We start from the raw sequence: 114771 nt of genomic DNA on the forward strand, positions 1-114771 counted from the left end.
CCCGATCCCCACATACAGCAATCCATCCACACGCTCCACCAGCACCCCCGCCACCTTCCGCCCCGCAAGCCCCGCCCGCTCCACCACATCATTCGGCCAGCGCATCCCCACGCGATCCGCATCAATCCCCAGAACTCCAGACTCCAGCGCCCCCTCCGCCGTCATGCACGCCGCAAGCCCCGCCACCATCGACACCCGCGCGTCGTCCATCCCGCCATCAAGAACAAACGTGCACGCCAGCCCCATTCCGCCTGTGTCAGCCCACACCCGCCCAAGCCGACCACGCCCCCGCCGTTGACGACCCGCCGCGAGCACCAGCCCCGCCGTTCCCCCCGCCGCGTTTCGCGCCTCGTCCTGCGTCGAGTCGATCTCCTCCTCGCACACCACGCGGTCCACCACGCCCACACCACTCATCGCGAGCCACTCGCCGAGTTCCCCCGCCCACGTCGACACCGCCGGTTCCTGTGGCCCGCTCGAGTTCATGCCGTCATCTCTCCAATATCGAGCGCCACATCCAGCGACACCGACGAGTGAGTAATCGATCCCATCGAAATCCGATCCACCCCCGTCCGCGCCACCGACGCCAACGTCTCCCGCGTGATCCCCCCGCTCGCCTCCAGCAGCAACCCAGGCCGCCGCGCCTCCCGCATCGCCACCGCCTCAGTCATCATCGCCACATCAAAGTTGTCCAGCAGCACGATGTCCACCACGCCCGCCTCCAACTCCAGCAGCGCGCGATACTGCGCCATCGTGTCCACCTCAACCTCAACAAACCGAACCCCCGCGATCATCCGCGCCCGCGCGCTCGCCTCGCGCACAAACGCCGCAAGCCCCGAAACCCCATCCGTCCCCACGCCCGCCGCCGAAAGGTGATTGTCCTTGATCAAGACCGCATCAAACAGCCCGATCCGATGGCACATCCCCCCGCCGCACCGCACCGCATACTTCTCCAGCACCCGCAGCCCAGGCGTCGTCTTCCGAGTATCAAACACCCGCGCCCGACACCCCGACGGCACCATCCCCACCGCCCCCGCCGTCGCCGTCGCCACCCCCGACAATCGCCCCACCAGATTCAAGAGCGTCCGCTCCAGCGCCAACACCTCACCCACGCCCCCGCGCACCACCGCCGCCACCGTCCCCCGCTCTACACGCGTCCCATCCTCAACCAAAACCTCAACCCGCGCCATCGGCGCAATCACCCCCGCCAACTCCCCCGCGCACGCCATCCCGCACACCACGCCCCCACCACGCATCACCAGCCGAGCCTCAACTTCCCCGCCCTGCCCACCAAAGCACACCGCGCTCGTCACGTCCCCCGCCCCGCCAAGATCCTCCTCGCGCGCCAACTCGTACAACCGCCGAGCCAACCCACCTCGGGTCAACTCGGCGTGCAACGCGCCCAACGACAACGTGTTCAAATCCTGAAAACCCACGATCGTATCGTATTTCGTCCGCACGCATCCGCCCCGTGAAAATTTTGACTCCCCCGCTGTCACCTCTCCCGAATACGCTCCACCCATGACCAACCTCACACGCCGCAACTTCCTCGCCACCATCCCCGCAGCCGCCATCCCGCTCGCCGCACTCAAATCCTCCGCGCGCGCGGCCATCATCACCCAGCCCGGCGCACCAAAAACCGGCGACGACCACCGCGGCCCCTGCGTCCTCGCCTCCCTCAACGGCCTGCGCGCCACCATCCGAGCCAAGGAACTCATCGACCAGGGCTTCGATCCCGCCGACGCCATCGTCCAAGGCATCCGCATCATCGAAGACGACCCCACCGACGACTCCGTCGGACTCGGCGGCCTCCCCAACGCCGATGGCATCGTCGAACTCGACGCCTCCGTCATGCACGGCCCAACCCACAAGTCCGGCGCCGTCGCCTCGCTCCGAAACATCAAGAACCCAGCCATGGTCGCCCTCGCCGTCCTCCGCAGAACCGACCACTGCCTCCTCGTCGCCGAGGGCGCCCTCCGCTTCGCCCTGCTCCACGGCTTCCGCGAAGAAAACCTCCTCACCGAACCCGCCCGACAGGAATGGGTCCGCTGGAAAGAAAACAACACCCACGACGACGACTACCTCAACGACGACGAAAAAGACTCGCCCACCGGCAAAACCTGGGACCGACTCCCCTGGCAGTCCGTGCACGACGACCAACCCAAAGACGACACTCGCGAGAACGACGGCCCACAACTGAAGTCCCACACCCGCCGCAATCACTCTCGCCCCTACACCACCGAAGTCACAGGCACCGTCCACGTCAACTGCGTCACACCCAAGGGCGACATCGCCTCCGCCACCTCCACCAGCGGCCTCAACTGGAAAATCCCAGGCCGCGTCGGCGACTCCCCCATCATCGGCGCCGGCAACTACTGCGACAACAACGTCGGCGCCGCCGGCTGCACAGGCCGAGGCGAGGCCTGTATCACCAACCTCGCCGCCTTCCAGGTCGTCAACCTCATGGCCGAAGGCCTCTCCCCCACCGCCGCCTGCCTCGAAGTCGCCAAGCGCGTCGCCGATCACACCAAGGAAAAACGCCTCAAAAACCCCGACGGCTCCCCGAACTTCAACGTCCGCTTCTACGCCCTCCGAAAAGACGGCGCCTACGGCTGCGCCACCCTCTGGTCAGGCCACAAGTTCGCCGTCAACGACTCCACAGGCCCCAAAGCCCTCGACGCCCCCTACCTCTTCGAGTCCAAGCCGTAACCACTACCAAGACTCGTGGGGCAGGCGGCCCGCCTGCCTCTCCTTCTCCTACCTCATCTCGTGGCACAGGCGTCTCGCCTGTGTCTACTTGTTTAACATCATCCAACTCCCACAATCTCCGGCCCTACCATCGCCCCCATGCACTACGACGCCCACCAGCCCATCATCGACGACCTCGAGGCGCGGATCTTGACCATCCGCGACTCTCTTTAACCTCGACGCCAAAACCAAGCGCCTCGGAGCACTCGAGGCCAAAATGGCCGAAGAGTCCTTCTGGAACAGCCAGGACGCCGCGAAGAAGGTCGTCGCCGAGAAGAAACAACTCTCGGCCATGATCACGCCCCTCACCGACGCCATTTCCGACTTCGAGGACGCCAAACTCGCCTACGAGATGGCCAAGGAAGCCGGCGACAAAGACCTCCTCAAAGAGGCCGACGACAAACTCTTCGCCTTGAGCGCCCACATGGAGAAGGTCGAACTCCAGTCCCTGCTGGGCGGCCGACACGACGCCAAAAACTGCTACCTCACCATCTCCGCCGGCGCCGGCGGCACCGAGGCCAACGACTGGGCCGACATGCTCCTCCGCATGTACATCTTCTACTGCGAGAAAATGGACTTCCAGATGGAGGAAGTCGAAAAGACCTTCGGCACCGAAGTCGGCATCGACTCCGTCACCCTCCACATCAAAGGCCCCTTCGCCTTCGGCTATCTCAACTGCGAACGAGGCACTCACCGCCTCGCCCGCGTCAGCCCCTTCAACGCCCAGGGCAAACGCCAGACCTCCTTCGCCACCGTCGATGTCACCCCCGAGTTCGACGAGGTCAACGTCGAGATCCCCGAGAAGGACCTCGAGATCACGCCCTTCGTCCGCGCCTCGGGCCCCGGTGGCCAGAACGTCAACAAGGTCGCCACCGCCATCCGTCTCGTCCACAAGCCCACCGGCATCATGGTCGTCGCCAGCACCTACCGCGACCAGCCCCAGAACCGCAAGCAGGCCATGACCGTCCTCATGGCCAAACTCGAAATCATCGAGGAAGAAAAACGCGAACGAGAGATCGCCCAGGCCACCGGCGGCAGCCTCGAAAAAGGCTGGGGATCCCAGATCCGCTCCTACGTCTTCTACGACAACCGCGTGAAGGACCACCGCACCGGCTACGAAGAATCAAACTACGAGGCAGTCCTAAGGGGCGAACTCGAACCCTTCATCGACGCCGAACTCAAACGCCGCCGCTCCGAAAAAGAGCACGCCACCAAGTAACAGGTGCCCGCCTCTCTTCTGTCGAATCTCTGCCTTTGGTGGCACCGCTCTCCAGAGCGGTGCTTTCTTTTCTACCCAATCTCGTGGGGCAGGCGGCCCGCCTGCCCCTACTCCTCCTACCTCTCCTCGTGACACAGGGGGTGGCGTCCCGCCTGTGTCTACCTTCGTCTACTTGCTTTGCCTCACTCACATCCTCACCAAACTACTCAACCCGCGCGCCATCTCCCTCGCAATGCCCACTCCTGCGCGCAAAGACGCGCTGATACCCCCACACCCCCTTGCATTCAACCAAAGAGCATGTATGTTCCTTTCATGATCCCCACCGCCGACATCATCCGCAAACTCCTCGACCACGAAACAACCCTCGACGACCTCGTCCACGAGATCACCACCACCAAGGACGCCCTCGCCGAGTGGACCCGCCTCCCCGAACTCGAGCACCTCTTCGAGAAACTCAAGCACCTCTTCGAACTCCGCGCCGACATGCTCCTGATGCAAGCGAAGGTCCACGCCATCGCCTGCCTCTCGCGCATCATCCTCCGAGGCGAAGACAACGAACTCACCCGAAGAGCCGCCACCACCATCCTCAAACTCAAAGCAGCCTCCCAGGTGGCCCGCCTCTCCGAGGCTGGTCCTCCCCCTCCTACCCAACCTCATGGCACACAGAAGGGGGGCGTCTCACCTGTGTCTACATCTTCTCCCTCAACTCACACATCAACCATCACCGGAACCACTCACCACAGTGGTGCCTCTTCCACCCCTCCACCTCACCCAACACCCGCTTCCACCCCATCCGCCTTCGAGAACCGCCCCCTCAAGTCCACAACCAGTTTCGAAACTCCCGCCACGCCGCACGCCGCCTCATACCCCACCACATCCAACTTCCCGCGCCCCACCACCACACGCTCCACGCCATCAAAGTCGCTCAACCTCGCGCTCCCCAGCCGCCCCACCTTCGACAACTCCATCACCACACCCCCCGGCTCGCCCCCCGCCGCTAGTACCGCCGCCGGATCCACGCTCACCCGCGCCCCGCCCTCCTCCCGCGCCGGCCAACTCCCATCCACCAACTCCACACCCTCGCGTTCCGCCGTCCGGAGCAACGCCGAAACAACCTCACCCGGCGCGCGCCCCAGCCCCGCGCTCACAACGGCTCGCCCCGCGCCCAGTCGCGTCCCCACCTGACCCGCCATCACCACCGCCGCGTCCACGGCATCCGCCGCCCGATGCACCGTCGCCGCACTCGCAAAGTGCGACTCGGGCACCCACACATCCACGCCCGCCAGCGACAACCCGTGCCGCTTCACGAGCGCCGCCACCTCGCGCCGCGCCGATGTATCCAGATCCCGAGGCCGCACATCCGCCGCCGTCGCGTCGAGCGTCACCGCCCGCGCGCCCTTCGCCGCGATCCACGCCAGCAGCGACCGCAAGTCCGCGCCGACGCCCCCCGGTGGATCCACCGAAAGCCCCGCCAGCGACACGCTCCGCTCGATCCGAAACATCGTGCAAGTTGTAGCCGCCCCGCGACGCACGCCTCGCCGCCCACTACCGTCCCTCGATGTCCACCCCACGCCGCATCGCCGCCGTTGTCCACATCCTCTCCCTCTCCATCTGGGCCGCCCTCATCCTCGCCGCCGGCCTCGCCGCCGCCGTCGCCTTCCCCACGATGAAGCCCCTCAACCCGACGCTCCCCGATTTCGCGGCATACCCCCACGACCACTGGCTCATCGCCGCAGGCCACATCGCCAACCGCATCTTCCACATCACCGACACCGCCTCGATCGCTCTCGCCGCCCTCGCCATGCTCTCGGCGCTCGTCCTCTACCGCCAACCCACGCCCCGCGTCCGAATTTTCTGGCTCGTCACTCTCGCCGCCGCCGCGATCACGCTTCTCTACTCGCTCGCGATCCTCCGCCCGCGCATGGACCGAAACCTCGACGAGTTCTGGACCAAGGCCCGCGCCGCCCAGGTCGAGACCGCCGACGCCGCCCGCGCCAGATTCGACGCCGACCACCCCACCGCCTCTCGCCTCATCTCGGCACAACTCGCGTTCGTCCTCCTCGCCCTCGGCACCATCTCATGGTCGCTCGCGAGCCGCCGCCCATGACCGCCGATGTTGCTCCCATCAAGGCCACCCCGCGCCAGCGAGAGCGTGCCGCCCGGCTCCTCGCCGCACTCCGCGAGGCCTACCCCGACGCCCGCTGCGAACTCGACTATCGCACGCCGCACGAACTGCTGATCGCCACGATCCTCTCCGCCCAGGCGACCGACGTCAGCGTCAACAAGGCCACGCCTGCCCTGTTCAAGAACTATCCGACAATCCAACATCTCGCCGACGCCACGCCCGAAGAGATCGAGCCATTCATCAAAGCCATCGGGCTTTACCGCAACAAAGCCAAGTCCATCCACCTCGCCGCCCGTGCCATCGTCGATCAGTTTGCCGGCCAGGTTCCGCGCACCATGCCCGAACTCCTGACGTTCCGAGGCGTCGCCCGCAAGACCGCCAACGTCGTCCTCGGCAACGCCTTCCACATCAACGTCGGCTTCGTCGTCGACACCCACGTCCAGCGCCTCGCCACCCGATTCGCCCTCGTCAAGCCCGCCACGCCCATCCCGATAATCGAGCGCACGCTCATGGGACTCTTCCCGCAAAAAAGTTGGTGCGACGCGTCACACTACTTCATCTTCCACGGGCGGCGTGTCTGCACAGCGCGTGGCACCGGCTGCGCCGACCACGCCATCTGCAAGGAGTTCGGCACGGCGTGCGATCGCCGCGTGGCGTCGCTCCGCGTCAGCGCGCCAAAGACCCGCGCACGCCCATCCACGGCGGGCGGCTCTTCGGGAAAAGTCTGATGAATAAAGGAACGTGCCTGGCGGGGGTCGAACCTGCAACCTTCGGCTTCGGAGGCCGACGCTCTATCCAATTGAGCTACAGGCACATCGTCAAAGAGTCTAGGCGCTCACTCTCGATCCGCACGCCCTACGGTCTCGTCCCGCCATGCAGAAGCACCGCCCGCCCCACACCCACACGCCCGCCTGGGCGACGCTCTCGTTCTCCTTCGTCAACTCCATCGGGACATGCATCGCCACGTCCACCGGCCTGTTCTTCCTCACCAAGCACTCCTTCCACTTCACGGAGGCGGCGAACTGCCTGCTGGGGATGCTCGTCGGGGCGACGTACATCGCCGGGGCGCTCTCGGCTCGGCGGGTCGTCGAGTGGACCAAGCGCCGCTGGCCGATGGCCGGGACGCGCGACGTGCTCGTCGGCGTCATGTTCGCGATGGCGGTGCTGGCCTGTTTGCCGTGGTTCGACAGCCATGTCATTCAATCGGAATCCACGGCGACGCGGAGTCCCTGGGCCGTTTGGGTCTTTGCGGGGCTCTACAGCCCGCTGACGGGGATCCTGTGGCCGATTGTTGAGAGTTTCGTGTCGGGCGGGCTGCGCGGCGTGGCGCTGCGGAAGGCCGTCGGGCAGTGGAACATCACGTGGTCGGCGGCGCTCGTCCCGGCGATGCTCCTCCTGCCGCAGTTCATCGAGGACTCGGCGGACATCGCGCTCTTGTGCCTGGCGCCGCTGCACGTGGTCGCGGCGCTCATCGCGATCGTGGCGATCGCGCCGGAGCCGCTGCCCCACGACGACTCGCATCCGCCGGCACCGGCGTCGTACCGCGGGCTGCTCGACGCGTTCCGGATTCTGCTTCCGGCGAGTTACTTTGTGTCGTGCGTGATGTCGCCGATGCTGCCAACGCTGTTGGAGCGTGTGGGGTTCGACGCGAAGATCACGGTGGTCGTCGCGGGGCTGTGGCTGCTGACACGGACGTTCACGTTTGTGGCGCTGGAGCGGATGTCGTCGTGGCATGGGCGGATCTCGCATCCGATCGTGGGATTCGCGACGCTGGTGCTTGGATTCGGGCTGGTCTCGATCGGGCCGCTGTTGCCGGATGTTCTTGCCCCATGGATCTCGTCGACAGGGCTTGGGTTCTTTGGCGTGGGGATGGGCGCGATCTACACCGGGGCTATCTACTACGCGCTGGCGGTGGGCAACTCGGAAGTTGATGCCGGAGGGAAGCACGAGGCGTTTATTGGGGCCGGGTATTTCAGCGGGCCGTCGGCCGGGCTGTTGGCGGTGCTGGTCGCGCGTGGCGTGGCGGGGAAGGGCGAATCGGCGGTGTTCGGGCCGTATCTGCTTGGGGCGGCGGCGCTGGTGTGCGTGCCTGTGGGATATGTGGTTGTGAAACGCCTGTTACGCGTGGCGGCGGAACCGGGGGTCGAGGGCGGCATCGAATCGCCTGAGCACCCATCGGAGATCGCGTGATGCTGTGACGAATCGGTGAAGGGGGCGTGGACGAATGGACCGATATCATCGCGAATCGAACGCGGTTGTGGCCGCGGGTGCAGGAGGTAGCGTCGATCGTCGATGAGGCGAATCGGCGGTGTGTGAGCCCGGCCGAAGGTTGGATTGTGGCGGGAAGCAATTCCCGGCACGTCCCACTCGGATCGGATGGCCAACTTGACGGAGTGAACGCATGCGAGTTCGTGCACGACTGGGGCGTTTGGGGCTGGCGATCGGCGTGGCGTTTGGGCTTGGTGCGTGCGCGACGGCGTACTCGCAGCAGGCGGCGGCCCCGGTGGCGACGTCCACGGACTCGAACGCGTGGTCGTCGAATCTCTGGCGGCTGGCGCGGACGTCGGATATCAAGGACCTCGGGCCATTGCTCGACTCGGCGGGGCAGCCGCCCCAGGGCGTGGCGCCGGACATTGTCGAATCGGTCGATCGGCTCCGTCGGCACATGGCGATGCGAGAGGACGAGCGTCGTGCGCGTCTCCCGGAACTCGAGGACGAGATGAAGGAGATCCTGGCGGAGGCGCCCACCGACAACGAGACGAGCAAGGCGCTTCGCGCGGCGGTGGAGTTGCAGCTGCTGTCGAGCGACAAGAAGGCGTTCCTGGAGCGTGCGGAGATTCGCGGGTTGATCGATCGCGCGGACCGCGCGGCGAGGGAGGCCGAGGCTCGGGGCGACTGGCTGATGTCTCGTGAGTTGTTCGTGCGACTGCACGCGCTCCTGGAGGAGGCGGGGACGTACAAGCACGACGTGAACCGGCTTGGTCAGCGGCTGGCGATGCTGATGCTGTATGTGCCGGACCGGTTCTGGGAGATGCGGAACGCGCGTCTTCTGGCGGCGGGCGAGGACGGGTTGCCGCCGTACAACCCGGCGGGGAACGACTTCCACGACAAGTTGCGCTCGATCAACGAGACGATGATCCTGACGGCTCTCCTGCGTTCCCGTCAGCATGTTGAGGGCGTGGGGATGAACCAGATCGTGCTGGGCGGGCTTGGGTCGCTCAAGACGATGGTGACGACTCGCGATCTCTCTTCGGCGTTCCCGGCGCTGGGCGACGAGGCCTCTCGCGACGCGATGCTCAAGACGATCGACGCGGAGATCGCGAACGTGGGCGACGCGAGGACGATGCTGGACATCGCGCAGGTGCGCTCGATGCTGGCGCGGCTGACGCGAGCGAACGACGACACGACCAAGATCGATCGGACGGCGCTCCTCCACGAGTTCGGGCAGGGGCTGATGTCGCCGCTCGACGACTTCTCGGCGATCATCTGGCCCGACGAGTTGCGCCGGTTCCAGCGGAACACGCAGGGTCGGCTGGTTGGGATCGGCGTATCGATCGAGTTCGACGCGTCGTCGAAGATCCGCGTGGTGACGCCCCTGGATGGAACGCCCGCGCAGCGTGCGGGGATCCGTCCCGGCGACATTATCAAGAAGGTTGACGGCGTGGGGACGTTCGGGATGAGCCTCGACCAGGCCGTGGACCTCATCACGGGCCCGGCGAACACGCAGGTGGTGATCACGATCGAGCGTCCGGGCGCGACCTCGGACACAACGGAGGACCAGGACTATCTGATCACGCGCGCGGTGATCGACATCAAGACGGTGAAGGGCTGGAAGCGGAACGGGCCGCACGAGGACGACTGGGACTGGTTCATCGATCAGGATCGCGGGATCGGGTATGTGCGGCTGACGCAGTTCACGGACACGACGACGTCGGAGTTCGATCGTGCGATCACGTCGATGAAGTCGAAGGGCCTGGGCGGATTGATCCTCGACCTTCGGTTCAATCCGGGCGGGCTGCTCGATCAGGCGGTCTCGATCGTGCAGCGCTTCGTGGACGTGCAGGGCGGGCACATCGTGATGATGTCGAACGGGAACGGGACGATCTCGAACCCGGAGTTCACGGATCCGGATCGGGCGACGCTGGCGAAGACGCCGGTGATCGTGCTGGTGAACGAGAACTCGGCGTCGGCGTCGGAGATCGTGTCGGGGGCGCTTCGGTACTACGGGCGTCAAGGGGACATCGACTGCCTGGTGCTGGGGGAACGGTCCTTCGGCAAGGGTTCGGTGCAGAATGTGTGGGAACTCACGCCGACGGCGATGATGAAGTTGACGATCCAGTACTACATGCTCCCGGACAAGCGGATCATCCACCGCAAGCCGGGATCGGAGTCGTGGGGCGTGGAGCCGGATCTCTCGGTGTCCATGCTTCCCTCGCAGACGACCGATGCGCTGACGATACGTCGGAACGCGGACATCGATAATGGCGATCCGGCGAACAAGCCGCGCCCGAGGAAGCAGCCGAAGTTGCCGGCGGACGAGCAGCCGATCGTGGAGAGCCAACGGACGAAGCGCTCGCAGGAGGCGGAGATGTCGTCGAACCCGACGGACCTTCTGGAGAAGGGGATCGACCTTCAACTGGAGACGGCGGTTCTCTTGCTGAAATCTCGCGCGAGCGAGGGACACGCGGAGCACGCGGCGATGGGCGATCGCTAGGCGGACTTGTCGGGCGCGGCGAAGGCGACGACGTATTGCAGGCCGACGACGGGGTAGGCCATGCGCAGGCGGTAGACCCGGAACTGGTCGAGGGATCGGCCGAGTTGTCGGCTGGTGTGGTTGATGATGTCGGCGTAGCGCGGGATCTCGTCGATGGTGAATCGATCTTCGGCGGCGGAGAGGTCTTCGACGGTCTCGGTGACGACGACGCGGTCGGAATCACGAGCGGGGTCGTTGGGGTTGGCGGGGCCGCGGGCGCCGGGGTTGTAGACGATGAGTTGCGGGGCGGCGCTGGGGAAGATGTCGTTGTGGACGATGGCGTCGCAGACGAGGTTTCGTGCGGGGACGTCGACGAAGAGGGAGACGCCGCGGAGGCGTGACCCATCGGCGGCGAAGCGCTTGGGGCCTTTGCTCTGACGGCTGACGACGAGCATGTCTCGGAGTTGGTCCTTACCGAGGGCGTTGTCGGCGAGTGTGTGGATAATCTGGCCGCCGACGCGAGTGGACTCGAGTGTGGCGGGCTCGTTAGCGTAGAACTGCTGGAGGGAGACCGGGCTCTGGTCGACGTTTCCGGGGGAGTGTGGATCCTGGGGCGGGGGGCCGAAGGAGAAGCAGACGCTGGTGTCGGAGCGGAGGCGTCGCATGGCGATGGCGCCGTGGACGTTGGTGATGGCGACGGAGTCGGGGTCGTCGTTGACGGGCTCGAAGAACATGCAGGTGAGCCAGGTTTCGGCCTCGACGCCGAGGATGTGGCGCATGCCCTTGAAGACGTCGGCGCGGGCGGTTTGGGAGACTCTGGCGCGGAGGGTGTTTGATCGGCCTCCGATGGCGGCGTGGAGGGCGGCGCGGGTGCCGAACTGCTCGCGGATGAGGGCGTCGAACTGGTCGATGGCGGCGAGGGCCTCAACGGCGATGGCGCGGTCCATGCCGTGGGTGGCGGCGGAGGTGACGACGCCTCGGAGTGATTCGGGGCCTGGGATGGCCTCGAGGACCTCGTCGGGAGATTTTTTCTGGAGGGCGCCGAGGAGTTTGCTGAGGGTGACGCGGGAGAGGCCGAGTTTGGCGGCGAGGGAGGTAGGCCTTGGGTTTCCGGCGCCGGCCTTGGCGACGACGTTGGACATCGCGGCGGCGAGGCGTGATCCGATGTGTTGGACCCCGGCGGATCCTTGGTGCTGGTCGGTCCTCATTCGGGGGAACACTAGCCCACGGGGATGGGGGATGTGGATGTGGGGGCGATGCGGCGTGAGTGTTGCTTAGGTTGTTGCTTGATCGGGTGGGAGGGCCTTGAGGCCGAAGTAGGTGTGGAGGATGTGGCGGCCGAGGTAGATGGCGGGTGTGAGGGTGATGGCGATGACGTACTTGAGCATGTAGCCGGTGAGGGCGGTCTTCAAGACTTCGGGCATGGGCATGGGGATGGAGTCGGCGGCGGGGAAGAGTCGGCGGCCGAGGTTGAAGGCGAGGTAGGTGACGATGAGGCTGTCAATGAACTGGCTGATGATGGTGGAGCCGGTGGCTCGGAGCCAGACCTGCTTGCCTTTGGTGAGTTTCTTGATCCAGGAGAAGAGGAAGATGTCGCTGAAACTGCCGACGAGGAAGGCGCAGATGGAGGCGACGTACATGATTCGGGTGTTGCCGAGGACGTTGTCGAAGGATTCTTTCTTGACGTTGTAGACGGCGTCGAGGTGTTCCATGTTGAGTGCGGCGTTGATGAAGAGGAAGACGAGGAAGCCCATGGCGAAACTGATCCAGACGACTCGGCGGGCGGCTTTTTTGCCGTAGTACTCGTTGATGAGGTCGGTGAGGAGGAAGGTGATGGGGAAGGCGAGCATGCCACTGGTGTGCTGGATCGCGTCGATGGGCTGGTCGGACCAGGGGACGGAGAAGGAGAAGCCGAGGGGGATGGTGAAGAGTTTGCAACCGGTGATGTCGGCGACGAGGAGGCAGGCGACGGAGATGCAGGTGAGCCAGAGATAGACCTTCTGGGGGGTTGAGAGTTCGTGGGGCTCGTGGTGGGCTGGGGTGGTCATAGTGTGTTTGCGTTGGTGTGCGGGTTGAGGGTGTGAGCGTTAGAATACAGGTGAGTCGTGGATCGTGCCGGGAGTATTCCGGGCGGCCGCGTCTTTTCTGGGCCCGTTTGGGCGTGGTTCGTGAACTTCACCTTCTTGGATGCTCGACACGATGACTGTGCCGAACTCTTCAGCCGCGGGACATGGGACTGGACATGGTGTGGGACATCGGGCGCCGTTGTCGCACGCGACGACGGAGTTTGAGAAGAAGGACCGGTGCGCGGATCTGCCGCATCGGCCTCGGGTGCTGCTCGGGAAGATGGGATTGGATGGTCACGACCGGGGCGTGAAGGTGATCGCGCGGGCGCTGCGGGACAGCGGGATCCACGTGATCTATTCGGGGTTGTGGCAGACGCCTCGGTCGCTCGCGATCTCGGCGCGGGATGAGGATTGCGACGTGATCTGCGCGTCGATGATGAGCAACTCGCACCTGGTGCTTGGGCCGAAGTTGGTGGGTGAGTTGAAGACGATGGGGCGTGGGGACCTGCCGGTGTACATGGGTGGGATTCTGCCACAGGAGGACATCCCGCAACTCAAGGAGATGGGGGTCGCGAGGTGCTTCACGACGGGCGTGGGGCTGCTCGACATCGTGGAGGCGGTGCGGTCGGCGGTGCGGGAGAGGTCGGCGATGATCGATGGCGGGGCGACGGCGCAGTTAGCGCGGGACATCTCGCAGGTCCATGATGGGAAGGCGCTGCGGAAGGGGGCGAAGAAGCGTCGGCCTGCGCGTGTGGTGGGGATCACGGGGTCGCCTGGGGCGGGGAAGAGCACGCTGGTGGCGCAGATGGTGTCGGAGTATTCGCGGCGGTCGAAGGGCGGCGAGGCGGGATTCACGGGGCGTGCGGCGGTGGTCGCGTTTGATCCGATGAGCCCGATCACGAGCGGGGCGCTGCTTGGGGATCGGCTGCGTGTGGACTTCAACACGATCGGCGAGGGCGTGTACTACCGGTCGCTGGCGATCAGCGGCGAGGACTATCACGCGCTGCCGGAGATTCTGGAGTTGATCGGCGGGGCGGCGGAGGGCGAGGGCGGGGAGGACGGGGCGTTCGATCTGGTGTTTGTGGAGACGGTGGGCGCGGGGCAGAACGAGACGAAGATCCGGCAGTATGTGGACATGACGGCGGTGGTGCTGACGCCGGGGATGGGCGACGCGGTGCAGATGGACAAGGCGGGGATCCTGGAGATCGCGGACGTGTTTGTGTGCAACAAGGCGGACCATCCTGGGGAGCACGAGTTGGTGCGGGATCTGCGTGACGTGGCGGGGCGACGGGCGATTCTGGAGACGGTGGCAACGCGGGGTGAGGGGGTGAGCGGGGTGCTGGAGAGGGTGATGGCGTGGGCTTGAGAAATGGCCAAATGGACAAATTTCCAAGTTGCCAAATTCGGAATGTTCATGTGTGAGCGATGGGGATTGGGAGGGCTGGGATGGCTGAGGGGGTCTTCCAGTGCATGGAGGTTTGGGGCGGGAGCGAGGCCGCGGACACGGGCGTGGAGATGCCTGGTGTTGATGTGTGGGTGATGAGTCGTCCTTTTCAGGGGGACGACGCGGGCGGGGATGTTCACTATGTGTCGAGTTGCGCGACGGGGCGTGTGACTCGGTTCCTGCTGGCGGACGTGAGCGGTCATGGCGAGGCGGTCGCGTCGGTGGCGCGCGATCTTCGCACGCTGATGCGGCGATTTGTGAACTACATCGATCAGGGACGGTTCGTGCGCGAGCTGAACCGGGAGTTCAATGAACTCGCGGAGGCGGGGTGCTTTGCGACGGCGATCGTGGCGACGTATTTCAATCCGACGGGGCACCTGACGCTGTGCAACGCGGGTCATCCGCGTCCTTTGGTGTTTTCGAGGGAGACGGGGCGGTGGAACGCGATTGATATCGGGAAGGACTCGCGGGTGGCGGGGAACCTGCCTCTGGGGATCTTTTCGGGCGTGGAGTATGACGAGGGGTCGTTGGTGCTGGCGCCTGGGGATTGCGTGCTGTTGTATACGGATGCGTTGGTGGAGGCGGTGGAGGCGGGCGGAGTCGTGGCGGAGAAGCGTGGGCTGGCGATGGTGGGCGAGCGGGGGCTGCTGGAGATGTTGGAGGGTTTGGATCCAAAGGACCTTGGCGGGCTGGTGCGCGGGCTTCAGGAGCGGCTCGTCGCGCGAGTCGGGGAACTCAAGGACGACGCGACGATCCTGGCGATTCGGGTGAACACGGGGAAGCAGCGGACGTCGTGGGGTGATCGGGTGATCGCGGCGGGGCGGTGGGTTCGGTTGTGGGCGCGGGGTGAGGCGACGAATCCGGCGCCTTGGCCTGAGTGGAGCGTGGTGAACATTGTGGGCGGGGTGGTTGGGCCTGTGAATCGGATGTTCCGGCCGAGGGCTGGGAAATTGCCAAATGAACAAATGACCAAATTGCCAAATGAGGAGTGATCTTGGGTTGGGTCGTTGGCCGCTAGGATTGGGGGCATGGAAGCAATCACACAGAACTCTGCGGCGGATGGTGTGGGCGTGCCTGAGATGCCTGAGGTTGAGGTTCGTCGTGGGAAGGGGCGCGGGCGGGCGGTGGCGACTGAGCACGAGTCGAATGGTGCCGCGGCGGCGATCGCGTTGGCTGTTGAGGCGATTCTGCTGAGCGTGGACAAGGCGGTGGCGCCCGGGCGGATTGCGGAGGCGGTGTTTCGGCCTGAGGCGGCGCGTGAGGTCGGGCGGGAGCGGAAGGGCGAGGGGGATGAGGAGCGGGAGTCTCTGGCGTCGAAGGCCGAGGTCGCGGCGGTGGATGAGGCGATCGGGATTCTGAACGCGGAGTATGAGCGTTCGGGTCGGTCGTTCCGGATCGAGAGCGTGGCGGGCGGGTATCGGCTGATGACGCTGGCGGCGCACTCGGCGGTAATCGCGGCGTTCAAGCGAGCGCGGTTGAGCGCGAAGTTGTCGCGGGCGGCGGTGGAGACGCTGGCGATCATCGCGTATCGGCAGCCGGTGACGCGGGCGGAACTGGAGGCGATCCGCGGGGTGGCGTGCGGGGAGGTGCTCAAGAGCCTGATGGATCGGCGGCTGGTGACGATCAAAGGTCGAGCGGAGGAGATCGGACGGCCGATCTTGTACGGGACGACGAAGCAGTTTCTGGATCATTTCGGGATCGCGTCGCTCAAGGATCTGCCGGCGCCGGCCGAAGTTGGTGGGGGGCGGGCGAGGGACGCGTGACCGTGCGTTGGTGTTGACGACGAAGACACTCGAGAACAAGGAGTTCAAGGATGAACGGAATGACCCGAGCGATTGTGGCTGGATGTGTGGCGGTCATGGGCGGAATCCTCGGAGGGTGTTCCTCGACGAACAGCCTTGAGGGGAAGGTCGTGGCGGGGAATGCGTCGATCGTGACAGTGGTGGATTCGACGGATGAGCGTGTGAGCGGGCCTGGGATCGCCGGGGCGAAAGTTGTGCTGCGGTCGCGGTCCACGGGGCTTTCGGACCAGATTCTGGGGACGGTGACGACGAATGAGCGTGGGGAGTTCACGCTGAAGGTGGCGGGCGGGACGATCAGCCAGCAACTGGTGGTGGAGGCAACGGCGCCTGACCACACGGTGGCGAATGGGGCGATTTATATCTGGCCGACGAACAAGCGCGGGCTGGTGGTGCTGCGGAGCATGACGGCGTCGAACGCGACGAAGCCGACGAATCCGGCGACGGCGGCGTATATCAATGGGGAGAGCGGCGAGTAATACCGGAAGGATCGTGGGTGCGAGAACCACGCGGGGAGAGATTGCCCAAATTGCCTGGGTTGCGTGGAGTGCGTTGGAACTTGTGAATCTTCTGGCTCGCTCGATGCGGGCCTTTTTTCTTTTGGGGGGTGTGGTAGACTGATGGTCGACGCCCTGGTGTTGGTGGTGTGGACGGGTGGGATGCCCTCAAAGACCTTGGAGTTTTCGGCGATGGGACGGTTCGTCTCGACGCGGGAGATATGCGCGATGGCCCTGACGGGGGTTGTTGTGATGCCATTGGGTCTCGCCAATGGCGGGACGATGGTGGAGCCTGTGGGTGTTCGGATGGAGTACCCGTTGGAGACGGGGTGGGTCTCGGCGCATGATGCGGCGGTGGATGATGAGTTTGAGATTGATGTTGCGGGGGCTTCGTGGGTGCGGGTTCACTTTTCGGAAGTCGTGCTTTCGTCGGGATGCACGCTGAGCGTGGAGTCGATGCGGGATGGGGAGCATCAGGACTTCACGGCGGGGATGATGAAGGCATGGTCGGAGTCGACGGCGTATTTCAATGGGGATCATCTTCGGCTGGTGGTGCATACGGAGGCCGGGGGCGTGAGCCACGTGGTAGTGGATGAGGTGGAGATCGGATTGGGGTTGTCGTCGCGGGGGACGCCGGATCAGTGCGGGATTTGTGGAGTGGATGATCGCGAGCCATCGACGGAGTTCTGGACGGGTCGGATCATGCCAGTGGTGTGCACGGGTTCGGTGGTGTGCGAGGACAGCACGGTGATCGGGGCGGGTCACTGCGCCGGGTCGGGTCAGGTGCTTCAGTTCCACGTGCCAGCGGCGGACTCGGCGTGCGGCGTGGTGCAGCCGCCGGTTGCGGATCAGTTTCCGTTGACGGTGGCGGCGTCGGCGAATGGCGGATTTGGGAGCGATTGGGCGGTGTATCGGTGTGGCGTGAACACGCTTGGGGAGACGCCGTATGAGCGGTATGGGGAGATGAAGCGGGTCTCGACGGTGGTGGCGGAGAACGGCGTGGCCACGGATGTGTGGGGGTATGGCGTTGATGACGTGTGTGACCGGTCGCGGACGCAGCAGCATTCGCCGGGCGTGGTGATGGGGCATGGGACGGGCGTGTATGCGGTGACCAACGATGTGCGGACGGGGAGCAGCGGGTCGGCGGTGGTTGTGGATGGCGAGATCGTGGGGGTGATGACGATCTGCAACTTGTCGTGCGAGGGGAACTATGCGACGCGGGTGGATGTGGCGGGATTCCACGCGGCGTTGGCGGCGACGATGGGATGCGGGTGCCTGGCGGACATGGACGATGGGACGGGGAGCGGCATCGGCGACGGGGCGGTGACGATCGACGATCTGCTCTATTACCTGGATGTGTTCCGGGTCGGGGGTTCGCGGGCGGATGTGGATAACGCGACGGGAAGCGGGACTCGCGATGGTGCGGTGACGATCGACGATCTGCTGTATTACCTGGGTCGGTTTGATTCGGGGTGCTGATCGCCGCGGGGCGATGCCGAACGGACACCATTCATGATGGAATCGTGGTGGCGTGAAACCCACCTATGGTGTGTGGCCGTGCGCGACTGTGGCGTGCGGGAATCGCACGTATTTTTGCAAGGACGCGTGTCCCATGGGTGATGAGAAATCGGGCGGGTGTTGTGGGGGTCGTTCGTGCTGCGGCGGATCGCTAGGAGCGACGAATGTGGTGGCGGGTGCCGCGGTTCGGCTGTTGGATGAGTGCGCGCGGTTTGTTGAGGGAGTTGGGGACGAGGCGTACACGCGGGAGTCGCGGGTGATTTCGGGTGGGACGATCGGGAAGCACGTGCGGCACGTGCTGGATCACTATGCGGCGATTTTTGTGGGAATGGACATGGGGGAAGAGATCGGGTACGACCGTCGCGAGCGGAACGTGCCGATGGAGACGGATCGCGGGGCGGCACGGGCGGCGATCGTGGAGTTGAAGTCGCGTCTGTCTCGCGGGGCTTCGGAGGGGACGGCGTGGTTGTCGCGGCCGGTGCGGGTGCGGGTGATGGTCTCGGCGGAGGGGGAAGAGGCGGAACTGGGCTCGACGGCGGGGCGGGAGTTGGCGTTTGCCACGCACCACGCGGTGCACCATCAGGCGATGATGCGGGCGATCGCGGCGGAGCACGGAGCGGGCGTGGGCGGGGACTCGAGTGGATTCGGGAAGGCTCCGTCGACTCTGAACCATGAGCGTGGCGGCGGGGCCTCATGAAAGAGTGGGTGAGGTTCTGAGGCACGAGGTCAGGCGTTTGTGAGGCGTTCGTGTGTGTAGCCACGAGTGCCTACTGTGATCCGAACAGGGGGTCGGCGAGGATGTTTACGAGTGCTCACTTGTTGCTCGGGATCGGGTGGCATTGAGTGCGACGGGGCGTTGGAAGTGGCATCTGAGCGACGAGTCTTGACCGAATCTTGATCTGGGCCAACTGCTGCATGTGCACTGTTTCGATCATTCCCGTGAGTCGCGAAGGAGTTGATGGGTCGCGCGGTCGTGGGGATCGGTGGAGCGGTTTTCGGCTAGTGAGCAATCGGGACGAGCGTCATGACCGCGCGGACGCGACGGCACCGCGTTGGCGAGAGATTTCGGAAGAGGCGAAGGTTCGTGCGATCTGGCCTGCGGATGGTGAGGCCGGGGGGACGTGGATCGGGGCGACGGATCGCGGGCTGGTGCTGAGCCTCTTGAATCTGAATCCTGAGGAGTCAGTGGCGCTTCCCGAGGCGGGGCGGTTGCTCTCGCGCGGGCGTGTGATTCCGACGCTCTTGGGGCGTTCTACCAGACTTCAGGGCGTGTCGAGCGAGATCGAGCGGCTGGAGTTGGATCGGTTGGCGCCGTTTCGGCTTGTGGGTGTGGAGTGGTCGCGTGAGGGGCTGGTTGTGCTCGAGGCGGCGTGGGATCGGCGCGATGTGGCGGTGATGTGGTTTGGCGAGGCGCCGATCTGCTTTGCGAGTTCGGGGCTTGGTGACCGGCTGGTGACGCCTCGGCTTGGGTTGTTTGAGGAGATGGTTGCCGGGGCGATTTCGCAGGGGACGGGATCGACGTCGGGGGTGCTGGCGCAGGATGCGTTCCATGCGCACGTGTGGCCGGACCGGCCTCAGATCAGCGTGATGATGAACCGTGCGGAGGCTCGGACGGTTTCGGTGACGAGCGTTGAGGTGATGTTTGCCGAGCGTGAGGTTGGCTGTGGTGATGCGCCTCCCCCGCTGCCGACGGTGAAGATGGGGTATCGGCCTGTGGTTTCGCCAGTGGTTGGCTTGGCGACGGGTGCGGCGGTGCCTGGGGTTCCGCCTGCGGGCGGGGTTGGTCAGGCGTCCGTACGATAGTGGTTGGTGCCATGCGCAGAGGTATGAGGGGCTTGTAGGCACAGGCGGGACGCCTGTGCCACGAGGAGGGGTAGATCAGCCCGCGCGTGGTTGTGGCAAGTTTGGCTTGATCCGAAGGGATCGCCTGTGGACAACGGCGTTGCGTGGTGGCATGTGGGTGATCGGCTTCAACGATGAGGGGATGTGTCGTTGGCGGAGCGTGAGGGCATGTTGGCGAGTGGCGGAGGGGGCGCGGTGGTTGCGCCAGCGGTGGTGCGCTCGTCGGCTCGGCCTTCTTTGGGGAGTCTTTTGAATCCTGTGGAGCCATGGCGGATGCTGTGGCTTCGGCGGGACCTGACGCGGCAGTTTGCGGTTCGGATGTTTTTGCAGCGGTATCGGGGGACGGCGCTTGGGCCTTTGTGGGCGGCGCTTCTGCCGATGGCGATGATCGGGGTGTACACGTTTGTGTTCAGCGTGGTGTTCAAGGCAAAGTGGACGGGGAGCGCGGACGAGGCGACGTCGACGTTTGTGATGGCGCTCTTCTGCGGGATCATCACGTATGGGATTTTCGGGGAGAGCGTGGTGCGTGCGGCGGGGCTGGTGCTGGAGAATCCGAACTTTGTGAAGAAGGTGATCTTCCCGTTGGAGATTCTGGTGCCGGCATCGCTGGCGTCGTCGATGCTGTACGCGGTGATTGGGTTGGTGCTGGTGGCGGTCGGGAGCGTGGTGTTTGTGGGGAAGATGGGGCTGATGGCGTTGTGGCTGCCTGTGGTGCTTGTGCCGTTGGTATTTTTGAGTCTGGGTGTGGGGTGGTTTGTGGCGGGGCTTGGGGTGTATGTGCGGGATGTTTCGACGATTATCGTGCTGGTGGTGCAGCAGGTTCTGTTTTTCATGACGCCGGTGTTGTACCGGCGGGAGTCGATTCCGGAGTCGTACCGGTGGGTTGCGGACTGGAATCCGTTGACGCCGATCGTGGATTCGTCGCGGCGGGTGCTGCTCTTCAATGAGTCGCCGGACTGGGTGGGATTGGGGCTGGTGACGGTGCTGGGTCTGGTGGTGATGCAGTTGGGGTATGGGTGGTTCATGGCGACGAAGCGGGGTTTCGCGGATGTCCTCTAGTGTGACGCGAACGAGCCTTGAGTCGATCGCACGCGAGCGCGTGGGCGTGGATGGTGCGCGGGTGATTGGGGATATCGCGTTTCAGGATTCGCAGATTCGCAGCACCGGCGAAGAGGAGCATGGTGTCGGGACGCATGCGGTTGGTGAGGCGCCGCGTGAGAGTCTGCGAGAGGCTGATGCGATTGTGGCGGTGAAGAATCTTGGGAAGTGTTATGAGGTGTATGCGCGGCCACAGGATCGGCTGAAGCAGATGGTGCTGCCGTTTGGCCGGCCGTATTACACGGAGTTCTGGGCGCTGCGGGGCGTGTCGTTTGAGGTGTATCCGGGGGACTCGGTGGGGATACTGGGTCGGAACGGGAGCGGGAAGAGCACGCTGCTGCAGGTGATCGCGGGGACGTTGACGCCGACGCATGGGGAGGTGCGTGTGCGTGGGCGGATCGCGGCGATGCTGGAACTTGGGAGCGGGTTCAACACGGAGTTTTCGGGGCGGGAGAATGTGTTTTTGTTGGGGTCGATCCTGGGGATCACTCGTGCGGAGATGGAGGAGCGGTTCGCGGAGATCGCGGCGTTTGCGGAGATCGGAGAGTTCATCGAGCAGCCGATCAAGACGTATTCGAGCGGGATGGTGGCGCGGCTGGCGTTCGCGGTGGCGTTCTCGGTGGAGCCGGATCTGATGATCCTGGATGAGATTCTGGCGGTTGGGGATATTGGGTTCCAGCAGAAGTGCCTGGCGAGATTGCGGCAGTTGCGGGATCGGGGGTTGACGACGCTGTTTGTGAGCCACTCGCCGGACGCGGTGCGGAGCGTGTGCGACAAGGCGCTGTTTCTGGATAAGGGATTGGCGCGGTTCTATGGAGCGGCGGAGCGGGGGACGGATTTGTATCTGGCGCATGTGCGTGAGCAGTCGAACAGGGATGTGCTTGCGGATGAGGCGGCGCGGAAGGCCGAGGCGGGGGTTGAGAATGGGCTTGGAGAGGCCGTGGCGTTTCGGAAGGATGTGCCTGGGAAGATGCGGTATGGGACGGGGCACGTGCAGATTGAGCGGGTGGAGGTTTTGAACGAGGCGGGGGAGGCGTGCCGGGCCTTTGGGTATGGGCAGACGATCACGGTGGCGGCGCATCTACGGGCGTATGTGGATGTGTCGCATGTGTCGGTGAGTTTTCTGATCCGGGACATGACGGGTGTGGACCTGATGGGGACGACGACGTTTGATGAGCGGTTGGAGTTGCCCTCGATGCGGAAGGGTGAGGCGTTGGTGGTGCGGTTCTCGTTTGAGAATCGGCTGCGGGCGGGGAACTTTGGGGTGTCGCTCGCGCTGAATCGGGTGACGGCGCGGGACTACGCGGACAACTTGCTCTTTGATCAGGTGGACGGGTGCGCGGCGTTTGGGGTGATTGGGACGCCGGAGCGTCCGATTCACTACAAGTTCCATCAGGATGTTGCGATCTCGTGGGAGGGGCCACGATGAGTTCCGGGAAGCGGAGGAATGGTGTTGGCGAGGAGTCGGGCGTGCGCTCGACGGAGGAGGTCCGCGCGAACTATCGATATTGGCGCGAGCACGGGCACGAGTGGGCGGCGGAGTATGACGAACGGAAGACGTATCAGATTCTGTATCACATCCAGGAGTGGATGCTGACGGAGTATGTGCGACGGCACGCGGCGGGGCGGGAGAGGCCTTTGCGGGTGCTGGAGTATGGGTGTGGGGTTGGGCGGCACCTGAAGAATCTGCACCGGATCGAGGGCGTAGAGGTCTTTGGGTATGACCAGAGCGCGTCGATGGCGGGGAGCATTGTGGCGTGGGGCGGGGAGAAGTTTTTCTCGGAGCGGGTGCGAGTGGGGAGTCCGACGCCGGAGTTGGCGTATGAGGATGGGTGGTTTGATCTGGTGTACACGGCGGAGGTTTTGGTGCATGTCTCGCCGGAGGATGTTTCTGGAATATTGAGGGAGTTGGTGCGGGTGTGCCGGGGGCATGTGCTTCATTTGGAGCCTGGGCCGGAGTATGCGCTTGAGGCGGGGTGTCATGATGGGTGCTGGAATCACGATTTGCCCGGGCTGTATTCGGGGATGGGGCGATCGTGTGAGACGTTGGAGCGTGGGTATGCGGCGCATACGCCGTATCGGGTGACGGTTGGAGAGGGGGCGCGGTTCACGTGGTCGTCGCAGGATCTGGCGTTGTGGCGGCGCGCGGAGCGGGATATCGGGGCGGGATTTTCGGCGATGCGTGCGCGGGTGGCGGAGGAGCAGGCGGGGCGGGCGCGGGAGAGCGGGGAGTTGAGGGAGAGGCTGGTTGGCGCGGAGTCACGTGTGAGCGTGATGGAGGGGGAGTTGCGGGGGGTGCAGGCGGCGCTTGCGGCGCGGGAGATGGAGTTGGGGCGGATGAGTGAGGAACTGGCGACCAGGGGGGAGTTGCTGGCTCGGCGCGAGGGGGAGTTGGAGGAGTCGCGGCGCGGGGCGGCGGCGAATCTGGAGCAGTTCGAGCGGGAGCGGCACGAGTTGCAGGAGATGCTGGGGGCGGCACGGCGAGAGTGCGCGGATGTGTTGGCGCGGGCTTCGGCGCTCGAGGGGGAGGCGGGGACCCTCAGACGGGTGATGGCGACGCAGTCAGAGGAGCACGCGATCCGAGAGGCGAAGTTGTCCGCGGACCTTGGTCTGGCGGCGGCGCGGGCACGGCAGATTGAGGCGGATCGGGAGAGGATTGTGGCACGGCTGAAGGTACACTTGGACGCTTCATCGAAGGGCTGATTTTCGAGCCGGCTCGGGTCTTTCCGGGCCTCACTGGAGGTATTGCGTGGGCACGAGCAACTGGCAGCAGATTCCGTTCTGCATCGATGCGTTGATGAAGATCAACCCGGAGCGGGTGCTTGATATCGGCGTGGGGTTCGGGCGCTGGGGGATGATCACGCGCGAGTTCTGCGATGTGTGGTACACGCGGATCTTTCAGGAGGACTGGAAGGTCAAGATCGACGGGATCGAGGGGTTTGCGCGGAGCATCACGGACTATCACAAGAGTTTCTACAACACGATCCATATCGGGGATGCGGCGAAGATCATCCCGACGCTGCCGGACCGGTACAGCGTGACGATCTATGGGGACGTGCTGGAGCATTTCACGAGGGAGAAGGCCGAGGAGTTGCTCAACATCAGTCTGGATCGGTCGGACTATGTGCTGGTGAACATTCCGATCGGGGAGGAATGGCCGCAGGAGGCGGTGTATGAGAATGTGTATGAGCGGCACTTGTCGTCGTGGGTGCCCGAGGACTTTGATCGGTTCTCGATGGTGAAGCGGCTGCTGTTGCGGGATTACATTGGCAGGCCGCACGGGAGTTTCGTGCTGTCGCGGAACGATCCAAAGAATCTTCGGGCGGGGCTGTTCAGTCCGGTGTCGGACTATCGGGACGCGTTCGAGGCTGGGGTGGTGGAGACGAATCAGCCTGGCGGCCCCGTGAATGGGGAGTTGGAGCGTGTGCTCGACCGGGTGGCGGAGCAGGCGTTTGAGCTTTCGTTCATCAAGAAGTCGCGCCAGTATCAGATGGCGCAGAAGGTCCGGGACTCGAGGCTCGGGGCGTGGATCGGGCGACGCGGGGATCATGGCGTGACGATCAAGGCCCTGGGCGAGAAGAACCCGGCGAGCGAGTCCACGGAGGTGTGGATGGTGCATGTGGGGGTCCTGCCGGGTGAGCGATCGATTCCGTGGGACTTTGTGCGGCGGGACGCGTCGTGGAAGGTGAAGGATCAGGATGGACTGCCGTATGGGCGGTGCATGCTGTCGACGAAGGGCGAGGCGTTCGTGCGATTGAGCGCGAACCCGGAACTGAAGTTTGTGCGGCACCCGTGGAGCGGGAAGGTCGAGGTGTCGTTCGGTGGTCGTCGAGAGGTGATCGATCTGTATGGGCCGGAGAGCGAGATTGTGACGGTGCATCCGGCGCGGAGTCCGATGGTGAGGCCGGCGGCGCTGGTGGCGGCGGGGACGGCGAGCGGCACGGTCAATGGGAGCACGACTGGCGCGGCGCACGCTGGTGGTGGCCTTGAGTCGTTCGAGGTGACGGCTCCGGGCGGAGCGGGATTCACGGCGTATCAGGAGCGGTTCATCGAGCGTGTGCGGGCGGATCGGCCCCAAGCGGTGGCGATCTCGGCGCCGTGCTATCTGGGGGTGACGAGTTCGACGGTGAACCTGTTTGAGCACACGTACCTCGCGCCGGAGACGCGTGAGGAGCGGTCTGAGGAGATGGATCCGGCGACGCGGTCGCGGCATGCTCGGGCGCTGGCGGAGTGTCCTGTTGATCGGTATGTCTTTTCGGGCGGCGATCACACGCAGCACGCGATGATGCAGGAGTTGAAGTCGATCAAGCCCGGGGCGCGGTGCGATCTGTTCTTCCACGGCTCCTATCCGCAGTTCTGTGAGGACGTGGTGTGGGAGTTCTTCAAGAAGTGGATCGAGTCGGCGCGGAAGGGCGAGGTGTACTCGATCGCGAGCGACAAGTGGGGGTATGACGAGTTCATCCGGTCGCTCGGGCTTCGGGGGCATGTGCTCTTGAATCGGATTGAGGGCGTGCCTCAGGGCGTGCCGGAAATCATGGATGACGGACAGTGGCACGTGGGGATGTGGCTGAGCGGCTCGACCTATCGGAAAATTCCGCACGCGATGCTGAGCGCGTTGTCGATCGCGGGGAATATGCGGCTTCGTGGGGCGGGGCTGGATGCGCGGGCGCTAGAGGTGATCCGGTTCCTGGGGCTGAAGACGGATGTGGTGCGCGAGGCGCAGTTGCCGCATGATCGGCTGTTTGAGGAGATCCGCAAGACGCACGCGACGCTGTATGTGACGCTGATTGAGTGCTGTCCGATGCTGCCTTTGGAGAGCCTGCACCTTGGGGTGCCGGCGTTGCTTGGGCCGAATAGCCACTTGTTTGAGGACAATCGGTACTTGTTTGAGCGGCTGGTCGTGCCTTTCCCGGAGCGTGCGGAGGTGATCGCGGAGTCTTTGAAGCGTGCGATCGCGGAGCGTGAGGGGATTGTGGCGGAGTATCAGCGGTGGGTGCCTGGGTATGAGGCTCGGTCGCGGGAGTCGGTGCGGGCGTTCCTGGCGAGTTAGCGATTTAGTGTTGGGTTGATTGTCGGGTCGTGTTTGCGAATGGATTTTGGCCGTCGAGTGGCCGACAGAATTTACGATCGCGACGATCGCGGGTTGGCGGCAGCGTGGCGTGGTCTCGTAAAAACTGTTGAGTTTCTGCGGCGAGTTGGACCCGTGAAGTGGGGTAGGCCCTCCCTGACGGTCGGGCTTCATGTTTGTTTGCTGCGGTAGGAGCGAGAGCGCTCTAGGCGAGTTCTGAGTTTTGTGGTAGTCTGGGTGAGGAGGCTTGTCGGCATGGGGCCGGTGGCTTCATCTGGAGATGTGTCATGCGCAAGGTGTCGATGCTGGCGGCGATGGTGGCTGGGGTTTGCGGGTTTGGGGGCGTGGGCCTTGGGCAGAGTGCGCCGTTTGTGTATCAGGGTCGGCTGGGGGTCTCGTCGGGGACTTTGGCCGGGACGTATGACATGCGATTCCGGTTGTACACGGATGGGGTTGTGGGCGCGCCGGACACTCAGGTTGGGCCGTCGCTGACGTTCGCGGGTGTGAGCGGGGTGGCGGTGAACAGCGAAGGGTTGTTCACGGCTCGTCTGGAGTTCTTTGCGGATTCGTATCTGGGATTCACGGGTCGATGGCTCCAGATCGAGGTGAAGCGGCCGGCGGATGCGACGTACACGGTGTTGACGCCACGTCAGGAGTTGACACCGACGCCGTATGCGACGAGCGCGACGGGAGCCGTGTTCGCGCAGGAGGCGGAGGTTGCGCAGCGGCTGCAACTTCCTACTCAGATGACCGGCGTGTCTGGAAGTGATGCCGAAGCCACGTTCTCGATCATTAACTCACGTGCGACAGGCGGGGGGGGGATTTTCGGGAGCGGCGCGTACTGGGGAGTATTCGGATTCGGAGGAGACTTCAGCTCGTATCCAGCGATACCGCTGCCGATTGGTGTGCAAGGTGTGTCGGACGGGTATGGCGTGGCGGGCACGAGCGGGCCGGGTGTTGGTGTGTATGGAACGGCGGGCGCTGGAACGGGCGGGCTGTTCGAAACTCGGGATATTCCGAGCGCCACGGGGACGGCGTTCATCGTTCGGAACAACTCGGCCGTCGGTCGCGCGGCGATCATCGAGCAGAATGTCGCCAGCGTGAGCACGCCTGCGCTCGAAGTTCGGAACTCGTCCACAGTCGGCGCGGCGTATGGCGTGTACTCGGGGATGTCATCGACGACGCCCGGCGCGTTCTCGGCGGCGGTTCGCGCGCAGAATATGGGGACCGGGGGAAACGGGATCGGGCTTCACGCGTCGCACGCCGGGTCGGGATGGAGCGTGTATAGCACGGTTGGTGATGGCGGGATCGCGGTGTACGGCTCTGGGGGTGGAACCACTGGATATGCGGGCTTCTTCAATGGGCGTGTGCTGGCGAGTTCGCTGAACGTGACGGGCACGCTGACGAAGGGTTCGGGGACGTTCCGGATCGATCATCCATTGGACCCGGAGAATATGTATTTGTCGCACTCGTTTGTCGAATCACCGGAGATGATGAATATCTATAACGGGATGGTGACGACGGATGGCGAGGGGTATGCGGAGGTGGAACTCCCCCACTACTTCGAAGCGCTCAACATGGAGTATCGGTACCAGTTGACGGTGATCGATGAGAAGGACAGCAACGAGTTTGTGCAGGCGAAGGTCGTAAAGGCGATCGAGGGGAACCGGTTCCGGATTCGGACGAGCGCGGGGAGCACGGCGGTGTCGTGGCAGGTGACCGGCGTGCGGAATGATGCGTTTGCGCGTCAGCACCGAGTCGTTGTCGAGGAGGAGAAGTCGGCGACGGAGAAGGGGAAGTATCTGCATCCGGTGGAGTTCGGGATGCCGGCGAGCCGGGGGATTGATGCTGTGATGCCTCGGCCTGTTGAGCCGGCGAGGCCGGAGAGCGGGCGGGACTGAGGCGACCGACTGAGAGAATCAACTGAGCCTATTCGCTGAGATGACCTCGTGAATCTGCGAGGGACATCTGTCGATGTGCATTGGTTCACGATCCAGAGGATGTGATCGCCAAGATCTCGGCGGTTGAGATGATGGATTGGCCGCACTCGGGGCACGTGACTTTGGAGCCAGAGTTGGGAAGTCCTGTGCCGGGATAGCCGCAGTTGGGGCATTGGCCGCGGAAGGTCATGTGCTTGTAACGGCGTGATCGGCGGAGGGCGATGTATGCCAGGGCGAGCGGGGGGAGGGCGAGGTTCCAGAGTGGGATGGCGATGGCGTGGAGGCGGAAGGAGATCGGGGGCGTGCCGCCGTAGACGTTGCCGATGTGGGGGTAGGTTGGGCGCCAGGGGCTGGTGTTGATGGCGAGGCCGTCGTACATCCATCCGGTGCTGGTGAGGCCGCCTTTCCAGATGGAGGAGAAGATGAGCATGTTGGATTTGTGGACACCGACGAACTGGGGCCAGGTGGCCGGGTTCCACATGTGTCGCTTACGTGTGGCGACGGCGGCGGCGAGTGGAGTGAGAGTGGCGGCGATCGCGAGGACGAGGACGATGGTCCAGAGGATGTGCCTGGTGCGAGGGTGGCTCACGGGGGATGATTGGCGGGTGTGGGCGCGTGATCGCGGCGTCGAGCGGAGCTGTGACGCGAGCGTGACGCGTTGGTCGGGCTTGCGCGGCGCGGGATTGGGCGGATCAGGCCTCGACGCGTTCGAAGGACATGTTGCCGTCGACGAGGCGGGCGAAGTAGGCCTCGATGTTGTCGAGGCCGGTGACTCGGTGAACGAAGGCGGCGGCGCGGACGAGGTCGGCGCGCTGGACGAGTTCGAGGCGGGGCTCTTTGAGTTCGAGTCGGGAGGCGTAGAAGGCGCAGCCTTGGTGGGCGATGAGGACGATGCGTTTGAGTTTGTGGACCTCGACGAGGAAGTGGAGTTCGTCGACGACGCCTTCTTCTTCGAGGTGGGCCTGGGGGTGGCCGGCCATGCATGCGGGGCCGCCGGGGAGACAGACACGGTCGTAGCGAGGGAGGTTGAGACCTTGCTGGAGGAAGTCGTCGAAGTGCTCACCGAGTCGGCCATCGGAGCAGTAGATGGCGGCGGCGTGGATTCGGGAGGCCTCGTACTTGATGGAACTGGTGTAGGGCTTGGGCATGGGGAGGCGCCTAGGTGGGACCGTGGTGCAGTGATATGCGTTGATGGTAGGGGTTGGGGTGGTGCAGTAGTGCGAGTGCGTGTTCGGGATGCGGATGGGGAGCGATGTTGGTGATGTTGTCGTGTATGGTGTGGCGACGTCGTTCGACTATCAGGTGAGAACGAAACTGATAGCGGCGATCGAGAGTCCGAATCCGATCGGTCCTCGACGCGCGCGTGGTGCGCGTTTGAGTCTGCGTCTGAGGATCGATCGTGAATGCGACGTTGCGGGCATGAATGAGCGTCGATCGACCACGAGTTATCCCCCCGTTATCTCTACCGTCCGGCCCAGGGACTGCTCGAGCGGACCGCGCTTGGCGCGGGCCGTGTCGAGTTCTTCGGCGATGTCGGGCGTGGTCACTGTTGCTGCCAGGAGCGACTCTGGACGCGGCGGCTGGGGCGCGTGGCGGACGCGGATCGAGGGGACCGGCGCGCGGGTGATGACGCGGGGGATGGCCTCCAGCACCAGGCGTCGGCGGGTCTCTTCGACGACACGCACGCGCTCGACGAGTTGGCGGTGCGTGCGGTCGAGGCCGTCGGCGACGCGGAGGATGCCGACGAGACGCTCGACGAGATGGCGTCGGGCCTTCGTGAGCGAGGCGAACTCCGGGTGCGAGGGGCTTGGACCCGACTTGCGGTGGTAGCGGGCAAGGAGGGCGATGATCTCTACGTCGTCGGTCGTCCAGCCGCGGAACTTGGAAGACGTGGTGGATGACGAGGGGGATGATGAACGTGGCGTCGCCCGGCCGTTCAATCGCTCGCGATCCGGCTCTGCGCCCCCACTTCTCCCCGTGCCGCCCGTCCCCTCCAACCCGGCGTAGAGGACCATGTCGCGCCCGTGCTTGTGGTGCTTGCGATACTCGACGAACTGGCCGACATCGTGGAGGAGGCTCCCGGCCTCAAGCAGTCGCCGCTCGTGCGCGTCTCTCGGGACGAGGCCACGCCGCGTGAGCGAGTCGTAGAGCGAGAGCGCGAGCCGTGTGACGTGCTCGCTGTGGGCCTCCTCGTATCGCGCGGCACGGGCGAAGGCACGCACGGTGCCCATGGGATCGGGTCCATCGTGCGGCGTCGCGTTCGCGATGTGCGGCGATTCCAGGAGCGTGACGACGTGGCCTTCTCGTACGCCGCCGGGGACGACGACGACCGATCGCGCCCCCGTGCGATCCAACAGTGCCTCGACGGCGACGAGACCGGCGAGGATGACATCGTGGCGGTCCTTGGGAAGGCTGGGGATCGCCGAGAGCGAGGCCATTGGCTTGCCATTTCCCCCCGCCCCCCCCGCCCCCCCCGCCCGGACCCAGGCGAGGCGGACGCGTTCCAGAAGGTCGGCGACGTGCTCCCGCGTGACGCGCGTGGGGGCGAGGAGTTTGTGCTTGCCACCGAGGACGACGCTGGCGAGGGTGGTGAACGTGCCGCCGCACCCGCAGAGGACGACGCCGCGATCGCCGGGGACGACGGTGATGGCCTTGAGCGCGCGGGCGATGTGCCTTCGCATGGGCTCGAGCCCGCGCGTCGCCGCCCCGCGAGGCCCGTCGCGCCCGCCGAACTTCTCGGTCATCCGCACCGCGCCGATGGGCATGGAGTGGTTGCCCAGCACGATGCCGTCGCGGGACCAGACGACCTCGAGACTCCCGCCGCCGAGATCCGCGACGACGCCGAAGCCCTTGGAGAGTTCGACGTGGCGCGAGGCGGCGAGGTAGGCGAGGCGACCTTCTTCGCGTGAGGAGACGATGGCGACATGGACTCCGTCGCGCGTCGTGGCGTCGCCCCACGAGCGCGTGACCTCGCGCACCCGGTCGATGAACGCCGCGCCGTTCTTCGCGTCGCGGACGGCGGCGGTGGCGTGGGCGTAGACATCGCGCGACGAGGTCACGCCGAGATTTCTCGCCAGGGCGAGGCACGAGGCAACGGCCTTTGCGGAACGCTCGATCGCTTCGTCGGTGAGTTTGCCCTGACCGGCGAGTCCCGTGGCGAGACGGGTCATCACCCGCTCGTTGGCGAGGGCACGCCACGCGGGCCTGGTGGCGGGTGTCTCGCCGACCTCGACGACGAGCATGCGGACACTGGCGCTGCCGATGTCGATGACGGCCAGCCGACGGTTCGGGGGCGCGACCTGAGGATTGGGACGCGGCTTGGGATTGGGCTTTGTCGCGGCCTTGGGCGGTGCTTCAGATTTGGTGCGGGGGCGTGGCTTCGATCGGCGTGAGGCCGTGGGAGATGGGACCTTCGTGACGACGCCTCTGGGCATGAGATCGAGATCGTACCTTCCCGAACTGGCACCGACCGGGGTGGAGGGTTGTCGGTCAGGGCCTGAAAGTCGATTTCGCGCGATCCACACACGTTTGGGACGCGAATGGAAGGCTCACAGGCCGGCTCCCATCACGCTTGGGGGCTGTCGGGTTGGGGCCTATGCTTCCCTCCTTGGGTTGCGACCGCGGCGCGTGGCGTGCCGCGACTAACGGCGTCGGCCGCGAGGCCCGCCCGCGAAGGCTGCCCGCCTGTCCAACTCGTCACCCGCACGACGTCCGGCGTAGGCACGCCGGGCCTCCTCCTCAAAGAAGGACCTGATCCCATGGCCGAAACCCCCGCCAACGAGTCCCGTCAGATCCAACTCCGCATCGACGAGTCCAAGATGAACTCGACGTATGCGAACACGATCCGCACCTCAACCACCAACGACGAGGTCGTCCTGGACTTCGGGATGAACCTCCCCGTCCCCGGCGCGGACAACAACCCCGTGCTGGTCTTCGCGGTCGGCAGCCGGGTCATTATGAACTGGGCTGCCGCCAAGCGCCTCGCGATCAGCCTCGGGCAGGTCGTTCGCCAGTTCGAGGAGCGCAACGGGACCATCGAACTGAACCAGCCCGGCGCGGCGGGGAAGTCCGGTGGGGACAAGCCGAAACTCTCCAACTAATCTGAGTGACACACTCGCGCGCGACACCGCCGCGAACTCGAATCGTCCGACGCGGCGTCCTTCTTAGTCGGGACGCCGCGTCCAGTTTTGGAGCACGCCGAACACGGGAGCCACGAGCCTCCACGCATGACCCAGGTTGCGCCCAACACGTCGGATCCCAAGGGACCGGACTCGTCGGAGTCTTGGGTCGGCGCCGTGACGCCCTCGGCCGCGCCGTCGGCGGGGCCTCCGGACCCAGAGTTGCTTCGGTTTCTGAACGAGTTGGCGCAGATCCAGGCCGAACTCGCCGGGGCGATCGCGGCGTTTGTCTTTCTCGGGGCCGCCGGCGGGCGGCTCTCGCTCCTCGCGAGAACGCGTCGCCTGGGCGCACGCGGCACTCCCATCCCTCGCCTCGACGAGGTGCTCGCCAGCCCGGAGTTCTCGGCGAAGATGGAGCGCGTCGCCGGCGAACTCTGCCGCACCCGCGCCGTGGCTCAGGCGAGTGCCGCATCCAACGCCATGCCCCACGGGCGCGTCGAGGGGATCTCGCTGCGGAGTGGGCCGCCTTCGGACCTGCCCGAGTTGGAGCCGACGCATCAACTCGTGGCCACGCCTCTCGTCGCCGAGGGCGTGACGCACGGCGCCACGGTCCTTCTGATTCCCCACGCGCACGGTTCTCCAGACGAGGTGTTGACGCGGCTCGCGTTGACCAGCGCCCGCTTCGAGGCGTTCCTCTGGCGCTCTCGCGCGCTCGACGAGACGAAGCGCTCCACGCTCCTCACGCAATCGCTGGAGTTGATCGACCGCGCCCAGCAGGGGGAGAACGCCCGGGCCATGGGCGCGCTCCTCTGCCACGAACTCGCCGTCCGGTTCTCCTGCGCCCGCGTCTCCATCGGCCTGATCGACCGCGACGACCTCCGCGTGGTCGCGGTGAGCGGCGCCGATCGGCCCGACCGGAACGCCCCCGCGACCGAGGCCCTCGAGGACTCGATGGAAGAGTGCGCCGAGCAGGACGCCGAGGTTGTCTTCCCCAGGCCGCAGACCGACGACGCGCTCGAGGGTGTCGCCGCTCGCGTCACTCGTGCCCACGAGGCCTTGTCCCGGAAGTTCGGGCCTTCCGCGATTCTGAGTCTCCCGCTCCGCGTCGAGGGCGACCTCGTCGGCGTGGTCCTCCTGGAACGCGACGCCGAGAATCCGTTCCCCATCGGCTCGATCGCGCTCCTGCGGCTTGTCGGGGAGTACATGGGGCCTGCCCTGTGGACGCGACGCCTCGCGGATCGCGGCGTGCTCGCCGTGACGCGTGATCGGGCGCTGGATCTTGGCGCGGCGCTCGTGGGTCCACGCCACACCGCATGGAAGTTGGCGGGCCTCGCCGCAATCCTTCTGCTCGTCGCGTCGCTGGTGCCCCTGCCGTACAGCGTGAACGGGCCGGTGGAGATCCGGGCGACGACGACGCGGACGATCTCGCCGCCGTTCAACGGGTTTCTCTCGGGTGTTCACGTGAAGCCGGGCGATCGTGTGAAGTCGGGGGACCTGCTCGCGTCGATGGATCCGCGTGACCTGGAGAAGGAGATCGCCCAGACCGAGTCGCGCCGCGACCAGTTGGTCGTTCAGCGAGATCAGGCGTCGCAAGCACGCGAGCAGGCGAAGGCGCAGGTCTTCCAGTCGCAGGTGGACGAGGCCGACGCCTCGCTCTCGCTCCTGCGCGACCAGCGGGACCGCTGCGAGATCCGCGCGCCGATGGACGCGACCGTCGGCCAGGGGGACCTCGAGCGGTTCGTCGGCGCGCGCGTCGAGCCATCGCAGGCGCTCTTTGAACTCGTGGACGACGGGCGCCGCGCCCTGGTCCGCGTCTCCGAGCGAGAGATCCGCCTTGTTCGCGCGGGGGGCACGGGGACCCTGAGCGTGCGTGCCGATCCCTCGACGCGATTCTCGCTCACGATCGACCGCGTCGCCCCGGTCGCCGAGGCCGTGCAGGGCCAGAATGTCTACGCCGTCGAGTGCGACGTGAAGACGAGCGACCCGCGCGAGGACTCGACGCGCTCCCTCGACGTTCTCCTCCCCGGGATGACGGGGACGGCCCGCCTCGACGCCGGGCGTCGCAGCACGCTCTCGCGGTTGCTCGTGCCGCTTGTGGATGAACTGCGCCTGCGGATGTGGTGGTAGCGATGAAGGCCCTGACGGACATCCTCCGCGCCGACTCGGCGTCGTCCTTCAGCGACGTGTGGTACCGCGTCGCCGACGCAAGGCCGCGACTGGGCGCGCAAGGCCAGGTGATCCGGCAGCGGGCACGCGGGCGGCACGTCTACGTCATCGAGGACCCGGCGAGCGGGAGTTTCTTCCAACTCAACGAGGCCGCGTACTTCTTCGTCGGGCTGCTCGACGGCACACGCACGGTGGACCAGGCGTGGGCCGCCTCGTCGGTGCAGATGGGCGACAGCGCCCCCACGCAGCGCGAGTGCCTCGAGATCCTCGGGAAACTCCAGTACTTCAACCTGCTCACGGGCGATCAACCACTCGCGAGCGACATGGTCGCGCTTCGACAGGCCGAGGCCTCGCGCACGGCCCTCAAGCGCCGCACCGGGTTTGGACTCTTTGCCACTATTCCCGTTCATAATCCCGAGCATTGGCTCGAGGCCACGAAGTGGCTGTGGCGTGGGATCTACTCGCCGATCGGCCTGGTCGCGTGGATCATCGCCGTTGGCTTTGCCCTGTACGCCGTCTCCACGCAGCACGGCGAACTCGGGGTCTTCGGCTCGCTTAACAACGTCCTTGATCCGTCGAACCTCCTCTGGCTGGGAGTTGCCTTCCTCGTCCTGCGCACCGTCCACGAGTTGGGGCACGCTACCGCCTGCAAGGCGATGGGCGCCCGCTGCACCGAACTCGGCGTCATGCTGCTGCTCGGTGTGATTCCGTTTCCGTATTGCGAGGCCTCCGATGCGTGGCGGCTCCCCAAGGCGTGGCGGCGCATCCTGGTGTCGTCCGCCGGGATGCTCGCCGAGACCTTCCTTGCCGCGATCGCCGCGATCCTCTGGGCGCGCACCGATCCGGGCACGCTCCGCACCGTGCTCTTCAACGTGATGGTGATCTCGGGGTTCACGACGCTGGTCTTCAATCTCAATCCGCTCCTGCGATACGACGGCTACTACATCCTCAGCGACCTCACGCGGACGCCCAACCTCGCCCAGCGCGCCCGAGAGGTCTGGGTGTATCTCGTCGAGCGTCTCGCCTTCGGCATGAAGGGCATCCGTCCGCCCACGCTCCGCAGCGTGGGCGAGTTCTGGCTGCTCGTCATCTATGGATTCCTCGCCGTCCCCTATCGCCTCTTCGTCTCCTTCGGCATCGTCTATGTCGTCTGGCAGAATCCGGCGTACCTCACGCTGGGCGCGGTGCTTGCCGCCGTCGCCGTCGTCGCGTTCTTCATCTGGCCGATCCTCAAGGGCGCTGGATACGTCCTTGGCTCTTCCAGGCTCGTGGGGCGTCGGCTCCGCGCGGTCACCGCGAGCCTGCTGCTCGTCGCGCTCCTGGGCGTCGTCGTCGGCGTGGTCCCCATGCCCGCGAGCGTGACCGCGCCCGCCATCGTGCGGGGCGAGGTCGAGGCGCCCGTGCGTGCGGGCGAGAGCGGCTTTGTCGCCGAGGTCGTCGCGAGACCCGGCGCGAAGGTCAAGGAAGGCGACGCGATCCTCCGCCTGACCAACGACGCGCTCGTTGCCGATGTCGCCGCCACCGAGGCGCGCGTGCGCGGCGCCGAAGCCTCCCTCATGGACGCGATCACGCGGTCGCCCTCGGCAAAGAGCGTGGCCGAGGCCGAACTCGCCCAGGCCCAGGCCCAGGTCGAGCGTGCCCGGGCGCGGGTCGCCGATCTTGTCGTCCGCGCTCCCGCGACTGGTGTCCTCTCGACCACGATGTCCACCAACCTGGAGGGCACGCCTGGCAGATTCATCGGCAAGGGCGCGCTCCTCGCGATGGTGATCTCCGCCGATCGCCCTGTTGTGCGTGCCGTCGTCTCCGATCGCGACCAGGCCTACGCCTTTCCCAGGGGCCTCTCCCTCGACGAGGCACGTCCCATCGGATGTGCCCTGAAACTCCGAGGCGAGTCGTGGCGCAGCGTTCCCCTTCGCCTCGACCGGTTTGCCGGCATGGGGAGCCGCGATGTCCATGACGCCGCCCTTACCGTGCAGGCCGGCGGCGACATCGTCCTCGACCCCACCGCCGATCGCGCTCAGACCCTCGTCCCCCAGTTTGAGGTCGTCCTCGCGCCGATCGACGCCGCATCACTTCCCATCGGGCAACGCGGGCGCGTGCGGTTCTCGCTGCCGAACGAGCCGCTCCTGCGCCAATGGACGCGCCGCCTCCAGCAACTCTTCGGCGTGCGAGGTTCGGCCTGACCCACGCCCGAGATGCCTGCCCGAGTGACACTCCGATGACGACCCTCACCCACGAACTCCGCGATCGGCTCTCGGGAAGGCCCCAGACGTCCGTGCCGCAGCCTCGCCTTTGGCGCGCCCTGGCCGAGCGATCTTCTCGTGAGCAGGTGACCCGCGGGGCGGACGTGTTTGGCGAGGCCAGCCTTGGAGTTATGGCGAGATGGCGTGCAAAGCGCCTCCCGTGGGCCGCCGCCGATCGTGTCATGGGCATGGCGAAGGAGTACATGGGCCACAGCGACGCCGCTCTTGATGCCGAGGTTGAGCGTGTGCGTGAGGCCTATATCGCGAGCCAGAATGACCTCGCGCACGTCGAGCGTGCCTTTGCGCTTGGGTATGAGGCTATTCGTCGTGAGTTGGGGCTCTCGCTCCATCGTGTCCAGGTGGTCAGTGGGCTGCTGCTCTATCGCGGGGCGTGCGTCGAACTTGCGACCGGAGAGGGCAAGACCGTCACGGCGATCCTCCCCGCCGCCGTTCGGGGTTGGCAGGGACGGGGCGTGCACGTCGTCACTGTGAACGATTACCTCGCCCGGCGTGATGCGGAGACGACCGCGCCGGCGTATCGGCGGCTGGGCGTGCGCGTCGGCTCGGTGCAGGACGACAGCACCTCCAGCGATCGACTGGAGGCATACTCCCGCGATGTGACGTATGCCTCGGACAAGCAGGTGATTTTCGATCACCTCCGAGATCGCATGGCCTCGCCGATCGCGCCGCGTCTTGCGGGATTGCTTCTGGAGCAGGCGGGCGGGCGTGTCTTTCGCGCGGGCTGGGCTTCTCGTGTCGTGCAGCGCGGGCTCGCGTGCGCCATCGTGGACGAGGCCGACAGCGTGCTCATCGATGAGGCGATCACTCCCGCGATCCTCAGCCAGGCGACGAGCACCGACGAGGGCGACAGTGACCACATCCGAGCTGCCTCGTTGATAGCGTGGGAACTCCGGGAAGCCGAGGACTATGAAGTTGATCGCCGGCTTCAACGTGTTCGCCTCACCGACGCCGGCCGCGCTCGCGTGGGGTCCATGGCCGATCGTCTTCCCGCTTTCTGGGCCGGCCCGCGACGCCGCGAGGAACTCCTGGTCCAGGCGATCACCGCGCGCGAGTTGTACATCCTCGGCACCGACTACGTCATCACCGACGGCAAGGTCCACATTGTGGATCGCTCCACAGGGCGCGTCCTCCCCGGGCGACAATGGCAACTCGGCCTCCACCAGGCCGTCGAGAGCAAGGAAGTCGTGGACATCACGCCGCAGACCGTGACGAGCGCCCGCTCGAGTTACCAGGCGTACTTTGCACGATACTCGCGTCTGAGCGGCATGACGGGGACGGCTCGCGAGGTCGCGGGTGAGTTGTGGAGGTGGTACCGACTCGTCGTCGTCCGCGTGCCGACGCACAAGCCTGTTCGCCGCGTGCACCGCGCCGATCGAGTGCTCGCGACCGAGGAGCAGCGGACTGCGGCCGTCGTCGCGCGTGTCGCCGAACTCGCGAAATCCGGGCGGCCCGTGCTCGTCGGCGCGCGCACCGTTTCGGCCTCGGAATCGCTGGGCGAGCGCCTGCGACAGGCGGGGATCTCGTGCCAGGTGCTGAACGCGACTCGTGAGAGCGACGAGGCCGGCATCGTTGCCGCGGCCGGGCAACAGGGCGCGGTGACGGTGGCCACGCCGATGGCCGGTCGCGGGACCGACATCGCGCTGGACCAGAAATCGCGCGAGGCCGGTGGGCTCGCCGTCGTGGCCACCTCACGCCACGACGAGAACCGCGTGGATCGCCAGTTCTTTGGGCGTGCCGGACGCCAGGGGGACCCTGGGTCGGCCGAGTGCTTCATTTCCCTCGACGACGAGTTGTTCGCCCGGCATGGCTTTCGCCCCCTTGTCGGGCTTGCCCGGCGTTCTCCCCCGGGCTTGCGCGACGTTCTTGGCCGGCTTGCGCGACGCCTTGCCCAGCGATCCGCCTCGGGCGCGTGGGCCTCCTCGCGAGCCGAGACCGCACGGGCCGAGGCCTGGCAGGAGATGGCGATGCCCGTCGTCACCCGCTGAGTTGGCCGGCGAACTCCTACGTTTCTTTTCTCCGCTCACCCCGCTGCACACACTCTCGAAAGGAACTTCTGTCTTGCCCATCAACGTCGTCATCGTCGGTGCGAGCGGGTACAGCGGCGTGGAACTGGTCACTCTCCTCGCCGCCCATCCCAGCGTCTGCATCGCCGGACTCTTCGGCTCTGCCAAGCGTGAGGGCGCGCCCGAGGCGTATTCCCACCTCTTCCCCAGGCTCAAGGGCATCGTCGACCTTCCCATCCGCGCCAGCGACCCCGAGGCCATCGTCGAGTGCAAGCCCGACTTTGTCTTCCTCGCCACGCCCCACGAGGCGAGCCTCGAACTCGCGCCCAGGTTGCTCTCCCGCGGGACTCGTGTGCTTGATCTCTCAGCCGCGTTCCGCCTCAAGGACTCCTCGCTCTATCCCAGGCACTACGCGTTCGATCACACGCACCCGCACCTGCTTCGCGAGGCCGTGTATGGCCTCCCCGAACTCTTCCGCGACGCGATTCGTGATGCGCGACTGATCGCTGTTCCGGGGTGTTACCCCACGTCGGCGATCCTCCCTCTCGCCCCACTCGTGAAGGCCGGCGCCGTCGCCACCAACCCCGCGACGGGCGCGCCGCGATTGATCACGATCGACTCCACCAGCGGCGTGAGCGGCGCGGGGCGTGCCGCCAGCGTCAAGAACCTCTTCTGCGAGGTCTCGCAGCAGGCGTATGGCGTCCTCTCCCACCGGCACAACCCCGAGATAGACGCGTACTCGGGAAGTCCCACGATATTCACGCCCCACGTCGGGCCGTATGAGCGCGGCATCGTCTCCACCATCCACGTCGATCTCGCGCCGGGCTGGAACGCGTCGCGCGTCGAGGAGACGCTCGGCAAGGTGTACGACCTCGAACCATTTGTCCGTCTGTTGACGCGTGAGGGACGCACCGTGCACTGGCCCAGCGTGCTCGGCGTCCGCCACACCAACTTCTGTGACATCGCGTTCGCGGTTAGCACCGGACACGCACGGCTGGTCCTCTCCAGCGCCCTCGATAATCTCGTGAAGGGGGCCGCGGGCCAGGCTGTTCAGTGCCTGAACGCCGCCGCCGGACTCGACGAGACCACGGGCCTATTTTCCCGCCACATCGAGGGACACCACACCCATGCCTGACGCTCCACACCCTGCACCCCTGGTCATCAAAGTCGGCGGCGCGCCGCTCGAGGACGAGTCCATCGCGAATCTCCTTGCTGCTTCCATTGCCGCGCTCGCACGTCGCCGAGCCGAGGCACGACAGGGCGGCGTCATACTCATCCATGGCGGTGGCAAGGCCGCCGATCGAGTCCTCGAGGCTCTCGGGTTCGAGACGATCCGTCGCGACGGCATTCGTGTCACGCCCCCGGACCAGATGCCCCTGATCGCCGGCGTTCTCGCGGGGATCGTGAACAAGCGTCTCGTCGGTCGGCTTCTCGGCGAGGGTGCGCGGGCCGTCGGGCTTTGTCTGGGGGATGCGGGCGCGATCCAGACCCGCGTCACCCGGCGATACCCGTTCAATGCGGGGCGCGTCGGCGATGTCGTGATTCCGGAGTCACCGTTGCCTCCGAACAACCTCCTCCACGTGCTTCTTCGCGAGGGGTTCCTCCCGGTCGTCAGTTCCATCGGGCTCGACGAGCAGGGGGAGTTCCTGAACATCAACGCCGATGACGCGGCCGCCGGGCTGGCTCGCGCGATCGGCGCGCGCGAGGTGATCCTCATGTCCGACGTCCCCGGCGTGCTCGACGAGAAGAAACGCCTCATCGACGCCCTCAACCCCTCTCGGGTCGCCGAGTTGATCGCAACGGGCGTGATCTATGGCGGGATGGTCCCCAAGGTCCGCGCCGCGCTCGAGGTCGCCGCTGGCGCCCACGCGACCGTGGTCATCACCTCCGCGAGCGATCCGCTTGCCATTCGCGCTCTGGGCGAGGGTCAACCCACGGGCACACGCCTCACCGCGACGTGAATCCCGCTACGATTCCTCACCGGCACAGGCGTGGATCGCCTGTGCTTTTTCCGTCTCTGGGACAGGCTCGCCCGCCACGAACCGAAACTGCACCCGTCGAATCCGAACTACGCGCGACATGACCACCTCGATCCCCAGACTCGACTCCTTCCAGGGGCGCGACCTCCTCGACCTCTCGCGACTCTCGCGTGAGGACGTGCTCGTGCTCTTCCGCCTTGCGCACTCGATGAAGCGGGATCCGTCGGCGTTCCGCGATGCCCTCGCCCATCGCTCCATCGTTCTCATTTTCGAGAAACCCTCGCTCCGTACACGCCTCACCTTCGACCTGGGCATCCACACCCTCGGCGGGCACAGCGTCACCCTCGACCACTCCAGCGGCGGACGCCTTGGCGAGCGTGAATCGATCAAGGACTACGGACGGAACCTCGAGCGATGGTGCCACGCCGTCGTCGCCCGGGTCTATAGCCACGACGCCCTCGCCCAACTCGCGGGGCACTGCGACAAGCCCGTGATCAACGCGCTCTCCGATCGTTTCCACCCCTGTCAGGCGCTCGCGGATCTCTTCACGCTGTGGGAACCGAAGCAATCGCTCGACGGCGTCACGCTCACCTACGTCGGCGATGGCAACAACGTCTGCCACTCGTTGATGGAAGCCTGCGCCACCCTCGGCGTCCCTATTCGCGTCGTCACGCCCAAGGGCTACGAGCCGCTACGCGAGATCGCCGACTCGTGCGCGACCATCGCGAGACACACCGGCGGCACGCTCACCATCACCAATGACCTGGGCGCCGTCCGCGGCTCGACGGCCGTCTACACCGACGTCTGGACGAGCATGGGCCAGTCCGCCGACGGTGCGCTCAAGCGTCACGAGGACTTCACGCCGTACCAGGTCAACGCCACTCTCATCGCCCTCGCCTCCGAGGGGCTTCCTGCGGCTTCGCCACGAGCCGCGTTCATGCACTGCCTCCCCGCCAAGCGGGGCGTCGAGGTCACCGACGATGTGATCGATGGCGTCCATGGACCATCGCTTGTCTATGACCAGGCCGAGAACCGGATGCACGCCCAGAATGCGCTGCTGGCGCTCACGCTCGCCCCCCGCTGACGCCGCAAGTCCACACGCCTCGTAGGATTCCACAACATTTCGAACTCATACTGCACGCCGCACACGAGGCGACGACCGACGAAAGAAGATCACCCATGAGCACGCCCAAGAACCGCATCGCCCTCGCCTACTCCGGCGGGCTCGACACCTCCTGCATCGTCCCCTGGCTCAAAGAGAACATCGAGAACGCCGAGGTCGTCTGCGTCGTCGGCGATGTCGGGCAGGGCTCCGACGAACTCGCCGGCGTCGAGAAGAAGGCCAAGGACTCCGGCGCTGTCGAGTGCCACGTCGTGGACCTCAAGAAGGACTTCGTCGACGAGTTCGTCATGCCCACGGTGATCGCCGGCGCGATGTACGAGGGGCGATACCTCCTCGGCACGTCCATGGCCCGGCCCATCCTCGCCCGCGCCCAGGTCGAGGTCGCGCGGAAGACCAACTGCACCGCCCTCGCCCACGGCTGCACGGGCAAAGGGAACGACCAGGTCCGCTTCGAGAGCACCTATGCCGCCCTTGCCCCCGATCTCCCGGTGATCGCCCCGTGGCGGATGGACGCGTGGAAACTCTCGGGGCGATTGGCCATGCTCGACTACCTCAAGCAGCGCCACATTCCCACGACCGCCAGCGCCACCAAGATCTACTCGCGCGACCGCAACCTCTGGCACATCAGCCACGAGGGCGGTGAGATCGAGAACCCCTGGAACGCGCCGCCCGACGACGCGTGGATGCTCACCGCCGACCCCAAGGACGCACCCAACACGCCAGAGGACGTCACGCTGACGTTCGAGTCCGGTCGCCCCGTCGCCCTCAACGGGAAGAAGGACGAGGCATGGAAGGTCGTCCTCTCCCTCAACGATCTCGCCGGTCGCCACGGTGTGGGGCGCGTCGATCTCGTCGAGAATCGCCGCGTGGGCATGAAGTCGCGCGGACTCTACGAGACCCCCGGCGGCACTGTCATCGTCGAAGGCCTTCGCGCCTTGGAGGAACTCACGCTCGACCGCGAGACGCTCCACTACCGCGAGCACGTCGGCCTCACCTTCGCCGAACTCGTCTACGACGGCCGCTGGTTCACGCCGCTGCGCGAGGCGCTGTGGGCGTGTGCCGAGTCCATCGCCCGCCCCGTCACGGGCGAGGTTGTCGTCCGCCTGTACAAGGGCACGGCCACGGCGATCAAGCGGCAAAGCCCCAACTCCCTCTACGCCGAGAAGATGGTGAGTTTCGAGGGCGAGGACGTCTACAGCCAGAAGGACGCGGGCGGTTTCATTCGCCTGCTCAGCCTCCCCGAGCGGATCCGGGCGCTGAAGAAAATGGGCAAGGCCAGGTAGGCATCAGGGATCGGGCATCGGGCGTTTGGGAATGCAACAGGAAAAGACCGGCATGACTCCACGTCTTCCCAAGTCGCGCCTCGAGGCCTTCAGCGACGGCGTGCTCGCCATCGTCATCACCATCATGGTGCTGGAGATGAAAGCGCCACATGCCGCGGATGGAGCGGTCCCCGCGATCGGCGATCTCAAGCCCGTCCTCACCAAGTTCATCGCCTATGTCATCAGTTTCGTCTACGTCGGCATCTACTGGTCCAACCACCACCACCTGCTCCACGCGACGCGCGCCATCACCGGCGGCACGCTCTGGGCGAATCTCCACCTGCTCTTCTGGCTCAGCCTCATCCCCTTCACCACGAGTTGGATGGGCGAGACCCATTTCGAGAGCGTCCCCGTCGCGGTGTACGGCATCAACCTCCTCGCGTGCGCCGGATCGTGGGACATCCTGCGGCGGCTGCTCGTCAAGCACCACCCCGCCGACAGCGAACTCGTCCGCGCCATCAAGCAGGGCACGAAGGAGTGGATCAGCCTCGCGCTCTACGTCTCGGGCCTGCTCGCGTCGCTCCTTCTCGATGGTGACGCCGGTCGGGGTGGGTATGGGCGCTGGATCGCGCTCGTTCTCTACGCCATCGTCGCCGCGATCTGGCTGGTGCCCGACCGCCGCATCGAGCGGGCCATGGCGTCGCACTGACTCGACGGCCACGACCTTGGTGCTCACTTCGACGTGAAGCCGCCGTCGACCTTGAGGTCCGTGCCGGTGATGAAACTCGCCTCGTTCGAGCAGAGCCAGACGGCGGCCCTGGCGACCTCGTGGTCCTGGCCGACGCGGCCGATGGGGTGGAGGCTGGTCATGTACTTCTTCGCCTCCTCGCCGCCGAGCGCGTCAAGGAACCGATCGGCCATCTCCGTCTCGATGACGGCGGGCGAGACGGCGTTGATGCGGATGCCGTGCTTGCTGTACTCGAGAGCGGCGGACTTGGTGAGGCCGAGGACGGCGTGCTTGCTGGCGACATAGACGCCAAAGCCCTCCATGCCACGGCTGCCGGCGACGGACGCGTTGTTGACGATCGCCCCCCCGCCCCCACTGCCACCCCCCGCAACGCTCTTCAGAATCGCCGGGATCTGGTATTTCATGGACATGAGCACGCCCAGGACGTTGATGTCGAAGACGTGGCGAAAGTTGGTCTCGGTCTGCTCGGTCGTCGGCGTGGCGAGGGCGCCCTCGACGCCGGCGTTGTTAAAGGCGTAATCGAGACGGCCGAAGCGCTTGACCGTCTCGTCGACAACGCGCTTGCTGTCGGCCTCGATCGCCGCGTCGGCGCGGACGTACATCACCTCGCCGAAGCCGTTGGCCTTGCCGCCCAGCGCGTTGATCGCGTCGGCGACGGCGTTGCCCTCCTTCTCGCGGCGTCCGGTCAGCACGACGTTCGCCCCGGCCCGGGCGAAGAGTTCAGCCGCGGACTTGCCCATGCCGCTGGTCCCCCCGGTCACGATCGCGACCTTTCCCGCCATTGAACCCGACAACGATCCCATGCCCATACCTGATGCGCTCGCCATGACTCGCTCCTTTGACTCGTGTGTTCGCCCTCGCCTGAGGGCGTGGGGTTGAGATGCGGGCGGATTCAGAGAGGTTTCACGCGTTGTGTCGCATTCGAGAGGGCGGGCCCCGTCTTCACACACCACAAACACACGACGGCTAGCCTTCCCCCATGAAATCCACCGCGACCACCGTGAAGGAGTATCTCGCATCACTGCCCGAGGACCGCCGCGCCGCGGTCGAGGCGATCCGGACGGTGATCCTCAAGAACCTCGACAAGGACTATGAGGAGGTGATGCAGTACGGCATGATCGGGTACGTCGTGCCGCATCGCGTCTTCCCGCAGGGGTACCACTGCGATCCGAAGCAACCGCTCGCGTTCGCGGGTCTCGCCTCGCAGAAGAACTACATCGGGGTCTACCTGATGGGCCTGTACATCGAGGCGGGTGGTGGAGCGGCGAAGGACGCGGGCGATGAGGAAGGGTGGTTCCGCGCAGCCTGGGCGAAGACGGGGAAGAAACTCGACATGGGCAAGTGCTGCGTGCGCTTCAAGCGGCTCGAGGACGCCGCCCTGGATGTGATCGGGGAGGCGATCAAGCGGATGCCGGCGAAGAAATATCTTGGGTACTACCTGAGGAATCTGGAGACGCAGCGCGGGGGCAAGGGAAAGAAGGCGAATGCCAAGGGCACAGAGGGGAAGGGGAAAGACGCGGAGGGGAAGCGTGGGAAGAAGGCAAGTGCGAAGAGGTCGGGCGTGAAGAATGCGGCCGCGAAGAGCGTGGCGAAGAAGACCTCGAAGCGAGTGGTGAAGAAGGTGGGGACGACAACGGGGAAGACGGTCGCGAAGCGGACGGCGGCTCGATCGCGTGCGGGGCGATAGGCCAGCGAGTGTGTGGATCGTGCGGTCGCGTCACTGGCCGAGACGGTTGACGACGAAGTCGGTGCCCTTGTTCCCTTCGTAGAGCGCCTTGTAGCGGTCCTTGCCCCGGACGTCGTGCCCATCGTTGTCGAGGCCGTCGTTGCCGACGGAGTAGATGAGGTAGCCAACGGGCATGTCGTCGTCGGGGCGGGCGAGGCGGTACTTGAAGGTCTGGCCGGTCCACGGGTCGATCGCGGCGACGACGACCATGGGGTCGAGTTCACCAAGTGAGGCCGGGAGATGGCCGGCCTTGATTCTGAACCGCTCAATGGCAATCGCGAGACGAACCGCCGCGAACTCTTGTGTGAGTTGGTCCTCGGTCGAGAGCCATTTGCCGTAGGGCAGAAGAAAGAGGTCAACAGTGCTATTTCTTGCTGGAGCCGAGAGCTGTGCAAGTTCGTCTGGAACGCGGTTCGCACGCTCGTGACGTGGAACCTGTTGTACAGCAACAAGTGCGGCCATGTACTGTGAGAACTCCGCAACATTTTCTCCGGCAGTGCCAAGCCGCTTCCTTCCCCTGACAATCGAATACGAATCTACGAAGTGTGATGCGTTGTGCTTGTCGCCTGCATATGCCCGTGCCACTGCATCTGCGAACGTGATTTGAAGCCCTTCGACGACATGGCCGAAGGGAGCACTTGGTGTGCCATAGTCCATACCTCGTGCAATCATGTCAAGCCATTTCGATTCCACTTGGTGCTCGAACGCCGTCGCCACCATCTGGTTTGAGAAGTTGTCCAACACGAGCCCAACGAGTCGCTCGATAGATGTGACACCCGTACTGACGAGTCGCGCAAGGTGACGAGTGCCCGTGTATGCAGCCGTAAACTCCTCCAGATCGCCGGCCTTGACGGCGAGTCTCGCTCTTGCGAGATTGACGCGTCCAAGAGTCCGTATTTTCGTGAGCAGAGGCAGCGACGTGTCCAGCATGCCAAACTGAGAGTTTGCGTCATGCACATATCGTGATGTTCCACGCGTCGCAAACGCTACCTCATCGACGCGTCTGATGAGCCCAGCATTTCTGTATTCGTTGATACACCGCTCCGCCAGTTCTTGCCCCCTCCAACTCTGATCGCCCTCTCCCTCAACAGGCCGAGATCCGAGGTCCTTTCCCACGAGGGTGAAATCGGGCTTCAGAATCGCCTCGCCATCTTCGGGCTTCCACAATTGGGAATCGATCTCCTCAAGATCCTCGGCAAGGTCCGCCATCGCCTCCCACACGTCGAGATCGTTCGGCCCCGGCAACGGCACATACTTCTGCTCAAGCGCGTCGAGCCTGGCCTGACACTCCTCGATCGTCGGCACCGGCGCCTCCGGCCCGCGTGTGAAGTACACCCACGCCACAAGGCCCAGCGGAACGGCGATGACGAGCAGGACCACGCCCAGAATCACTTTCTTGGTTCGACTCATACCCCATTGTTTGCCTTATACGAAGTCCCAGCCGTCCACAGGCGTCCCTTCCCTCTTCGCGTTCCTCGTGTACCATTCCCATTCGCCCGAGACCCGAGTGGGCCGTGGGCGGCCGATCCTGTTCATGTTCACGAGGAGACCACCCATGCGTCGCTCCCTTCGTTCCACGTCCGTGCTCGCTTCCATGACCGCATGTACCTTGGGCCTTGCCGGGATGCCAATTGGGGCGATGGCCCAGTTCACGCCCTCGACACCCCCGGCTGTCACCACTCCTGCCGGAGTCGCCGCCCCACAGAACGCCCCCGGCATGCCCTCGCTGGATTCCATCTTTGACAACGCCGCCAAGGCCCTCGGCGGCAAGAGCGCGATCGAGAAACTCAAGACCATGCACGCCAAGGGCAACGTCGAGTTCGCCGGGCAGAAGATCCTGGTCGAGCACTGGTGGTCCAAGGCCGGCGGCCGAATCTCCAAGACCTCGCTCCCGGGCATGGGCGAGATGACCAGCGGGACCGACGGCACGGTGTATTGGACCAACTCCATGGCCGGGTACACCATCGTCAGCAAGGACGAGGCCGATGCTGCGGGCGGGATGTCCGGGATGCACATGGGCATCCTCGATCCTCGCCTCTTTGCCAAGGACCAGATCAAGACCATGGCCGTCGTCGGCAAGGAGCAGTTCCGCGACGCCGAGTGCTACAAGGTGAAGCAGACCAAGGGCGGGCAGGACACGTTCATTTACTACAACGTGAAGACGGGAATGCCGATGGGCTTCGAGTCGCCGGCGAACGGCATGCAGCCGCGCATGACCATGACCATCGACGAGTGGAAGACCATCGAGGGTGTGAAGTTCTTCCACCTGCTTCGGATGCAGGGGACGGACTCAGGGCCGGAACTTCCTGATGGGATGCGGGCGACGCCCTCGATGGGCGAGGTGAAGTTCGACACCATCGAGGTGAACACGGTCAAGGACGACGTTTTCGCCCTGCCGGATGAGGTCAAGGCCCTCGCCAAGGACGCGGCGGCGGGCGGGGGGGCGGGTGGCGAGATCGCGCTCTCGGATCTCTCCGCGGAGCAGCAGAAGCAGGCGACCGAGATGGTCGAGAACCTCAAGAAGTCGGGTGTCGACGGCACCAAGGGCGCACTTCCGAGCCTCGAGCGTGCCGCGAAGATGATGCCCGACAGCACGCCCCAGAAGAAGATGTTCCAGTACGTCGTGCAGGAACTGCAGAAGTTCGTCGCGGGCAACGGTGGCTGAACAAAGACGTCGCCGCGCCACAGAGGGAGCAATCGGAAGGGGGAACGACTGGCACCTACGCGGAACCGGGGAATCCCCGATAATGTTGCGCGTGATTGTCGTCGTTCCTGTCGGGGCGTCTCGACAGGTCTGGCCGATGAATGTCGCATGACCCATCGCGGGATGCGGACGAGTCACCTGCCACCCAGATCCCCCACCCTCACTCCACGGAGCCTCCATGCGTCTAGGCGTCGTCTCTGAACGCCGGGCCGGCGAAACGCGAGTCGCGCTGGTCCCCGAGTCGGTCAAAAAACTCAAGGCCCTGGGTCACGAGGTCGTGATCGAGGCCGGCGCGGGCGAGGGCGCCGCGTTCGCCGACGCCCAGTTCGCCGAGATCGGGGCGAGCGTCGAGAGTTCGCGTGCCGGCGTGCTGGGGGCGTGTGACCTGCTCGCGGGCGTGAACGCGCCCGACGAGGGCGACATCCGTTCCCTCCGCAAGGGGGCGATGGTCCTCGCGTCGCTCTTTCCGACGCGGAACCTCTCGCTTGTGGGCGCGATGGCCGAGGCTGGCGTGACCGCCTTCTCGACCGACGCCATCCCGCGCACGACCAAGGCCCAGGCGATGGACACCCTGAGTTCCATGGCGAATATCGCCGGGTACCGCGGCGTGTTGCTGGCGGCGACGCATCTGGGCAAGTACTTCCCCATGTTCATGACGGCCGCGGGGACCGTGCTCGCCGCCAAGGTCTTCGTCATCGGCGCGGGTGTCGCGGGTTTGCAGGCGATCGCGACCGCTCGGCGCCTCGGCGCCGCGGTGAGCGCCACGGACGTCCGCCCCGAGGTGAAGGAGCAGATCGAGAGCGTCGGAGCGAAGTATGTCGGGATCGAGTTGAAGGAATCGGCCCAGGCCGGCGGCGGCTACGCCCGCGAACTCAGCGACGAGGACAAGGCCCGCCAGCGAGAGTTGCTCGCCGAGCAGTGCGCGATGAGCGACGTGGTCGTGACCACGGCACTCATCGGCGGCGTGACCGCGCCGCGACTGATCTCCAAAGCCATCGTGGAACGCATGAGGCCGGGTTCGGTGATCGTCGATCTTGCGGCGGACGGCGGCGGCAACTGCGAGGTCTCGCACCCCGGCGAGACCGTTCGGCATCACGGCGTCTCCATCCTCGCCCCGACCAATGTTGCCGCGGGCATGCCGACCCACGCGAGCCTCTTGTGGTCGCGGAACCTGACCAGTTTCATCTCGACGTTCACCCGTGAGGGCGTGATCGCGCTGGACGGATGGGACGCGGCGAGCGCCGAGATCCTTGCCGGCGCCATGATCACCCACCAGGGACAGGTGGTGCACGCCCGAACCAAGGAGGCCCTGCGGCATGGAGCCTAAACCAGTGACCACAAGCACCACCGAAAGCGTGCAGACGCACGAGACCGCCGCTCCACCAGGGGGCCACGCTTCATCCGGAACCACAAGCACCACGCTCGTCGGGCTGCTCTTTGTGTTCATGCTCGCCACGTTCATCGGGCTGGGCGTGATCCGGCGTGTGTCGAGATTGCTCCACACGCCCCTGATGTCGCTGACCAACGCCATCTCCGCGATCGCGGTGGTCGGGGCGATCCTCATCGCCGGCGGCAAGGACTATCCCACATGGGTCCGCGTGCTCGGAGCGATCGCACTCTTTGCGAGCATGACCAACATCGTCTCGGGGTTCATGATCACCGACCGCATGCTCAAGATGTTCAAGCCCGCGGGCAAGGGCGCCGCGTCAACGACTGCTGGAGGGACGCACTCGTGACCCTCCCACTTCTTCTCGGCACGGGCGTTGCTTCGTCCGGCGCGCTCATCGAACTCTCGTACCTCGTGGGCGCGGCGATGTTCATCCTCTCGCTGTATTGGATGAGCGACCCGAAGTCGGCACGACGCGGCGTGCACGCGGGCATCGTCGGCATGACGATTGCCGTCCTCGCCACCTGGGCCAAGCCCGAGGTCTCCGAACATCTGTGGATTCTGATTCCCCTCGCCCTTGCCGTTGGTCCGGGGGTGTGGCTGGCGAACGTCCCTCTGACGGCCGTTCCTCAACGAACGGCGCTCTCCCATGCCTTTGGTGGGCTGGCCGCGGGACTCGTGGGCACGGCGAAGTTCTTCTACTGGTTCCAGAACGAGCCGGAGATGCTGACGTCTTTTCGCGTCGGTGCCATCGTCTTCGAGGTGCTGCTCGGGTTCCTGACATTCACGGGTTCATTGATTGCTGCGGGCAAACTCCAGGAGTTCCGCTGGATCCCGCAGAGGCCGTGGGTCTATAAGGGGCAGTCCGTCGTCAACGCGATCGCGTTCCTCGCGGCTCTGGGTCTGGGCGTCGCGCTCGTCGTCGATCCCCACGCCGCCCACGCGCCGTGGCTCTTTGCCGGGCTTGTCTTCCTCGCGTTCAACTTCGGGTGGATGCTCGTCATGCCGATCGGCGGGGCGGACATGCCGACGGTGATCGCAATCCTGAACGCCTATGCGGGCCTAGCCGCCGTCGCGATGGGGTTCGTCCTCGACAACAAACTGCTGATCACGGCCGGGGCGCTCGACGGATCGTCGGGGTTCATCCTCTCCATCATCATGTGCAAGGCCATGAACCGCTCGTTCACGAGCGTGCTCTTCGGCGCCTTTGGACAGGTGACCGCCTCGTCTGCTGGTGGAGAGCAGAAGCAGTACAAACCCGAGACGCCCGAAGACGCCGCGACAATCCTCGGCGAGTCTTCCCTCGTCGTCATCGTCCCCGGGTACGGCATGGCCGTCGCTCAGGCCCAGCACAAGGTCCGTGAGTTGTACGACGCCTTGAAGAAACGCGGGGTGACCGTGAAGTTCGCGATCCACCCGGTTGCCGGGCGCATGCCCGGGCACATGAACGTGCTCCTCGCCGAGGCGGAGATTCCGTACACCGACCTTGTCGAGATGGACGAGATCAACCCCGAGATGCCCCAGTGCGACGTGTGCCTTGTGATCGGTGCCAACGACGTCGTGAATCCGGCGGCTCGCACCGAGGCCTCCAGCCCGATCTATGGGATGCCCATCATCGACGCCGACAAGGCTCGCACCGTTTACGCGATCAAGCGCAGCAAGAACCCGGGCTTTGCAGGGATCGACAACGAGTTGTACTTCCTCGAGAAGACCCGCATGATCTTCGGCGACGCGAAGGCCGTCGTCGGCGAACTCGCGCGGGCGCTCTCGGGGTCATCGGGGATGCACTAAGACTTCAGACCTGGCTCAGGAATCGCAGGTCGTTCTCGAAGAGCATGCGGATGTCGGGGATCTTGTACTTTCCCATTGCGAGGCGTTCCATCCCGAAGCCGAACGCGAACCCACCCCACTCCTCGCTGTCGACGCCGCACGATTTCAGCACGTTCGGGTGGACCATGCCGCAGCCGCCGAGTTCGATCCAGCGTGGCTCGGCATCGGGCGTGAGGCGGACGAGGATCTCGAACTGGGCGCTCGGCTCGGTGAAGGGATAGAACGTGGGCGTGAAGCGGATCTGGGCGTCGTCGCCGAAGTATGCCCGGACGAACTGGAAGAGCGTGGTCTTGAGGTCGGCCATGCTCAGGTTCCGGTCGATCGCGAGGCCCTCGATCTGGTGGAACATGAAGGAGTGCGTCGCGTCCACCGTGTCCGGGCGATAGACACGGCCCGGCGCGATGATGCGGATCGGGTGCTGGAGTTTCCCACCGCCCTTGGCGACGGCGTCCTCCATCACGCGAATTTGCACGGTGCTTGTCTGCGAGCGGATCATCCGCGGGCGCTCGACCTTGGCCGGATCGTCGATATAGAAGTTGTCCGCCGGCTCGCGCGCGGGGTGCCCGGGGGGGATGTTGAGTTTCACGAAGTTGTGGTCGTCGTCCTCGAGTTCGGGCCCCTCGGCCACCTCGAAGCCCATGCGGGCGAAGACCTCGACCAGTTCCGCACGCACGCGCGTGATGATGTGCGGGCGGGCGGGCATCGCGGCGAGCGCCAGCGCCGGTTCGGTCATGTCGATCTGCTCGGGCGCGGCCTTTGGAGCGGCGTCGGTGGCGGCCTTGCGTGACTCCAGCGCCTCCTCGAGGGCGGCCTTCGCCGAGTTCAGTCGGGCGCCCACCGCTGGCTTCTGGTCTTTGGGAACGTCGCGGAGGCGGGCGAGCATCCCTTTGAGTTTTCCGGAGTTTCCGAGATAGGCCAGACGCCAGGCATCGATCGCATCGGCGGAGTTCGCGCCGGCGAGTTCCTGGAGGGCCGTCTGTTGGAGCGAGTCGATTTCCTCAAGCATCGGGCGAGTTTAGGGATGAGAGGCACTTGGGAATAGGCATCTGGCATTGGGCAACAGGCATCTGGCGCGGGGAGGAGGAAAGCGAATTACAGAGCATCCGCACTCTCAAAAACAGACTCGCCCGCGGAAGTCGCGGGCGAGCCGTTGGATCGGTGTTCAGGACGAAGGATTAGTTCGTCTTGGACTCGCTGCAGCAGCCCGAGGCCTTGGCCTTGACGGCGCCCATGCTGCCCTCGGAGCAGGACGTGCCGCAATCGGCCTTGTCGCCGCAGGACGAGCCGCAGTCGTCGGCCTTGACCGCGCCGAGTGAGGCCTGCTTGGTGTCCTTGCAGTCGCACTCGCAGCCGGTGAGGGCGCCGAGGGCGAGGAAGAGTGCCGCGACGCCGAGGGTTGCCTTACGCATGTTCGAGACTCCGTGGTGTGATACGTTCGAAATCGTCCACACCCGACCATCGGGCCGTGGACTTAGAAATAATACCCTTGAAACGGGGAGTTGGTTCCCGAAAGTATCTGAGAACTGTTAGGACTTTGCGGTCTCGCCATCTTTGCGGAGTTTGGCGGCGAAGGCCGTCCGCTTATCGGCGATGCGCCTGCGGGTGCTGGGCTTGCCGCCGATATCCGGGCCTTCCTCGTTGCCGACGAGTTGGATCACGCAGAGTTCGCCGCCGTCACCGATGCGGTGGCGGCCGAGTTTGACGATGCGGGTGTATCCACCGGCGCGATCGGCGAACTTGGGGGCGACGTTCTCGAAAATGTGCTTCACAACGCTCGGGGCCTTGCGGAGTTCGCCGTAGCGATTCCGCTCGACCTTCGAGGAATCGGGGAGCGGGAAGAAGCCGGAGGTGAACTCGCGGAGGCGCTCGACGTGCTCCTTCTCGGCGTCGGTTGCGTTCTTGGCGACATAGAGCCAGTCGAACCCGCGACGGTTGCCGCCGAGTTTCGAGGCGACGAGGCGGCGGGCGTGCAGGTCGCCGCGCTTGGCGAGCGTGATGATTTTCTCGACCATGGGCTGGACGGCCTTGGCGCGAGGGATGGTCGTGGTGATCTGCCCGTGCTCAAAGAGTCCCGCGGCGAGGTTGCGCAGCGTGCTCGTGCGGTGGGCGGTGGTACGGCCGAGTTTGTATCCGGCTTTGCGATGGCGCATGGGTCCGACTCCGAACTAACCCCCACCAAATCGGATGGGGTCGAGATAATAGGCTCTCGGACCGGTTTCGGCCCGGAGCCGTTGAAGACGAAAAACAGGCTCAGGCGGGGATCTCGGGCTTCTCGACGTGCATCCCCTCTGGGAGTTCCATGCCCAGGTCCAGCCCGATGTCGGCGAGTTTGCGCTTGACCTCGCGGAGGCTGGTCCGGCCGAAGGACCGCAACTTGAGCAGGTCGGCGTCGGACTGGCTGACGAGTTGGGCGACCGTCTCGATCCGGGCCGACTCGAGGCAGTTGCTCGCGCGTACGGAGAGTTCGAGTTCCGAGAGGGACATGTTGAGTTTCCGCATCAGTTCCTCATCGACGCCCGAGATCGCGACGACCTCGTCGCTGACACGGTCCTCACCCAGGTCGAAGTACTGGATGAAGGGATTGAGGTGCTTGCGGAAGATCTTGGCGGCCTCGACCATGGCCATCTCGGGCGTGACCGTGCCGTTGGTCCAGATCTCCATGATGAGTTTGTCGTAGTTCGTGCGCTGCCCGACGCGGGTCTCCTCGATCTTGTAGCGGACGCGCTGGACGGGGGAGTAGATCGCGTCGACGTGGATCAGGCCGATCTCCTGCTCCTCGGTGTGCATCTCGTTCGCGGGGACGTAGCCGCGGCCCTTCTGGACGTGGAACTCCATCTCGAAGTCGCGCGCGTCGGTGAGGGTGGCGATCACCAGGTCCTTGTTGAGGATGGTGATGGCGGTGTCGGCCTGGATCATGTCGGCGGTGATGACGCCGGGCCCGCGGGCCGCGAGGCGCATCGTCTTGGGTTCGTCGCCCTCGAGTTGGACGATGAGGTTCTTGACGTTGAGGACGATGTCGGTCGCGTCCTCCATCACGCCCGGGAGCGAAGAGAACTCGTGCTGGGCGCCCTTGATCTTGATCGCGGTGACGGCGGCGCCCTCCAGGCTCGAGAGCAGCACGCGACGGATCGAGTTGCCGACGGTGGTACCGAAGCCCTTCTCGAACGGCTCGACGGAGAGGCGGCCGTACACCGTGCTCTTGAACTTGGGATCGAACTGGACCCGGCCGGGGAGTTCGAGCCCACGCCAACGGAAACGAGTGGTCATGTGAGAATCACCTTCCCAGCGACTCGGCCGCACGAGGGCGGCAGGCCTGAAACCCCGGGGTCACGGCGAATTGCACCCGGCTGGGACGAGCGCGATGCCTTCTGCACCCAGAGCAATAAACCCCGCACACGAAACGTGTGTGAGGTGACGAAAACGACTTAGACGCGGCGACGCTTGGCGGGGCGGCATCCGTTGTGGGGTACGGGCGTGTGGTCCTCGAGAGCCGTCACGCGGAGGCCTGTAGAGACCAGGCCGTTGACCGCGGACTCGCGACCCGAGCCGGCGCCGTTGATGCGGACCTCGATCTCGGACATGCCCATCTTGCGGGCCTTGGACCCGGCGGACTCTCCCGCGCGGGTGGCGGCGAAGGGTGTGCTCTTTCGCGCGCCCTTGAAGCCCATGGTGCCGGCCGAATCCCAGCAGACCGTCTCGCCGTTCATGTCGGTGAGGGTCACGATGGTGTTGTTCTGGGTGGCACGAATGTGCGCGATGCCGCGCACGACGTTCTTGCGGACTTTGGCTTTCTTGGCCATGGATTCCTCCGCGGATCACTCGGCCCGCGATGGGCCGTCCCCGCATGTCGATCGATTCGCCCGGCGACCACCGCCGAACGACAGATTCACTTACTTCGCCTTGACGCCCTTCTTGCCGGCGACGGTCTTCTTGCGCCCCTTCCGCGTGCGGGCGTTGGATTGTGTGCGCTGCCCACGGCAGGGAAGGCCCTTGCGGTGGCGGTCGCCACGGTACGAGCGGATGTCCTTCAGGCGCTGCACGTTCTGCTGCACCTGGCGACGCAGGGCGCCCTCGACGACGTAACTGGTGTCAAGGATCGCGTTGATCTGGGCGAGTTTCTGCTCGTCCACATCGCTGGCGCGGGTGTTGCCATCCACGCCGGCCTCCGCGAGGATGTCGGCGGCGAACTTCTCGCCGATGCCATGGATGTACTGGAGGGCGTAGAGGATCTTCTTGCGATCCGGAACGTCGATACCTGCGATACGCGGCACGTGACTCTCCTTGGGGGCGAGGGGCTTAGCCCTGGACCTGCTTGTGCTTGGGCTCGGTCTTGCAGATCACCCGGATCTTGCCCTTCCGGCGGACGATCTGGCAACCCGGACAGATTCTCTTGACGCTGGCTTTGACCTTCATGGGAAACACCTTTGGTGGTGAGATTTCGGGTCGAGATAGTAGCCCCGGGCCTGCGCAGAGTCACGCCCGAATACGGGCACAACTCGGCAAACTCGAGACCAGAAAGGCCTGGATAGGCCACGGGTAGATCCAGACTGGCCTGAATGTTGGACCTAGTACCGGAACGTGATCCGGGCCTTGGAGAGGTCGTAGGGGCTCATCTCGACCATCACCCGGTCCCCCGGGAGGATCTTGATGTAGTGCATGCGCATCTTGCCGGAGACGTAGGCGAGGACCTCGGTCTTCTGCTCGTTGGGGAGGCGGACCTTGAACATGGCGTTCGGGAGGGCCTCGATCACCTCCGCCTCGAACGAGAACTTGTCATCCTGCTTGGCCATACCGGGTACAGATGCTCCGTCTACGAACACCGCGTTCCGACCGGGCACGCGCCCGTCCGGAGAGTGGTTGGAAAATGGTCGGACAAGCATACGCCTGCCGAGGGGAGAAGGCCCCAGTGGTCAATGAGACGGGTCGGGAACACGACTCACGTGGTCGAGACCCCGGCCAGGCGAGGGCCGTCGTCGTCACCACCCGAGAGGAACCCGGCGTAGTTGCGCATGAGGAGGTTCGCCTCGATGCGTTGGAGCATGTCGAGCGCGACCGAGACCACGATGAGCAGGCCCGTCCCGCCGAGGAACTGGGTCACGATCATGTTGATGTTGAAACTCTTGTAGACAACGACGGGGATGACGGCGACCAGCCCGAGGAAGGCCGCACCGACGTAGGTGATGCGTGTCATCACGGTGTCGAGATATTCCGCCGTACGCGGGCCGGGACGCAGGCCGGGGATGAATGCGCCGCTCTCTTTGAGTTGCTTGCTCATGTCCTCGGGGTTGAACTGGACGTTGATCCAGAAGTAGGAGAAGAAGTAGATGAGGAGGAGTTCGAGGACGATGTAGACGAACTGTCCCTGGGCGAGCGCGTCGCTGAAGAAGAACATCAGGTTCTTGATCCAGGGCGCGATGTCCATGGTCTGCGTCTGGGTCTTGAGTTGGGCGAAGATCACCGAGGGGAAGATCATCAGTGAACTGGCGAAGATGATCGGCATCACGCCACCGTGGTTCACGCGGAGGGGGAGGTAGCTCTTCTGTCCGCCGAAGACGCGCCGGCCTCGCGTGTGCTTGGCCTGCTGGATCGGAATTCGACGCTGCGCAACGGTCATCAGCACGGTGGCGGCGACGATCCCGACAAAGCCGGCCACCAGGCACACCAGGCCAAGCCAACCCATCTTGCCCTCTTCACCGGGCTGGAAATCGGCCATGAGCAACTTGGCGGCGGCGGGCATGCTGGTGAGAATACCGGCCATGATGAGCAGCGAGACGCCGTTGCCGATCCCGAACCGATCGATCTGCTCGCCCAGCCACATGAGGAACATCGTTCCGCCGACCATGGCGGTGACGGCCATCACCCACCACAACGGGTTCGATGAGGCCATGGGATAGATCATGCCTTGACTGTTCAGGAAGGCGAGGTATCCGATGCTCTGGAAGATGCTGAGGAGGACCGTCGCGTAGCGTGTCCACTCCATGATCTTCTGGCGCCCGACTGGACCTTCTTCCTGCAGGCGTTTGAGGGCCGGGAGGACCGAGGCGAGCAACTGGAAGATGATCGATGCCGTGATGTAGGGCATGATGCCCAGCCCGAAGATCGTCGAGCGGTCGAGCGTCCCGCCGGAGAACATCGAGACGAACTGTGCGGCCCTGGCGAGCGCTCCGCCCGACTGCGACTCGTGCGCCATCGACTTGACGATCTCGGAGTAGTTCGCGCCGGGCATGGGGATCCAACTCCCGATGCGGAAGACGGCGAGCATGCCGAGCGTGAAGAGAATTTTGTTCCGCAGTTCCGGGACGCGGAAGACGTTGATCAACGTCTTGAGCATGGTTCGAACGGCCCTTTCCGATGACGACCCGGCGTGTGTGGCTCAGCGCGATGCGACCGGGCAATGGCCAAGCCGGGTGGGATGGTATGAGTTGGGATGCCGACGAGTGAGCGTGGAGAGCGTGAGTCCCAAGAAAAACCCGAGCGTGTGCTCGGGCTTGGAGTGGGCGATGGTAGGCGTTCGGTCGGTTGGGAGCGAGTTTCTATCGCAGGCCGCGTGTTACTCGGACGCGGCGGCGACGGCCTTGACCTTCACCGGACGATTGAGTTTCTTGGTGAGTTTCTTGGGAGTCTTGTCTTCGGAGTTGCGATCGATCCCGCGGACGACGTCGCGCCGCGTGCCGGTCTCTTTGACCGAGCCGCCGGCATCGACGATGAGCTTGCGAGCCGGGGCGGAGACGCGCGAGGCCTCGACCTGGAGTTTGGCCTTGAGGCCCTGCTTCTTGTCGATGTTGCCGAGGATCTTGAGGTCGCGGCTGTCGTCGCGGACGAGGCCGGCCTTGATGAGCGAGGCGGTGTTGATCGCGCCGCCCTTCTGGAAGTCGGGGTGGGCGACGATGTCGCTCAGGTTGACGGTCCAGAACTGGGTCTTGAACTGGGCGTTGGTGAAGCCGAACTTTGCGAGGCGGCGGAAGTATGGCATCTGCCCGCCCTCGAAGGCCTTCTTGGCGGCGTTGCCGCTGCGGCTGCCCGCGCCCTTGTTGCCTCGGCCCGACTGCTTGCCGTGGCCGCTGCCCTCGCCCCGGCCGACGCGCTTGCGCGCCTTGTATCGGCCTGCTTTGGCGGTGATTTCATGGATCATCATGGGACTTCACTCCGACTCGTAAATGCTGTGTGACTGTGAATCGATGTAGAGGCGTTAGTACTGGGACTCGCCCGAGGCCGGCGCCGCGCCCTCGGCGGGAGCCTGCGCGGCAGCCTCGGCGGCTTGAGGAGCGCCGCCACGACGACCGCCCCCACCACCACCCGGACCACCGCGACGACCGCCGCGGCCGCCACGACGCTCCTGGCCGACGGTATTGACCGGGCCCTTCTTCTCGCGCTTGACGTTCGTCGAAGGCATGAAGCGCTTCCCTCGCTCGATCTTGACCTCAATGTCCGTCTGGCCCAGATCCTGGCGACGCAGCGAGGCGACATCGGCTGCGACTCGGAGTTGCTCCAGGCCATCGAAGACGGCCTTGACGCTGTTGCGCTTGTTGGTCGAGCCGAAGCACTTCGTCAGGCAATCGGTGACGCCCGCCATCTCGAGGATGGCGCGGACCGTGCCGCCGGCGACGACGCCCGTGCCCGGCGAGGCGGGGATCAAACGGACCTGCGACGCGGCGAACTTCCCCTGCACTTCGTGCGGGATCGTCGTGCCGACCATGGGGATCTCCACCATGGCCTTGCGGGCGTACTTCTGGGCCTTTTCCACGGCGGCGGGAACTTCGTTCGATTTCCCGTAGCCGAAGCCGACCTTGCCGCGGCGATCGCCCACGATGACGAGGGCGCCGAAACTGAATCGGCGGCCGCCCTTCACGGTGGTCGAGGTGCGGTCGACGGCGAGGGTCGTGGACTCGATATGAGATGATTCGTCGAGGATCTCAGGCATGGCTTTGCTCAGCGCGAGGCGTTCGTGATCGTGGTGCGATCCGTGGTGATTCGTGTCCTTAGAACTTCAGGCCGGCCTTGCGGGCGCCCTCGGCCAGGGCCTTGACTCGACCGTGGAAGCGGAAGCCGCCACGATCGAAGGCGACGTCGGTGATGCCCTTCTCCTTCGCACGCTTGGCGAGGAGTTCCCCCACTTTCGCGGCGGCGGCGGCGTTGCCGGTCTTCTTGTCCAACTTCAGATCCGTGTCCGATGTGGACGCGGCGACGATGGTGTGCCCCTTGAGGTCGTCGATGACCTGGGCATACATGTGGTTGAGCGACTTGAAGACGGCGAGGCGCGGGCGCTCGGCGGTCCCGGAGACCCGCTTGCGGATGCCGATCTTGCGGCGTGCTCGGCGGACGGATTTGTTCGTGCTCTTGTCCATGGTGGAACTCGTGTGCTTTCTGGCGTGTGATCCGGCGGCTTACGAGCCGAACTGCTTGCCCTGCTTGCGGCGGATGGTCTCGGTGGTGTACTTGATCCCCTTGCCGTTGTACGGCTCGGGCTTGCGGAGGGACCGAACAGAGGCGGCGAACTGGCCGACGGCCTGCTTGTCGAACCCGGCAACCTTCACGAGTTGCTTGTCGACGGTGACGTTGAGGCCCGTGGGAATCGGAACGGTCAGCGTGTTGGCGAAGCCGACGGTGAGTTTGAGGGCCTTGCCGGCGAGGGCCGCTGTCCAACCAACGCCGACGACTTCCAGGGTCTTCTCGTAGCCCTTGGTGACGCCCTCAACCATGTTTCGGATGTGGGCGCGGGTCGTGCCCCAGTGGGCGCTCGACTCGCCGGTCTTGTCGTTCGACTCGACGACGACGGACTTCTCGCTCTCGGCCCAGGTGACCTTCACCGATGGATGGACGTTGAGGTCGAGTTTGCCCTTGGGCCCCTCGACGGTGACCTTCTGGCCCGCGACGTTGATCTTCACGCCGGCGGGGATGGTGACGGGTTTCTTTCCGATTCGAGACATGGTCGTCGTGCTCCTACGCGTGCGGCTCTCGGGTGGTGCCCGGCTTCCGCGTGATGTGTTTCGTCAGTTCTGTTTCGATGCGTGTTCGATGGCTGCTTCGTGTGGATGGTGTTTATTCAACGGTGCAGAGGAGTTCGCCGCCGACGCGTTGCTCGCGGCACTTGCGGTCGCTCAGGACGCCTCGGCTGGTGGAAACGATGGAGATGCCCAGGCCCTGCATGGTGCGGGGGAGGCTGTCGATGTCGGAGTACTTGCGGCAGCCGGGCTTGCTGACGCGGGTGAGACGGTGGAGGACGATCTCGCCGCGCGGGCCGTAGCGCAGTTTGAGACGGAGGAGTCCCTGACGCCCGTCGTCGACGACGTCGTAACTCTCGATGAATCCCTCGTCCTTGAGGACGTCCGCGATGCCGCGGCAGACCTTGCTGTTGATGCAGTTCACGGTCTTGCTCTTGTTCCGCGCGGCGTTGCGGATGCGGGTGAGCATGTCGGAGATGAGGTCGCTGGTCGCCATGGTTCGTTCTTCTCTGCGTGTCGTCCGCGGGTGAGGCGGGCGGTGGTTCGATCGTGTGAGCGTCCGGTGTCGTCGGGGCCGATTACCAACTGGACTTGCGCATCCCGGGGATCTTGCCCTCCAGGGCGAGTTTGCGGAGCATGATGCGGCTGATGCGGAACTTGCGGTAGACGCCCCGGGCGCGGCCCGTGAGTTCGCAGCGGCGAACGATTCGCGAGCTGAACTTCGGCGTGCGCCGGGACTTTGCCATTTGTGCCTTGGTGGCCATCTCGTGTCTCCAGCCGGGCTGCACCCGGCGATCGTTCGTGGAATCTGGAATCCTGATTACCGGGTGCGGGCTTCCTCGGGCTTGGCGAAGGGCATGCCCAACTGCTCGAGGACGAAGCGGCTGAGTTCGGGCTTGGAGTTGCTGAAGACAAAGTTGATGTGCATGCCGTGCGTGAACGTCACGTCGGCCATGTTGATCTCGGGGAAGACGCCCTGCTCGGTCAGGCCGAAGGAGTAGTTCCCCTGCGCGTCGAACGCCTTGGTCGGCAGGCCGCGAAAGTCCTTGATACGCGGGGCGGCGAGGTTGATCATGCGGTCGAGGAAGTTCCACATGCGCTCGCGACGCATCGTGACCATCACCGACGCCTCGAACCCGGCGCGGAGTTTGAAGTTCGACACGCTCTTGCGGGCCTTCACCACCACGGGCTTCTGCCCGGAGATCGTCGTGATCGTGTCCACGATCGTCTGGCGCACGTGGGGCGGGATCTTGCTCCCCTCGAGGTGGCGACCCATGTTCACGTTGATGACGATCTTGTCGAGGCGCGGCTGCGACATCGGGTTCTTCAGGCCCTTCTCGCTCGCGAGTTTGGCTCGGACCTGATCGTCGTACATCTTCTTGAGGCGCGGCGCCTCGGTGGCCGGTGCTTCGGCGGCGGCCATCGCCTCGGCGGAGACGTGCTTGCCGGAGTGGCGCTTGGGCGCGGGGGCGCCCTTCTTGCCTTTGCCCTCGGGGCCCTTGCCCTTGGAGCCGCCCTCGGGCTTGCCTTCGGGCTTTGCTTCGTTCTGGGGCTTGTTATCAGTGTCCTTCGCCATGGTCGTCTCGATTCGTTTCGTGTCAGTCGAGCCAGAGGCACTCGATCAGGTCTTGATTCCAATTCCGGATTACTTGCGGGCCCCTCGCACCGTGCCCAGTTCCTTGCCGCCGCGGACCGCCACGCGGACCTTGGAGCCGTCCGATTTGGTGACAAAGCGCACGCGGGAGGGTTTGCCGTCGACCACCGGGGCGACCTTGCTCAGGGGCAGGGGCGCTTCCTTGGTGATGACCGAGCCTTGCGGGTTGATGCGGCTCGGACGCATGTGTCTCGTGCGGAGGTTCACGCCCTTGACCACCACGGCGTCCTGCTTGGTGAGAACGCGGAGCACCTCGCCGATGGCGCCCTTGTTGTCGCCGCTGCGGATGATGACGGTGTCGCCTTTTCGTACGTGCCGTGGCATGCCTTGATTCCTGATGCCCGAGTCCCGGGCCGTTTCATGTCCTGTGTGTGCCTGGTGGGGAGTGCTTGTAGTTTCTTCAGACGACCTCGGAGGCGAGCGAGACGATCTTCATGTAGTTCTTCTCGCGGAGTTCACGAGCGACGGGCCCGAAGATGCGCGTGCCCTTCGGATTGCCATCGTCCTGGATCAGGACGACCGCGTTGCTGTCGAACTTGACGTACGACCCGTCGGCGCGGCGGGTGGGCTTGGTGGTGCGGACGACGACGGCCTTGGACTTGTCGCCCGGCTTCACGTCGGCGCCCGGGAGGGCCTTCTTGATGGAGACGAAGACGCGGTCGCCCACGCCGGCCGTCCGACGGGTGAACTTCCCCGTCGCCGTCGACCCCCCGTACACGCGGATCACATAAGCGATCTTGGCGCCGGAGTTGTCCGCGACTTCGCACCTAGTTTCTTGCTGGAGCATGGCTCTTCCTTACGGTCTCGTTCGTGTCGTCTGTCGGCCCTGGCGACTGTCCGCGTTGGCCGTGGTGCGTTGGTCCTGATTCCTCTTCGCGTGTGATACCTATTGAACTTCCCGGGCGCTGGCCAGAGCCTGGTGCTGGGCGGAACGCTTCTCCACGATCTTCGAGAGGCGCCACGTCTTGGTCTTGCTGACGGGGCGGCACTGCACCACCTCGACGATGTCGCCCGCGCGGGACTCGTTCTTCTCGTCGTGGACCTGGAGGATGGTCCGCCGGCGAACGAACTTGCCATACTTGGGGTGCGGGGCGAAGAAACTCACGACGACGCGGCGGGTCTTCGCACGCTTGTCGGACTCCACAACGCCCACGCGAGCGCCCTTGGCGGATTCGCTGGTGGTCTTCTCGGCGGTGCTGGCGGTCTTTGCTGGCATCTTTCTGTCCTACCCCACTTCTGGAAACGTGTTCTGGAAACGTGGGCGAGTGTTACTGTGCGTGTTAGGCCTTGCGGCTCCGGGAGGTCTGCTCGGTGAGCAGGCGGGCGATGTCCTTGCGGACCTTGCCGAACTGGGAGGTGTCGGCGACCTTGTCGGTGACCTGCTGGACGCGGAGGTCGTACAACTTCATGCGCAAACGCGCCAGCTCCACGCCGATCTCGTCATCCCGCATCTTCTTGACTTCCGCACCGTTCATCGAAATACCTCGTGGTTTGCTGTGTGGCCTTCGGGTTGATTCCAGTTAGACTCGGACGCGGCGTCCTACGAAACGGGTGCGGACGGGCATCTTCTGGGCGACGCGGGCCAGGGCCTGCTTCGCCGTATCCTCGCTGACGCCCGCCATCTCGAAGAGCATCGTGCCCGGGCGCACGCGGGCCGCCCAGTAGTCCACGTCGGCCTTGCCCGTGCCCATTCGGGTTTCCAGGGGCTTCTTCGAGATCGGCTTGTCCGGGAAGACGCGGATGAACAACTTGCCCTCGCGCTTCACGAAGTGCATCGCGGCGATACGCCCCGCCTCGATCACCGTCCCCTTGAGCCAGCACCCCTCGAGCGCCTGAAGGCCATAGTCTCCATAGGCGACGTAGTTGCCCTTGGTGGCCTTGCGATCGCGGACGCGACGCATCTCCTTGCGGTACTTGACTCGTTTTGGCATCAAAGCCATCTGTCAATCTCCTGAGTCTGCGTTTCGACTTAGCGACGACCTCGGGCCCGGGCGCGACCACCGGCGGCGGTCGATGTGTTTTCGTCCTCGGCGGAGGTATAGAGACCCTTGTAGATCCAGGCCTTGCATCCGATGATCCCGTACGCCGTCCGGGCCTCGGCAAAGCCGTACTCAATCTGAGCCTGCAGCGTGCTCAACGGGAGCGCGCCCAGACGAACATCCATCGTGCGGCTCATCTCGGCCCCGCCGAGACGACCCGAGATCTGGATCTTTACGCCCTTGGCGCCCGCGGCCATCGCGCCCTCGGCCCGCATCTTCACGACGCGGCGGAACGCGGCCCGCTTCGACAACTGCTCGCACACCGCCTCGGCGACCAGCTGCGCATCGACGTCGGCGTTCTTGATCTCGATGATCGAGATCGCGACCTTCCGACCTGTCATGTACTGCAGTTCCTCGGTCATACGCTCGACCTCGGCGCCCTTGGGACCGATTACCAGACCCGGGCGGGCCGTCTTCACGATAACCTTCAGTTCCTCGCGCGTGCGCTCGATGTGGATGTCGCTCACCGCGGCGTTGGGTGGGCGGCGGTTGAGGCGCTTGTCGAGGTACTTGCGGATCTTCTCGTCCTCGACGAGCAACTCGCCATAGAGCGCCTTCGGGGCGTACCAGCGGCTGCGGTGCGCCTCGGTGATGCCGAGCCTGAGTCCGAATGGGTGGGTCTTCTGTCCCATGGTGTCCTGGTTCCTTAGCGCCGGGCGCCCTTGAGGGGTTTCTCTTCGACGCCGATGGTGATGTGGCTCAGCGGCTTGATGATCGGGTGGGCGCGACCGCGGTCCTTGGGGTGGAACCGCTTGATCCGCGGCGCCTCATCGACACGGCTCTCGGCCACGAACAGACGTGTGACGTCGGCCTCGGCCAGTTCCGCATCCGCGATCGCCGCGTTCAACGCCTTCTTGATGTTCACCGCCGCACGCTTGGTGGTGAACGAGAGCATGTTCAACGCCTGGTCCACGGGCTTGCCACGGACGAGGTCGGCCACGAGGCGCGCCTTGCGTGGGCTGCCGCGGTGGTGACGAACCTGGCTGGTGAACCGCACGATGTCCTTCGCCTCGACGCCGAGCGCGCCCGCGAGGCGACGTACGTGGTCGGCCTTGGCGCGAGGGTGATCGCGGCCGGCCAGCCAGTTCGCCAGCGCCGACAGGGCGCGATCGGGCTTGAGCGACGGCGAGACGATGGCTCCCGCGAGTTGCTCGAGGGTGACGTTGGCCGCCGCCATCGCCTTGCTCAGTTTGTCCGCTTGGATCTTCACGTTCGAAACTCCTGGGCGTTCGCGCCCGTGGGACTACTTCTTCTCGCCGCCCGCGATGCCTTCCTTCTTGTTGGTGTGCCCGCGGAAGGTGCGGGTCAGGCTGAACTCGCCGAGTTTGTGCCCCACCATGTCCTCGGTCACGAACACGTCGTTGAAGACGCGCCCGTTGTGGACCTTGAACGTGTGCCCGACGAACTCGGGAACGATGGTGCACGCGCGGGCCCACGTCTTGATGGGCTCCTTGCGACGCGACGAGTTCAACTTCTCCACCTTGCGGTAGAGGCTCTCGACGACGTACGGACCTTTCTTGAGGCTGCGGCTCATGGTGTCTTCCTAGGTCCTTTACTTCTTCACGCCGTAGCGCGACGTGCTGCGGCGACGGATGATGAGTTTCTCGCTGGGCTTCTTCCGATTACGCGTGTTGCCGCCTTTGGCCAGCACGCCCGTCGGCCCGCACGGCGGACGGTTGCCCTTGGAACGACCAGAGCCACCGCCCAACGGGTGGGCATGGTGGCTCTTGGCGACACCGCGGGTTTTGGGACGGATGCCGAGCAGGCGGGAGATGCCGGCTTTGCCGAGGCGACGCAGGCGGTGGTCGGGATTGCCGACCTGGCCCACGGTGGCGCGGCAGTTGATCGGCACACGACGCGTCTCGCCGCTGGGCAGCACGAGCGTCGCGTAATCGCCTTCCTTGTTCGTCAGGCGGCAATAAGTCCCGGCGCTTCGGCACATCGTCGCGCCCTTCCCCGGGATCAACTCGACGCAGTGCACGTCGAGGCCCGTGGGGATGTGGCGGAGTTGCATGCAGTTGCCGACCTGCGGCTCGATCGGGGCGTCGCTCGAGCACAAGATGGTCATGCCGTCCTTGATGCCTGCGGGAGCGATGATGTAGCGCTTCTCGCCGTCGGTGTACTGGACGAGCGCCAGGTGGGCCGAGCGGTTGGGGTCATACTCGACGCCGATGACCTTGCCCTCGATGCCGTCACGATCCTTGCGCTTGAAATCGACGAGGCGGTACATGCGCTTCACGCCGCCGCCGATGCCGCGAGCCGTGATCTTGCCGCTGTGGTTGCGACCGCCGGTCTTGGGAAGCGGCGCGAGAAGGGCCTTCTCCGGGCGCTTCTTGGTCACCTCGGCGTGCATGTTGACGGACGCGAAACGGCGTCCGGCAGAGGTCTTCTTGTACACACGAATCGGCATGGCTCAGTTCCCTTGGAGGGGCCTTGGTTCGTTCCTTAGAACAGCGAGATGGAGTCGTCGGGGTGCAGGCGGACGGTGGCCTTCTTCGAGACAGGCTCGGTCACCATCCCGTACTTCAGCCGACGCTCCTTGCCCTTGCGGACCTGCGTGCTCACGTCGATGACACGCACCTTGTAGATGGACTGGACCGCGTCCTTGATCTCGGTCTTGGTCGCGCGGCTGTCCACGAGGAAGGCGTAGCGCTTCTGCTCGTTCATGCCGTACGTCGACTTCTCCGTGAGGAGCGGCTGCTTGATGATCTGGGTGGATTCGATGTTCGCGGGCATCGTGGTGCTCCTTGTCGCAAAGGCGGGTTAGGCCTTGGCCTCCGACTTGCGCCCGCTCTTGCCGCGGCCGAGCGGCTCGATCTTGGCGTCCTTGGTCGTCTGCGACGACGGGCCCTTCAGCCACGCCTCGAGGTCGGCCTTCTGGATCACCAGGTACCGGTGATTCAGCATGTTGAAGCAGTTGATCTGATCGGCGCGGCAGAGCGTGACCGCCTCGCAGTTGCGACCGCTCTTGCGAGCATTCGCCGACGCGCCCGCGTCCATGGGAAGCGCAACCAGCGCTGTCTTGTCGACCTTGACCGCCTCGAGGAACTGCTCGAAGGCCTTGGTCTTGGGCTCCTTGAACGCGATCGTGTCGATCACGCGGACCTCGTTGTCGATGAGCTTTGCGAGCAGGGCGTTGCGGTTGGCCTTGCGCCGCATCTTCTTGGGCATGTCCAGGCGGAAATCCTCGCGGGTCCGCTTCTTGGAGTGCCCGTGCCCGCCGCCCTTGAAGAGGTTGGCCTTCTTGTCGCCGTGGCGGGCGTTGCCCGTCCCCTTCTGCTTGTAGATCTTGCGGGTCGAACCCTCGACCGCCTCGCGGTTCTTGGTGCGTGCCGAGCCCTGGCGCGTGTTCGCGTGGTAGCGGACATACGCCTGCTTGATGAGCGCGGGATTCACCTCGCCGCCGAGGGAATCCTCGCTGATCTTGAGTTTGGCAACCTCGTTGCCCTGCATGTTGTAGACGATGACATCCATTTGTCACACCTCGTCACGACGCCTGGCCCAGCGCGAGTGGGCCATGCTGCCCGCTCGCGTGAGCGACTTGCTGCCTATCCGTCTCGCCTCCAGTCCCGAGCGGTTGTCTCGGGGGCGTCGAACGCTTCGACGCGGGGCGGATCGGAATCGACTCGGCCGTCTCGAATCACCAGACTCCTCGCGGAGTTGTGCTTCTGGTGATTCAACCGTTTGTTGCCGTCCGGTGGTTTCGGGAGCAACCCCCGACCTTCCGGACCCGCCGGCCAGGATTCTGGCCCAACCGGCAGTCGACAACGCCTTCAAACTTCCCGTCTTTACTCACACTGAACAAAGACGGGTCAGGAGGATAGCCGCCTCCCGAGCGGTTTCCAGTCTTCGGCCACGCCAAGGCCGATCGAAATCGGCCTCGGGCCGAAATCAGTTCGTTCAGGCCCCCGCCGCGGCGACTTTGGCAGCCTTGCTCCGATACAGACGAACGGCCGGACGGATCTCCAGCAGCCCGTCATTTGCTCCCGGAACCGGACCTTTCACGAGGAGGAGGCCGTTCTCCTTGTCAATCCGGACGACATCGAGCGAACGAACGGTGACCCGCTCGGCCCCCATGTGCCCGGACATTTTCTTGCCCTTCTTCAGACCGCCGCCGAAACCACGGTTCGAGCAGAGCGAGCCGATCGACCCGGGCGCACGGTGCTTGCGTTCGGTGCCGTGCGTCGCGGTAAAACCCTTGAAGTTGTGGCGCTTCATCGTTCCGGCGAAGCCCTTGCCCTTGCTCGTGCCGGCCACGTCGACGTACATCGTTCCTTCGAGCTTGTCCACGCCCAGCGTCGAGCCGAGCGCGAACTCCGAGGCCTTGTCCGCCTCGATGCGGAACTCGCGGTGGAACCGCTGCGGGGCGGCGCCGGCCTTGTGGTCGTGCCCGATGAGCGGCATCGTGGACCGACGCGGCTTGACCTCGTCGAATCCGATCTGCACGGCGGAATAGCCGTCGTTCTCGGTGGTGCGGACCTGCGTCACGACGCACGGCCCGAGTTGAATGACCGTCACGGGGATCGACACGCCCTTGTCGCTATAGACGCGGGTCATGCCAACCTTCTTACCCAGAAGCAGGAGACTCATTGCAAACCTTCCTTGGGAATCCGGCGGATCGGCCGAAACTGGCCGCCCCTGATCGTCCCGTGCGAGAATGAAAAAGGCCCGGAACGCCGGGCCATTGAAAACTATCCGTACTACGCCTTGATCTTCACGAACACGCCCGCGGGCACTACCAGGCGGTTGAGCGCCTCGACCGTGCGCGCGTTGGGCTCGATGATGTCGATGATCCGCTTGTGCGTCCGGATCTCGAACTGCTCACGACTCTTCTTATCGATGAACGGCGAACGCAGCACGGTGTACCGCTCCACGCGCGTCGGCAGCGGCACCGGGCCGGCCACCTTCGCGTTCGTGCGCTTCGCGTGCTCGACGATCTCCTTGGCGGATGCGTCCAAGGCGATGTGGTCGTAGGCCTCCATACGAATTCTGATCTTGCCGCCGGTCATGAGTGTTGCGCCTGCCTTCGAGCGAGTCGTTCGAATATCACGAAATCCCGCGCCCGAGCCACCGGCCCGTGCGCACACGCTCATCAACCCGACCGGGCCGAGAGCAAGGAGGGAACAGTACGCTTTACCGTCCGGATGTCAACCAAACAGGTGTCCCCGGCGAAGACCCACGTTCAAAGCCGAGATGAGGGTTTTCTTATGCCAGCGGGGGTGCCACCAGACGATACGTGCCCGTGATGGAGTCATTGGACTTGGTTGGTCGATGTTTGCCTCTGGGCCAGGCTCCCGAACCAGAGACCGCCCCCCGGACGCGCAAGAATGATCCAGACTTGGCCCCTCGCAAGGCCGGTCCCTCGATACGGAGAACACGAGTGACACAGAGACGACATGGATGGCGGACGCTCACCCTGATATTGGCCGCATGGGCGACGCTCACGGTCCCGACGAAAGGCCAAGGCACACCGGAATCCAGACTCCCCGCGGGCACCAAGCCCAGCGTCGTCGAGTTCAGCGCCGGCGAGCCGGCCAAGTTCTCCGAGATCGGCATGTCGATCCCCGTCCCGCTCGGCGCCCTCGCCCTCCAGGCGGCGGACGGCCCGAGCCAGAAACTCGAGATCATCGCCGAAGACCAGTCGTGGAAGATCACGATCCGCGCCCCGCGCCTGGCCAGTGGCAAGGAGTTCACGATCGAGCAGTACGCCGACAAGGCCGAGGACGCCATCCGAGCCAGCATGAAGATCCCGCTCCTGAAGCGAGACGCCAGCGGCAAAGTCAACGAGGTCGATCCCAGCACCGACGCAGCAACGGCAAAGGAATCTGAACGTCGCCTGAAGTTCTTCGGCCGCATGCCCGACGCCGAGGGACACACACTCTACATCGACAACGCCGGCAAGCCACTCGCGATCGCCCGGTTCTACGCCCGCAAGGATCCCGATGGCACGATCCCGCCCATCGTCCACGGCTTCACGGTCGGTCGCCTCAGCGCGAGCCAGTATGTCACCTTCGAACTCTTCGTCGCCGCCGAAAAGTTCGATCGCGCCCAGGCGGTCTATGAGGCCACCACTGCGGCCGCCACGTTCGGCGACTACGTGGGCGTGAACATGGACCGCGGCGCCTCGGTCGAGGCCGGCAAGACACTCTTCGCGACGCTTGATGATTCGGTGTATCGCGAGGTCCTTGCCGCACGTCCCGAGCAATGGTTCCGCATGTACCGCCCCGCTCCCACCGGGCTTGATTCCGACGCCAGCGAGGTCGGTTACACCCGCGTGATCACCCGCACCGGACAGCGTGGCGAGGTGGATACTTCAAAGAACAAAGCCTCCTGGTCGGCGATCGATCGTCAGGAGGGATACCTCGTCGAGATCGCCGGCCGACTCCTCCAGAAGCCCCAGGTCATCGACACCGCCGCCACCTATTTCGTGACGACCAACCACGACTCCGAGATGTGGCTCGCCAGGACCACCGTCCGCGCCACCGACGAGAAGGGCCGAGAGACCAAACGCACCGCCCAGGAACTCGGCGTCCGCGAAGGCTCCAGCATGACCGTCACCGTCTCGGCACAGGCGATGACCGACACCACCACACGCCCCGTCATCCAGGACGATTCCTATCTCAGCATGGTTGATGCCCTCCTCGCCCCCCAGGTCATCATCCGCACCAAGGCCGTCGCGGATTACGGCTATTACGCCTGGAACTCCAGCGCTGGTCGGATTCGCCTCCGCCGCGATCGCGTCGAACGCCCCACAGACATGCCCAACACCTGGCGCATCACCACGACCCACGGCGACGCCGAGGTCGGCCAGGTCTCACTCTATAAGGACGACGGCACGCTCATCCGCACCACTATGCCCGACGGCACCATCATCGAACCGATCTCCTCCGACAAACTCATGCGCATGTGGAAGGCCAAAGGGCTCCCCGGCGCCTAGGAATCACAGTCCAACGCCACACGCACGGAGCAACTATGGCGGTCGACCGAATTATCTCACCCACCGCCGACAACCCGCCCGACGAGCGCGCCGGCTGGGCCCTGCGCCCCACGTCGATTGCCGAGTACATCGGCCAACCTGACCTCATCGAGAAGATCCGCATCGCCGTCCGTGCCGCCAAGATGCGCAAGGACCCGCTCGAGCACATGCTGCTCCACGGCCCTCCAGGCCTCGGCAAGACCACCCTCGCCCACGTCCTCGCCCAGGAGATGGGGACAACGCTCCACTGCACCAGCGGGCCAGTCCTCGCCAAGGGCACCGACCTCGTCGCCCAACTCACACGCATCGCCCCCGGCGACATCCTCTTCATCGACGAGATCCACAGGCTCCCCATCAGCGTCGAGGAGTTCATCTATCCCGCAATGGAAGACTTCCGCATCGAGATCACTGTGGACAGCGGCATCAACGCCCGAACCGTCCAGATCAAGTGCAAGCCCTTCACACTCGTCGGCGCCACCACTCGCGCCGGCCTCCTCAGTTCGCCCCTGCGTTCCCGCTTCGGCATGGTCCACCACCTGCGGTTCTATGACGAGCAGGAACTGCTGACCATCCTCCGCCGGAGCGCAGGGCTCCTCGGCCTCGAGCGCTGTCCCGACGAGGCGCTCACCTCCCTCGCCGAACGTTCCCGGGGCACGCCCCGCATCGCCAATCGTCTCCTCCGCCGCGTCCGGGACTTCTCCCAGGTCAAAGAGAACGGCACCATGTCGAGAGTTGTCGTCGATCGCGCGCTCGGCCTCGAGGGCATCGACGAACTCGGGCTTGACGACCTCGACCGGTCATATCTACGAACGATCAGCACCGTCTATGCCGGCGGGCCGGTCGGCCTCGAGACCGTTGCCGCCACCATGAGCGAGGACGCCGGCACACTCGAGGACGTCGTCGAGCCGTATCTCCTCCAGATCGGCTTCCTCGCGCGGACGCGAAAAGGCCGGATGCTCACCCGGCGCGCGTGCGACCACCTGGGCCTTGAGTTCAACGCCTCTGAAGACACGACGACAGAAACCGACCGTTCGGGCCTGCTCCCGGGAATCTCGTAAGAATACAGATTGTTTCAGATCAAAGGCCGACGCGTGTCGTGGCTCGCGTCGGAAACATCACCGCGCGGAGGCCTTCGCGCCCTTCTTTGCCGGCGGCGCCAGCGCTTCCTTCGCCACGTCATCGATATACAGCACGCACTGGCACGACGCGCACAGCGTCAACCGTCCGCTCGACATCAGCCCCGCCACCGCCTCGATCGGGAGGGCCATCATGCACGACCCGCAGTTGTACTCGTGGCGTTTCGCGTCGTGGACCTCGATCGTCGCCATCGCGTCGTCGCCACGCTGCTCGAGAAGTTTCAAGAGCGTTCCCAACGCGTCCTGTGACACGTCCTTGGTCGCGGATCCACGCTCCTTCTTGAGTTCCTCGAGCCGTTCGCGGATCTCGGCATGTCGCTGATCCCGATCTGTCGTCGCGACCTGCTTCACGCTCGACCGCTGGCTCTTCGCCGACTCGATCTCCTCGATCTGCTTGCGGACCTCGTCGACCTTCGCCATGTGCTCTAGCGCCGCTGTTTCCATCGCGTCACGCTCGGTCTTGAACGTGTTCGCCTCGACCAGGAAGGCCTGGTATTCCTTGTTCGTCCGCGCCGTGTTCATCTGCTCGCGGACCGTGCGGATCCGCTCGTCGAGGCGCTTCATCTCGCCCTCGTTGTCCGCGGCCTTCGCCTGCAGCCTCTTCAGTTGAGTGGAGAGATCCGAGTGCTTCGACTCGATCTTGCTCAACTGCCCATCCTGCTCGTTCAGGAACTTCTCCGCGGCCTTGAGCCTGGTCTGAAGTCCGCGAATCTGTTTCTCGACCAGGTACACCTTCAGCAGTTGCGACGTCACGTCCATCAGGTACTCCACCGGCGACAACTCATGATACACACCCCACGTGAGCGCGTCACGCTAGATCGCCCCGGCATGGGCTTTCAGCCACCAGAACGCGATCGGGGCCACCAACAGGGGCGAGTCCAGCACGTCCAGAATGCCCCCAAACCCCGGGAGCGAATGCCCCGAGTCCTTGATCCCCGCGTCCCGCTTGAAGAGGCTCATCACCAGATCGCCCAGTTGCCCCACCACCGCGCACGCGGCGCCGACGACAAGCCCATGCCAGATCGCCAGAGTGGCCCCGTCATTTTCGCGCAAGAGCCACAACCCCGCCGCACCCACTCCCGCCGCGAGCGCGATCCCCCCGCCCAATCCCTCCCACGTCTTCCCCGGGCTGAGCCACGGGATGAGTTTGTGACGCCCGATCGCCTTCCCTGTGAAGTACGCCCCGATGTCGCACGCCTTGGTCGTTGCGAGAATCCAAAGCAGCACCCATGGCGAGTGCCCGCGCCGGATCGCGAGCACGAACCCGAAGAGCAGGCCGAGATACACGAACCCCAGCATCACGCCCCCAGCCGCCGTGATGATCCCCCGCGGGTCGCGATCCTTCGAGTAATAGAGCAGCGAGACCGCGAGCACGAGCGCCGCCACCGTGCTCACGCACGCCGCCGCCACATCACCCGGCAGCACCGCCGGCACGATCGACGACGCGAGCATCCCGCTCGCCGCCGCCAACCCCAGCACGCGCCGCGACGCGACCACGCCCTCGTCCTTCAGGATCGCCGCCAGTTCACGCGCCCCCCAGATCGAGAGCACGAGCATGATCGGGAGCACGATCGTCCCCGCGGGCCAGTTGCCCACACCGTCCGCATGTCCGAACAGCCGCGCCAGACCCTCGGGCATCACCCGCGCCGCGAGCCATCCGTCGAGCCACAGCAGCCCGACCAGCATCGCGATCAGCAGGGGTCCAAAGAGCAGACGTTGACGCACGGGTTCGGTTCTCCGCGAACGAATCGTTGACGATCGACGCGGATCATTGGTCGCCCGAGGCACGGACGCGTTGCGATCAATCGACAGCGTCCGAACTCAACGTCGTGGTGATTCGCCCGCTGAAGGGTCAATCCCCCCAAACCGCCTCGAACGCCCCGCATACTCACGAATCGCCTCGTGCAAGTGCCCGGCCGCAAAGTCAGGCCACAGCACCTCCGTCACGAACAACTCGGCATAACTGATCTGCCACAGCAGGTAGTTGCTCACCCGCATCTCCCCGGCCGTGCGGATCAGGAGATCCGGATCTGGCAGCCCCGCTGTGGAAAGCCTCGACTCAAAGACCGACTCATCGACCGACTCGGGATCCAGCCGCCCCAAAGCCGCGTCCCGCGCGATCGCCCTCGCCGCGTCGGCAATCTCCGCACGCGACCCATAGTTGATCGCCAGGCACAAGGTTGAACCCGTGCAGTGCGCCGTCTCCGCCGTCATCCGATCGATCGCCGCCAGAACCTCCGCGGGCAGGCCATCGCGCCTTCCAATCGTCCGAAACCGGATGTTCTCGCGGATCATTTCCTCGCGTTCGCCGTCGAGATACGCCTTGCAGAGTTCCATGAGCGCGCGCACCTCGTCGGCGGGCCTCTTCCAGTTCTCGAGCGAGAACGAGTACAGCGTCACCACCTCCACGCCCAGCGCGTTGCACTCGGTCAGCACCTCGCGCACGACACGCACGCCGTTGCGATGCCCGAACTCGCGCGGGAACCCGCGCTGCTGCGCCCAGCGCCCGTTGCCGTCCATGATGATCGCGATGTGACGCGGGATGCGTGCCGGGCTGACACCGGACAACCGCGACAAGGGATCGGCCTCGGGACGGCGTTTCTGAATCGCCGCCAACGCCGCACGTCCCTCGGCATCGAGAGCCGTTGAACCAAGGACCGCGCTCGCCGTGTCCACGCTTCCGGTTGGAGTTGTCCCTGGATCCGTCCGTGTCATCGCCCCGCGTCCGCTCCAGCGTGGATCGTCTGCGTCCGATCGGGCCCGACGCTCACCAACGAGATCGGCACGCCCACAAACGACTCCACGAGGTCGATGTACGCCCGAGCACCCCGGGGAAGTTCGTCCATCGACCGCGCGTTGGACAAATCCTCGCCGAATCCCGCCAGTTCCGTCCACACAGGCTCGACCTCCGACAACGCCCGCGCATCCGCCGGGAACCGATCCGACACGCCCGTTGGCGTCCGATACGACGTGCACACCCGCAACGTTTCGAACCCCGACAGCACATCAAAGAGCGTCATCGCGATCTCGGTCACGCCCTGCACCATCACCGCGTACCGCACCGCGACCAGGTCCAGCCACCCCACACGCCGCGGCCTCCCTGTGGTCGTCCCGAACTCACGACCACGCTCGCGGATCCGGTCGGCCGTCGCGTCAAAGAGTTCCGTCGGCATCGGCCCGCCGCCCACCCGCGACGAGTACGCCTTCATCACCCCGATCACACGCCCCACCGCCGACATCGGCACGCCCGTCCCCGACGCGATCCCCGTCGTCCCCGTGCTCGAACTCGTCACATACGGGAACGTCCCGTGATCGACATCAAGCAGCGCCCCATTCGCCCCCTCAAAGAGCACCCGCTTCCCTCGCCGCAACAAATCATGCAACAAGTACGTCGTGTCCTGGATCGAATCCCCAAGCACGCGCCCGTGATCCAGCGCCCGCTCCACGATCGAGTCGACGTCAAACCCCGCGGCGATCTCCGCATTCGGCCTTGTGTTCAGCCCTCGCGCCGCCGCCGACTTGATGCACGCCGACATCGCCACCCGAGTCCGCAGCACGTCCGGCCGGCGCAGGTCGCCCACGCGTACCGCCGTCGCCCGATGCACCTTGTCCGCATACGCCGGCCCGATCCCCCGCCGCGTCGTCCCGATCTTTCCGCCCCCGCCCGACCCCTCGCTCTCCGCGAGCAGATCCTCGCGCAGCGCGTCCTCGGCCTTGTGATACTCCAGGACCACATGCGCCCGGTCCGACAGGACCAACCCCGACGTCTCCACGCCCCGGCCCCGCAAACCATCGATCTCCGCGATCAACTTCTCCGGGTCCACCACCACGCCATTCCCGATGATGGCCGGCTTCCCCGGATACAGAATCCCCGACGGCACAAGGTGCAGCGCGAACCGCGTCCCACCCACCACCACCGAGTGCCCCGCGTTCGCCCCGCCATTGAACCGCACGACGGCGTCATGGGTCGCCGCCAGCATGTCGACCAGTTTTCCCTTCCCCTCGTCGCCCCATTGCAACCCCACCACCGCCGTGGCGGGCACACGCGATCCTGTGACCTTGTTCGTCGACAATCCCATGAGGACCTCGGTACTGACGGTGGGCGAGCCCGTGAACGCTGCGGCCGATCCACGTATCAACGCGACAGGGTAGGGGATCGAATCGTTCTGGCAGGACCGATAGCCATGCACGGCCGCGAATCTCCCGCCTCGTATCGCCCCCTTCGTGAAGTGCCGCCCACACGTGGCCGATTAACGTGTGCTGGACGGGCGTCGGGTCGGCCTCACCAGGGAGACCCCTCCGACGCACCGCCCGCCACATAGGGCAATCGACATGGCGAGTGAAGAGACCTACGTCCGAATGATGTGCCCGAACCTTGCCTGCCGAAAGGTTCTTTCGGTCCCCGCTGAAGCACGCGGGAAGACCGTCAAGTGCAAGGCCTGCGGGAGCAGCATCCGCGTCCCCAGCGTGACGAACGGGCCCAAGTCCACGCCGGGCGGCGCCCCGCGCTAAAGCTTCGGCGCGTCCTTGTCGTCCAGAAAATCAAAGTCCATCACGCTGCTGTCGTCCATCTCGAACTCGCGGTCGAGTTCCTTGTCCAACTCGCTCTCCACGCCCTCGAGAAGACTCGGCCTGCCCGTGACAGGCGGCGGCCCCTTCGCGGGTGCCGGGGGTGGCTTCGACGCGGGCTTTGCGGCGGGCTTCGTTGTGCTCGAGATCGGCTGGGCATCCTCCAACGCGTCTTGCGCGATGATCTCCTCGGGCCGACCGTTGATCCGCACTACAAACACAAACTTCCCGATCAGGAGCGCGTCACCCGCGTTCAACTCCATCAACCCCTCGACGCGCTTCCCGTTCACAAAAGTCCCGTTGCTCGATCCCAGATCCCGGATCATCACCCCAGAGTCCGTTGCCGTGATCTCGCAGTGCTGACGCGACACACTCGAATCCGGCACGCGGATCTTGCAATCCGAGTGTCGCCCGATCACCTCGGACTGATGCCGAACCGGCACGTCCTGCTGCCCGCCGTCCGGACGAATCAGAACCAGTGATACTGTCATGCACTTCCGCCTTTCGAACGGCGCTTCCGTGCCTCATCGAGCTTTCACGATCGGGCACGCGGACCATACCGCCGCCAGGACAAACCAAACGCCCCGTCCACAATCCGAATCCACGTGCAACAGCCTATCTCCATCCCCATCCGCAATCAAACCCAGGGCACGCCCCGGGCCATCATCGAACACGTCCTCTCTCAGACGGCCTCACCCCCCGTTCGTTCCCTCTACATCCACGTCCCCTTCTGTTTCCACAAGTGCCACTACTGCGATTTCTACAGCATCGTCGACCCGCGCGACCGCCAGGAACCCTTCACCGACCGCCTCATCCGCGAACTCGAAGCCCTCGCCCCGCTCACCCGGTCAAGCCCACTCCACACTATCTTCATCGGCGGAGGCACTCCCACCCTCCTCCGCCCTGAACTGTGGTTGCGCCTCCTCACCACGCTCAACAGCCACTTTGATCTCACCGATATCCGCGCAGGCCGCGGCGAGTTCACCGTCGAGTGCAACCCAGAAACCGCCACTCCCGAACTCTTCGATATCCTCCGCGCAGGCGGCGTCGATCGCCTCAGCCTCGGCGCCCAATCTTTCAACCCGATCCACCTCAAAACCCTCGAGCGATGGCACGACCCCGCCAACGTCGCTCGCGCCATCACACTCGCCAAAGCAGCCGGCATCGCCCGCCAGTCCATCGATCTCATCTTTGCCATCCCGGGCCAGACTCTCGACGATTGGAAGTCCGACCTCCACGCCGCCCTCGCCCTCGGCGTCGATCACCTCTCCTGCTACAGCCTCACCTACGAGCCCAACACCGCCATGACCGCCCGCCTTAAGCGTGGCGAGTTCGCGCCCGCCGATGAAGACCTCGAGGTCGAGATGCACCACGAGACCCTCCGCACTCTCCGGGCCGCCGGCCTCGATCGATACGAGGTCAGCAACTACGCGAGGTCCGGCGAGGAGTCCCGACACAACCTTGCCTACTGGCGCCAGCACCAATGGCTCGCCGCGGGTCCCAGCGCCAGCGCCCACGTCGCCGGCCATCGCTGGAAGAACTCCCCGCGCCTCGACGACTACCTCGCCATCGACGACGCCGGCTGTACCAATATCCAAGACCTCGAAACCCCCGACCCACGCCGTGCCCTCGCCGAAACGATCATGACCGGCCTGCGCCTGCGCGAAGGACTCGATCGCAACATCATCCTCGCAAATGCCGAACGCGTCACCCCCACGAGCAGCAAGCGTCTCGATCGAGTGATCTCACGCCTCACCCACCAGGGCTGGCTCCAGCCCGACGAGGGCCGCCTCGCCCTCACCGACGAGGGTTTCCTCTTCGCCGATTCAGCCGCCGCCGATCTCATGCGGTGTCTGAAGCCCTAGCCCCGTCCTCCCCCGCCAGCCGCAGATCAGGCCGGGGCAGTTCCAATCGCCGCAGCAGGTTTCGAAGATCGCTCGGCCAGCCCGTCGTCACATCCAGCGTCGCCCCCGTCACCGGATGTTCGAACGTCAACCGATGCGCGTGCAACCCCAGCCGCGAGCCCGTCTGTGCCTTCCCGCCATACAACGGATCACCCACGATCGGGCACCCGATCGCCTCCAGATGCACCCGCACCTGGTGCAGGCGTCCCGTGACCGGATGGCATTCCAGGAGCGCCCCAACCGCTGATTCCGCGAGCACGCGATACGCCGTGACCGCCGTCTTTCCCGACGACGACACCCGCGCCAACTTCATCCGCGCCCCCTCGCGATTCCCCTCGAACTCCGCGATCGGCTTGCGGATCACGCCCTGCGCCTCGCGTGGCGTCCGTGCCGTCACCGCCCAATAGAACTTCTTCACCTCCCGCCCCTCGAACTTCTCTCGCATCGCGTCGTACGCGCTCGCCGTCAACGCGATTACGATCAATCCGCTCGTGTCGCGATCGAGTCGATGCAGGAGCCCAAAGTCGCGAGAACTCCCCAGGTTCTGGAGTAATGCTCCCCACCGCGCGAACAGCCCGTTGAGCAGCGTGTCGTCCTCGTGCCCCTTTCCGGGCTGTGTCACCAGACGCGCCGGCTTCTCCACGACGACCACCGCCGAATCCTCGTGACGGATCCTGAAGGTGACATGCTCATTGGGTGTAACCGAGAGATTCATCCGCGTTCGACTCCATCCGCTCCCGCGCCGTCCACGCTCGCCAACGCTCGGCAGAGCGACTCGTGCGCATACCACCGCAACTCACCCCCCACGGGCCGAAGTAGCCGCGCTGGCGCCTCGCGCGACTCTATCGCCGCCCGCGCTCCTGCCTCTCCATCTCGCTCCGGGAGCAAGACACAGATCAATCGTGCCGAGTTCACCAGCCGGGGCGTCATCGCCACACGCCGCTGCCCCTCCACATCCACAGTTTCAATAACGAGTCGTTCCTCGCTCTCGCTCTCCCGCGTCGCCCACCCAAAGACCCCGGCATTCCCATCGAGCACGCCCAGCACCGCGTCAAGCCGGTCGTGACCTTTTTCGCGCCACCCCAGCACTTCTTTCAGCATCGCCTCGTACCGCGCCGCACCTTCCGCATGCTCCCCATCAATCGGATGGAACTGGTCCATCGGCATCCCCGACTGCTCCGCGATCAACTCACGCAGCACCCCCGACCGGCACCGCTCATCCGCTAGACCAACCCCTACCTCGTTCACCACCCACACCCGAGTCCGCAACCACGGGAACCCCCGCAAAGGCGGGTCATACATCAACCGTTGGATCGGCCTCACCATGCCCGCCTCGGCGCTCACCGCCAGATGAAAATCACCAAACTGCCGGACACAGTTCGTCGCGTGCAGAAGCAGATCCGCGAGCATCGCGTCGATCGAGTTATCCGCCGTGGGTCGCATCACGACCCCGCCGGGGAGCCGCGGGCGGGGAATCGGCACCGAATGCTCCAGCGAAATCGGCCCCGAGGCACGCTCCTCGCCGTCGCCTCGTCGCCCCGCCCGTCGATCGCCCGAGTTTTCACCGCGTGAGTCGGTCACGCCTCATTGTTGGCCGAAGCCCGTGAACGCCACGCCAACGCCGTACGCTTTTTCCATGCGTCACGACGCCATCGCCCGCATGATCGACTCGAGCGCCAACCGCGCCAAAGAGGGACTCCGCGTCCTCGAAGACCTCGCCCGATTCGGGATGGACGACCGCGCCCTCGCCGAGTCCGCCAAACACCTTCGCCACGCCCTGACCACCGCGCTCAACGCCCTCCCGCTCGACCACGCTGACCTCCTCGCCTCCCGTGACACGCCCAACGACATCGGCACTGCCGTGCAATCCATATGCGAGTACGACCGCCCCGACCTCGCCGCCCTCGCCGACGCCAACGCCAGCCGAGTAACCGAGGCCCTACGCACCCTCGAAGAGACCTCCAAAGCACTCGCCGCTCCCGACACCGCCCGCCAGATCGAGCACGCCCGCTACGACGCCTACGAACTCCACCGCCGCCTCTCGCTCAGCCTCCACGCCGCCACTGCCGTCATCCAACCCCGCGTCACACTCCTCCTCACCCAATCCCTCTGCACCATCCACCCCTGGGAGCACGTCCTCCGTGCCGCCCTCGAAGCCGGCGCCGAAGAGATCCAGATCCGGGAGAAGTCGCTCTCCGACGCCGATCTCCTCACCCTCGCCCAGCGTGCCCGAGCCATCACGCGCGAGCACGCCGCCCGACTCGTCATCAACGATCGCGTCGACCTCGCTCTCGCTGCCCAGGCCGACGGCGTCCACCTTGGCCAGGACGACCTCCCTATCCGTGCCGCCCGCGCCCTCGCCGGGAGCCAACTCGAAATCGGCGCCACCACCCCCACCCTCGAACTCGCCCGAGCCGCCATCCAGTCCGGCGCCCGCGTCCTCGGCCTCGGCCCCATGTTCCACAGCACCACCCGCCCCGACAAACCCGTCGCCGGCCCAGCCTACCTCGCCACAATCCTCGCCGACCCGCTCCTCGCCAACGTCTCCCACCGCGCCATCGGTGGCATCACCCCGGGCAACGTCGCCCAACTCGCCGCCGTCGGTTGCAAAGGTGTCGCCGTCTCCGCCTGCGTCTGCTCGTCGCCGGATCCCGCCGCCGTCGTGCGCGCGCTCCGACACGCCCTCGAACCCACCCGCTCTACACTCGCCCGATGAACTTCCAGAAAGCAGTCCTCCCCAACGGCCTGACCATCATCGCCGAGGTCGATCCCTCCGCCCACAGCGCCGCCGCCGGGTTCTTCGTCAAGACCGGCGCCCGCGACGAGGCCTCCGCCGTCATGGGCGTCAGCCACTACCTCGAGCACATGATGTTCAAGGGCACCGAGGACATCAACGCCGAGGAACTCAATCGCCGATTCGACCGCCTCGGCGCGCGCAGCAACGCCTTCACCAGCACCGAGATGACCTGCTTCTACGCCCACGTCATCCCCGAGCATCTCTCGGAGTCCGTCGATCTCCTCGCCCGCATGCTCCGCCCCGCCCTCCGCACCACCGACTTCGACACCGAGAAGGGCGTCATCCTCGAAGAGATCGCGATGTACAAGGACAACCCCTTCTGGGTCTTGTACGAGGCCTGCATCGAGAGCCACTTCGCCGGCACTCCCCTCGCCCACCGCGTCCTGGGCACCAACGAGACCATCACCGATCTCACCGCCTCCCAGATGCGGACCTACTTCGAAGACCGTTACTCCGCCGACAACACCGTCCTCGCCCTCGCCGGCAAACTCGACTTCTCACGCATCGTCGAACAAGTCACAAATCTCTGTGGCTCTTGGAAGCGCACCGGCGCCCGCCGCGACGCCACCCACGCGAGAACCACGCCCGGCGAACTCACCCTCCACGACGAGAAGATCACCCGCGGCTACATCCTCACCATCGCCGACGCCCCCGCCTTCACCGACGAGCGCCGCTACGACGCCGCTCTCCTCGCCATGCTCCTGGGCGCCCCCGACAACAGCCTCCTCCACTGGGCCCTCATCGAGCCGGGCCTCGCCGACGAAGCCCAGGCCTCATTCTCCGCCCACGATGGGCACGGCGATTACGTCCTCTTCGCCACCGCCGACCCCGAACGCCTCGATACCGTCTGGGAAAAGGCCAAGGTACAACTCGACCGCGTCGCCCAGACCGCCACAACGCGAGACCTCGAACGCCTCCGCAACAAACTCGCCACCAGCGCCACCATCGGCGCCGAACGCCCGGGCGACCGCATGCACCGCCTCGGCGCCAACTGGCTCTACCTCAATGACTACATCCCCATCGAGGACGAACTCGCCCGCATCGCCCGCGTCACCCTCGACAGCATCCGTCAGACCGCGCGCGATTTCCCCTTGACGCCCACAACCGTCGGGCGCCTCCTCCCGGCCTGATTTCCTGATTCACGCCGCCTTCGCCACCGTGTGCTCGACCACGCGCTCGCCCTTCAGGCGCGACGCCTCGCCCAGAGACTTCGTCGCGGCAATGACCAACTCGCGCGCGCTCGTCGGCCCGGGCTCCGTCTCCGTCGCCCCGAACGCCACACCGATCGCCGCCCACGCGCCACGCTTCCCGAACGTCCCGCCCCGCAGTTCCGCAAGGCAGCGCTCGGCCTCGAACAACGTCTGCGTTCGCGCCGTCCCCATCAGGATCACCGCGAAGATGTCCTCGCTCAGCCGGCAGACCATCCCGCGCGACTGGAAGTACTTGGTCAGCACCAGCGACAACTCGATCACAGCCTCGTCCCGCGGCTCGAGCATGTCCGTCTGTAGCCGTGTCCCCCGCGAACCGACGCCGATCTGCAGCAGCGAGACCGGCAGCCCCGCCGCACGACCGTCCTTCATCGCCTGACGCAATGCGCCATCGAACGCGCTCCGTGCGAGCAGCCCGGTCAGCGGATCCAACTCGGGCTCGTTGGTCAGCAGATTCAGCACCTCGGGCCCGGGCTCCCCGGGCACGACCTCCAACTCGACACGCTCGCGCTCGGCACGCTCCATCACCTGGTCCGCGTCCACGAAGGATCCCGTGTCCAGGCTGAAGAGCGACGACAACTCTCGCACGCCGTCGTTCGCCCGGCGCACCGCCGATCGCGCCGCGCCCACGTCCAGCCCGAACCACTGCTCGGCCCGCTGATAGAGCCTCGCGAGCGCGCCGCTCGGATCCGAGTCCGACATCGAATCATGGAAACTCGATCCCAGCGCCACCGTCCGCGCCAGATCCGCGATCCGCTGCGGTGCCGCCGTCGGACGTTCGTGGAAACGCACCGCCGCGACCAGATCCGTGGGGAGTTTCCACCGCTCGGCCAGCATGGCGCCGACCTCGGCATGCCCCAGTTCGAACGCCGTCGCCTCAAGCCCCGCGACCTTCGAGTGGTCCCGCTTCGCGGGTGCGATCGCCTGCAGGTATCGATCTCGCAGCGCCATGTACATCGCCATCTGCCCGATGTCTTGCAGCAACCCTACGAGGAACGCCTCGTCCGCGAAGGGGCGACGCGTGCTCTCGGCAAAGCACTTCGCGCCCACCGCCGTGTACAACCCGCGACGCCAGTACGACACATAGTCGAACCCGTTCGTCCGGGTCGCCTCCACCGACGAGATCAACGAGAACCCCAGCGCCAGCGTCTTCACCGGCGACAACCCGAGCATCACCAGCGCCTTCTGCACCGAGCCGCACGGCTGACGCAACGCGTAAAAACTCGAGTTCACCGTCCGCAGGATCTTCGCCGCAAGCCCCTGGTCGTTCTGGATGCACTTGGCGAGTTCATCGAGTGAGACGTTCAGGTCCGACGTCAACTCGATCACACGCACCGCCACAGCCGGAAGAGAGGGCAGCGTGTTGCACGACAAAACCTTTTCCAGCAGGGTGCTATCCATGCAACTGGGCCTTCCTCGACACGGCCATCCGTTGGCCTCGCGAGATCGTAAAAACTCACATACCGCTCCGGTTCATCGGTCCGGACCGTCCGCGACTTCAGCCGCCTTCTCGGACGTGCTCCAAAACGCGGGCAGACTCACAAGCCCAACCCCCCACTGTGTTTCGACGTATCGAGCCAGAAGCCGCGCCGCACGGTCTGAGACCTCGTCACCACGCCCCATCGGCGACTTTAAGGGGCCGGCACGTTCAAGACCGCGCAGATACTCCAGAGTCTCCCCTCGAACACGCCACACGCCCGAAGAGACTCCGGCCCCCGGATCCGTGGTCACCCCGCCCAAACTCGGATCGAACCCGATCGTTCGTCCCCGGGGCGCCGAATCCCCGGTGGCCACGTCACGGTCGAGTTCGGGCTTGTGCCCCGTGTCCACGAGCAATCGCCACAGATACTCCGCCACGGACGCCGACCCGCGATCCGCTGTCCGCATCGCCTCGACGAGCGCGTCATAGACCGCCGGGTGTGGGTCCGACTCGCTGATCCCTCGCTGCGTCGCCTCGATCATCAGCGTCGCACCCGCAAACCCGACCACGCTCGACCGCGCCGCCGGAAACGTCTCGAGCACGTCCCATCCCGCGATCGTCGCCAGCGTGTGCGCCGGCTTGGGGTGGAAGACCACCTCCCCCCGCGTCGCCGACTCGATCCCCCCGCCGAACCGCCCGGGCTGCCGCCGCGACCCTTTCGCCAGCCCGCGCACCACGCCGTGCTCACGTGTGAGCAGCGAGACTGTCTGGCTGGTTTCCGACCAGTCCCACTGACGAAGGCACACGGCATGGTCCACGATCGCTGCCACAACAACAGCGTACGGGCACACGCCGAACTACGCTTCGTCCGATGCGATTCGAACTCGTCGATCAGGTTTTGGTAGCCGACGCCACGCGCCTCGTCGCGGTCCGCGCCGTCACCGCCGGCGAGGAATACCTCGCCGACCACTTCCCCACCTTCCCCGTCCTCCCCGGCGTCCTCATGCTCGAGGCGATGGTCCAGGCCGCCCGGCGCCACATCGAACGCGATTCCATATCACCCAAGCCCTGGGTTCTGGGCCGCGTCCGCGCGCTCAAGTACGGCCGATTCATCCGCCCCGGCTACACCATGCGGATCGAGGTCACACGCCTCGGCACGCCCTCAACCGAATCCCACGACCCCATCGAGTTCAAGGGCACGATCACGATCGCCGGCGGAGACGACACCGCCGCCGCCTCGGGCCGATTCTCCCTCCGCCCCACGACGGTTCCGATCCACGTGGGATGACCACGCGGAAGCGTGTCGCCCACTCGTCACGCCGCAACCGCGACCATAGACTTGCCCGATTGTGTTCCCCTTCGCCGTCTCTTTGAGGAATCCCATGCCTTCGATGTCCAACGACGAGATCTTCGCCAAGGTTCGTGACGTGATCGTGGACGCCCTCGCCGCCGATGAAGAGGACGTCACGCCCCAGGCCTCCTTGACCGCCGACCTCGGGGCCGAGTCCATCGACTTCCTCGACATCGGCTTCAAACTCGAGCAGGCCTTCGGCTTCAAGATCGCCCAGGGCGAACTCTTCCCCGACAACGTCGCCCAGAATCCCGAGTACGTCAAAGACGGCAAGGTCACGCCCCACGGCATCGCCGAACTCAAGGCCAAACTCCCCCACCTCAGTTTCACCGAGTTCGAGAAGGACCCGCAACTGACCAAGGTCGGGCGGATGTTCACCGTGGACGCCCTTGTCCGCTTCGTCGAGAAGAAACTCGCCTGATCGCGGAACGACGCCCCAGGAATCTCCCGATGCGCTGGATGTGGATCGATCGCATCGTGGAACTCGTCCCAAGAGCGCGTCTCGTCGCGATCAAGAACGTCTCTTTCGCCGAGGAGCACCTCCACGACCACTTCCAGGCCTCGGGAGATCGACCCGCGCTCCCCATCATGCCCGCCTCCCTCATCATCGAGGGCATGGCCCAGACCGCCGGCATCCTCGTCGGACACGCCGGAAGTTTCAAAGAGAAGGTCGTCCTCGCCAAAGTCAGCGGCGTCGAACTCTCCCGCGACGCGACCCCGGGAACGACCCTCCGCTACACCGCTGCAATCGAACGCATGGACCACATCGGCGCCTCCACAAAGGGCACCGTCGAACTCCTCGACCACGCCGCACACTCACCCACGTTCGAAAAAATCGGCACTATCGACCTCATGTTCAGCCACGTTGACCAGAACCTCGCTGGCGCCCAGTTCCCGGAGCACAACTTCGTCTTCAGCGACGCCTTCCGCACGCTCCTGCGAACCAGCGGCCTCCCCGCCGAGTTCTGAACACGCACTCACTTCGACGCCAGCGGCACCGTCAGTGTGAACTCCGCCCGCGAGGGCTCCGTCAGGCGAAGCGACCCGCCGAGATCCGCCGCCAGCCCGCGCGAGAGCGACAACCCAAGCCCGAGCCCCGACACCGTACCGTTCGACTGCGCCTCACCTCGCACAAACGCTCGAAAGATCTTCGTCCGCTCGCCCGACTCGATCCCCGGCCCGTGGTCCGAAACGATCATCTTCAGGTCGTTACCTCCCACCAGCACGCGCAGGTGCACCCGTCGATCCGTCGCGTCCTTCGCATACTTGCACGAGTTGTCCAAAAGATTCGCGACAATCCGTTCGATCGTCCCAGGCTCGGCCCGCACGCTCGCCGTGCCCGGACCGGATCGTTCCACCACCAACTCCATCGAGCACTGCTCCGCCCGCCGACGCAGCGGCTCTTCCAACCGTTCCATGAGTTCATCGACCGTGATCGACTCGTGGTTCGTCGCCCCCGACGCACGCCGGCGCCCGAGCCGCGCATATTCCAGCACGCTCTCGACGATGTCCGCCAATCGCTTGGATTCGCCCTTGAGCGTTCGCACATACTCCCGCGTCTGCTCCCCCTCGGGCACCATCCCGTCTGCCAGCATTTGCGAGTACATGCAGAACGTCGTCAACGGCGTCCGAAGCTCGTGCGTCACCGCTGACACAAACCGTCCGCGACGCTCCGCCAGTTCCGTCGAGGTCCGCAGCACCACCGCGATCGCCACCACCGCCCCCACGACCGCGATCCACGCCAGCACCAGCCCGGTCTCCAGTGGCGTCCACGACGCCGAGACGGGCATCAACCGCTTCCGAGGCGTCGCCACCAGCGCCGCGTCGATCGTCGCCATCCGATGCGCCAGGTCCGCCGACCGACGAGGATCCGGAACCAGATCGACCTCCGAGAACAAGTCATCGACCCGTGATACCAGTTCTGCGCGCAGCGTGGGCCAATCGATCCAGAACCCCTGGGCCACATACGCGTCTTGCTTGCGAACGTCCCGAGTGAAGACCAGTTCGCCCGCCTCGCCCCCACCACCGCTCAACCACGCCGGACGGAACATCCCAACGGCTACCGACGCCGAGTCCTCGAGTGCCTCGCTCCCGTTCCCGAGCACGTCCTTCGCCTCAACTTGCTTGAGCGCCAGGCCCGCCACATCATCCGGGGCGTTCTCCATCACCGCGGCGAGACGCGCATGCTCCGCCTTCGTCAACACCCCAATCTGATCCGAAACCGGCACGCTCGCAGACACCTTTGTGCCCGCGACCGCTCTCGAACTCTCCACCCGCGCCGCCGAGGGCGAATACGCCTGTTGCCGCTCGTTGATGATCATCGCCGCCGCGCTCCGCCGGGCAAAGTCCTCTTTCGCGTACGTCGTCGGCTCACCATACCCGAACGACTTCTCGGCACTCGGCGTATCGACCTGCGAATCCAACCTCGCATCCGCCGCCAGCGTCGTCATCAACCCGCCGATCCATGGCCCTCGGTCCGACACATCATCGCTCAGCGACAACTCTGACACCCGGAACGACGCCCCGCTCGATACAAAGCACGTCCGCAAGCGTTCCAGATCCTCCTGCGCCCGAACCACCTCGTTCGACGAGCAATACGTCGATTCCGCCATATCACGCATGTTCCCGCTCGGCGCCTGGGGCGAGGTCCACCCATCTCGCATCGACCACTGGAAATGAAGCCGCACAAACGACGCGTGCTGCCGCAAGAGCGACGACGGCACCAGCACGTCCCCGGGACGGACCTCCTCCCACATCCGCGTGTACGCCCGATCCGCCGGGTAAAACGCCTGATACTCGAAGTATGGCCTCGCCACCTCCCGCGCCAGGATCGCCGACACCACCGAGTCCATCCGCCACAGCGCCACCCGCAGCGTGTCCTGATAGAGCGCCGCGTCGCGTGCCCGCGCCTCATTCCGCTCCATCCGCAGCGCGTGCCACGTCAGCCACGCCATCGCCCCGACCACGGCAAGCGTGCACACCACGAAAGCAAGCAACACGCCGTGCCGCCGGATCATCGACCGATCTCCTGCGCCTCGCTCACCAGCATGTATCCCTTCGCCCGCACCGTCTGGATCACGCTCGGCGTCCCCGCGCTGTCCCCTAACGCCTCGCGCACGCGCGCCACCGCCATGTCCACCGTCCGCGTGTGCATCCCGCGCGGGTCCAGCCCCCACACCCGCAGCAGCAACTCCTCGCGCGAGATCGCCCGACCCGGGTTCGCAATCAGAAACGCCAGGAGGTCCGCCTCGCGCTCCGTGAGCGACGACTTCACACCATCGACCACGACCTCCCGCCGCTCCAGGTCGATCGTCCGTCCCGCGATCTCGCAGCGTCGCATGAGTTTCGGTCTCTCCGCCGAGCGACGCAGCACCGCCTCCACCCGCGCCAACAACTCGTTCGCGCTGAACGGCTTCACGACATAATCGTCCGCCCCCTCGCGCAGCCCTCGCACCCGATCCTGCTCCTCACCCTTCGCCGTCAGGATGATCACAGGCAGGGTCGACTTCGCCCGCCGGACCTCCGCCAGCACCTCAAACCCGTTCATCTTCGGCATGAGGATGTCCAGCAGCATCAGGTCGATCTCGGCCCCCGTCGCCGCGTCCAATCCGGCCGCGCCGTCGCCCGCCTCCATCGTCGCGTACCCCGCGAACTTCAGCGCATCGACAACCCCGCGACGGATCGCCGCGTCATCCTCAACAACAAGCACTCGTCCCAGCGGCATGTGGCACCCCGCTTCACGTTGACCACGGCCCCTTGTTCAAGAGACCGCCCCTCCCTCATCCACCCCCCCCCACCCCGCCGCCCTACCCCGCGAGCGAATCAATAGCCTCGGCTGGCGATCAGGCCCGCCGAGACGATACCGAGTCTTCGATCACTTCCCGCCCGCTGGAGCCTCGGCCTGAGGCCCGCGAACCAGCACGCGCTTGCTGTTCCACAGGAGCAGCACATCGCCATCCTGCGCAAGCACCGCCTGCCGGTTCTGCATCGAGAGTTCCATCGCCAGCGTCATGTACGCCTCCGTTCCAAACTCCACAATCTCGTCGGGCTTCTCCGCTTCCTTATCCAGAATACGAGAGTCCACCCACACGTTGTTCCGGCAGAACAGAGTGTAATCGGAAACGTTCTGCACCGAATTGACCTGCCGGACGTTCATGTCCTTGTCGTAATACCACTGCTTCCCGGCCACCTCTTGGGCCGCAGGGGTTGCCGTGGCCCCAGCCGCACGAGTCTGCCCGAGTTTCTTGAGATTCTCTTCCTGATTGATCCCCGCACTCCCGGACCGCTCGGCGTTCCGCGTCTCGAGTCGCCGATAGGCCTGATCGATGTTCGCACGAAGACCGACCTGATCAAACGCGACGCTGTTCGGCTCCGTCGCCAGGAACGCCGTGTACTCCGTCAGGATCCCGAACTTCGTCGAGAGCGCCACCACCTCGTCCACGATCTCCTTCATCCGCCCCTGGTCCACCTCGCCCGCTCCGGCCTGGCGGATCTCATCGAGCAGCATCCCGATCTTGCTGCTCGCCCACAATCGGGGCACATAGCCATTCCGCGCCGACGCCGATGTGACCTCGCCTTTGAAGTCGTACGACACGACCCGACTCCCGGCCTTCCCCTCAAGCCGGAATCGCACGGGCTCCTGACCACCCATGAACTGCCCCAGCACGATCACCTGATCGCCATCAAACACGTCGGGCAGATTCGTCGGCATCACCTCACGCAATCGCGTCGTCACCGGCGAACCATCCGCTCCCAACGCCGTCAGTCTCGGCTCCGCGAGCAGAGGCCCCGCGAGACGCTTGAAGACCTGCGACACCTTCGCCTCCACGTCCTCGTTCGAGAGCACAAACGTGCTCGCCGCCCGCGATTTCGTCGCGATCGCGTTCAAGAGCGGCGAGTTCACGTCGCTCCCCACTCCAAACGTGAAGATCCGACGCTTCGACGTGTTCGACGCTTCCACCTTCTCGCGGATCTTGATCTCGCTCCGCTCCCCGATCGTCGGCAAGCCATCCGTCAGGAAGAGCACGATCGGCACAAAGTGCTCCGCGGGCGTCGACCTCGTCGCCTCCAGGAGCGCATCGAGGATGTTCGTCCCGCCACCCGCCTTCAGCCCGGCGATGTACTCGCGAGCCTTCTTCGCCGATTCCTTGTCCTTCACCACCGGAGCCGCGGCAAACGACGCGATCGAGTCCGAGTAATCGATGATGTTGAACGTCTCGCCGTCCTCAAGCCCCTCCACCACCTGGATCGCCGCGCTCTTCGCCTGCTCGATCTTTTCGCCACGCATCGACCCCGACCGATCCAGCACCAGCACGACCTCGCGCTTCAGAGGCTCGCGGTCCTCGCTCATACCGCTCGGAAGCGACCCGACCAGCATGAAGTACCCGCCGCCGATCTCGCTCATCGTCGGGTCCGGATACGCGATCAGCGTGGACGCAAACCCATTGTGCATTGACGGATTCCGCACATACGACAACCGCACCGAGCCGCGGGCCCCGCCCGCCTCGACGCTCTCGGCCGCACGCACGATCACCTTGTTCGCCCCCTCGCGCGTCGTCGTGATCGAGTGCGAAGGCGAGTAGACCGTCGCGATCCCGCGAGCGTCCTCGATCGTCGCTCGAACCTCCCACCGCGTCGAGCCGAGCCCCGCCGATTCGCTGCGGGGCAGGAAATAGTCCACACGCTCCCCATCCGCGGGCAGCATCGACTCCAACGTCAGCGTCACCTTCTGCACGCCGCCCGCGGGAATCGGAAACGCGCTCGTCTGGATCAGGTTGTACCCCACAAACTCCACCAGCGCTGGATCACGCATCGAGTTCACGATCGACGCGTAGATCCGCCGCGCCTCGTCGCGGGGCAGCACCTTCGCCGTCGGCTCAGGACCCACGCCGTCATACTGCAGCGACCGCACCGCCACGCCATCCGCTACCGGAATCAGAAACTGCGCCTCCTGCGCTGCCCCCGAAGGATTCCTGACCGACATCTCCATCACCGTCGTCGAGACCTGGTCCTTGATCGAGATCTCCAGCCCCACGTTCTCCACATACGCCGTCGGCACGCGACGCGGCGTCATCCGTACCTGGGGCACGATCACCACACGCGAATCAACCGAGACCGACGACACCTGCGCCATGCTCGACGAACCAAACACGCCCATCGACGCTGCTACAACAAGCCCGCCCAACGCCCGCATCGTCCAACTCGTTCCGTACTTCATACCCAGACCTCCATTCGTGCCTTCGACCGGGCGTCCCCTCCACCGCTCGCCAGTGCATCGCCACCATGCTGACAGCATCGCACAAGGGACTAGACGCACACCACCGCCTCAACGCCGTAACCTCTCTGTAACCCGAACACCTCCCACCCTCCCAATCCACCATGCCAACCACAACCCTCGGCCTCGACATCGGCGGCAGCAGCGTCAAGGCCGCCCTCATTCGCGACGCTACCTTCGCCCGCGTCGCCCAGAGTCCGATCTACACGAAACCGACCCTCGAACAACTCATCGACGCCATCGCCAACGTCGCCGCAGTTCTCGGAACCTCCCACGACTCCATCGGCCTCTGCCTTCCCGGCGTCTTTGACCCCCACGCGCGCGTGATCACCGCCAGCGCCAACATCCCCGCACTCGTCGGCCTACGCCTCGACGATCTCCTTGCCCGCGCGCGCCTCACCGCCACACGACCGCCCGTAATCACCACCGACGCCCACGCCGCCACGCACCACATCGCCACACTCGAATCCCTCACCGGCCGGGTCTTGGGCGTCTCCCTCGGCACAGGAGTCGGTGCCTGCGTCCTCGACGACGGCGTTCCCCTCCACGTCACCGGCACCTCCGCCGGCCACATAGGCCAATGGGATGTCTCCCTCGGTGTGAACGCCCCCATTGCACCCGATGGAGGCCAGGGCGGCCTCGAGGCATACATCGGCCTCCACGCAATCTGCACCCGCCACACCTGCACTCCCGACCTCGCTCCGCAGGTTTTCACCCCGCACTCCCAAGAAATCGCCGCTCTTGCACGTGCCCTTCGCATCGCCCACGCCCTCTACCGCCCCAACCACATCCGCCTTCTGGGCGGCCTGGGCATCCGACTTCAAGCCGCATTGCCCAACATCCACAACCATGTCGCCCAGCACCTGACTTCCCTTGCCCGCCCAAACTGGACCCTCCAACTCGGTCATGACGACTATCATGCTGCCGGGGGAGCAGCCTTGCTCGCAACCAATCAAAGATAGAACATTACCGACAATCGGTGTCGATTAGGGTATTTACCCTTCTCGTTCCCAAGAGTTTTTACTGGGTATAGTCCGAAAATTCCCATTGACGCCCGCCTCTCCTCCCAATAGATTCCGAGAACTCGTGGATCGGGGGCAACACCCCGGTCGCCAAACCTCGGAGGTTTGGTGTTGGACACGCGGCGGGCGGAAGCCCATCACCGCGCAAAGACTGCCCGACGACACACTCGTTGACGCAGTCAGCACTGCGGAGCCAAACGCCGCACGAAGCGGACACAGGCTCCCGGGTCGGCTTATGGCGGCATGGCGGAGCCACGCGCCATAGCGGACTCTCCCTCCCTCGGAGAGATGTGAAATTGAAGTACACGGCTGTCCTCGCACTCTGCGGCATCATCCTCTCGCTCGCCCCGCGAACCACGCTCGCTCAGGACTGCACGGAGTGGTCCCTCCGCGCTGTTGGCGGCCCAACCTCACGCACCGAACACGCGATTGCCTTTGACCCGCTCCGCCAGCGCTCCGTCATCTTCGGTGGACACACCAGGGCAATGGGTCTCAACGCCGAACTGCTGGGCGACACCTGGGTCTGGAATGGCGACTCCTGGAATCTCGCCGCCACCTCGGGTCCCTCCCCACGCTTTGGCTCTTCCATGGTCTTCGACGCGAATCGAAATCGCGTCGTTCTCTTTGGAGGCGCGCGATTCGCCACCAACGGCTCACTCACCCTCCTCGGCGAAACCTGGGAGTGGGACGGTCGGATCTGGACCCAAGTCTCTCCACCCACGGCACCGCCCGCCCGCTATCTCCACGCCATGGCTTATGACGCGCAGCGTGGACGCGTCGTCCTCTTCGGCGGCGTCAGTGCGGGGAGCGCTCGCGACCAGGACACCTGGGAGTACAACGGCTCCACCTGGACCCGAGTCACCCAGTCCGGCCCTTCATATCGCTACGGCCACACCATGGCCTTCGATCCCATCCGAAGCCGCACCGTGCTCTTCGGCGGCGTCGGACGCCCCGACCGCAACGGTGGATACCTCGGCGACACCTGGGAGTGGAACGGGACCCAATGGTCCCTCATCCCCGTTAGCGGACCCGCTCCTCGCGTCCACCACTCCATGGTCTTCAGCACCAAGGTCAACCGCGTCGTCCTCCTCGGCGGACGCACCCGAGTCGGCGAAGGCGAGGACATCTGGGAATGGACCGGATCGCAGTGGGTCCTCGTCTCCCAGATCATCGGCGTCGCGCGACAGGCCTCGCCCGCCGCCTTCGACACCCTGCGCCAGCGCATCGTCCTCTTCGCCGGCTACCTCCAGGACTATGGCCAGTTGCAGGACACCTGGGAGCAGACTTCCGTCTTTGCCCCGTCCATCTCCAGGCAGCCCCAGCCCGTTGAGGCCCTCGTCGGCCAGCCCGTCACACTGAACGTCGAGGTCACAACCTCCGCCCAGGTCGCCTTCCAGTGGCGTCGCGACGGAACATTCCTCGTCGACGGCCCCAACCTCCTCGGCACAGGCTCCCCCACGCTCACCATCCTCTCGTATTCAGACCAGTTCGCCGGCACCTACGACGTCGTCGTCGCCAACCAATGCGGCCAGGCCGACAGTGCCGCCATCACTCTCGGCGTCGGCTCCACCACGGGCTGCGCCGCCGACGTCGACAACGGCTCAGGCACCGGCGTCCGCGACCAGGCTGTCACCATCGACGACCTCATCTACTACATCCAGGCCTTCCAGAACGGAAGCCCGAACTCCGATGTCGACGACGGGACCAACACCGGGCACCGCGACGGCGGCGTCACCATCGACGACCTCCTCTACTTCCTCGCACGCTTCGGACTGGGTTGCTGACCCTACGCGATCGGAGCGCGAACCGCACGACGCCGCGGCTACACTCGCCCACAATGATGCGATTTGTGCAGGTCGGTCTGGGGCCACTCGGAAGACGAATTCTCGCCGAGGCGATCGAGCGCGGCGTCGGGCACGCCGTCGGCGTCGTCGATCGTGATCCCACGCTCGTCGGCAAGAGCGTCGCCTCCATCGTTCCCAACGCCGACCCGCGCCTCACTGTCGTCGCCTCGCTCGACGACCTCCACGATTGGGCCGCTGTCGACGCCGCGATCGTCGCGACCAGTTCCGATCTCGCCAAATGCGCCGACACCTTCCGCACGCTCCTCGAGCACGGCAAGGCCGTCGTCAGCACCTGCGAGGAACTCCTCTATCCCTGGCTCCGCCACGTCGCCCTCGCCGAGGAACTCGACGACCTCGCCAAACGCCACGGCGGGCGCCTCCTCGGCACGGGTGTCAACCCCGGCTTCCTCATGGACACGCTCCCCGTCGTCCTGAGCGGCGTCTGCAAAGGACTCCGGCGCGTCACCGTCCAACGACTCCAGGACGCCTCCACGCGGCGCATCCCCTTCCAGCAGAAGATCGGCGCCGGCCTCGACGATGACGCCTTCGCCGCTCGCATCCGAGAGGGTTCGCTCCGCCACGTCGGCCTCGGAGAGTCGCTCCACTTCATCGCCCACTTCGTCGGCCTCCCCATCGAACGCTGGGAAGAGGACATCGCCCCCGTCCACGCCGATCGCGAACTCCCCAGCGCCCTCGGTCCGATCGCCAAAGGCCGCGTCTCCGGCGTGCGCCAGACCGCCCGCGGCTATCACGACGACCAGTGCGTCGTCCACCTCGAGTTCCAGGCCGCTATCGGCCTGCACGATCCCGTCGATCGAGTCACCATCGACGCCGAACCGCGCCTCGAGGTCTCCATCCCCGGCGGCGTACACGGCGACACCGCCACGTGCGCCATCGCCGTCAACGCCTTACCAAGGATCATCGAGGCCACGCCGGGTTTGCACACCATGGCCTCGATCGGCGCCATCCGCCACACCGCCGCCAGCAACGGACACCTGACCCCTCACCGCGTGTAACGAACACAGGAACTGACCCATGGGACGGATCCCAGTGGAATCATGCGACGCGCGACACGTGCGCCTGGATGGGCGCGACGTGCTCGCCTTCGCCGGGTGCAACTACCTCGGCCTCTCCTTCCACCCAGACGTGCAGCGCGCCGTGCGCGACGGACTGACGCGCTTTGGCCTCAGCACCACTGCCTCACGAGAGACCACCGGCAACACCCTGACCCACGAGGCCCTCGAAACCGAACTCGCCGCCTTCGTCGGGCAGGAGGCCGCCATCCTCACCGCCGAGGGATACACCGCCAACTTCGCCGCCTGCCAGGCGCTCGCACGAACCTGCGGCGTGGCGCTCCTCGACTCCAAGTCCCACCGCAGCCTCCGCAACGCCGCCACCGCCGCGGGGATGCAGGTCTTCGAATACGAGCACCTCGACGCGACGAGCGCGGCGTGGGTCATCGAGAAGTACGCCGATGCGGGCGTCGCGATCCTCACCGACTCGGTCTTCGCCGCCGATGGGGCCGTCGCCCCGCTGCGTGATCTTCTCGCCGCCCTCCCGCGCGACCGCGCGGCCTTGCTCGTCGACGATTGTCATGGCTTCTGCGTGCTCGGCCGCGCCGGCCGCGGGGCCGTCGATCACTTCGACCTGAACGACCCGCGCATCGTCATCACGACCACGCTCGCCAAAGGCCTCGGCTGCTACGGCGGCGCGGTCATGGGACGATCCACATTCATCCGCACCGTCCGCGAGCACGCGGGCGTCTATCGCGGCTCCACGCCCGTCCCCCCCGCCATTGCCGAAGGCTGTCGCGCCGCGGTGCGCGTCTTGACAACTGAGCCGTGGCGTGTGGACAGACTCCGCGAGAACGTCGCGAGAATCCGCCGCGGGCTTCTCGAACTTGGCCTTCGTGTCCCCGACGCCGCCGCCGGAGAGGGCGCGGGCGCCCACGTCCCCATCTTCACCTTCGTCATGGAGCCCCGCGCGAAGATGGACCGCATCAGCGACTCGATGCGCGAGCGCGGCGTCCTCGCCCCCGTCATCGACTACCCCGGCGGCCCCGCCCCCCGCTACTTCCGCGTCGTCGTCAACGCCATGCACGAGCCCGCCGACATCGAACGACTCCTCGCCGAACTCAGGCGGGCGTTGGACTCGTCTTCTCCGGCTCCGGCAAACGCGGCTCCAGCAGCAGGCGTGACCGCGTTGGCCCGAGGCTCCTGAGCAGTTCCGCGTTGTCACCCGCCGCCTTGCGAATGACGTCAACCGCCTCCTCCGGCGAGTCCGTGAACGTGAACAGATCCAGATCCGACGGACTGATCGCGCCGCGCTCGACCAGCCGCTCCGTCATGAACTCCCGCAGAGGCTTCCAATACTCCTGACCCATCATCACGATCGGGAAGTTCGAGATCTTCCCCGTCTGGATCAGCGTGATGCACTCGAAGACCTCGTCCATCGTCCCGAAGCCGCCGGGCATCACCACGAACGCGTACGAGTACTTCACGAGCATGACTTTCCGCACGAAGAAGTAGCGGAACTCCACGAACCGATCGAGATACGGATTCGGGTGCTGCTCGTGCGGGAGTTGGATGTTGCACCCCACGCTCCGCCCCTTCGCGTCGCGTGCCCCGCGGTTGGCGGCCTCCATGATCCCAGGGCCCCCTCCCGTCATGATCGTGAACCCGACGTCCGCGAGTTGCCGGCTCACCTCGCGCGCCGTCGCATACGCCCACGTCGATTCGTCAAACCGAGCCGAGCCGAAAACCGTCACGCAAGGCCCCACAAAGTGCAACTTCCGGAAGCCTCGGATGAACTCCGCGAAGATCCGGCACGCGCGAAGAAACTCATCCGTCCTCGTGCGCGGGCCTTCCAGGAACCGCCGATCTTCCAGCGTTCGAGTCGCCTTCCCCCACACCTCGCCAAGCGTGTGGTCGAGCAAGTGCTTCGACGCGCCCGGGTCAGGGTGCGTCGGATCAAACGGCTTCTGATTGTGATTGCTCATGATGTCCGCATTCTCACTTCGAGGTCTCGCTCACGTCCGGCCAGTCCGCAGGCATCCACTCCGGAAGTGACGCCACAGACGCCACGGCCTCGTCGCTCACAGGCACGCCCCAAGCACTGAAGAACGGCCCGAGATTCCGCCCCACCTTCCGAGAGAACCGCACCATCCATTGGTCACGCTTCTCCTGCTCCGTCGTCGGGCGTTCACCCTTGGGGAGATCACGATACTCCGCGAATACTGCCTTGTACGCCTCCCACCCGAACGCCTCGCGCAACTCGATATACATCGTGAGCGCGAGGAACGGATCCGAGCACCACTTCTCGAACGAGGCTCCCTCCGCCAGATACCGTGCGCGCCGCGCCAGGCGCTTCGCAAGGGCCTCGTGCCCCGTGCCCTCGTTCTTGCCGCACACCGTCTCCATGATGTACAGCGAGAAGAGATTGCACGTCACCTCGCCCGTTCCATGAAACGTCCACGTCCCCTGCTGATGGTTGTGCCCCAGTTCGTGGAAAAGCCCCCACGACCCCGCACGAAGTTTCGCCTCCTCCACCATCTCGTCGGCCGCATCCAGATGCGTCATGATCGGATACCCCGAGTGCATGTACCCGGCGCTGATCTGCACATCGGCGACATACCGCTGAGGGCGGTCTCGCTCCCGTGGAATCGTCGCCAGATCCGCCGCGGCATCGAGCACCTTGTTCCACACCTCCAGCACGCCTCGCGGATCCTCGAGATCCCGAATGTGCGACGAGGGCACGCTCACGATCACCGTGCCCGTCTCCAACTCCGCCCAAGGCCCCGGCGCCTTTCGTATCGTCGATCGCCACGCGTCGACGTCGGTCTCCCCAAGCACAAACCGCGGCGCCTCGACCGCGCCCGACACCGACACGCGTACATGCTCCGCCGCAGAATCGGCCCCACGCGAATCTCGATTCGGGATCAGGTACACCAACCCCCCGAACGCGCTCGCCACACGATTCTCGCCAGGCAACAACTTCATTCTCGTCGTGATCCTCGGCACGCGGTCCCAGCGGTCCTTCTTCGCGATCGAATCGGTGTGGCAACCAATCTGCACGCTCATCGCCGGGGCATCCTGAGGAACCCCTATCCGAATCACCTCGCCCGCTGGGGCATACAAACCCGTCGAGTGCCACCCCGGCACGCGTGCATCAATCTCCACCTCGCGCGTCACCCGCTCCGCCTCGACCGCCACCGCGCCGGGGAACTCTCCCGCCGACGGATCGGCCTTGATCTCCTCCGACGCCACACCAATGCGCATCGCTTCGTCCACCACGAGCGCCACCCGCTGGAGCACGTCACTCTCGCGCACGGGCGTTTTCTTGGAGACCATCACGCCCCCAGCCCGCTCCCGCAGCGCCCTGAGGCGTGGCATCACCAGCGTGTCTTCCCGAGGGATCGATCGTGCCGCGAGCGTCAGCGTCGCCTGGATCTGCCTCGAGTCGTCCTTCGAGAACGCCGACTTTGGCTCGGCTCCTTCCAACGCACGCAAGGCCTCCTCGACATCGATCAGACGCAACGTCTCCGCCCGATCGAGCCGCTTCGACTTCGGCACGTCGATGGTCTCCGTCGTGAACGAGATCCCATGACCGCTCGTGAATCGATGCAGCGCGTTGTCGCCCAGTTCCTTGCCCGAGTGGATCTGCAACCATCCCCACGCCGTCTGCCCCGCCAGCAACGTGCCGCCCTCGTTCAGAAACCGCTCCATCGCGGCGCACTCTGCTCCGCTCGGGTTCGCCTCACGCAGGACCAGCACGTCGACATTCGTCAATGCGGCGACGAATTCACCTTTCGGCGAAACCGTCCCCTCACAACCCTTCGCACCCACGGCCTCACGCATCCGCCCATCGGGAACGAGCACCCGCACCGCGCCCTCACCCCCGTCACGTCGATGCCGCGGCAGCACCGACTCGATCAACGCCCACGTCCCGGCGTCATTCCACGACTCCGCTGACAGATACCCGCCGTGGGAAAAGACCACGAGCGACCCCATACCCACGCTCGACTTCGCCGCAACCGCGACAAGCGCACTCCCGTCCCGGGCCGCCCAAATTACTTCCCCGGGCCCGAACACCACCAGCGAGCCGGGCACCCCCGGCGACACGATCGACTTTGCCTCGGGATTCCCCTCCGGATCCAACCCCGCGATCGCGCCTCGCCCACTGAACACACACGCCACCGCAAGAACAAACAGGATCGCACGCTTCATGCCGACCTCCAACAGGTGAAGCAGGATTCTAGTGGGGGCATACTCCCATTGAACCCCTCGCTACGCGCCGACCGATCTAACCCATCGAGTTCCACGCACACTTGCACAACGCACCACAAGCCATGCCCCCACAGACCACCAACGAAACCTCGAACAACGCCCCGACGTGCTCCACGAGAGCCGCAACCGCGCTCACCCTCGTCGCCGCGTTTCTCTCCGCCGCCCTCGGCATGTGGCTCCACCACATCGCCCTCTACCTCACGAGCGACCCGCTCATCGGTGGCCTCGGCATCCCGCCCACTCACGCCGCATGGACCACCGGCCTCGGCGCCTTCATCGGCGTCGCCGCCGCGCCCCTCCTCGCGGGCCAACTCCCCGACCGACTCCTCAAACCCGGCATCGTGCTGGGCGTCGTGCTCCTGATCGCCGGCGTCCTCCGCGTCGCCACGGCCCACGCCCCCACGCACGAAACGATCCTCGTTCTCACCATCCTCTCCTCCATCTTCCTCATGTCGGGCGCCTCGCTCCTGTTCTCTATCACGCTCGACATGCTCTCGCCCAAATCCTTCAGCATCATCCTCGCCGTGTGCTGCGCCTCATGGTGGCTCGGCGTCTGGGCGTTCGATGTCATCCATCTACGCACACCCGGAGGCTGGCACGCGGCCTTCCCCTTCTACGCAGGCGACCGAATCCCCACCGCCCCCGCACTCTGTCACGAAGTCTCAACCGTCTCCGGCATCCTCGCGCTCATCGCAGGCGTCCTCACGCTCGCCCTCGTGAGAACGCCACGTCCGAAGCGTGACTTCGACCACCCGCTCTCCTTCATCGTCGCCATCGGCGCGCTCCTTCGACCCAGCGTCGTTCGCACGCTCTTCTCCAGCACCATCACCCTCGCCGCGGCATGGGCCACATGGATCCACTGGAGCACCGCCAGCGCCGCCGCAGGACTCTCCGCGGATCGCGTCGGCCTGCTCACCCTGATCGCCACCCTCGCCGCGTGCGTCGCACTCATCGCCACGCGAACGCTCCGCCACACCACCCTCATCGCGGCCGGCTTGCTCACCCTCGGCTTCGTCCTCCTCTGGTGGTCGATCGGCACCGCCGCCAACTGGGGCGTCCAGGCCGGCGCCCTCGCTTTGATCACCACCGGCGCCATGTTCGCCCTACGCGCCGCACTCACAACCGTCCACGAGGCCGCCCCCGCCGACGCCGGTCATGCCGCCATCGCCCTCGCGTGCGTCGCCCTGCTGGGCCTCGCTCCGATCGCCGCGAGCATGGTTTCCGGACGCCTCGTCGCGTGGGCAACGTCACTTTCCATGGGCGTGCACGGCGAGTGGTTGATCCTCGCCGCGGCCTGTCTCGGCGCAGGTTTCACCGCCCTGCGACCCGATCCACGTCGCAGAACCATGCCGTGAAACGTTTTCCAGTCCGACTCCGCCCGCGAAACTCGCCCGAAACACGCAAAACGCCGATCCCGAACACGTCCAACGCCTATCTTGTACAGGTCCATGGCGTCGGTTCGTGAGCGAGCGGTGCACCAAGACGACATTCATTCCGGGCGATGGATCGCCCACGCCACGCTCTGATCGATCGCCATCACGAGGAGTCTCCCATGAGCGGGTGGTCGCGCGGCGGTTCGAATGGTCACAACGGGGTCGCGATGATGCACAACAGCAGGGACAAGGCCCACGCCCAGGCCCCCACCGACCAGATCTTCGCGGAGGACGTCTTCACCCTCCGCGTCATGCAGCAGCGCCTCCCCAAGGACGTCTACAAGCGCCTCGTCGCGACGATCGGCCACGGCGCCAAACTCGAACTCGAGGTCGCCGACGCCGTCGCTTCAGCGATGAAGGACTGGGCCGTCGAGAAGGGTGCCACCCACTACACCCACTGGTTCCAGCCCCTCACTGGCTCCACCGCCGAGAAGCACGACGCCTTCCTCGAGCCCGATGGCCAGGGCGGCGCGATCAATCTCTTCACCGGCTCCGCCCTCGTCCGCGGCGAGCCAGACGCCTCCAGTTTCCCCTCCGGCGGCATCCGCGCTACCTTCGAGGCCCGCGGCTACACCGCGTGGGATTCCACCAGCCCCGTCTTCGTCGCGCGAAACGCCGGCACCGCCACCCTCTGCATCCCCACCGCCTTCGTCTCCTGGACCGGCGAGGCCCTCGACAAGAAGACGCCCCTCCTCCGCTCCATGGACGCGATCTCCGCCGCCGCGATGCGCGTCCTGAAACTCTTCAACGCCGACTCCGGCGTCACCCAGGTCACTGCGACCCTCGGCTGCGAGCAGGAATACTTCCTCATCGATCGCGACTTCTACCTCCGTCGCCCCGACCTCATCGCCTGCGACCGCACCCTCGTCGGCGCCCGCCCGCCCAAGGGCCAGCAACTCGAGGACCATTACTTCGGCTCCATCCCCACGCGCGTCCTCGCCTGCATGGCCGAGGCCGAACGCGAGTTGTACACCCTCGGCGTCCCCATCAAGACCCGCCACAACGAGGTCGCCCCGGGGCAGTTCGAGATCGCGCCCCTCTACGAGACCGCCAACGTCGCCTGCGACCACCAGATGGTCGTCATGGAGACTCTCAAGCGCGTCGCCCCACGCCACGGCCTGCAGTGCATCCTCCACGAAAAACCCTTCGCCGGCGTCAACGGCTCGGGCAAGCACGTCAACTGGGCCCTCTCCACCAACACCGGCGTCAACCTCCTCGACCCACGCGACCAGACCCACTCCAATCTCCAGTTCCTCGTCGTCCTTTGCTCGGTCATCCGGGCCGTCGATCGCCATGCCGACATCCTCCGCGCCTCGGTCGCGTCCGCCTCCAACGACCACCGCCTGGGCGCCAACGAGGCCCCGCCCGCGATCATGTCCATCTACTTGGGCGACATGCTCACCGACATCATCCGCCAGATCGAAGAGGGCAAGCCCCGTTCCACCAAACGAGAGAGCCTCATGGACCTGGGCGCCCGCACCCTCCCCCAGATCCCCCGCCACTCCGGCGATCGCAACCGCACCAGCCCCTTCGCCTTCACCGGCAACAAGTTCGAGTTCCGCGCCGTCGGCTCCTCACAGGTCGCCGCCTGGCCCTCCACCGTCCTCAACACCATCGTCGCCGAGAGCATGAACTTCATCGTCGCCGAGATCGAGAAGGCGATGAAGGCCAACAAGAAGGCCAAGCCCAGCGAGCGCCTCGACGCCGCCGTCCGCGTCGTCCTCCAGAAGGTCGTCAAGCAGCACAAGCGCGTCCTCTTCGATGGCGACGGCTACACCGAGAAGTGGCACGCCGAGGCCGCTAAGCGTGGCCTCCCCAACTTCAAGGAGTCCGTCGCCGCCCTCGAAACGATCGCCTCCAGGAAGAACATCGATCTCTTCGAAACGAGCGGCGTCCTCAGCAAGGTCGAACTCGAGTCGCGGATGCACATCTTCCTCGAGAAGTACACCAAGCAGATCACCATCGAGGCCGAGACCATGCTCCTCATGGCCCAGACGCTGATCCTCCCCGCCGCCATCCAGCACCAGCAGTCCCTCGCCGAGGCCGTCGCCGCCACCGAGGCCGTCGATGTGGACGCCACATCGATCCGCGCCATGCTCGAGGAGCACGCCGAACTCGTCGCCAAACTCGCCGACGCCATCGAGACTCTCGAGGACAAGGCCCGCACGCACGACGAGGACCCCCTCAAGCACGCGCGCCACGTCCGCGACAAAGTCAAGAAGGCCATGGCCGACGTCCGAGAGACCTGCGACGAACTCGAGGCCCGCACCCCCAAGGGTCTCTGGCCCCTCCCGACCTACCACGAGATGCTCCTCGTCAAGTAGCGTCGCCGGAGCGCGAAGCGTCGACCTACCCGGGCTATCGTGACCGGCCGGTGATCCCCCAAGGGAACACCGATCGGCCCTGTAGCTCAGCGGTTAGAGCAGGCGACTCATAATCGCTTGGTCCTCGGTTCGAATCCGAGCGGGGCCATTGGGATCAAGACAGAACACAGAGGACGCGGAGGAGGAACAGAGGAAGACAGAGGGAAGGAGTGTGTGAGATTGCGAGATGGCTCCAGAGTTTGTGGAGATGAACAGCCGCCATCGCCGCAAGTCCTCATTCCACTGCTTTTTTCACACTCTTCCCCTTTGTATTCCTCTGTTCCTCCTCCACGTCCTCTGCGTTCGCCCTCCTACTTCGCCTTCTCGGACAGCAACTCCTCGATCCGCTTCACCAGCGTCGAGTCATCCGGCTTGATGCGGCTGTCGAACTTCGCCACCGCGTTCCCGTTCCGATCCACGAGATACTTCGTGAAGTTCCACCCAGGCTCGCCCCCCACCGACGACGGCTGCGACGCCAGATCCTTGTACAGCGCGTCCGCCTTCTCCCCCTTCACGACGATCTTCGAGAACATCGGGAATGTCACGCCATAGTTCTCTGTGCAGAACTTCTTGATGTCCGCCTCGCTCCCAGGCTCCTGCTGCTTGAAGTCGTTGCTCGGAAAACCCAGGATCACCAATCCCGCATCCTTCTTCGACTCGTACAACGCCTCGAGCCCCTTGTACTGCGGCGTGAACCCGCACTTGCTCGCCACGTTCACGATCAGGACCACCTTCCCTTTATACGTCTCGAGATCGACCTCCTTGCCATCGATCGACTTCGCCTTGTGATCCAGCACGTACGGGCTGACCGGTTTCTCATCGGGCTTCACATCAGGCCTCGTCTCCGGAGTCGCCGGGGGTGTCGCCGGCGCCTTCTCCCCCGCAGGCTTCGCGCCATCGTCCATACGCGACGCAATCGCCCCCGTGCCGAGCACCGCACCCGCCATAGCACACACCGCCAGCACCGTCTTTGTCGTGTTCATCGTTTGACTCCCAGGCAACAGGATCTCTCGGATCTTCCAGGCCCATTCACCCTCGTGGCACAGGCGTCCCGCCAGTGCCTCGTTCTTCAACCCACCCATCAACAACCAATCTGCCCCTCGACTGCCATCTCAAAAACTCTGATGACGACCTCCCACCGATCGTGTCGCTTGAAATCAACGAACACGCGTACCCTCCTGTGTGGTACGACTCCATCGTATTGTCCGCTTCGGCACCGCATCCTGGGACGGCACAGGCGACCTGCCCCGGGGCAAGAACTCCTTCGCCGCCTCCCCAATCGCGGATTCGCCCGGCTCCTTCGGCGAGTTCCTCGTCAAGGTCGAGGGCGAGGTCGGTCCGCGCACCAAATACCTCATCGATATCAAGGACATCGACCGCGTCGTCCGCGACCTCGCCATCCGTGAGATCGCCAGCCGCCACGCCTCCGGCGACCACGCTATCCAACCCGCCGCGTTGCTCTTCTCCATCATGCCCCGCATCGCGAGCGCCATCGCCGCTCTCCGCGACGACGCCGGCGCACGCCTCTTCTCCATCGAATGGTTCATCACGCCGTACTATTCCCTCACGATGTCTCCTTCCACTGACTCAAACACCCCCACACGCGCGGTCATGCGCCAGACCTTCGACTTCGCCGCCTCCCATCGCCTCCACGTTCCTGAACTCAGTGACGACGAGAACCGCCGACTCTTCGGCAAGTGCAACAACCCGCGCGGGCACGGGCACAACTACCGCCTCCGCCCCAGCGTCGAGGTCTCCGTCCATCGCGATGGCACGCTCGCCCTCTCCCTCGCCACCCTCGAGCGAATCGTCGATGAGACCATCCTGACCCCCTTCGACCACAAGCACCTCAACGAGGACACCACCGAGTTCAACGCCCAGAAAGGCGGCGTCGTCCCCTCCGTCGAGAACATCGCCCGCGTCTTCTTCGAGCGCCTCAAACCCGCCATCGAGCGTGCCGCCACCACGACCCCTCACAACGCCGCGCCCATCCTCAGATCCGTCGAGGTCTGGGAGACCGACCGCACCAGCGCCGTCTACCCCGCCTGATCGCTCGCGCCGACGCCTCGTCCGCGACTCCACTCCACGATGTCCGACTCTTCTCCACTTCCCGCACGCCGCGATCCGCCGCGGCGCATCCTCCTCATCCGCCCCAGCAGCCTGGGCGATGTCGTCCGCACAGCCCCCGCAGCCGCCAGCCTCCGCCACGCCTTCCCCGATGCCACCATTGACTGGGTCGTCGCCGAACCCTTCATCCCCGCCGTCAAACACCACCCCGCGATCAACCGCATCATCCCCTTCCCTCGCGCCGCCATCGGCAACCACCTCCGCCGCCTCCAACTCAAGCCCATCCGCGAATGGCTCGCCACGCTCATGGCGAGCGACGATGGCCACCCGTACGACCTCGCCATCGACCTCCAAGGCCTCTTCCGCAGCGGCCTCATGGCCCGCGCGACCCACGCCCCGCGCAAGGTCGGTTTCGCCGACGCCCGCGAGGGCGGCTGGCTCTTCTACAACGAACGCATCCGCGTCGCCAGGGGTCTCTCCCACATCGACCGCGACGTCGAACTCCTCCGCGCCATCTACGTCCCACCCTCATCCGACGACCAGGGCCGCTCACCCGACCTCCGTCTCTACCCCGGCGACGAGGCCCGCGATTTCGCGCACAGCGACGATCGTCTCAAGGCCAAACGCTTCATCGTCCTCGCCCCTACCACACGCGGCGCCGGCCGAGCCTGGCCCATGGACCGCTACGCCGAACTCGCGCGCCGACTTCTGTCCGCGCACGCTCATCACCTCGTCCTCGTCGGCGCCGCCAACGAGCGTCTCGCCTGCGCGCCACTCCTCCACGCCGCCAGGCACGACAAGCGCGTCATCGACCTCGTCGGCGCTACCGACATCCTCAAATGGATGGCCGTCATTCAGCGTGCCGACCTCGTCGTCTGCAACGACTCCGCCGCCATGCACGTCGCCGCCGCCTTCCACCGCCCGATGGTCGCGCTCATGGGCCCCACGCGCCCGGAACGAAGCGGCCCCTACCGCCGCCCCCACGACGCGATCAGCAAACTCAAGCACAACGAACACGTCCGCCACCGCGACGCCGCCCGCGCCGCCGACATCATGCGCCGCATCACCGTCGACGAGGTCGTCCAGACCTGCGCCGAGCGACTCGAACAGCAAAGGACCACCTAGACCGTGGTTCCACACTCAACCTTAACACGCTCATCGACGCCACCCGAGTCCAGATTTTCCATACGCCACGCACGCTTGATGTGCAATTTGAGCCCGATTCATGTTGGCTCTTGAACACGGCTCGAACGCCACATTGTGGCCAATCGAACAAAACAGACACGCGGGGCGAGATTGACCCCCCATGGGCGCACGATGTGATTCCGTCCCGAGATGGCCGTAACTCAATAGAGTGTTTCCACACCAACCGCACTCTCTCGCACATCGGGTTTTTCCCACCCTTTCGTTCCATACCCCAGCCCGATGGGATTTCCCCCGTGCACGGGATAATTCAATCGCCCGCACGATTCACTCGTGCGAGATGCGTAGTATCTTCTCCGCAACTCGCGGCGTTTCGTGCCGCCGCGATCTGATCCTTGACCATCCACTTTCCTCAGGAAACACAGCATTATGCGTGTCAAGTTCGCCACATCCCTCGGCTCGTTCGTCCTCGAGTTGAACGAGGCCAAGGCGCCGATCTCCACGAAGAACTTCCTCGAATACGTAGACGCCGGAACATACGACGGCACCATCTTCCACCGCGTCATCTCCAACTTCATGGTCCAGGGCGGCGGTTACACCCCCGATATGAACCGCAAGCCAACCAATGCGCCCATCGCCAATGAGTACAAGAACGGCCTGAAAAACATCCGTGGCTCCATCGCCATGGCACGCCTCGGCGGACAGCCCGACTCGGCCACCAACCAGTTCTTCATCAACGTCGTCGACAACGCCTTCCTCGACAAGCCCCAGGACGGGGCCGGTTACGCCGTCTTCGGCATGGTCGTCGATGGGATGGAGACGATCGACAAGATCCGTACCGTCAAGACCGGAAGCAAGGCCGGCATGGGCGACGTGCCAATCCAGCCCATCGTGATCGAGAAGGCCGAGCGCGTGGAAGCGTGAATCACGTGCCGAAACATCGGGCAGACTACGGCCTGCCGATCTTGTCCCACACCTCCTGAAGACGCTTTGGAGACACGGGCACGCTCGTCCTCAGCTCCTGCGCAAAGAGCGACACGCGGTATTCCTCCACCATCCAGCGAAAGAGGGCGAGACTCGCGTCAGTCACGCCGGCACGCTCGTGGAGCGTCATCCGCGCCTTCGCCGCATTCCAATACGGCACAACCTCCGCCATCAGTTTCCCGTCGCGATCCAGCCCAGCCCCACTCCCCATGCGATTCAGGCGATGCCACATACCCGCTAAGAACCGCGGCATGTGCGGCGTCCACTCCGCCGGCGTCGAGAGCAGAAACCCCGGCGGGAGCAGATGCGCAATCTGATCACGAATGTCCGCATGGTGACGGGCAAACGCCGGAGCCGTCTGTGATTCCATGAGCAACCGAGCCGCCTGATACGTCGTCAGAATGCTCGACGCGAGGGCCGAGCACTCGTCAATTGCCCGAGCGATCGAGTCGTACCCCTTGTCAAGGCGCTTCTCGAACTCCGCCTGCGTCCGCGGAAGATCGTGTGGCAGCCCAAACGCCCGCTCCGTGATCAAACCCATGAGGTCGCTCTTGAACTGCTCACCAGGCCCCAGCGTCGCATGCTGCGTGGCGAGGGTCTCGATGCTGCTCCGAGCGTACATCCGGTGCTTGATCTCGCGACCGGCACGCAGTTGAAAGAGCCGCCGCATCCCCGCGCGGGTCATCTCCTCCGCTCGCTGCGGCGTCTCGAAGACCCGCAGACCCACGCTCGACCCCAAGTCCTCCAGCCCCGGATACGCAACAACGGTCATGCCGCTCCGACGGATCGAGACCTCGCGTGCAAGATCGCCAAAGTCCCACGTGGTCACGCCGTCGCGGTGGTAGTCCTCGCCGCCGATCTTGCTGAAACTCGCCTGCACCTTGTGCCCGAGACTCCGCTTGATCTCGTCAAGGTCTCGCCCATGCGCGATCACTTTCCCGCGCTCATCCACGACGCGGAAGTTCATTCTCAAATGCTCGGGCACGACCACCTGATCCCAGAACTCGCGTGGAATCTCGATGTTGGAGGCCTTGAAGAGGTGATCGCGGATGGCGTCGCGAAGGTCGCCCTCGCCGAAGCGAATCACGCCTGCGATCTCGCGCGACGCCTCACCAGGTGGCCCGACGTGACGCCTCGCGCTCTTGGGGATCGCCCGCAGAATCGCCTCGACCTTTTCCGCCAGAAGCCCCGGCACCAGCCATTCCGCCTTCTTCACGTCCACCTGATTGAGCGCCTCCAGCGGCACATTCATCGTGACGCCGTCGCTCGCCTCCCCCGGAGCCAGTTCATACTCCAGGTTCAACCGGCTCCCCGCAACCTCTACGTGATCGGGGTAGTAGGCCTGGCTGACATTCGCCGCGTCGTGCAACATCAGGTCGTCACGCGTCATGATGAGCACGAGCGCATTGTCGCGTTCGGCCGTCTTCCGCCACGCCTCGAACGTGTCGCGGTTGAACACGCCCTGTGGTATCCGAGCGTCGTAGAACGCAAACCGCGTCTGCTGGTCCACCAGCACGTCACGCTTGCGGCTCTTCTCCTCGAGCGCCTCGACCTCCTCCTGCAATCGCTGGTTCTGACGCAGAAACTTCGCGTCGGTGTTCAGCGTCCCCTCGACGAGCGCCCCATGGATGAACAGATCGCGGCTCTTCACCGGGTCGACAGGCCCATAGTGCACACGCCGCCCCGACGCGATCTCCAGCCCGAAGAGCGTCACCGTCTCCAGCGCCATCACCCGCTGGCCTTCCTCGTCCCAGTACGGATCGGAATACGACCGCTTCACAAGGTTCTCGGCCAGCCGCTCGATCCACTCCGGCTCGATCCTCGCGACGCCCCGCGCGTACAACTTCGTCGTCCGCACCAGTTCCGCCGCCACGACCCACTTGGGCTTGCTCTTGTAGACGCCCGACGCCGGGTGGATGAGGAACTTCGTCCCGTGCGTCCCGCTGAACTCCCCCTGCTCCCCCTTGCGGCCGACGCTCGTGAGCAGCCCGCTCAGAATCGCTCGGTGCACGGCCTCGGGCGTCGCGGGCCTGGGATTCTCCTTGAAACCCATCTCCGTCACCAGCGAGTGCAACTGCCGCCACACCTCGCCCCACTCACGCAACCGCACCCACGACAGGCAGTTCTGCTTGCACAGTTTCTGCATCTTGCTCCGCGACAAACTCTCCTCGTGCTCGCGATAGAACTTCCACAGGTTCAGGCTCGCCCAGAAGTCGGAGTTCTCGTCCTTGAAGCGCGCGTGCGCCAGGTCGGCGCTCGCCTGATCGCCCCTCCGATCGCGAGGGTCCTGCGTCGAGAGCGCCGCCGCGATCACCAGCACCTCGCTCAGGCAGTGCTCCTTCACGCTCTCGACGATCATCCGTCCCAGGCGCGGATCGATCGGCAGGCGCGCCAGCCGACGCCCCATCTCCGTGATCTCGTACTCGTCCGTCACCGCTCCCAGTTCACGCAGCGTCTCGTACCCGTCGCGCACCATCCGCGAGTCCGGCGGCTCCACAAACGGGAAGTCCTCGACCTTCCCCAGACCCAGCGCCTTCATCTGCAGGATCACGCTCGCGAGATTCGTCCGCACGATCTCCGGGTCGGTGAACTCCGGACGGCTGTCAAAGTCGGTCCTCGCATACAACCGCACGCACACGCCGGGCCCAAGCCGCCCGCAGCGTCCCTTCCGCTGGTCCGCGCTCGCCCGGCTGATCGCCTCGACCTCGAGTCGCTGCACCCGCGTGCGCGGCGAGTACCGATTCACCCGCGCCTCACCCGTGTCGATCACAAAGCGAATCCCAGGCACCGTCAGCGACGTTTCCGCCACGTTCGTCGAGAGCACGATCCGCCGACCCGAGTGCGGCTCAAAGACCTTGTTCTGCTCCTCCACGCTCAATCGCGCGTACAGAGGCAGGATCCGCGTCTGCGGCGGATGGTGCTTCCGCAAGGCCTCAGCGCACTCCCTGATCTCCCGCTCGCCGCTCAGGAACACCAGCATGTCGCCCCCCCCACCATGCCCAAACGTCGACGCCTCGTCCACGGCCCGGCACACCCTCGACGGCAGATCCGTCGCGTCGAACCCGTCGCCGTCACCACCCTCGCCGTCCGCCCCATCCTCGTCGCCAACCGCCGGGCGATACAGCACCTCCACCGGATACATCCGCCCGCTCACCCTGATGATCGGGGCGACCGACGCGCTCCCCTCGAAGTGCCGGACGAAGCGCTCGGGGTCGATCGTCGCCGACGTGACAATGACCTTCAGGTCCCGCCTCTTCGGAAGGATCAGTTTCAGATACCCCAGCAGAAAGTCAATATTCAGCGACCGCTCGTGCGCCTCGTCGACGATGATCGTGTCATACTGCTCGAGCAGCCGATCCGATTGCGTCTCCGCGAGAAGCACACCGTCGGTCATCACCTTGATGAGGTTCTCGGGGCTGGTCTTGTCGCCGAACCTCACCTTGTACCCAACCAACTTGCCCAGCGGCGTCCCGAGTTCCTCGGCGATGCGCCCCGCCACCGCCCTTGCGGCAATCCGTCGCGGCTGCGTGTGCCCGATCGTCCCCGCGATCCCGCCGCCGAGTTCGAGACAGATCTTGGGCAACTGCGTCGTCTTCCCCGACCCCGTCTCGCCGCAAACCACGACGACCTGGTGCTTGCGGATCGCCTCGGCGATCTCCCCCCGCGCCTGGCTAATAGGGAGTTCATGCGGATACTCGATGCGTGGCCTCGAAGCCCGCCGCGCCGCCCGCCGTGCAATGCTGCCCTTGAGATGCTCCTCGAGACGCGACCCATCGCCCGCGCGACCTCGCCCCTCTCGAAGGTCTCTCAACCGCGACCGAAGCCGCCGCTGATCAACGAGCATCGCCTCATCCACCAGGCCAAGCAGCCGCGCGACATCCCCACCCCCACCACCTCCCCCGCTCCCGTTCCCCCCTCCGCGTCCTCTGTCCCGCCTCTGTCTACCACTGTGTTCGCCTTTCGGCGCATCGCCAGGCCCATGCGACGTCCCGTCCGGGTTCGGACGCGTCGGCGGAGTTGAAGGCGGCCCATCGCTCACGAGGGGATCGTAAAGCGTCCGCGCCTCACCGGCTGAGACTCTTTCTCACGCCACCATCTCCGCCTCCCCGCGCTTGATTCGCCGTGTCGTCCGTGGTTGAATGCACCGTCGGCCTGGCGTTCCACGGTTCGCGTGCCGTTGCAACGCCGACCACACCACACGGAGCCACCACTATGCCCACCAGGAAACCCTCGAAGAAGTCCGCCTCCAAACACTTTCCCATCCTCAAACTCGACCAGTGGGTGAAGAAGAACTGGAAGGACCTCAAGCCCCCGGTGAGCAACAAGGAACTCTTCCCCGGCTCCGACGACGCGATCGTCTTTGTCTCCGGCGGCCCCAACACCCGCAACGACTACCACGTCAATCCCACCGAGGAACTCTTCTACCAACTCAAGGGCGACATCGCCGTCCGCATCCGCCCCCTCGATGGCAGCAAGCCCAGGGACGTCGTCATCAAGGAGGGCGAGGTCTATCTCCTCCCGCGCTGGGTCCCCCACCGCCCCCAGCGCCCGGCGGGGACCGTCGGCCTCATCGTCGAGTTCCCCAGGCCCAAGGGGATGAACGACGGCCTGCGCTGGTACTGCCCCAAGTGCGACTACCTCGTCCACGAGGCGTCTTTCCGCCTCAAAAAGATCGACAAGGACCTCCATGTCATCATGAACAGGTTCTGGGGAGGCCCCGCCTCGGGGCGTACGTGCAAGAAGTGCGGCCACACCATCACCCGCGCCGGCGAGATCGAACTCAAGCACGGCAAGATCCAGGCCAAGGCCTCACGCTCAGCCGCGAAGACAGGCGACAAGAAGAAGGTCGCCAAGCGCCGGACCAACGGCTCCAAAGCAAAGCGGGCCCAGTTGCGGGTGTGAGGCGTTGGTGATCGGTCCTGGAGGCCCGCCTCTCTTCAGGCTGGTTACTTCGATCACTAAGACACGCCCGCATGGGAGAGTCGAGCCACCTTGGGCACCGTGCCACACTCCGGGCACGGCGCGTCGGGTGAGGAAAGCCCGCGGCGGCTGTAACCGCAGCACAGACACTGGTCACGTGCGCGTCGGCGTCGACGACGATCCATGAAGTCCCTGGCGTACGGCCTCGACAGCCACAACGTCACGAGCAGCAAACTCGCGGTCACAGCCCAGCAGGGCGCCGTGATCTGCATGCGCGGCAGGATCGAATACCCAAGCCGATGAACCGTGGTACGGAATCCCCACCGATCAAAATCAACGATGGGCTCGTCCATCATCGCCACCGCCGACGCGCTCAGGAGAGAACTTCCCAGAGACGCACGCCCAAAGGCAGGACTCATGATCGAGGGTGTGTACCGGATCTGCCGTGAGCGTCGACTGAACATCTCCCACGACCACGTCACCCGCGAGATCGATGTATCGCTCGGCATCAAGTCGAGCATGGGGAGATAGGCGCGCCCCAGTTGCCACACACCCCGATCCACTCCAACAACAATCGAGTCGGTCGAATAGTTCGACGGATCCGGGCGAAAATCGGGCAGGATCACGGGAATCGGCGTGTAGCGCCGGACGACGCGAACCCCAACCTCATCCCTCTCGGAGATTGCCCACAGCACGCCGCTCACAATCGTGATTACGGCCATCGCAATCGCCATTCGCGTGCGAAACCAACGAAGCACACGCGAGACCCGCGACATCTGAGGACGCTCGCTTGCCATGCTTCACCAACCCTTCCACCCACCGTTGCCTCTCCATAGACCCGTCGCCTACTCCGCCACGATGTACGCGATAAAACTCTCGCACGCCTCGCCCTTCTTCTGGGGCTTGAAGACGCCGTTGCCCCCGCCCTTCCCGTCGTCACCCTCCCAATAGACCGTCGAGGCTTTGAACCCCGCCTCGGCAAGCAACTCGCGCACCTCGGGAATCGTCCACAACCGCCAGTCGTACGTGAACGCCTTCCTCATCGCTGGGCCTTGCGTTCCACCCTTCCGCTTGAACTCAAAGTGGATGTGGCAGCGGATGCGGTTCGTGATCGGATCGAACTCCGCCTGGTCCCACACATACGTGAACCCCTTCTGCCGCCGCCGCTCCTGCTGCTCCTTCATCGACTCCCACCCGCCCATGATGTCGAGATAGAACAGCCCCTTCTTCTTCAATGACTTCTTCACCGAAGCGAAATACGCCCGCAGCGAATCCCGAGTCTGGAACACCCAGTATGAAAAGTTCATCGCCAAGACCGCGTCTACGCCCCTCCCCTCCGCGTTCGGCGAGAGCACGTTGCGCTTGAACAACCGCAGCCGCGACCGCTGCTCCGCGTCCAGGTCCTTCGCGTTGTGCTCCAGCCCCCACCGGATCGTCGGCCCGTGCAAATCCAGCCCCACAGCCACGTTCCCCTTCCGCCGTCGAACCCACTCGCAACTCGTGTACGCCGTCCCGCAGAAGTCCTCCCGAATCTTCACGGGGCGCACGCCAAACCGCTTCGTGTACACCTTCTCCACAAACTCGACCTCGGCCTCCGGGCACTGCACCGACTGCTGGTACAGGTCGTGCTTGCTCGAGGTCCTGGCCGAGGGTAACTCCCCTTTCGCGCGACTCTTTGAACGCGCGGCCGGGCCTCTCGTGGTGCGTGCGGGTTGTGACGCTCGTGTCTTCTTCGTGCCCATGTGGCCCGAGAATATTCAGGTTTCGTTGAATTGGCGAGCCGCTCCTTCCGATGGGGGGAGGAACGAGTACGCCCAAGGGCCAAACTCCATCCCCTCGCCATCGAGGCCGGAACGCCCAACGCATATACTCGCATCTTTTCCCCGCGGTCCGCCACAACGCGACCGCCGCGGGCCAATCCGTCCTGTCCAATCGTGTGTGGGAGATTCGGCGATGCGTCTGACAATGGTGGGTACCGGTTACGTCGGCCTGGTCACGGGCGTCTGCTTCTCCAACACGGGCAACGACGTCACCTGCCTCGACGTCGACCCCAACAAGATCGAGAAACTCAAAAAG

The 114771-nt window shown here is 65.2% G+C and carries 108 protein-coding genes, 2 tRNA genes and 1 pseudogene (2 of these 111 only partly in view); 52 read left to right on the plus strand and 59 right to left on the minus strand.

Annotated features, from left to right (window positions below):
* On the minus strand, positions 1–483 hold the 5' portion of the coding sequence (locus tag IPK69_00450; protein QQS09138.1) for a hypothetical protein. Its footprint begins 333 nt before the window's first position; only the first 483 of its 816 coding nucleotides appear in the window; it begins with the start codon at positions 481–483; its stop codon lies off the left edge, out of view.
* Positions 480–1520: a carboxylating nicotinate-nucleotide diphosphorylase gene (gene nadC / locus IPK69_00455; GenBank protein QQS09139.1), complete on the minus strand. Its 1041-nt coding sequence runs from the start codon at positions 1518–1520 to the stop codon at positions 480–482. Before nadC ends, IPK69_00450 begins: the two co-directional genes overlap by 4 nt.
* On the opposite strand from nadC, the gene IPK69_00460 reads away from it, so the two are divergent.
* Together IPK69_00460 and prfB are read left to right on the plus strand one after the other, a co-directional pair.
* Entirely contained in the window at positions 1519–2706 is a 1188-nt protein-coding gene (locus IPK69_00460; protein QQS09140.1) for a N(4)-(beta-N-acetylglucosaminyl)-L-asparaginase, read from the plus strand. The two genes, nadC and IPK69_00460, sit on opposite strands and share 2 nt — an antisense overlap.
* Before the next feature lie 205 nt (positions 2707–2911).
* Positions 2912–3964: pseudogene (gene prfB / locus IPK69_00465) on the plus strand (peptide chain release factor 2).
* A 186-nt stretch (positions 3965–4150) separates the two neighbouring features.
* Here the strand turns inward: prfB and IPK69_00470 are convergent.
* Together IPK69_00470 and IPK69_00475 are read right to left on the minus strand one after the other, a co-directional pair.
* Entirely contained in the window at positions 4151–4621 is a 471-nt protein-coding gene (locus tag IPK69_00470; GenBank protein ID QQS09141.1) for a hypothetical protein, read from the minus strand.
* A gap of 110 nt (positions 4622–4731) precedes the next feature.
* Complete coding sequence (locus IPK69_00475; protein ID QQS09142.1) at positions 4732–5466, minus strand: hypothetical protein; 735 nt, start codon at positions 5464–5466, stop codon at positions 4732–4734.
* A gap of 56 nt (positions 5467–5522) precedes the next feature.
* Between IPK69_00475 and IPK69_00480 the strand changes: the two genes are divergently transcribed.
* Positions 5523–6071, plus strand: a complete 549-nt coding sequence (locus IPK69_00480; GenBank protein QQS09143.1) for a hypothetical protein — start codon at positions 5523–5525, stop codon at positions 6069–6071.
* Entirely contained in the window at positions 6044–6817 is a 774-nt protein-coding gene (gene nth / locus IPK69_00485) for an endonuclease III (protein ID QQS09144.1), read from the plus strand. The genes IPK69_00480 and nth overlap by 28 nt, the downstream gene beginning before the upstream one ends.
* Before the next feature lie 12 nt (positions 6818–6829).
* On the opposite strand, the gene IPK69_00490 is transcribed toward nth, so the two are convergent.
* Positions 6830–6903: transfer RNA gene (locus IPK69_00490), tRNA-Arg, on the minus strand.
* 59 nt (positions 6904–6962) lie between these two features.
* On the opposite strand from IPK69_00490, the gene IPK69_00495 reads away from it, so the two are divergent.
* The gene (locus IPK69_00495) at positions 6963–8279 is read left to right on the plus strand and encodes a hypothetical protein (protein ID QQS09145.1); all 1317 of its coding nucleotides are present in this window, start codon (positions 6963–6965) and stop codon (positions 8277–8279) included.
* A 211-nt stretch (positions 8280–8490) separates the two neighbouring features.
* Positions 8491–10803: a S41 family peptidase gene (locus tag IPK69_00500; GenBank protein QQS09146.1), complete on the plus strand. Its 2313-nt coding sequence runs from the start codon at positions 8491–8493 to the stop codon at positions 10801–10803.
* Here IPK69_00500 and IPK69_00505 read toward each other — a convergent pair.
* Both IPK69_00505 and IPK69_00510 read right to left on the minus strand, forming a co-directional pair.
* A complete protein-coding gene (locus IPK69_00505) occupies positions 10800–11924 on the minus strand; it encodes a hypothetical protein (GenBank protein ID QQS09147.1) in 1125 nt (374 codons plus the stop codon). The two genes, IPK69_00500 and IPK69_00505, sit on opposite strands and share 4 nt — an antisense overlap.
* A gap of 132 nt (positions 11925–12056) precedes the next feature.
* Entirely contained in the window at positions 12057–12830 is a 774-nt protein-coding gene (locus tag IPK69_00510) for a queuosine precursor transporter (protein QQS09148.1), read from the minus strand.
* A 151-nt stretch (positions 12831–12981) separates the two neighbouring features.
* On the opposite strand from IPK69_00510, the gene IPK69_00515 reads away from it, so the two are divergent.
* From IPK69_00515 to IPK69_00570, 12 genes are all read left to right on the plus strand, one after another.
* The gene (locus IPK69_00515; GenBank protein ID QQS09149.1) at positions 12982–14214 is read left to right on the plus strand and encodes a cobalamin-dependent protein; all 1233 of its coding nucleotides are present in this window, start codon (positions 12982–12984) and stop codon (positions 14212–14214) included.
* A gap of 80 nt (positions 14215–14294) precedes the next feature.
* Positions 14295–15284, plus strand: coding sequence for a serine/threonine-protein phosphatase (locus IPK69_00520; protein ID QQS09150.1), 990 nt, complete (start codon positions 14295–14297; stop codon positions 15282–15284).
* Positions 15285–15371: 87 nt separating this feature from the next.
* Complete coding sequence (gene scpB / locus IPK69_00525; protein QQS10376.1) at positions 15372–16055, plus strand: SMC-Scp complex subunit ScpB; 684 nt, start codon at positions 15372–15374, stop codon at positions 16053–16055.
* 59 nt (positions 16056–16114) lie between these two features.
* The gene (locus tag IPK69_00530) at positions 16115–16570 is read left to right on the plus strand and encodes a hypothetical protein (protein ID QQS09151.1); all 456 of its coding nucleotides are present in this window, start codon (positions 16115–16117) and stop codon (positions 16568–16570) included.
* 180 nt (positions 16571–16750) lie between these two features.
* Complete coding sequence (locus tag IPK69_00535; GenBank protein QQS09152.1) at positions 16751–18067, plus strand: hypothetical protein; 1317 nt, start codon at positions 16751–16753, stop codon at positions 18065–18067.
* 133 nt (positions 18068–18200) lie between these two features.
* The gene (locus tag IPK69_00540; protein ID QQS09153.1) at positions 18201–18803 is read left to right on the plus strand and encodes a hypothetical protein; all 603 of its coding nucleotides are present in this window, start codon (positions 18201–18203) and stop codon (positions 18801–18803) included.
* 305 nt (positions 18804–19108) lie between these two features.
* On the plus strand, positions 19109–19909 hold the full coding sequence (locus tag IPK69_00545; protein ID QQS09154.1) for an NRDE family protein: 801 nt from the start codon (positions 19109–19111) through the stop codon (positions 19907–19909).
* 312 nt (positions 19910–20221) lie between these two features.
* Entirely contained in the window at positions 20222–21007 is a 786-nt protein-coding gene (locus tag IPK69_00550) for an ABC transporter permease (GenBank protein ID QQS09155.1), read from the plus strand.
* A gap of 1 nt (position 21008) precedes the next feature.
* Positions 21009–22475, plus strand: a complete 1467-nt coding sequence (locus tag IPK69_00555) for an ABC transporter ATP-binding protein (GenBank protein QQS09156.1) — start codon at positions 21009–21011, stop codon at positions 22473–22475.
* Positions 22472–23749 (plus strand): methyltransferase domain-containing protein, encoded by a 1278-nt coding sequence (locus tag IPK69_00560; protein ID QQS09157.1) that lies wholly within the window; start codon positions 22472–22474, stop codon positions 23747–23749. Before IPK69_00555 ends, IPK69_00560 begins: the two co-directional genes overlap by 4 nt.
* Before the next feature lie 46 nt (positions 23750–23795).
* Positions 23796–26096 carry a hypothetical protein gene (locus IPK69_00565; GenBank protein QQS09158.1) on the plus strand — a complete coding sequence of 767 codons (2301 nt, stop codon included), beginning with the start codon at positions 23796–23798 and terminating at the stop codon, positions 26094–26096.
* Positions 26097–26401: 305 nt separating this feature from the next.
* Positions 26402–28015 carry a hypothetical protein gene (locus IPK69_00570; GenBank protein ID QQS09159.1) on the plus strand — a complete coding sequence of 538 codons (1614 nt, stop codon included), beginning with the start codon at positions 26402–26404 and terminating at the stop codon, positions 28013–28015.
* A gap of 85 nt (positions 28016–28100) precedes the next feature.
* Here IPK69_00570 and IPK69_00575 read toward each other — a convergent pair whose 3' ends face one another.
* The 3 genes from IPK69_00575 to IPK69_00585 form a co-directional block, all read right to left on the minus strand.
* Positions 28101–28643, minus strand: a complete 543-nt coding sequence (locus IPK69_00575) for a hypothetical protein (protein QQS09160.1) — start codon at positions 28641–28643, stop codon at positions 28101–28103.
* Positions 28644–28746: 103 nt separating this feature from the next.
* Complete coding sequence (locus tag IPK69_00580; protein ID QQS09161.1) at positions 28747–29202, minus strand: hypothetical protein; 456 nt, start codon at positions 29200–29202, stop codon at positions 28747–28749.
* 297 nt (positions 29203–29499) lie between these two features.
* Complete coding sequence (locus IPK69_00585) at positions 29500–31488, minus strand: Ppx/GppA family phosphatase (GenBank protein QQS09162.1); 1989 nt, start codon at positions 31486–31488, stop codon at positions 29500–29502.
* Positions 31489–31686: 198 nt separating this feature from the next.
* Between IPK69_00585 and IPK69_00590 the strand changes: the two genes are divergently transcribed.
* The 8 genes from IPK69_00590 (at position 31687) to IPK69_00625 (ending at position 43678) form a co-directional block, all read left to right on the plus strand.
* A complete protein-coding gene (locus IPK69_00590; protein ID QQS09163.1) occupies positions 31687–32154 on the plus strand; it encodes a DUF3467 domain-containing protein in 468 nt (155 codons plus the stop codon).
* 126 nt (positions 32155–32280) lie between these two features.
* Positions 32281–34299: an efflux RND transporter periplasmic adaptor subunit gene (locus IPK69_00595; GenBank protein ID QQS09164.1), complete on the plus strand. Its 2019-nt coding sequence runs from the start codon at positions 32281–32283 to the stop codon at positions 34297–34299.
* Positions 34300–34301: 2 nt separating this feature from the next.
* The gene (locus IPK69_00600; GenBank protein QQS09165.1) at positions 34302–36521 is read left to right on the plus strand and encodes a hypothetical protein; all 2220 of its coding nucleotides are present in this window, start codon (positions 34302–34304) and stop codon (positions 36519–36521) included.
* A 1884-nt stretch (positions 36522–38405) separates the two neighbouring features.
* Entirely contained in the window at positions 38406–39740 is a 1335-nt protein-coding gene (gene argC / locus IPK69_00605; GenBank protein ID QQS09166.1) for an N-acetyl-gamma-glutamyl-phosphate reductase, read from the plus strand.
* Positions 39733–40566, plus strand: a complete 834-nt coding sequence (gene argB / locus IPK69_00610) for an acetylglutamate kinase (GenBank protein QQS09167.1) — start codon at positions 39733–39735, stop codon at positions 40564–40566. Before argC ends, argB begins: the two co-directional genes overlap by 8 nt.
* Positions 40567–40684: 118 nt before the next feature.
* A complete protein-coding gene (gene argF / locus IPK69_00615; protein ID QQS09168.1) occupies positions 40685–41668 on the plus strand; it encodes an ornithine carbamoyltransferase in 984 nt (327 codons plus the stop codon).
* Between the two features lie 95 nt (positions 41669–41763).
* Positions 41764–42990, plus strand: coding sequence for an argininosuccinate synthase (locus tag IPK69_00620; protein QQS09169.1), 1227 nt, complete (start codon positions 41764–41766; stop codon positions 42988–42990).
* A 52-nt stretch (positions 42991–43042) separates the two neighbouring features.
* Entirely contained in the window at positions 43043–43678 is a 636-nt protein-coding gene (locus tag IPK69_00625; GenBank protein QQS09170.1) for a DUF1211 domain-containing protein, read from the plus strand.
* Between the two features lie 23 nt (positions 43679–43701).
* On the opposite strand, the gene IPK69_00630 is transcribed toward IPK69_00625, so the two are convergent.
* The gene (locus IPK69_00630; GenBank protein QQS10377.1) at positions 43702–44520 is read right to left on the minus strand and encodes a glucose 1-dehydrogenase; all 819 of its coding nucleotides are present in this window, start codon (positions 44518–44520) and stop codon (positions 43702–43704) included.
* Between the two features lie 176 nt (positions 44521–44696).
* Here IPK69_00630 and IPK69_00635 point away from each other — a divergent pair, with 176 nt between their 5' ends.
* A complete protein-coding gene (locus IPK69_00635) occupies positions 44697–45404 on the plus strand; it encodes a DUF1801 domain-containing protein (protein QQS09171.1) in 708 nt (235 codons plus the stop codon).
* A gap of 30 nt (positions 45405–45434) precedes the next feature.
* Here IPK69_00635 and IPK69_00640 read toward each other — a convergent pair whose 3' ends face one another.
* The gene (locus IPK69_00640) at positions 45435–46853 is read right to left on the minus strand and encodes a hypothetical protein (GenBank protein QQS09172.1); all 1419 of its coding nucleotides are present in this window, start codon (positions 46851–46853) and stop codon (positions 45435–45437) included.
* Between the two features lie 184 nt (positions 46854–47037).
* Between IPK69_00640 and IPK69_00645 the strand changes: the two genes are divergently transcribed.
* The 4 genes from IPK69_00645 to IPK69_00660 all read left to right on the plus strand — a co-directional run bounded on the left by IPK69_00645 (position 47038) and on the right by IPK69_00660 (position 51325).
* Entirely contained in the window at positions 47038–48108 is a 1071-nt protein-coding gene (locus IPK69_00645) for a hypothetical protein (GenBank protein ID QQS09173.1), read from the plus strand.
* A gap of 217 nt (positions 48109–48325) precedes the next feature.
* The gene (locus IPK69_00650; protein ID QQS09174.1) at positions 48326–49474 is read left to right on the plus strand and encodes a Re/Si-specific NAD(P)(+) transhydrogenase subunit alpha; all 1149 of its coding nucleotides are present in this window, start codon (positions 48326–48328) and stop codon (positions 49472–49474) included.
* Positions 49464–49883 carry an NAD(P) transhydrogenase subunit alpha gene (locus IPK69_00655; protein ID QQS09175.1) on the plus strand — a complete coding sequence of 140 codons (420 nt, stop codon included), beginning with the start codon at positions 49464–49466 and terminating at the stop codon, positions 49881–49883. Before IPK69_00650 ends, IPK69_00655 begins: the two co-directional genes overlap by 11 nt.
* Positions 49880–51325, plus strand: coding sequence for an NAD(P)(+) transhydrogenase (Re/Si-specific) subunit beta (locus tag IPK69_00660; GenBank protein QQS10495.1), 1446 nt, complete (start codon positions 49880–49882; stop codon positions 51323–51325). Before IPK69_00655 ends, IPK69_00660 begins: the two co-directional genes overlap by 4 nt.
* 4 nt (positions 51326–51329) lie before the next feature.
* On the opposite strand, the gene pheS is transcribed toward IPK69_00660, so the two are convergent.
* The 29 genes from pheS to rpsJ all read right to left on the minus strand — a co-directional run bounded on the left by pheS (position 51330) and on the right by rpsJ (position 69008).
* Complete coding sequence (pheS, locus tag IPK69_00665; GenBank protein ID QQS09176.1) at positions 51330–52370, minus strand: phenylalanine--tRNA ligase subunit alpha; 1041 nt, start codon at positions 52368–52370, stop codon at positions 51330–51332.
* Between the two features lie 169 nt (positions 52371–52539).
* Positions 52540–52773 carry a hypothetical protein gene (locus IPK69_00670; GenBank protein QQS09177.1) on the minus strand — a complete coding sequence of 78 codons (234 nt, stop codon included), beginning with the start codon at positions 52771–52773 and terminating at the stop codon, positions 52540–52542.
* 117 nt (positions 52774–52890) lie between these two features.
* Positions 52891–53514 carry a 50S ribosomal protein L17 gene (gene rplQ / locus IPK69_00675; GenBank protein QQS09178.1) on the minus strand — a complete coding sequence of 208 codons (624 nt, stop codon included), beginning with the start codon at positions 53512–53514 and terminating at the stop codon, positions 52891–52893.
* Positions 53515–53614: 100 nt separating this feature from the next.
* Positions 53615–54631, minus strand: coding sequence for a DNA-directed RNA polymerase subunit alpha (locus IPK69_00680; GenBank protein ID QQS09179.1), 1017 nt, complete (start codon positions 54629–54631; stop codon positions 53615–53617).
* Between the two features lie 158 nt (positions 54632–54789).
* Positions 54790–55164, minus strand: a complete 375-nt coding sequence (rpsK, locus tag IPK69_00685) for a 30S ribosomal protein S11 (protein QQS09180.1) — start codon at positions 55162–55164, stop codon at positions 54790–54792.
* 90 nt (positions 55165–55254) lie between these two features.
* Complete coding sequence (gene rpsM / locus IPK69_00690; GenBank protein QQS09181.1) at positions 55255–55635, minus strand: 30S ribosomal protein S13; 381 nt, start codon at positions 55633–55635, stop codon at positions 55255–55257.
* 25 nt (positions 55636–55660) lie between these two features.
* A complete protein-coding gene (rpmJ, locus tag IPK69_00695; protein QQS09182.1) occupies positions 55661–55777 on the minus strand; it encodes a 50S ribosomal protein L36 in 117 nt (38 codons plus the stop codon).
* Between the two features lie 152 nt (positions 55778–55929).
* The gene (gene infA, locus IPK69_00700) at positions 55930–56154 is read right to left on the minus strand and encodes a translation initiation factor IF-1 (GenBank protein QQS09183.1); all 225 of its coding nucleotides are present in this window, start codon (positions 56152–56154) and stop codon (positions 55930–55932) included.
* Positions 56155–56300: 146 nt separating this feature from the next.
* A complete protein-coding gene (gene secY / locus IPK69_00705) occupies positions 56301–57695 on the minus strand; it encodes a preprotein translocase subunit SecY (protein QQS09184.1) in 1395 nt (464 codons plus the stop codon).
* Positions 57696–57914: 219 nt separating this feature from the next.
* Positions 57915–58499 carry a 50S ribosomal protein L15 gene (rplO, locus tag IPK69_00710; GenBank protein ID QQS09185.1) on the minus strand — a complete coding sequence of 195 codons (585 nt, stop codon included), beginning with the start codon at positions 58497–58499 and terminating at the stop codon, positions 57915–57917.
* A gap of 54 nt (positions 58500–58553) precedes the next feature.
* Positions 58554–59285 carry a 30S ribosomal protein S5 gene (gene rpsE, locus IPK69_00715; GenBank protein QQS09186.1) on the minus strand — a complete coding sequence of 244 codons (732 nt, stop codon included), beginning with the start codon at positions 59283–59285 and terminating at the stop codon, positions 58554–58556.
* Between the two features lie 58 nt (positions 59286–59343).
* Positions 59344–59709: a 50S ribosomal protein L18 gene (gene rplR / locus IPK69_00720; GenBank protein ID QQS09187.1), complete on the minus strand. Its 366-nt coding sequence runs from the start codon at positions 59707–59709 to the stop codon at positions 59344–59346.
* 39 nt (positions 59710–59748) lie between these two features.
* Complete coding sequence (rplF, locus tag IPK69_00725; protein QQS09188.1) at positions 59749–60291, minus strand: 50S ribosomal protein L6; 543 nt, start codon at positions 60289–60291, stop codon at positions 59749–59751.
* 112 nt (positions 60292–60403) lie between these two features.
* Entirely contained in the window at positions 60404–60802 is a 399-nt protein-coding gene (gene rpsH, locus IPK69_00730; GenBank protein ID QQS09189.1) for a 30S ribosomal protein S8, read from the minus strand.
* 82 nt (positions 60803–60884) lie between these two features.
* Complete coding sequence (locus IPK69_00735; GenBank protein QQS09190.1) at positions 60885–61070, minus strand: type Z 30S ribosomal protein S14; 186 nt, start codon at positions 61068–61070, stop codon at positions 60885–60887.
* Positions 61071–61126: 56 nt separating this feature from the next.
* Complete coding sequence (gene rplE, locus IPK69_00740; GenBank protein ID QQS10378.1) at positions 61127–61729, minus strand: 50S ribosomal protein L5; 603 nt, start codon at positions 61727–61729, stop codon at positions 61127–61129.
* Positions 61730–61951: 222 nt separating this feature from the next.
* Positions 61952–62284 (minus strand): 50S ribosomal protein L24, encoded by a 333-nt coding sequence (gene rplX / locus IPK69_00745; protein ID QQS09191.1) that lies wholly within the window; start codon positions 62282–62284, stop codon positions 61952–61954.
* 76 nt (positions 62285–62360) lie between these two features.
* Complete coding sequence (gene rplN / locus IPK69_00750) at positions 62361–62747, minus strand: 50S ribosomal protein L14 (protein ID QQS09192.1); 387 nt, start codon at positions 62745–62747, stop codon at positions 62361–62363.
* A gap of 99 nt (positions 62748–62846) precedes the next feature.
* Entirely contained in the window at positions 62847–63176 is a 330-nt protein-coding gene (rpsQ, locus tag IPK69_00755; protein ID QQS09193.1) for a 30S ribosomal protein S17, read from the minus strand.
* A gap of 64 nt (positions 63177–63240) precedes the next feature.
* Positions 63241–63435, minus strand: a complete 195-nt coding sequence (gene rpmC, locus IPK69_00760) for a 50S ribosomal protein L29 (GenBank protein QQS09194.1) — start codon at positions 63433–63435, stop codon at positions 63241–63243.
* A gap of 45 nt (positions 63436–63480) precedes the next feature.
* Positions 63481–63900, minus strand: a complete 420-nt coding sequence (rplP, locus tag IPK69_00765; protein ID QQS09195.1) for a 50S ribosomal protein L16 — start codon at positions 63898–63900, stop codon at positions 63481–63483.
* 29 nt (positions 63901–63929) lie between these two features.
* Positions 63930–64631 carry a 30S ribosomal protein S3 gene (rpsC, locus tag IPK69_00770; protein ID QQS09196.1) on the minus strand — a complete coding sequence of 234 codons (702 nt, stop codon included), beginning with the start codon at positions 64629–64631 and terminating at the stop codon, positions 63930–63932.
* 14 nt (positions 64632–64645) lie between these two features.
* Positions 64646–65176 carry a 50S ribosomal protein L22 gene (rplV, locus tag IPK69_00775; GenBank protein ID QQS10379.1) on the minus strand — a complete coding sequence of 177 codons (531 nt, stop codon included), beginning with the start codon at positions 65174–65176 and terminating at the stop codon, positions 64646–64648.
* Positions 65177–65242: 66 nt separating this feature from the next.
* Positions 65243–65533: a 30S ribosomal protein S19 gene (gene rpsS, locus IPK69_00780; protein ID QQS09197.1), complete on the minus strand. Its 291-nt coding sequence runs from the start codon at positions 65531–65533 to the stop codon at positions 65243–65245.
* Positions 65534–65551: 18 nt separating this feature from the next.
* A complete protein-coding gene (gene rplB, locus IPK69_00785; protein QQS09198.1) occupies positions 65552–66409 on the minus strand; it encodes a 50S ribosomal protein L2 in 858 nt (285 codons plus the stop codon).
* Positions 66410–66444: 35 nt separating this feature from the next.
* Complete coding sequence (gene rplW / locus IPK69_00790; GenBank protein QQS09199.1) at positions 66445–66735, minus strand: 50S ribosomal protein L23; 291 nt, start codon at positions 66733–66735, stop codon at positions 66445–66447.
* A 27-nt stretch (positions 66736–66762) separates the two neighbouring features.
* Positions 66763–67473: a 50S ribosomal protein L4 gene (rplD, locus tag IPK69_00795; GenBank protein ID QQS09200.1), complete on the minus strand. Its 711-nt coding sequence runs from the start codon at positions 67471–67473 to the stop codon at positions 66763–66765.
* Positions 67474–67899: 426 nt separating this feature from the next.
* Complete coding sequence (gene rplC, locus IPK69_00800; GenBank protein QQS09201.1) at positions 67900–68589, minus strand: 50S ribosomal protein L3; 690 nt, start codon at positions 68587–68589, stop codon at positions 67900–67902.
* Positions 68590–68699: 110 nt separating this feature from the next.
* Positions 68700–69008, minus strand: a complete 309-nt coding sequence (gene rpsJ / locus IPK69_00805; GenBank protein QQS09202.1) for a 30S ribosomal protein S10 — start codon at positions 69006–69008, stop codon at positions 68700–68702.
* A gap of 371 nt (positions 69009–69379) precedes the next feature.
* Between rpsJ and IPK69_00810 the strand changes: the two genes are divergently transcribed.
* Both IPK69_00810 and ruvB read left to right on the plus strand, forming a co-directional pair.
* Positions 69380–70936, plus strand: coding sequence for a hypothetical protein (locus tag IPK69_00810; GenBank protein ID QQS09203.1), 1557 nt, complete (start codon positions 69380–69382; stop codon positions 70934–70936).
* A 35-nt stretch (positions 70937–70971) separates the two neighbouring features.
* Positions 70972–72033: a Holliday junction branch migration DNA helicase RuvB gene (gene ruvB, locus IPK69_00815; protein QQS09204.1), complete on the plus strand. Its 1062-nt coding sequence runs from the start codon at positions 70972–70974 to the stop codon at positions 72031–72033.
* Positions 72034–72090: 57 nt separating this feature from the next.
* Here ruvB and IPK69_00820 read toward each other — a convergent pair whose 3' ends face one another.
* The 4 genes from IPK69_00820 to IPK69_00835 all read right to left on the minus strand — a co-directional run bounded on the left by IPK69_00820 (position 72091) and on the right by IPK69_00835 (position 76190).
* On the minus strand, positions 72091–72870 hold the full coding sequence (locus IPK69_00820) for a hypothetical protein (GenBank protein QQS09205.1): 780 nt from the start codon (positions 72868–72870) through the stop codon (positions 72091–72093).
* Positions 72871–72924: 54 nt separating this feature from the next.
* Positions 72925–73836 carry a phosphatidate cytidylyltransferase gene (locus tag IPK69_00825; protein QQS09206.1) on the minus strand — a complete coding sequence of 304 codons (912 nt, stop codon included), beginning with the start codon at positions 73834–73836 and terminating at the stop codon, positions 72925–72927.
* A gap of 96 nt (positions 73837–73932) precedes the next feature.
* Positions 73933–74826: an isoprenyl transferase gene (locus IPK69_00830; GenBank protein ID QQS09207.1), complete on the minus strand. Its 894-nt coding sequence runs from the start codon at positions 74824–74826 to the stop codon at positions 73933–73935.
* Positions 74823–76190, minus strand: coding sequence for an adenylosuccinate synthase (locus tag IPK69_00835; protein ID QQS09208.1), 1368 nt, complete (start codon positions 76188–76190; stop codon positions 74823–74825). Before IPK69_00835 ends, IPK69_00830 begins: the two co-directional genes overlap by 4 nt.
* Positions 76191–76443: 253 nt before the next feature.
* Here IPK69_00835 and IPK69_00840 point away from each other — a divergent pair, with 253 nt between their 5' ends.
* Entirely contained in the window at positions 76444–76623 is a 180-nt protein-coding gene (locus tag IPK69_00840) for a hypothetical protein (protein ID QQS09209.1), read from the plus strand.
* Here the strand turns inward: IPK69_00840 and IPK69_00845 are convergent.
* Positions 76620–77171: an FHA domain-containing protein gene (locus tag IPK69_00845; protein QQS09210.1), complete on the minus strand. Its 552-nt coding sequence runs from the start codon at positions 77169–77171 to the stop codon at positions 76620–76622. The genes IPK69_00840 and IPK69_00845 overlap by 4 nt on opposite strands.
* A 114-nt stretch (positions 77172–77285) precedes the next feature.
* Here IPK69_00845 and hemW point away from each other — a divergent pair, with 114 nt between their 5' ends.
* Positions 77286–78545, plus strand: coding sequence for a radical SAM family heme chaperone HemW (hemW, locus tag IPK69_00850; GenBank protein QQS09211.1), 1260 nt, complete (start codon positions 77286–77288; stop codon positions 78543–78545).
* Here the strand turns inward: hemW and IPK69_00855 are convergent.
* Both IPK69_00855 and IPK69_00860 read right to left on the minus strand, forming a co-directional pair.
* The gene (locus tag IPK69_00855; GenBank protein ID QQS09212.1) at positions 78523–79299 is read right to left on the minus strand and encodes an RluA family pseudouridine synthase; all 777 of its coding nucleotides are present in this window, start codon (positions 79297–79299) and stop codon (positions 78523–78525) included. The genes hemW and IPK69_00855 overlap by 23 nt on opposite strands.
* Positions 79296–80165: a 6-phosphogluconolactonase gene (locus IPK69_00860; protein ID QQS09213.1), complete on the minus strand. Its 870-nt coding sequence runs from the start codon at positions 80163–80165 to the stop codon at positions 79296–79298. Before IPK69_00860 ends, IPK69_00855 begins: the two co-directional genes overlap by 4 nt.
* A gap of 55 nt (positions 80166–80220) precedes the next feature.
* On the opposite strand from IPK69_00860, the gene thiE reads away from it, so the two are divergent.
* Both thiE and IPK69_00870 read left to right on the plus strand, forming a co-directional pair.
* Positions 80221–81300 carry a thiamine phosphate synthase gene (gene thiE, locus IPK69_00865; protein ID QQS09214.1) on the plus strand — a complete coding sequence of 360 codons (1080 nt, stop codon included), beginning with the start codon at positions 80221–80223 and terminating at the stop codon, positions 81298–81300.
* Positions 81297–82511, plus strand: coding sequence for an insulinase family protein (locus tag IPK69_00870; protein ID QQS09215.1), 1215 nt, complete (start codon positions 81297–81299; stop codon positions 82509–82511). Before thiE ends, IPK69_00870 begins: the two co-directional genes overlap by 4 nt.
* 9 nt (positions 82512–82520) lie before the next feature.
* Here the strand turns inward: IPK69_00870 and IPK69_00875 are convergent, their stop codons facing one another.
* Positions 82521–83990, minus strand: a complete 1470-nt coding sequence (locus IPK69_00875) for an HDOD domain-containing protein (GenBank protein QQS09216.1) — start codon at positions 83988–83990, stop codon at positions 82521–82523.
* A gap of 72 nt (positions 83991–84062) precedes the next feature.
* Positions 84063–84839, minus strand: coding sequence for a DNA repair protein RecO (recO, locus tag IPK69_00880; protein QQS09217.1), 777 nt, complete (start codon positions 84837–84839; stop codon positions 84063–84065).
* Between the two features lie 41 nt (positions 84840–84880).
* On the opposite strand from recO, the gene IPK69_00885 reads away from it, so the two are divergent.
* The 3 genes from IPK69_00885 to IPK69_00895 all read left to right on the plus strand — a co-directional run bounded on the left by IPK69_00885 (position 84881) and on the right by IPK69_00895 (position 86329).
* The gene (locus IPK69_00885; protein ID QQS09218.1) at positions 84881–85297 is read left to right on the plus strand and encodes a hydroxymyristoyl-ACP dehydratase; all 417 of its coding nucleotides are present in this window, start codon (positions 84881–84883) and stop codon (positions 85295–85297) included.
* A 94-nt stretch (positions 85298–85391) separates the two neighbouring features.
* Entirely contained in the window at positions 85392–85781 is a 390-nt protein-coding gene (locus IPK69_00890; protein QQS09219.1) for an acyl carrier protein, read from the plus strand.
* A 29-nt stretch (positions 85782–85810) separates the two neighbouring features.
* Positions 85811–86329, plus strand: coding sequence for a beta-hydroxyacyl-ACP dehydratase (locus IPK69_00895; GenBank protein QQS09220.1), 519 nt, complete (start codon positions 85811–85813; stop codon positions 86327–86329).
* A gap of 8 nt (positions 86330–86337) precedes the next feature.
* Here IPK69_00895 and IPK69_00900 read toward each other — a convergent pair whose 3' ends face one another.
* The 3 genes from IPK69_00900 to IPK69_00910 all read right to left on the minus strand — a co-directional run bounded on the left by IPK69_00900 (position 86338) and on the right by IPK69_00910 (position 91577).
* A complete protein-coding gene (locus IPK69_00900; protein QQS09221.1) occupies positions 86338–88377 on the minus strand; it encodes a HAMP domain-containing histidine kinase in 2040 nt (679 codons plus the stop codon).
* Complete coding sequence (locus IPK69_00905; GenBank protein ID QQS09222.1) at positions 88374–89084, minus strand: response regulator transcription factor; 711 nt, start codon at positions 89082–89084, stop codon at positions 88374–88376. Before IPK69_00905 ends, IPK69_00900 begins: the two co-directional genes overlap by 4 nt.
* Positions 89085–89234: 150 nt before the next feature.
* Positions 89235–91577: a VWA domain-containing protein gene (locus IPK69_00910; protein QQS09223.1), complete on the minus strand. Its 2343-nt coding sequence runs from the start codon at positions 91575–91577 to the stop codon at positions 89235–89237.
* Between the two features lie 161 nt (positions 91578–91738).
* On the opposite strand from IPK69_00910, the gene IPK69_00915 reads away from it, so the two are divergent.
* The 4 genes from IPK69_00915 (at position 91739) to IPK69_00930 (ending at position 96720) form a co-directional block, all read left to right on the plus strand.
* On the plus strand, positions 91739–92596 hold the full coding sequence (locus IPK69_00915; GenBank protein ID QQS09224.1) for an ROK family protein: 858 nt from the start codon (positions 91739–91741) through the stop codon (positions 92594–92596).
* A 356-nt stretch (positions 92597–92952) separates the two neighbouring features.
* On the plus strand, positions 92953–94440 hold the full coding sequence (locus IPK69_00920; GenBank protein QQS09225.1) for an immunoglobulin domain-containing protein: 1488 nt from the start codon (positions 92953–92955) through the stop codon (positions 94438–94440).
* A gap of 53 nt (positions 94441–94493) precedes the next feature.
* A complete protein-coding gene (locus IPK69_00925) occupies positions 94494–95516 on the plus strand; it encodes a dihydrodipicolinate reductase (GenBank protein QQS09226.1) in 1023 nt (340 codons plus the stop codon).
* A gap of 19 nt (positions 95517–95535) precedes the next feature.
* Positions 95536–96720 (plus strand): aminotransferase class I/II-fold pyridoxal phosphate-dependent enzyme, encoded by a 1185-nt coding sequence (locus IPK69_00930; GenBank protein ID QQS09227.1) that lies wholly within the window; start codon positions 95536–95538, stop codon positions 96718–96720.
* Here the strand turns inward: IPK69_00930 and IPK69_00935 are convergent.
* Positions 96635–97498: a TIGR00730 family Rossman fold protein gene (locus IPK69_00935; protein ID QQS09228.1), complete on the minus strand. Its 864-nt coding sequence runs from the start codon at positions 97496–97498 to the stop codon at positions 96635–96637. The two genes, IPK69_00930 and IPK69_00935, sit on opposite strands and share 86 nt — an antisense overlap.
* Before the next feature lie 13 nt (positions 97499–97511).
* Positions 97512–99725 (minus strand): hypothetical protein, encoded by a 2214-nt coding sequence (locus tag IPK69_00940; GenBank protein QQS09229.1) that lies wholly within the window; start codon positions 99723–99725, stop codon positions 97512–97514.
* A 122-nt stretch (positions 99726–99847) separates the two neighbouring features.
* On the opposite strand from IPK69_00940, the gene IPK69_00945 reads away from it, so the two are divergent.
* The 3 genes from IPK69_00945 (at position 99848) to IPK69_00955 (ending at position 103690) form a co-directional block, all read left to right on the plus strand.
* On the plus strand, positions 99848–101140 hold the full coding sequence (locus IPK69_00945; GenBank protein ID QQS09230.1) for a hypothetical protein: 1293 nt from the start codon (positions 99848–99850) through the stop codon (positions 101138–101140).
* A 197-nt stretch (positions 101141–101337) separates the two neighbouring features.
* A complete protein-coding gene (locus tag IPK69_00950) occupies positions 101338–103542 on the plus strand; it encodes a glutamine synthetase III (GenBank protein ID QQS09231.1) in 2205 nt (734 codons plus the stop codon).
* 75 nt (positions 103543–103617) lie between these two features.
* Positions 103618–103690: transfer RNA gene (locus IPK69_00955), tRNA-Ile, on the plus strand.
* A gap of 202 nt (positions 103691–103892) precedes the next feature.
* On the opposite strand, the gene IPK69_00960 is transcribed toward IPK69_00955, so the two are convergent.
* On the minus strand, positions 103893–104486 hold the full coding sequence (locus IPK69_00960) for a glutathione peroxidase (GenBank protein QQS10380.1): 594 nt from the start codon (positions 104484–104486) through the stop codon (positions 103893–103895).
* Between the two features lie 277 nt (positions 104487–104763).
* On the opposite strand from IPK69_00960, the gene IPK69_00965 reads away from it, so the two are divergent.
* The 3 genes from IPK69_00965 (at position 104764) to IPK69_00975 (ending at position 107715) form a co-directional block, all read left to right on the plus strand.
* The gene (locus IPK69_00965) at positions 104764–105630 is read left to right on the plus strand and encodes a 6-carboxytetrahydropterin synthase (GenBank protein QQS09232.1); all 867 of its coding nucleotides are present in this window, start codon (positions 104764–104766) and stop codon (positions 105628–105630) included.
* A gap of 39 nt (positions 105631–105669) precedes the next feature.
* The gene (locus IPK69_00970; GenBank protein ID QQS09233.1) at positions 105670–106773 is read left to right on the plus strand and encodes a glycosyltransferase family 9 protein; all 1104 of its coding nucleotides are present in this window, start codon (positions 105670–105672) and stop codon (positions 106771–106773) included.
* Between the two features lie 447 nt (positions 106774–107220).
* Positions 107221–107715, plus strand: coding sequence for a peptidyl-prolyl cis-trans isomerase (locus IPK69_00975; GenBank protein QQS09234.1), 495 nt, complete (start codon positions 107221–107223; stop codon positions 107713–107715).
* 25 nt (positions 107716–107740) lie between these two features.
* Here the strand turns inward: IPK69_00975 and hrpA are convergent, their stop codons facing one another.
* Positions 107741–111619, minus strand: coding sequence for an ATP-dependent RNA helicase HrpA (hrpA, locus tag IPK69_00980; GenBank protein ID QQS09235.1), 3879 nt, complete (start codon positions 111617–111619; stop codon positions 107741–107743).
* A gap of 368 nt (positions 111620–111987) precedes the next feature.
* Here hrpA and nbaC point away from each other — a divergent pair, with 368 nt between their 5' ends.
* Positions 111988–112677: a 3-hydroxyanthranilate 3,4-dioxygenase gene (gene nbaC / locus IPK69_00985; GenBank protein ID QQS09236.1), complete on the plus strand. Its 690-nt coding sequence runs from the start codon at positions 111988–111990 to the stop codon at positions 112675–112677.
* 56 nt (positions 112678–112733) lie between these two features.
* On the opposite strand, the gene IPK69_00990 is transcribed toward nbaC, so the two are convergent.
* Together IPK69_00990 and IPK69_00995 are read right to left on the minus strand one after the other, a co-directional pair.
* Entirely contained in the window at positions 112734–113417 is a 684-nt protein-coding gene (locus IPK69_00990; protein ID QQS09237.1) for a hypothetical protein, read from the minus strand.
* Between the two features lie 123 nt (positions 113418–113540).
* The gene (locus IPK69_00995) at positions 113541–114317 is read right to left on the minus strand and encodes a class I SAM-dependent methyltransferase (protein ID QQS10381.1); all 777 of its coding nucleotides are present in this window, start codon (positions 114315–114317) and stop codon (positions 113541–113543) included.
* Positions 114318–114648: 331 nt separating this feature from the next.
* On the opposite strand from IPK69_00995, the gene IPK69_01000 reads away from it, so the two are divergent.
* Positions 114649–114771, plus strand: partial view of a UDP-glucose/GDP-mannose dehydrogenase family protein gene (locus IPK69_01000; GenBank protein ID QQS09238.1) — the beginning only. It continues 1245 nt past the right edge of the window; 123 of the gene's 1368 nt are visible here — the first part of the coding sequence; its start codon is at positions 114649–114651; its stop codon lies off the right edge, out of view.

It is taken from the genome of Phycisphaerales bacterium (assembly GCA_016699835.1).
GTDB lineage: Bacteria > Planctomycetota > Phycisphaerae > Phycisphaerales > UBA1924.

Excerpts from the sequence above, each read along its gene's own strand:
- rplX (QQS09191.1), bottom strand. The coding sequence starts at position 62,284 with ATGCCACGGCACGTACGAAAAGGCGACACCGTCATCATCCGCAGCGGC.
- IPK69_00820 (QQS09205.1), bottom strand. The coding sequence starts at position 72,870 with ATGGACGTGACGTCGCAACTGCTGAAGGTGTACCTGGTCGAGAAACAG.
- IPK69_00910 (QQS09223.1), bottom strand. The coding sequence starts at position 91,577 with ATGAAGTACGGAACGAGTTGGACGATGCGGGCGTTGGGCGGGCTTGTT.
- IPK69_00655 (QQS09175.1), top strand. The coding sequence starts at position 49,464 with ATGGAGCCTAAACCAGTGACCACAAGCACCACCGAAAGCGTGCAGACG.
- IPK69_00970 (QQS09233.1), top strand. The coding sequence starts at position 105,670 with ATGTCCGACTCTTCTCCACTTCCCGCACGCCGCGATCCGCCGCGGCGC.
- rplP (QQS09195.1), bottom strand. The coding sequence starts at position 63,900 with ATGGCTTTGATGCCAAAACGAGTCAAGTACCGCAAGGAGATGCGTCGC.
- IPK69_00460 (QQS09140.1), top strand. The coding sequence starts at position 1,519 with ATGACCAACCTCACACGCCGCAACTTCCTCGCCACCATCCCCGCAGCC.
- IPK69_00935 (QQS09228.1), bottom strand. The coding sequence starts at position 97,498 with ATGAGCAATCACAATCAGAAGCCGTTTGATCCGACGCACCCTGACCCG.
- rplF (QQS09188.1), bottom strand. The coding sequence starts at position 60,291 with ATGTCTCGAATCGGAAAGAAACCCGTCACCATCCCCGCCGGCGTGAAG.
- IPK69_00630 (QQS10377.1), bottom strand. The coding sequence starts at position 44,520 with ATGGGATCGTTGTCGGGTTCAATGGCGGGAAAGGTCGCGATCGTGACC.
- IPK69_00530 (QQS09151.1), top strand. The coding sequence starts at position 16,115 with ATGACCCGAGCGATTGTGGCTGGATGTGTGGCGGTCATGGGCGGAATC.
- rpsS (QQS09197.1), bottom strand. The coding sequence starts at position 65,533 with ATGAGCCGCAGCCTCAAGAAAGGTCCGTACGTCGTCGAGAGCCTCTAC.
- IPK69_00585 (QQS09162.1), bottom strand. The coding sequence starts at position 31,488 with ATGCCCAGAGGCGTCGTCACGAAGGTCCCATCTCCCACGGCCTCACGC.
- IPK69_00870 (QQS09215.1), top strand. The coding sequence starts at position 81,297 with ATGAACTTCCAGAAAGCAGTCCTCCCCAACGGCCTGACCATCATCGCC.
- IPK69_00595 (QQS09164.1), top strand. The coding sequence starts at position 32,281 with ATGACCCAGGTTGCGCCCAACACGTCGGATCCCAAGGGACCGGACTCG.
- IPK69_00535 (QQS09152.1), top strand. The coding sequence starts at position 16,751 with ATGCCCTCAAAGACCTTGGAGTTTTCGGCGATGGGACGGTTCGTCTCG.
- IPK69_00625 (QQS09170.1), top strand. The coding sequence starts at position 43,043 with ATGACTCCACGTCTTCCCAAGTCGCGCCTCGAGGCCTTCAGCGACGGC.
- IPK69_00480 (QQS09143.1), top strand. The coding sequence starts at position 5,523 with ATGTCCACCCCACGCCGCATCGCCGCCGTTGTCCACATCCTCTCCCTC.
- IPK69_00570 (QQS09159.1), top strand. The coding sequence starts at position 26,402 with ATGCGCAAGGTGTCGATGCTGGCGGCGATGGTGGCTGGGGTTTGCGGG.
- IPK69_00840 (QQS09209.1), top strand. The coding sequence starts at position 76,444 with ATGGCGAGTGAAGAGACCTACGTCCGAATGATGTGCCCGAACCTTGCC.
- rpsH (QQS09189.1), bottom strand. The coding sequence starts at position 60,802 with ATGGCGACCAGCGACCTCATCTCCGACATGCTCACCCGCATCCGCAAC.
- ruvB (QQS09204.1), top strand. The coding sequence starts at position 70,972 with ATGGCGGTCGACCGAATTATCTCACCCACCGCCGACAACCCGCCCGAC.
- rplN (QQS09192.1), bottom strand. The coding sequence starts at position 62,747 with ATGCTCCAGCAAGAAACTAGGTGCGAAGTCGCGGACAACTCCGGCGCC.
- IPK69_00960 (QQS10380.1), bottom strand. The coding sequence starts at position 104,486 with ATGGACGATGGCGCGAAGCCTGCGGGGGAGAAGGCGCCGGCGACACCC.
- IPK69_00950 (QQS09231.1), top strand. The coding sequence starts at position 101,338 with ATGAGCGGGTGGTCGCGCGGCGGTTCGAATGGTCACAACGGGGTCGCG.
- IPK69_00890 (QQS09219.1), top strand. The coding sequence starts at position 85,392 with ATGCCTTCGATGTCCAACGACGAGATCTTCGCCAAGGTTCGTGACGTG.
- IPK69_00845 (QQS09210.1), bottom strand. The coding sequence starts at position 77,171 with ATGACAGTATCACTGGTTCTGATTCGTCCGGACGGCGGGCAGCAGGAC.
- IPK69_00940 (QQS09229.1), bottom strand. The coding sequence starts at position 99,725 with ATGAAGCGTGCGATCCTGTTTGTTCTTGCGGTGGCGTGTGTGTTCAGT.
- secY (QQS09184.1), bottom strand. The coding sequence starts at position 57,695 with ATGCTCAAGACGTTGATCAACGTCTTCCGCGTCCCGGAACTGCGGAAC.
- IPK69_00830 (QQS09207.1), bottom strand. The coding sequence starts at position 74,826 with ATGACACGGACGGATCCAGGGACAACTCCAACCGGAAGCGTGGACACG.
- rplB (QQS09198.1), bottom strand. The coding sequence starts at position 66,409 with ATGCCGATTCGTGTGTACAAGAAGACCTCTGCCGGACGCCGTTTCGCG.
- IPK69_00735 (QQS09190.1), bottom strand. The coding sequence starts at position 61,070 with ATGGCCACCAAGGCACAAATGGCAAAGTCCCGGCGCACGCCGAAGTTC.
- rpsJ (QQS09202.1), bottom strand. The coding sequence starts at position 69,008 with ATGACCGGCGGCAAGATCAGAATTCGTATGGAGGCCTACGACCACATC.
- IPK69_00855 (QQS09212.1), bottom strand. The coding sequence starts at position 79,299 with ATGAATCTCTCGGTTACACCCAATGAGCATGTCACCTTCAGGATCCGT.
- rplW (QQS09199.1), bottom strand. The coding sequence starts at position 66,735 with ATGCCCGCGAACATCGAATCCACCCAGATCATCAAGCAGCCGCTCCTC.
- rpsQ (QQS09193.1), bottom strand. The coding sequence starts at position 63,176 with ATGCCAGCAAAGACCGCCAGCACCGCCGAGAAGACCACCAGCGAATCC.
- IPK69_00975 (QQS09234.1), top strand. The coding sequence starts at position 107,221 with ATGCGTGTCAAGTTCGCCACATCCCTCGGCTCGTTCGTCCTCGAGTTG.
- argF (QQS09168.1), top strand. The coding sequence starts at position 40,685 with ATGACCACCTCGATCCCCAGACTCGACTCCTTCCAGGGGCGCGACCTC.
- IPK69_00680 (QQS09179.1), bottom strand. The coding sequence starts at position 54,631 with ATGACCACTCGTTTCCGTTGGCGTGGGCTCGAACTCCCCGGCCGGGTC.
- IPK69_00505 (QQS09147.1), bottom strand. The coding sequence starts at position 11,924 with ATGTCCAACGTCGTCGCCAAGGCCGGCGCCGGAAACCCAAGGCCTACC.
- argC (QQS09166.1), top strand. The coding sequence starts at position 38,406 with ATGGCTTTCGCCCCCTTGTCGGGCTTGCCCGGCGTTCTCCCCCGGGCT.
- IPK69_00900 (QQS09221.1), bottom strand. The coding sequence starts at position 88,377 with ATGATCCGGCGGCACGGCGTGTTGCTTGCTTTCGTGGTGTGCACGCTT.
- rpsC (QQS09196.1), bottom strand. The coding sequence starts at position 64,631 with ATGGGACAGAAGACCCACCCATTCGGACTCAGGCTCGGCATCACCGAG.
- IPK69_00495 (QQS09145.1), top strand. The coding sequence starts at position 6,963 with ATGCAGAAGCACCGCCCGCCCCACACCCACACGCCCGCCTGGGCGACG.
- rpsK (QQS09180.1), bottom strand. The coding sequence starts at position 55,164 with ATGGCCAAGAAAGCCAAAGTCCGCAAGAACGTCGTGCGCGGCATCGCG.
- rpmJ (QQS09182.1), bottom strand. The coding sequence starts at position 55,777 with ATGAAGGTCAAAGCCAGCGTCAAGAGAATCTGTCCGGGTTGCCAGATC.
- rplR (QQS09187.1), bottom strand. The coding sequence starts at position 59,709 with ATGGACAAGAGCACGAACAAATCCGTCCGCCGAGCACGCCGCAAGATC.
- IPK69_00915 (QQS09224.1), top strand. The coding sequence starts at position 91,739 with ATGCCAACCACAACCCTCGGCCTCGACATCGGCGGCAGCAGCGTCAAG.
- IPK69_00885 (QQS09218.1), top strand. The coding sequence starts at position 84,881 with ATGCGATTCGAACTCGTCGATCAGGTTTTGGTAGCCGACGCCACGCGC.
- IPK69_00470 (QQS09141.1), bottom strand. The coding sequence starts at position 4,621 with ATGAGGTTGGGTAGGAGGGGGAGGACCAGCCTCGGAGAGGCGGGCCAC.
- argB (QQS09167.1), top strand. The coding sequence starts at position 39,733 with ATGCCTGACGCTCCACACCCTGCACCCCTGGTCATCAAAGTCGGCGGC.
- IPK69_00620 (QQS09169.1), top strand. The coding sequence starts at position 41,764 with ATGAGCACGCCCAAGAACCGCATCGCCCTCGCCTACTCCGGCGGGCTC.
- IPK69_00520 (QQS09150.1), top strand. The coding sequence starts at position 14,295 with ATGGCTGAGGGGGTCTTCCAGTGCATGGAGGTTTGGGGCGGGAGCGAG.
- nbaC (QQS09236.1), top strand. The coding sequence starts at position 111,988 with ATGCCCACCAGGAAACCCTCGAAGAAGTCCGCCTCCAAACACTTTCCC.
- scpB (QQS10376.1), top strand. The coding sequence starts at position 15,372 with ATGCCTGAGGTTGAGGTTCGTCGTGGGAAGGGGCGCGGGCGGGCGGTG.
- IPK69_00990 (QQS09237.1), bottom strand. The coding sequence starts at position 113,417 with ATGGCCGTAATCACGATTGTGAGCGGCGTGCTGTGGGCAATCTCCGAG.
- rplD (QQS09200.1), bottom strand. The coding sequence starts at position 67,473 with ATGGATGTCATCGTCTACAACATGCAGGGCAACGAGGTTGCCAAACTC.
- IPK69_00895 (QQS09220.1), top strand. The coding sequence starts at position 85,811 with ATGCGCTGGATGTGGATCGATCGCATCGTGGAACTCGTCCCAAGAGCG.
- IPK69_00560 (QQS09157.1), top strand. The coding sequence starts at position 22,472 with ATGAGTTCCGGGAAGCGGAGGAATGGTGTTGGCGAGGAGTCGGGCGTG.
- pheS (QQS09176.1), bottom strand. The coding sequence starts at position 52,370 with ATGCTTGAGGAAATCGACTCGCTCCAACAGACGGCCCTCCAGGAACTC.
- rpmC (QQS09194.1), bottom strand. The coding sequence starts at position 63,435 with ATGAACGGTGCGGAAGTCAAGAAGATGCGGGATGACGAGATCGGCGTG.
- rplE (QQS10378.1), bottom strand. The coding sequence starts at position 61,729 with ATGGCCGCCGCCGAAGCACCGGCCACCGAGGCGCCGCGCCTCAAGAAG.
- rplV (QQS10379.1), bottom strand. The coding sequence starts at position 65,176 with ATGGCGGCGGCCAACGTCACCCTCGAGCAACTCGCGGGAGCCATCGTC.
- IPK69_00930 (QQS09227.1), top strand. The coding sequence starts at position 95,536 with ATGGGACGGATCCCAGTGGAATCATGCGACGCGCGACACGTGCGCCTG.
- IPK69_00945 (QQS09230.1), top strand. The coding sequence starts at position 99,848 with ATGCCCCCACAGACCACCAACGAAACCTCGAACAACGCCCCGACGTGC.
- IPK69_00925 (QQS09226.1), top strand. The coding sequence starts at position 94,494 with ATGATGCGATTTGTGCAGGTCGGTCTGGGGCCACTCGGAAGACGAATT.
- IPK69_00635 (QQS09171.1), top strand. The coding sequence starts at position 44,697 with ATGAAATCCACCGCGACCACCGTGAAGGAGTATCTCGCATCACTGCCC.
- thiE (QQS09214.1), top strand. The coding sequence starts at position 80,221 with ATGCGTCACGACGCCATCGCCCGCATGATCGACTCGAGCGCCAACCGC.
- IPK69_00550 (QQS09155.1), top strand. The coding sequence starts at position 20,222 with ATGCTGTGGCTTCGGCGGGACCTGACGCGGCAGTTTGCGGTTCGGATG.
- IPK69_00645 (QQS09173.1), top strand. The coding sequence starts at position 47,038 with ATGACCGCATGTACCTTGGGCCTTGCCGGGATGCCAATTGGGGCGATG.
- hrpA (QQS09235.1), bottom strand. The coding sequence starts at position 111,619 with ATGCTCGTTGATCAGCGGCGGCTTCGGTCGCGGTTGAGAGACCTTCGA.
- IPK69_00650 (QQS09174.1), top strand. The coding sequence starts at position 48,326 with ATGCGTCTAGGCGTCGTCTCTGAACGCCGGGCCGGCGAAACGCGAGTC.
- infA (QQS09183.1), bottom strand. The coding sequence starts at position 56,154 with ATGGCCAAGCAGGATGACAAGTTCTCGTTCGAGGCGGAGGTGATCGAG.
- rplO (QQS09185.1), bottom strand. The coding sequence starts at position 58,499 with ATGATGATCCATGAAATCACCGCCAAAGCAGGCCGATACAAGGCGCGC.
- rplQ (QQS09178.1), bottom strand. The coding sequence starts at position 53,514 with ATGCGCCATCGCAAAGCCGGATACAAACTCGGCCGTACCACCGCCCAC.
- IPK69_00540 (QQS09153.1), top strand. The coding sequence starts at position 18,201 with ATGGGTGATGAGAAATCGGGCGGGTGTTGTGGGGGTCGTTCGTGCTGC.
- IPK69_00510 (QQS09148.1), bottom strand. The coding sequence starts at position 12,830 with ATGACCACCCCAGCCCACCACGAGCCCCACGAACTCTCAACCCCCCAG.
- rplC (QQS09201.1), bottom strand. The coding sequence starts at position 68,589 with ATGAGTCTCCTGCTTCTGGGTAAGAAGGTTGGCATGACCCGCGTCTAT.
- IPK69_00835 (QQS09208.1), bottom strand. The coding sequence starts at position 76,190 with ATGGGATTGTCGACGAACAAGGTCACAGGATCGCGTGTGCCCGCCACG.
- IPK69_00500 (QQS09146.1), top strand. The coding sequence starts at position 8,491 with ATGCGAGTTCGTGCACGACTGGGGCGTTTGGGGCTGGCGATCGGCGTG.
- nadC (QQS09139.1), bottom strand. The coding sequence starts at position 1,520 with ATGGGTGGAGCGTATTCGGGAGAGGTGACAGCGGGGGAGTCAAAATTT.
- IPK69_00580 (QQS09161.1), bottom strand. The coding sequence starts at position 29,202 with ATGCCCAAGCCCTACACCAGTTCCATCAAGTACGAGGCCTCCCGAATC.
- IPK69_00515 (QQS09149.1), top strand. The coding sequence starts at position 12,982 with ATGACTGTGCCGAACTCTTCAGCCGCGGGACATGGGACTGGACATGGT.
- IPK69_00875 (QQS09216.1), bottom strand. The coding sequence starts at position 83,990 with ATGGATAGCACCCTGCTGGAAAAGGTTTTGTCGTGCAACACGCTGCCC.
- IPK69_00475 (QQS09142.1), bottom strand. The coding sequence starts at position 5,466 with ATGTTTCGGATCGAGCGGAGCGTGTCGCTGGCGGGGCTTTCGGTGGAT.
- rpsE (QQS09186.1), bottom strand. The coding sequence starts at position 59,285 with ATGCCTGAGATCCTCGACGAATCATCTCATATCGAGTCCACGACCCTC.
- IPK69_00905 (QQS09222.1), bottom strand. The coding sequence starts at position 89,084 with ATGCCGCTGGGACGAGTGCTTGTTGTTGAGGATGACGCGGCGATCCGT.
- IPK69_00600 (QQS09165.1), top strand. The coding sequence starts at position 34,302 with ATGAAGGCCCTGACGGACATCCTCCGCGCCGACTCGGCGTCGTCCTTC.
- nth (QQS09144.1), top strand. The coding sequence starts at position 6,044 with ATGGTCGCTCGCGAGCCGCCGCCCATGACCGCCGATGTTGCTCCCATC.
- IPK69_00640 (QQS09172.1), bottom strand. The coding sequence starts at position 46,853 with ATGAGTCGAACCAAGAAAGTGATTCTGGGCGTGGTCCTGCTCGTCATC.
- IPK69_00670 (QQS09177.1), bottom strand. The coding sequence starts at position 52,773 with ATGCGTAAGGCAACCCTCGGCGTCGCGGCACTCTTCCTCGCCCTCGGC.